Below are 91205 nucleotides of genomic sequence, written 5' to 3' on the forward strand. Positions count from 1 at the left end.
TACCTCGCCCCCAACCACTTCGAATCCCAACTCAAAACCACGTACCAGTTCTGTCCGGCTTAGCTAGACCACCTCACCTCGCCCCCAACCACTTCGAATCCCAACTCAAAACCACGTACCAGTTCTGTCCGGCTTAGCTAGACCACCTCAAATGTCCATCCGATTCGCGGGTGTAAAACGGGTGTTCGTCCGCAAATCGCCGAATAATGTGGGTTTTGCCATTGCCCGTATCTCCCGCCAACAATAGGTTAGGCATCCGGTAACAAGGGGGGTGGTCCAGCAAGTCATGCATTATCTGCATGACGTGACGGGCCCTGGTATACGGAATCCATTTCATCGCGCCAACGGCCTTTTGCCGTTCGGCTTTGGGCAGTTCCAACTGCTTGGCTACATCTGGGTGGAGGTGTGATGCGTTCATTGTTCGTACAGCGAAGAGTCATCGAAAGCTTGAAGGCCCTCTATTGAAAGGGGCATGATGGCCGCCGGGAGTTGTTGGGGTTCGACCGGCATCACCTTCGGCGCTGGTTCCGTTTGCAACCGCAACACTACTTCCTCCGGCGTCAGGCTGCGCAACACCCGATGGATACCCTTCTTCATGCTCTTCGTTCGCGCCACTGCGCTTAACTCGATGTCGCGCATTCGGTCGCACGCGTCGAAAATGGCATCCTCGTCCAATTTTTTCATGCCCTGCCGCCGCAGTTCCCGAATAGCGGCCCGGTGCTCCCAAACCGAAATACTCGGCCGGGAGGTCGTGCGATAGGGCACGCGGTGATAATAATTAGTGCCAGGCTCCAAAAGGTGGAGGACGCTGATGTCGCGTGGGTCGTATTTAAATGTTAACAGTTGTTTGCTGCCATTTTCGCCGCTGCCCGGCTCTACTCGATTGATGTAGCCGCTCAGTACGTCAGCGTAATAGTAGATGTAGCCTATTTGCACGCCCTTCTGCTGCACCGTGCGCCGGGTAGATGGCAGAAAGTCGATGCGCACCTGCTCTTCATCGTAAAGGCGCTCGGGCTGGCCGGTGCCCGGTTGGTCGGGCGTTCCCATAATGCCTTCTTCAAAGCACTGGTAAGGAATCTGATGAGTTTTGCCGTGCACCCGCTTGTGGTAAACATCGACGATGTACGTCGTTAACCACTGCTCAAACTCGCGGATGGTGAGGGCGGCCATTTTTTCTGAGTCATATGCGCCACGCTGCTGCGGGTTCGAAAACGTTGTACCGGGCAGCGTATGCACTTTCTTCATGCAGATGCCCATCAGCCGTTCAATGTGCCCCCCGTAATCAGGCGTTTTGACGGGGCGGTATTCTAGACGAATGCCGTATTTTTCGCAAGCCCGCTGCATCATCTCGCCTCGAAACTCCCGGGCGTTGTCTAAATGCAGCGCCCCCGGCACCCCCCAGCAGGGCCACAGTCCCTCCACTTTCACCTTTTTTTTTAGCCATTGCTCTTTAGGCAGTAACATATGGGCCATGCACAAACCCGTTCCAATAGTGCCCGGCGGGTCGTACGACAAATACATTCCCACCACCATCCGCGAGTACACGTCGATGGCCATGGTCAGGTAAGGTCGCCCTAGTGGCTGGCGGAAGATTTCGTCAACCAGGATAATGTCCACCGGGGTGTGGTCCAGTTGCACTACCTGGAGCGGATAATCGGCATCGGGATACTCGCCTTGTTGGGGCCTGAAACGGTCGCGGGCGGCTTTACTGCCTAGGCGGCGGCGCATCGTTTCTTCCTGGTCTAACTGGTGAATGCGGCGCCGAACCGTGGAGTCGGCCGGTAGTTGCAGTTTTGCCCGTCGGCACAGCCGCCGAACTTCTAGCACAATTTCGCTCGCCGTTTTTTTCTGCCGAGTCAAGTAGTGGGTGGCTATTACCTCGTCGATGATGGCCGTCCGGGCATCGTCCAACCGATTTTTGCCTTTGCCTCCGGTGCGGGGCAACTCAACCAGCGCTTGTACGGAACCCGCTTCATCGTACGCTTTCAACCAGCGGTAGATGGTCGATTTTCCTAATTGATGGGCTTCACAAACCCCAATGAATACGGCCGAATCGCCCCGCGCCGCGAGAATGGGTTGAAGGATGGACAGTCGACGCTGGGCCTTGGCCCACGCTTGTGTCGGCACGCTCAACACGTCATCGAATGGCAGCACATTTTCCGACGGCTCTTCTATTGGCTGAAGGTCGGCAACAGGAATTTGCACCAAGGCACCGGTAGCCTCGTATTCACCCAGCGCCAACGTTAGGTCGAGTAATCGCTTGAAACGAACAGGATGCGTCCGATACAAGTACCTGTTGCCCGGTTCCAGTATTATCTTAACCATGACTAAATGAAATTGGGTTATGGAGACTCCAAATTGGACTGTGCGTTGTAAGCGCCACCGATAAGTCGCAGCCGAGTTGAGCCGTGCTGACCAGGTGCCAGAGTACCGGTAATAACACGGCTTGCTTCTCTGGTTTATCAGAAGCGACACGTAGCAGTTCTGCAGGAGTAGTGCGCTCCAACCGGGCCACCAACTCTAAAAGGAGAAAGCAGTGCTCTGGCTGTGCAAAGAGCACAGGAGCACGAAACCGCAGCAGAAACTTGGCATTTTTTAAGTAGGGCGTTTGAATTTCTACCTCCGTCCAGATGCGGAACTGCCATCCTGCTGCCTCGGCGTGCTGTTGAGCGGCCAAAAATCTTGACGCGAATAGGGCTTGAGAGGCTTGTAGGTCTTTCGCGTATTTTATTTCAATTAAACGCGCGGGCCTGCCTGCTGCGTAGCGAACAAAGAAGTCGGGCGTGTAGCGCCGGGAGCGCCCCTCTTCTGTGTACTGAATTGTAAGGGGCTGCTCAACATACTCTACCACGGCTGGGTCAAATTCAAGTAGGCAGCAGGCATCTCGTTCCAGAGCAGATTCCGCACGCACCAAAGTGCCGTTTTTTCCAGATGGCTGGATGGCACTTAGCGACCGATAGGTCATCCCTATTTTTCGCACTGGTTTCATCATTCCCTTACATTGATTATAGGCAATCCAGCGACATGGCGAGTCGCAGCTGCCAGAATTCTTGCCAATGTAGATTATACCTGTGCAGATGTCAATACTAAGAATCTATGATTCAAAGGCTTGTATCTATATAGGTACAAGCTAAAATATTAGTTAAAATCATGTATGCTCAACAGGAGTATTATCTAAAGCAAAGAGTGCTTTTCCGTAATTACTTTTGAATAAAATTTAATAATTGTAAATAATCGAGTAAAAGCCCAAAACAAAATCATTAAATATTTTTTCAAATTATTTTTTTTACAAAGCCATACCTTTCAAAATGATGGCCGCCTAGTTGTATGACTACTCCTGATTTTTCTAGTCTGTGCTTGTAGATATTCCCAGTCACTGGCTACAAAATCCAAGGCATTCCCACCAACTAGCGCTAGTATTCCCAACTACTCACGATAATCAGGAGCGCAAAAGGCTCATTTTTTCCCATTTACTTCGATAAATGACATACACGCCTGGAAGTAAGCTTCGACGACTGATTGAAGCCCAAGCCTCCGGCACACAAGACGCGCCGGGCGCCTGGGCGTTCATCAGTCGGCTTTCGTGATGGTATTGCCCTTGCCGATGTTGGTGATTTCCGGCTCGGTGCCGCGCCAGCGCACAGTGTTGTCGTCGCCGGTTACCTGAATGGTGGCCACGTTCTCCAGAGTCGTTTTGTTTCGATTGCCGATGATGTAGAGCCCTTTGCAGGTGCCGGTGAGGGTGGCCTGGTTGTCGTCGCCCTGCACCTGCACGTCCTGGCCGCTGCAGGCGCGGCTTTGCACCGACTTGTTGCCCGCGATGACGATTTCGTTCTCGTCGCTGGTCACCACCGTGGAGGCATCGCCCTTGGTTTCAATGCTCATGCCCGGCGCCTCCACGCGCTGCGAATCGGCCTCGCGGCGCTCCTCCTTTTCATCTTTTGCCTGCGAGCAGGCACTGAGAGAAGCGGCCAGGGCCACTCCCAGCAGCACATGTTGAATCGTATTCATCTATAAGCAAGGTTGGTATAGCCGAGCTTACGCAAAACAGGCAACGGCCGATGCCCCGCGCACGGCGGCCGACCGTGGGCGGGGCTTTGCTGACCCTACTTGGAGGCCTCAGAGACGCCGGCCGCTTTCCGAGCCTTGCGCTGCCGCTTTTCTTCCTTCATGCGCTTGCGCACGCCGTCGTCCACGCCCGGCCCCGACGCCTGCGGCGCATAGAGGCTGCCCGTGGTGGCGGGCGCGGGCGGGGCGGTTTTCAGTTGGTAATGGTGGTCGATGTTGGCCGACACGCGCTCGGTGAAGCGCGGCGCGATGCGGTGCGACACCACGGCGCCTTTGGCTTTCCAGCCCACCGGCACCTCCTGCCGGGGCCGCACCGAGGCGCGCACCAGGGCATTCACCACTTTGGCGGGCGGGTCCAGGGCGGCCATGCGGGGCGTGCCGCCGCTGTAGTTGGCCGCGTGGCCCCAGAAGGGCGTGTCGACAGCCCAGGGCTCGATGGTGAGTACTTCGATATTCGTGTAGCCTTGCAGGCGCAGCTCGTGGTGCAGGGCCTGGTCGAAGTTGCGGACGGCGCCTTTGGTGGCGGCATACACGGCGTGGTAGGCCAGCGGCACGTGGCTTTCCACCGAGCCCAGATTCATCAGCGTGCCGCGGCCCTGGCTCTGGAACACCCTGATGGCCACCTGACTGCCGTAAATGATACCTTTGAGGTTGACGTCAATCATGCGCGAGTAGTCGGCCAGCGGAATGTCCCAGAACTTGCCGATGCCGCCCACGCCCACGTCGTTCACCCACACATCCACGCGGCCGTACTGCTTCACGGCGGCTTCGGCCAGGTGCTGCACGTCCTCGGGCTTGCTGATGTCGGTGGGCACCACCAGCGCCGTGCCGCCCGCGGCCTGAATCTTGGTGGCTATTTCTTCCAACAGCTCGGTGCGACGGGCGGCCAGCACCACGTTGGCCTTGAATTCGCCCAGTTGCTCGGCCATGCCGCGCCCGAAGCCGCTGGAAGCCCCGATGACGACGTAGGTTTTGCCCTGCACTTTTTTCTGGCCCGCAGCGCCCAGCCTGGAAGTGGCGCAGCTGCTCAGCAGCAGCCCGAGAAACAGCACGGGCAGCCAGCCGAAATTGCTGAACGCACCCAACTGTTTTCGCGGGCGGTGGGCACAAGTGGTACCGGAAACGTGACGGGTTGCTGCCATTGGAAAGGAGAAAGAGTGAAGCGGCCAGCGCAACCGCGACTCTTTCTACGGCACCCAACGGCCCCTTTCGACTGGGTTAGTACTGATTTTGAGTTACGTACTAACACGGAATCAGCCGGGTACCTGATGTAGATACGCGACCCTTCGCGTCTCGGTGCCCGCGCCGCTTGCATCGTCCAACGACGCGACGCGAAGGGTCGCGTCTCTACGCCTCCACGCCCACTGTGCGGCGGATGCCCAGCTTCTTCATGCGCGCTTCCAGTGTTTTCGGGTTGATGTCCAGCAACAAAGCCGCGCCGTTGGCCCCGCTCACGCGCCCGCCGGTGCGTTGCAACGCCGCCAGAATGTGGTCGCGCTCCTGCTCCTTCAGTGTTTTGAGGGGTGCGAAGCTGGGCGCGGCGGCCGGTGCAGTGCCCGCAGCCAGCACCAGCGGCGCCGCCGCGAAGCCCGCAAACTCCAGAAACGGCCCCTGGCTCACGATGATGGCCTGCTCCAGCACGTGTTCCAACTCGCGGATGTTGCCGGGCCAGGAGTAGGCTTGCAGGGCGGCCAAATCGGTGGGCCGCACCTGGCGCACGGGCTTGCCCAGGCGCTTGCTCAGGCGCTGGATGAAGTGGCGCATCAGGGGCTCGATGTCTTCGCGGCGCTCGCGCAGGGGCGCCAGTTCAATGGGAAAAACATTGAGCCGGTAGTACAAATCGGCCCGGAAGCGGCCGGCGGCCACTTCATCGGCCAGCACGCGGTTGGTGGCGGCAATGACGCGGGCGTCGGAGTGTAGCACTTTGGTGCCGCCCAGGCGCTCGAACTCTTTTTCCTGCAACACGCGTAGCAGCTTGGCTTGCAAATCGAGCGGTAGCTCGCCGATTTCATCCAGGAAAATGCTGCCGCCGTTGGCCAGCTCAAACTTGCCGATGCGGCGCTCCACGGCCCCGGTGAAGGCGCCTTTTTCGTGACCAAACAATTCGCTCTCAATAAGCTGAGCCGGCAGGGCGGCGCAATTGAGCTTGATGAGGGCGCGGGCGTGGCGGGGCGACGCATTGTGCAGCTCGCGCGCCACCAGCTCTTTCCCGGTGCCGGTTTCACCTGAAATCAGCACCGTCGTATCCGTCGGGGCCACCAGGCCGATGCGGCGCTGCACCAGTTGCAGGGCCGGCCCACTGCCCACAAAAGCCCCCGAATCGGCCCCGAAGCGGGCGGAGGTGTTGATTTCATCGACCAGGTAGGTGCGCTCTTGCTCCACCTGCGCTTTCAGTTCTTCAATCTGCTCGAAGGCAAAGAGGTTTTCCAGGGCCAGCGCAATCTGCGGCACGAGGGCGAGCACCGTGGCCAGGTCTTCGGAGCGGAAGGCGTCGGGGTCGGCGGCGGAGAGGGTGAGCACGGCGGCGCCATCGGGCCGCTGCCAGATGGGCGCCACCAGCAGGGCGCGGGTGTGGTAGTGCTCGTACACGTAGCGCAGGCGCGGGTAGCGCACGGCCAGGGTTTTGAAATCAGGGCCGGAGTAAATAGCTGGCACTTGCAGCAAATCCGTGTTTTGCTGGTAGATACCGACTTTATTAGCGAGGCTTTCGTCGTTGTCGCGGTCGGCGGCCAGGGCCACGAGCGGGGCGCCCGGCTCGATGCGCGAGAACTCGGCGAAGGCCTGAAACTCCTGCCCTTGCCCCGCCCGTTGCACCCGAATGCCGAAGTACTCGAACCTGACCACGCGGCTCAACTCCTCGGCCACGGCCCGAAACAGCGGCTCGCGCTGCTTGATGCTAAGCAGGGCGTTGTTGATGTTGAGTTGCAGGGTGCGCTCCTGCTCGCGGCGCGCTACTTCCTCGAAGGCGAGGGTATTGGCCACGGCCACGGCAATGAGGGAGCCAATTTTGTCCAGCAGCTTTTCGTCGGCGGGCGTGAGGTGGGGCGTGCGGCGCGAAGCCAGCGTCAGGATGCCCGTGAGCCGGCCGCCGATGTGGAGCGGCACAGCCGTGAGGTGGGTCACGCCCAGCTTCTGAAATTTATTGAACGGCGCATAGGTCGGATAGTCAGCCAGATACTCTTCTGGGGTAAACTGCTGCACCCGCGGGTTATCTAACAGCTTTTCGAGCGGCGAGCCGGCGATGGGCGTGAACTGGTCCATGCCGGCGGGGGGCGGTGGCGCTTCGTCTACGCCGTAGTAGTCGCGCAGGAACAGCCGCTTCATTTTCAACTCAGCATCGAACACGTTGATGCCGATGAGGTCGAAGGGGAAAATCAGCCGCAGCTTGGTGGTCACCACTTTAAACAACGAATCCTTATCGCGAATGGTGGCGATGGCCTCGTTGAGGTGGAGCAGCAGGGTTTCGTCTTGGTCGGACATGCAATGGGTTCGTCTGGCACCGGAAAAGCCAACCGATTTCCAGCCGCTTTTCTCCAATCTACAGACGCTTTCATGTACAATATGTTTTGCGCTAGACTGCTTTTTTCCTCAAATAACAGGAGTAAAAAGGTAGAAATTCCTGCTATTTAAGGAATTAAAGCTATCTGGCACACGATTTTCAAATGCGTTCGATTGCGCAAAAACTAGCGTTAAAGGCTTGCAGAGGCGTTTTTAGGCACTAGTTAAAACTCGTCCGCAACCCTTGGCACAGCATTAGGTAAGCGAAGGCAGATTCAATCCGCATTCGCTTATGTCTTCTTGTTCTTTCACTCCGGCGGCTTTCTTACTTACGCTGGGTTTGCTGGGCGCGGCTGATTCGGCCCGGGCCCAAACGCAGCCCAGCGTGCCGGCTGCCGCGCAGCCCATTGGCCTGGCCAGCGACTCGCTGACGCTGGGCGCCACCGTGCAGGCGGTGCTCGACGCCAACCCCGGCATCGCCAACCTCACCGAGCTGTCGAACGCCGCCAGCAGCCGCCTCGCGCAGACGCAGTCCGGTTTCCTGCCGCAGGTGACGGGCACGGCCACCTACACCCGCATCGACCCGGTGGTGAAGCTGCCTTTCAACGGCGAAGTGCTGCAGTTTGCCCCCAACAACAACTACGATTTTCACCTCACGGCGCAATATCTGCTGCTCGATTTTGGCAAGAACGCGGCCACGGTGCGCGTGGCCGAATCGCAGGTGCAAACGGCGCAGGATAACATTACGGTGGCGCGGCGTGACCTAGCCTTCAACGCGGCGCAGGTGTATTACAACATCCTGTTTATGCGCGAGAGCATTCGGGTGCAAAACCAGCAGATTGCCTCGCTGCAAGCCCACCGCAACGAGATGGAAAAGCGCGTGCAAGGCGGCGTGAGCACCCGTTTTGACGTGACGACCACCGACGTGCGCATCACGCAGGCCCAGAACACCAAGCTCGACCTTGAAAACCAGCTCCGCAACCAGCAGGTGCAGTTGGCGCGCCTGCTGCACAAGCCCGCGCAGGCCGATATTCCGGTAAAAGGCAACCTCACCTACGCCCCACAAACCGTGGACTTGGCCGCCGAAATTGCCAAAGCCACCGAAAACCGCCCGGAAGTGAAGCTGGCCCGCGACGCCGAAAAAACGGCTGAGCTGCAGGCCCGTCTCATTGAGAAAAGCGACCTGCCCACCCTGGGCGTGGGCGCGCAGGTGGGCGGCAAGAACGGCTACATTCTGCCCGACATCGACCGGATTCGGTTCAACACGGTGGGCGTGGTGCAGCTGTCGGTACCCATCTACGACGGGGGCCGCAACAAGAAGCAGCGCGTGGAAGCCGCGGCCACCAGCCGCGCCGCCCTGGCCCGCACCCAGGACACGCAGGAGCAAATCCGGGCCGATGTGCGCCAGGCCGTGAACAACATGGAGTTCAGCCAGGCCCGCCTTGCCAACGCCGAGCAGCAGGTGGCACAGGCCTCCGACGCCCTCACCCGCGCCCAGGGCCGCTACCGGTACGGCGTGGGCCAGAACCTCGACGTGCTCGACGCCGAAACCCAGCTCGCCCAGGCCCGCCTGGCCCGCGCCCAGGCCATGTACAACTACACCCTCGGCCAGTACCAGCTGCGCCGCGCCACCGGCGAGCAGATTTGGCAATAGGCTTTCTGAATGAAGAAAGAACGTCATGCAGAGCGCAGCGAAGCATCTTGCGTGTTGCAGTAAACAAAAGGATTACAACGAAGCGAGCGAGATGCTTCGACAAGCTCAGCATGACGTTCTAAACCTTTCCATTACCCTAACAATGAACCTCTCCACCATCCTTTGTCCGCTCGATTTCTCGGCCGCGTCGGCTGGGCTGGTGGCGTACGCGGCGGCCCTGGCCGCGGCCACGGGGGCTGAGCTACGGCTGCTGCACGTGTGCGAGCCGCAGGAAGACCCCACCGGCCAGCGGCCCGACGCCACGGTGTTTGCGCCCTGCAAGGCCCGGATGCAGGCCCTGCGCACCGCCGCCGAAGAAGCCGGCGTGGCCCACGTGCACACCGGCATGGTGCGCGGCGAGGCGGCTTCGGAAATAGTGGCCGAAGCCAGCCGCCAGCAGGCCGACCTAATTGTTATTGGGGCGCACGGCCAAACCGGTCTCACCCGCTTTTTGATGGGCACCACCGCCGAGATTGTGCTGCGCACCGCCCGGTGCGCCACGCTGCTGGTGCGCGGCCCCCTTCAGGCAGAAACCGCTGAGCCGGTGAACTGACCCTCACTACCAGCCGTTTCCGACTTCCCTTCTCTTTAAAAACCGACACCCGAACACCTACTAAGATGGCCCAGACCGAAACCTCTCCCGCCGTACAAAACGCCCCCGCGCCCTACCCCCACGCGGCCTCGGCCGAAGCCGAGCCCATGGAAACGCCCAAGAAGCGCAACCCCCTTGTCTTCCTCATTCTGGCGCTCATTCTGCTGGGCGGCGGCTTCTATGGCTTCACGCGCTACCAGTACGCCAAGGCCCACGAAGACACCGACGACGCCCAGGTAGAGGGCGACGTGTACCCGGTGCTGCCCCGCGTGGGCGGCCCCGTGCTGGAAGTGAAAGTGGACGACAACATGCCCGTGAAAAAGGGCGACGTCCTCGTCACCATTGACCCCGCCGACTACCAGCAGCGCGTGAACGCCGCCGAAGCCGCCCTGCTCGCGGCCCAGGCCCAGGTAACGGCCGCCCGCGCCGCCGTGGGCACCGCCCAGGCCAACGTGCGCAGCGCCCAAACCGGCATCGGCGTGAGCCAGGCCAACCAGGAGCGCCTGCAGAAAGACCTCAAGCGCAGCACCTTCCTGCGTCAGCAGGACATCATTCCGCAGAGTGAGTACGACGCCGTGCAAGCCAACCTGAAAGCCACCGCCGCCCAGCGCGCCACCGCCACCGACCAGGTGAGCGTGGCCCGCCAGCAAGTGGCCGCCGCCGAGCAGCAGGTGGCCGTGGCCCAGGCCGTGGTGAAACAGCGCCAGACCGACCTCGACAACGCCAAGCTGCAGCTCAGCTACACCACCATCACGGCGCCGCAGGACGGTATCATCAGCAAGAAAAACGTGCAGCCCGGCCAGGTGGTGGGGCCCGGCCAGCAGCTGTTTGGCATCGTGGGCAGCGCCCGCACCTGGGTGGTGGCCAACTTCAAGGAAACTCAGCTGGAAGACATGAAAGTGGGCCAGCCGGTGAAGATTGAGGTAGATGCCTACCCCAACGAGGAGTTTCAGGGCCACGTGGAGTCGCTGTCGGCCGCTACCGGCGCCCGCTTTGCCCTGCTGCCCCCCGACAACGCCAGCGGCAACTTCGTGAAAGTGACCCAGCGCATCCCCGTCCGCATCGCTCTGGATAAAGTGGACGCTAACCACCCCCTGCGCGCCGGCATGAGCGTGACGGCCGAGGTGAAGGTGAAGTAGAGGCTTGAATTTTCGCTTGTCATCCTGAGCGCAGCGAAGGACCTTCTCACGCCTGAATAGCTTGCTGTATACCAGACAGCATGGACGTGAGAAGGTCCTTCGCTGCGCTTAGGATGACAAGCCCGACCATAAACAGAGTAAAACATGGAAACCGGATTTACTAAGTGGATTATCGTTGTCACGGTGGTCCTCTGCTGCCTGCTGGAGCTCATTGACACCAGCATCGTGAACGTGGCCCTGACCCAGATGATGGGCAACCTCTCGGCCACGCAGCAGGAAGTGAGCTGGGTGGTGGCCTCCTACGCCATCGCCAACGTGATTGTGATTCCGATGACCGGCTTCCTGGCCGAGCAGTTCGGGCGCCGCAACTACTATTTTGCCTCGGTCGTCATCTTCACGCTCGCCTCCATGGCCTGCGGCCAGAGCACCAACATCTGGGAGCTGGTGGCGTTTCGCTTCATCCAGGGCATTGGCGGCGGCGCGCTCATGGCTACGTCGCAGTCCATTCTGATTGATACCTTCCCGCCCAAGCAGCTGCCGCTGGGCCAGGCCCTGTTTGGCATGGGCGTGATTATCGGGCCCACCATCGGCCCCACGCTGGGCGGCTACATCGTGGACAACTACGACTGGCCCTGGATTTTCTACGTGAACGTGCCGGTGGGCATTCTGGCCAGCATCTTCACCCTCACCTTCATCCGCGACCCCGAGCGCATCAAAAACGCCATTCCGCGGCCGCTGCGCGAGATTGACTGGGCTGGCATTTTCCTGCTCATTCTCGGCGTGGGTTCGCTGCAGTACGTGCTGGAGCAGGGCGAAACCAAGGACTGGTTCGAAGACCCGCTCATCAACTTCTTCACGGCTTGCTCGGCGGTGGGCATCATCGGCTTCATCTGGCGCGAGCTCACGGCCGAAAAGCCCATCGTGGATTTGCGGGTGCTGGGCAAGAGCCGCAACCTGGCGGTGGGCGCATTTTTGTCGTTCGTGCTGGGCTTCGGGTTGTTTGCTTCCATCTTCATCTTCCCCATTTTCACGCAGCGCATTCTGGGCTTCACGGCGGCCCAAACCGGCTTTTTGCTGCTGCCGGGGGCGTTGGCTTCGGGCTTCATGATGCCGCTCATCGGGCGGGCATTGCAGGCCGGCATACCCCAGAAGTACATGATTCCGGTGGGCTTTATCATCTTCTTCTTTTTCACCTTCTGGATGAGCGGCAAGATTTCGCCCACTGCCGGCGAAAGCGACTTCTTCTGGCCCCTGATGGTGCGTGGCGTGGGCCTGGGCCTCATTTTCCTGCCCATCACCACCATGAGCCTGGCCGGCTTGCAGGGCAAAGACGCCGGGCAGGCCGCCGGCATCACGGGCATGATTCGCCAGCTCGGCGGCTCGTTTGGCGTGGCCATCGTGGGCACCTACCTGGAGCGCAGCCTGGCCCAGAACCGCAACAGCCTCTCGGCCAACATCTCGCTCTACAACGGCGAAACCGTGCAGCGCATCCAAGCCTTCACCCAGAACTTTATGTCGAAAGGCTTCCCGCTGGAGCAGGCCCGGCAGCAGGCCTACGCCGCCCTGCAAGGCATCCTGATGAAGCAGACTTCGCTCATCACTTACTCGCAGATATTCACGGCGCTGGGCATTTTCTTCCTGGCTTGCCTGCCGCTCATTCTGCTGGTGAAGCGTGTGAAAGTGGTGGGCAAAATCAGCATGGACGCCCACTGAGTTCGCCCGTCGTGGCGCGGCCGCCGGCCTGGCCAATTCCTCTTCAAAAAGCCCCGGTTCATGGCGAGCCGGGGCTTTTTGCTTGGCAAGCCGTTGCCAGCGGTACCGGAGCAAGCGAAGCCGTTTACCGGAACGCGCCCGGGCGTGGTTAACTCAAACACTTTAGCTTTGAGCTTCGCCAATTCCGGCCCCTCAAATTTCCTTCTTTCCCTCCCCAATTCCCACTTTATGGCCGCCCTGCCTCCTGTCTCCGCCCAAGCCACCCTCGCGGATGATTCCGCTTCTGCCACCACCCCGCGCTACGCCTCGGCGCTGAGTGCCGTCACGACGCTGTTTTTCCTGTGGGGCTTCATCACCTGCCTCAACGACATCCTGATTCCGTATTTAAAGGCCATTTTCCAGCTCAACTACGCGCAGGCCAACCTGATTAACCTCTGTTTTTTCGGGGCCTATTTCCTGATGAGCATTCCGGCGGGCAAGCTGGTGGCGCGCCTCGGCTACAAGCGCGGCATGCTGCTGGGCTTCGGGGTGGCGGCGGTGGGCGCGTTCCTGTTTTACCCGGCCGCAGCGCAGCGGGTGTACGGGCTGTTTCTGGGGGCGCTGTTTGTGCTGGCCTCGGGCATCACGCTGCTGCAAGTGGCCGCCAACCCCTACGTGGCCATCCTGGGGCCGGCGCGGTCGGCTTCGGCCCGCCTCACCCTCACGCAGGCGTTCAACTCACTGGGCACCACGCTGGCCCCGCTGCTGGGCAGCGCGCTAATTCTGAGCCGCTTGCCAAAGCTGGCCACCGTCACTTCGGCGGCGGCCATTGATGTGCGGGCGGTGCAGGTGCCTTACCTGGTTATCGGCGGGGCACTGCTGCTCATCAGCCTGATGCTGAGCCAGGTCAACCTGCCGCAAATCGAGCTGGCCACCGAACAGGTGGCCAACGTGGAAGCCGGTTCGGTGCGGGCCTGGCACTACCGGCACCTAGTGCTGGGCGTGGTGGCCATTTTCACTTACGTGGGCGCGGAAGTGGCCATTGGCTCTCACCTCGTCAACTATTTCGCTTTGCCCGATGTGATGCGGCTCGACCCGGAAACGGCGGGCCGGCAAGTTTCCTACTACTGGGGCGGGGCCATGGTGGGCCGGTTTCTGGGCGCCTACCTGCTCAACAAATTCCCGCCGGCCAAGCTGCTCGCCTTCAACGCGGTGATGGCGGCGGCGCTGGTGCTCATCTCCATCAACACCACCGGCGAACTCGCCATGTGGAGCCTGCTGGCCGTGGGGTTGATGAATTCCATCATGTGGCCGGTCATTTTCCCGCTGGCGCTGGCCGGGCTGGGGCGGCACACCGAGGAAGGCTCGGGCCTGCTGTGCACCGCCGTGGTAGGCGGGGCGCTGGTGCCGCTGCTGTTCGGCACCATCGCCGACCACAGCGGCCTGCGACTGGCCCTGCTGCTGCCCGTGGTGTGCTACGGGTACATCCTGTGGTACGGGCTGCGCGGCAGCCGGCGGGCGGCGGTGGCTTAGGAAAAACACCAGCACGTCATGCTGAGCTTGTCGAAGCATCTCGCGTGCAGTGGTATTATTTACTCTTGCACGCGAGATGCTTCGACAAGCTCAGCATGACGGTCTATTTTCTTTTCAAATGCTAAAAGCCTTTATCGCCCTGGCGGCGCTCTGGCTGGCTACCAGCCCCGCCTTTGCCCAGACGCCCGCCGCCACTGCCGACCCCGCGCAGTGGGTGAACCCGCTCATCGGCACCGACTCCAAGCCGGACCTCTCGAACGGCAACACCTACCCGGCCATTGCCCTGCCCTGGGGCATGAATTTCTGGATGCCGCAAACCGGCAAGATGGGCAACGGCTGGGCCTACCAGTACTCGGCCGACAAGCTGCGCGGCTTCAAGCAGACGCACCAGCCTTCGCCGTGGATGAACGACTACGGGCAATTTGCCCTCATGCCCATCACCGGCCGGCGGGTATTTGATGAGGACGCCCGCGCCAGCTGGTTTTCGCACAAGGCCGAGGTGGCCGAGCCCAACTACTACCGCGTGTACCTGGCCGACCACGACGTAACCACCGAAATAGCGCCCACCGAGCGCGCCGCCCGCTTCCGCTTCACCTTCCCCAAAACCGACAGCGCCTACGTGGTGATTGATGCGCTGGACCGCGGCTCCTACGTGAAGGTGCTGCCCGGGCAGCGGCGCGTCATCGGCTACACCACGCGCAACAGCGGCGGCGTGCCCAAGAACTTCAAGAACTACTTCGTTCTGGAATTTGACCATGATTTCACCAGCACGGCGCTGTATCAGGACAAAGCGCTGGCCGCCGACGTGCTGGAAGTGACGGCTAAGCACGCCGGAGCCGTGGTGGGCTTCAAAACCCGAAAAGGGGAAAAGGTGAACGCCCGGGTGGCCTCGTCCTTCATCAGCCCCGAGCAGGCCGAGTTGAACCTGCGCGAGATTGGCGAGCAGGACTTTGACGCCGTGCGCCAGCAGGGCCGCGCCGCCTGGAACAAGGCGCTGGGCCGCATCGAGATTGAGGGTGGCACGGAGGCCCAACGACGCACGTTTTACTCGTGCCTGTACCGCTCGCTGCTGTTTCCGCGCAAGCTGTATGAACGCGACGCCGCTGGCCATATCATACACTACAGCCCGTTCAACGGGCAGGTGCTGCCGGGCTACCTGTACACCGATACCGGTTTCTGGGACACGTTTCGGGCGCTGTTTCCCTTCCTGAACCTGCTGTATCCGGACGTGAACGCCGAAATTCAGCAGGGCCTGGCCAACGACTGCCGGGAAAGCGGCTGGCTGCCGGAGTGGGGCAGCCCCGGCCTGCGCAACGTGATGGTGGGCAACAACTCGGCCTCGGTGGTGGCCGACGCCTACCTCAAAGGCATTCGGGGGCAGGACATGAACGTGCTCTACGAAGCCCTGACGCACGGCGCCAACAACGCCGGGCCGCTCGACGCCGTGGGCCGCAAGGGTGTGGAGTACTATAACAAGCTCGGCTATGTGCCCTACGATGTCAAAATCGACGAAAATGCGGCCCGCACGCTGGAATACGCCTACGACGACTTCACCATCTACCAGCTGGCCAAGGCGCTGAACAAGCCCAAGAAGGAAATTAACCTCTACGCCCGGCGCAGCCAGAACTACCGCAAGCTGTTCGATAAGGAAACCGGCCTGATGCGCGGCCGCAACCAGGACGGCTCGTTCCAAAAACCTTTCAACCCCTTCAAGTGGGGCGACGCCTTCACCGAAGGCAACAGTTGGCATTACACGTGGTCGGTGTTTCACGACGTGCAGGGGCTCATTGATTTGATGGGCGGGCGGCAGAAGTTCGTGGCCACGCTGGATACCGTTTTCACGCTGCCGCCCGTGTTTGACGCGTCGTACTACGGCGAGGTCATCCACGAAATCCGGGAGATGCAGATTGCCAACATGGGCAACTATGCGCACGGCAACCAGCCCATTCAGCACATGGTGTACCTCTACAACTACGCCGGCCAGCCCTGGAAAACCCAATACTGGGTGCGCGAAACCCTCAACCGCCTCTACCTGCCCACGCCTGACGGCTACTGCGGCGACGAGGACAACGGCCAGACCTCGGCCTGGTACGTGTTTTCGGCCCTGGGCTTCTACCCCGTGTGCCCCGGCACCGACCAGTACGTGCTGGGCGCCCCGCTCTTTCCCAAAGCCACCCTGCACCTGCCCTCCGGCAAAGACGTCGTGCTGAACGCGCCCAACAACTCCGCCGCCAACCGCTATGTCAATGGGCTTACTTTCAACGGCCAGCCTTACGACAAAAACTGGCTTAGCCACACGGAGCTGATGCAAGGTGCCACGCTCAACTTTGACATGAGCGCCACACCCAACAAGAGCCGGGGCACGCAGCCGGCCGCGGCGCCGTATTCGTTCTCGAAGGCGAAGTGAGGCGGGGTGCCGGCCCGGCGGCGCGCCGGGGTCGAACCCCGGCATTCCGGGGTCGGACCCCGGCGCGCCGCCCGAAAAACCCGACGCGCCGACTTTTTTGGGCGGCGTTCCGGGCTTTTTGGGCGGCGCGCCGCCTCAAAAGCCCGACGTCCCGCCCTTTTTGAGCGGCGCGCCGACCTTTTGAGGCGGCATCCCAGCCAAAAAGCCCGGCGCGCCACCTGAAAAGGTCGGCGTGCCGGGCTTTTTGGGCGGAAGGTGGAAGTTTTGAGGTGGCGCCCCGGGGTGGGCCCCCGGGGCGCCACCGTCCGCCCCTACTGGTACTGAATGTACAGCGGCTTGGGGGTGAGCTGGGTCAGCACTTCCACCGGGGTCATCATGTGGTGGGGCTTGGGCTTGGGGTCGTACTCGTAGAACAGCTTGAAGCCGGTGTACTGCACGGGCTCGGTCTGGATGTAGTCGTGGTACGAATCCTTTTTCAGGGTGGGCTCGCCGTGGCCGTCCATGTGCATCACCACCTGCACGCGCGGGTCGAGCTTGATGTTTTTGTAGTTGGTAATCATCTTCCGGGTGAAGCGGTGCACCGTCAGCACCTTGGGCGGCAAGTGGTTTTCGCTCACAATGCGGGCCAGGAAGTTGATGGTGAAGTTCACATCCTTGGCATCCAGCGTGCCGATGCGCTGGTTGGGGCGCACGCCGGGCATGGTGGCCAGCGAAAACTCCGGGTCGATGCCGAGGTGGATGTCGGGCTGCTTGAGGTAGGGCTCCAGCTTGGGCAGCTCCACGGGCAGGGTGCTGTGGCCGGGCTGCACGTCCAGAAACAGGATGCACTTGTGCTCGCGGGCCCAGGCAATGACTTCCTCGATGGTGGCTTTGGAGTTCATCAGGCGCCACTTGCCGTCCTTGCCGGCGGTGCCCTGGGCCGTGATGGTCACGTTGTGCAGGGCGGGCTGCACCGGAATGCTGGGGTCGGCGGCCTGCCACTCCTTCAGCACGCCCTCAAACTTGCGGAACATCTGCTCCTTGGGCTCGCGGCCTAGAATGCCCATGCCCTTCGAGCGAATGTTGCCATAAAACGCCACGATGCGGTGGCCCGGCAAAATGGCGCCCGGCAGCTGCCCGTTTTTGCGCGCAATGCTGTCGGCCTTCAGCGAGTCGCGCCGCGCGGCCAGCATCTTGATTTTGATGGTGTCAACAGGGGCCGGCTTGTTGGCCACGCTGTCGTTGGCGGCGGTGCCGCCTTTTTCGCCCTCGTTGGGGGTGGTTTTACAAGCGGGCAGGCTGGCGGCGGCCAGCAAGCCAAATGTGGCGGCCACGAGCGCAGCGCGCGGCGTTAGGGAAAACAACACTGAATAAAAACGGGTTAGGGGGCCAATACAGGGTGCAAGTTAGCCCACTTTGCCCGGTTGCGGCCGGGCTTAACGCAGAAAAGCTCCGGCGCGGGGCGGAGCTTTTCAATTGATTTCACCAAAATGGGGCCGCTGCCGGGCGCTTTCTTCGGTGGAAAAAAGCGCGGCTAGCAGCCGACGAGGCCCGGCGACTCCAGGGCCCAGCCCCGCCAGTTGAGCGGCAAGGCACCGGAAACCCGCACCGTGGACCGCCACACAAACTGAATGGGCACGGTGAAGCTCACGGCCACCGCTTTGCCCTCTTTGCGGCCCGGCACGAAGACGGGCAGCCGCTGGATGGCCGCGATGACGGCCGCGTCGTAGGCCGGGCCCAGGCTCTTGAGCACTTTCACGGCCTGCACTTCGCCCTGGTCGCTCACCACGAAGGTGACGAACGAAGTGCCGCTCTTCCGGTCGCGGGGCGCCACCGCGGGGTAGTCGAGGTGCTGCTGAATGGCCCCCACAATGGCTTCGGAACCGCCCCCGCCCGGCAGCGCGGGCATCTGGTCCACGGTTTCGTACACCATCTGCGGGGGCGGCGGGGCCACCGCCGGTTGGGCAGCCGCTGCAGCCGCCGGCTCGGCCTTGGGAGTTGCCTTCTCGCAGGCCACGGCCAGCACGAGGACGCCCGCCAGGGGCAGGGCCAGCCACTGCTTCCAGCGGCGAACGGGAGAGGTTTTCTGAATCATGGCAATGCGACTTAGGGTTTGAGAATGAGAAAAAGAATGTGCGAGCGGAGTAGCAAAACCGAGGCGGATGGCCACCTGCCGGGCCAGGAGGTGGGTATAAGTCTGGGCCGGCGCACCGGCCGCGTCGGCGGCGGGGCGCAGGGCCGCCTCATCGGCCAGAAACTCGTGGGTGAGGGCCAGCGCCCGCCCGCAGAGGTGCACGAAGGGGTTGAACCACAGCACGGCCTGTAGCAGCTCCAGCAGCAGGCGGTCGTAGGTGTGGCCCTGGCGCACGTGGGCCAGCTCGTGGCGCAGCACCTGCGCGGCTTCGGCGGGGCTCAGGGCCAGGGTTTCGTCCCAAAACACGGTGCGGCCGAACGAGCTGGTGGGCAGCCGGCCCTGGGTGCGGGCCAGCGTGTGGCCGGGGCCGGCTTCGCGGGGCAGGCGGCGCGTGCGCCACCACAAGCGGCCCAGCCCAAAAATCAGCCGGCCCAGCATGAAAACGGCACCGGCAACGTACACCGCCACCAAGCCCACGGCCCAGCTCAGGGCCGGCGCCCCGGCACCTTCGGCGCTCACCGCCGCCGGGGGCAGCAGCACCGAAACCGCGCCCGCCAGCGGCACCGGCCCGGCGCCCCAGCCGCTTAGCCACGCGGCGGGCAGCAGCGGCAGGCCCGCCGCCAGCAGCGGCCCCAGCCCCAGAAACACCCGGTTGTAGGCAAAGCTGTGCTCCTGGCGCAGGGCCAAACGGTAGCAAAGCCACCACGCCCCCAGCAGCACCGTGCTGAGCAGCATCCAATTAAGCAGGCTGGTTGGGTTCATCGTCGGTGGGGTTTTGGGGTTCGTAAGCGTGGCGGAGCAGCTCGTCGAGCTGGGCAGCGTCGAGGTTTTCCTCCTTGGCGAAGAAGGACACCAGCCGGCTGAAGGAATTGCCGAAATGCCCGCCCAGCAGCTTGCGCAGCGAGAAGCGGCGGTAGTCGTCCTGGGCCACCCGCACGAAGTAGCGGTGCGTGCGCCCAAAGGCTTCGTGGTCGACAAAGCCCTTGGTTTCGAGGATGCGGATGATGGTTGAGACCGTGTTGTAGGCCGGCGGCGGGGCCGGCAGCTCGGCCAGCACGTCCTTCACGAAGGAGGGGCCGCGGCGCCAGAGCACCTGCATCACCTGTTCTTCGGCGCGGGTGAGTTCGGGGAAAGAGGAGGGGTCCATAGGCAGCAGTGTGGCAGGCAGTTCCGGTACAAGCAAACGTACAACTAATTTTTTAGTTTAAAAACTATTTCATTAGTTAAAATAATTATCAGATGGCCTGCGCACCTAGGAAAAGGCGACCAGTAAGGCCGTCGAAGCGAAAAATGGCTGAGGCACGTAAGCAACAGAAAATGCCTCGTGCGCAGCGGGCGGCCCATTCCAGTCCCTTTTCTTATGCGAAGACTCCTCCTCTGTTGCTTGCTGGGGCTGCTGCACTGCTGGCCGGCCCAGGCTCAAACCGAAAACGCGGCGCCCAAATCAACCGTCAAAGCAGCGGAAGCTCCCACTGGGTCCGCCTCCGTGGGCAAGCTGCTTTCGCCCCGGCAGCTGTTTCCGGGCTTGTTTGAGGCGGTGCAGCTGGGCCACGTTTTCGCCGATGGCAAGACCTTCGTGGACGCCGCGCCCCGGCAGCGGCCGGCCACCATTCTGGCGGCGTGGCGGCGCGAGAAAAACCAACCGGGCTTCGACCTGAAGGCTTTTGTGACGGCGCATTTTGACCTGCCGGCGGAGGGCGGCGTGCCATTTCAGAGCAATATCGCGGCCGGCCTGCGCCACCACCTCGACACGCTCTGGACGGTGCTGGCCCGGCCCGCCGCACCGGCCCCCGACCCGGCCGACTCGCTGGCGCCGTACCGCTCCCTGCTGCCGCTGCCCAAGCCCTACCTGGTGCCGGGCGGGCGGTTTCGGGAAGTGTACTACTGGGATTCGTACTTCACCATGCTGGGGCTGGCGGAGGCCGGCAAAGGCCAGCTATTGAAAGACATCACCGACAACTTCGCCTTCCTCGTCGCGCGCTACGGCTTCATCCCCAACGGCAACCGCAGCTACTACCTCACCCGCTCGCAGCCGCCGTTTTTTGCCCGCATGGTGCAGCTGCTGGCCCAGGAGCGCGGCAACGGCGAGCTGCTGCGCTACCGCCCCGCCCTCGAAGCCGAGTACCGCTACTGGATGCAGGGCGCCGACGCCCTGAAGCCCGGCGCCGCGGCCCGCCGCGTGGTGCGCCTGCCCACCGGCGCCCTGCTCAACCGCTACTGGGACGACAGCGACCAGCCCCGCGAAGAATCTTACGCCGAAGACGTGGCCGCCGCCAGGCGAAGCCAGCAGCCGGCCGCGCAGTTCTACCGCCACGTGCGGGCCGCGGCCGCGTCGGGCTGGGACTTCAGCAGCCGCTGGTTTGGGTCGGCGGGCGGGCTGGGCAGCATCCAAACCACGGACCTGGTGCCCGTTGACCTCAACTGCCTGCTGTATAATTTGGAAATGACCCTGGCCGAAGCAGCCCGCGTGGCGGGCCAGCCCGCCCAGGCCCGGGCCTACACGGCGAAGGCCACCGCCCGCAAAACCGCCCTGCTGGCCCTGAGTTGGGACGCCAAGGCCGGCTGGTTTCAGGACTACAACTGGCGGCAGCGCCAGCGCTCCGCGGTGCGCACGCTGGCGGGCGTGTTTCCGCTGGCGTTTGGGCTGGCCACGCCGGAGCAGGCCGCGCGGGTGGGCGCGGGGCTCAAAGCAAATTTTCTGAAAACGGGCGGGCTGCTGACCTCGCTCAGCGAAACCAAGCAGCAGTGGGACGCCCCCAACGGCTGGGCCCCGCTGCAGTACCTGGCCATCGAAGGCCTCGGGCGCTACCAGCAGCGCCCGCTGGCCGACACCGTGGCCCACCGCTGGGTGCGGCTGAACGCCCGCGTGTTTGCCCAAACCGGGCAGCTGCTAGAGAAGTACGACGTGCTGCACCCCCACCGCCCGGCCGGTGGGGGCGAGTACCCGCTGCAGGACGGCTTTGGGTGGACAAACGGGGTGCTGCTGCGGCTGCTGAACCGCTCGGAGCCAGCGCCGCAAAAATAATTTTCGCCTTCCCGGCAGCCTTTCCGGGCCGGGGCCTGTCTGGCCTGTGCCTGCGCGCGGCGCGCGGGCTTACCTTGCCTGCATGCCAGCTCCGCCCGCTGACTTACCCGACCTGCTGGCTCGCTGTGGCCGCCACGAACCGGCGGCGCAGCGCCAGCTCTACACCCGCTACGCCGGCCGCATGCTGGGCGTGGCGCGCCGCTACGTGCACTCGGTGGCCGAGGCCGAGGACATTCTCCAGGATGCGTTCGTGAAGGTGTTTACGCGCCTGCACGACTTCCGGGCCGACGGCTCTTTTGAGGGCTGGGTGCGGCGCATTGTCGTCACCACGGCCATCAACCACTGGCAGAGCGGGCAGCACCGCCGCCAGCAGATGCTGCTCGACGACGTGCCCGAGCCTTTCGCGGCCGACGCCGACGCCTTCGACCGCCTGGGCGTGGCCGAGGTGCTGGCCCTGATGGAGCGCCTGCCCGACGGCTGCCGCCTTGTGCTCAACCTCTACGCCGTGGACGGCTACAGCCACGGCGAAATCGCCGAGCTGCTGGGCATTCAGGAGAGCACCTCCAAAGCCCAGCTCAGCAAAGCCCGCAAACAACTCACCCGCCTGCACCAGCAGCAGGCCAGCTACTTGAACTTATGATGGAAGAACCGGAAGAAAACCGCCTCGACCACTCCCTGCGCAGCAAATTTGAGGATTACAGCCTGGAACCCTCGGCCCCGGTGTGGGCCGGCATTGAGCCGCGCATCGGCGCCCCGGTGCCCGCCAAGCCCCGGCTGCCGCTGCTGTTTGGGCTGGTGGCCCTGCTGAGTGGGCTGGCCGGCTGGCTGCTGCCGCATGCCGACTGCTCCGACGCGGCGGCGCAACACCGTAGTGCAAACGTGGCCCAGGTCTGGACCTATGCAGCGGCTTCCGGGTCGTCTCAAGTGCCCTCCGACGCGTCCGAAGCTCACTCGCATGCGTCCGAAACCAACTCGCACCCGTCCCAAGCTCACTCGCACACGTCCGAAGCCCAGTCGCAACCGTCCGAAGCCAACTCGCATACGTCCCAAGCTCACTCGTACACGTCCCAAGTTCACTCGCAACCGTCCCAAACGCCCTCGCACACGTCTGAAATCAACTCGCACACGTCTCTGACGACCTCTGCAGCGGTGGGCGTGGGCGCACCGGGGGAGCCGGGGGCCGAAATTGTGCCCCCGGCCATTCTGGCACGGGCCGATTCCACGCCCGCCACCCTGCGCCCGCTGGCGGCCCTGGAGCGGCAGGTGCTGGTGCAGCTGCCCAGCGTGGAAACCCTGCAACCGGGCACCCCGCCCGCCGAAAGCCGCGCCGCGCTCCTGCTAAGCCTGCGCGCCGAGCGCGCCGAGCTGCTGCGCCTGCAGCGCCGCACCGACAGCACCCTGCTGGCCCTGGGCGACCTACCCGGCGCCCCCCAAGCCGCCCTGGCCGCCACCAGCCCGGCCCCGGCCGACACGGCCCGTCCCCGCCCGCTGGCCCACCGCTGGAGCCTGCTGCTCACGGCTGCGCCCGAGCAAAACACCCTCGGCCTGCAAGGGCCCGAAGGCGACAGCCTCACCGCGCTGCGCCGCAACCACGAAACCGGCCGCAGCGGCCTCAACGCCGCTCTCATGGCCGAATATCGCCTCACGCCGCGCCTGAGCGTGGGCGGCGGCATGGGTTTCAGCACCTACGGCGCCGACGTGCGCATCACCAACCAAAAAACCGACGTGCTGGTGAAATACGACACCGCCACCACGCGCACCACCACCTTCTTCACGTCCACCAACCAGACGTATTCGGTGCGCATCATCCAGGTTCCGCAGCTCAACCCGATTTTCAACAGCAACAGCCAGGTCATTGGCTACGACACGGTGTACGTGCCCCGGCAGGACACCGTGTACACCACCACCGTGCAGCACGACAGCATCCACTCCGTGCGCCGAACCATCACCCCGCTCATCAGCAAGAAAGAAACCACCACCACCAAGCTGCTGCAGCCTACCTACCGGTTTTTCACGGTGCCGGTGCTGCTGCGCTACCGCCTCACGCCGGGCACGGGCCGCTGGTGGGCCGACGTCTCGGCCGGGGCGCAGCTGCAGTTTTTCCTGGGCGGCACGCAAGTGGTGACGCAGGACGGCAGGAACTTCCGCTCCGAAACCATCGGGGCAGGCGAAGGGCCATTTAGGCGGCTAAATGTGGCCCTGACCGGCTCCCTGGCCCTGAACTACGCCCTCACCAACCGCATCAGCCTAAGCGTGGCACCCAGCCTGCGCTGGCAGGCGCTGTCGCTGTACCGCCCCGAAACCGGCCTGCGGCAGCAGCCCACGGCCACGGGGCTGATGTTCGGGCTGCGGTTTGGGCTGTAGCGCGGTGCTATGGGCACGCTCGCGGGCAGTGGTTCCGGGTATTTTTCTGATGCGCAGAGCCGAAAATCAACTGAAAGGCCTGCTCTTTTAGGATGTATTCGGGAATTTATGTGCCTCGATAAACAACTTTTGAAATACGTAGCTCAACCGGCAGCCTTTTCATAACCGGGCTGGTCTGGCTATTTGAAAACGGTATTCTCGTTGCGTCCCGGCCGGAGCGATGGGAGCCGTCCACTCCTTCTGATTTACCTTCTTTTTTCGTGAGAATGAACCTACTTAAACGCGTATTGCTGCTGCTGGCCCTGGTGCTGAGCGCACAAGCTGGGGCCTCGGCCCAGGTATTTGAATGGGCCACCCTGGCCCACAACAAAGGCACCAACGGTTCCATTGGGGTGAGCGGCACCACCGACCCGGCCGGCAACACCTACTTCGGTTTCGGCTTCGTGGACAGCGCCCGGGTGGGCGGCCGGCTGGTGCGCCACCCCAACAATGCTCGCAACGGCTACCAGATTGCCAAGCTCGACTCGACCGGCCGCGTGGTGTGGGTGAAGCCCATTCGCGGCATCAACCTGCCCGTGAGCAACCTCAACGGCCTGAAAGCCGACCCGGTGAACGGCGGCTTTTTCGTGTCGGGCGACATGTACGCCAATGCCTTATGGGACGGTGTGCCGGTGCCCGGCGCGGCGCTAGCCGGTACCGGCCAGGTAGGCTTCTACGGCAAGTGCGACGCCAACGGCACGCTGCTGTGGGCCCGCCCCTTGCCCACCAACTACAACTGGGCGCGCAGCCTGGCCGTGGACGGCCTCGGCAACTGCTACATCGCCGCCGGCACTTCCTCTTACTACGCGGGCAGCGGCACCAGCACGCTCGGGGGCCAGCCCATCGACTCGACCGAGACCTTCCTGGTGGGCAACAACGCTGCCGGCACCGGCGAGTGGACTCGGCGCATGCACGCCACGCCCCTGCCCACCCCCGCGCAACGCTACGACCCGCGCTGCCCCTCGGGCGTGAACGGCCTGCAAGTGGGCCCGAAAGCCGACGGCGGCTGCCTGTTATTTGGTGCCTTCAACGAGGCCCTGTATTTCGGCGCCCCCGGCAACCCGCCCGTGCTGCCGAGCCGCCTAGCCCGTAACACGTTCGACGACTTCATTGCCAGCGTGAGCCCCACCGGCGCCCTCACCTGGATTCGGCCCGGCCGGCTGGGGGGCACCGCCACCACCCCCGTGCCCGGTGCCAACGCCGCCGCGGGCGACGCCGCCGGCAACTACTACGTGACCGGCTCCAGCAGCGCAGGCTTCAGCCTGGCCAAATACAACGCGGCCGGTACGCTGGTGTGGGCCACCAACCAAGTGCCAAAACCCGGCACCGCCCCCAACTACAACGTCGGCATGCTGCTGGCGGTGGATGCCAACGGGGAAGCCACCGTACAGGTCGACACCGACCGGGAGCCCGTCATCGGCGATTTTATTTTGACTGAATACCACAGCCTGGTTCACTTCGATGCGGCCGGGGTGCCGCGCTGGGTGGCCGCCAGCCGCAGCGCCGGCGACCCCTTCCCGCAAACCACCACGTCGGACCAGGATGCGGTTTCGGTGCAGCTGGATGCCAAAGGCAACGTGTACTACGTGACCGCGCCGGGCTCGTATTCGCCCAACGCCATCAGCCCCAGCGGCAGCGGCCTCACGCCGCCCACCTTCCTGTATGGGCAGCTCACGCGCGTGGGCAGCGGCATCAACGTGGCCCGCATCGGCACCCGGCACAACACCATTCGCGGCCGGCTCTACCTCGATGCCAATGGCAACGGCGTGCGCGACGCCGGCGAAGGCGCCTTCCCCCAGAACATGGTGCTGCAAGCCATTCAGCCCACCACCGCCCGTCTCGGCACGTTCGATACTTCGGGTGAGTTCAATATCTACGTGGGGCCCGGCGCCTACACCCTGCCCGCGCCCGTGCCGCCGTTGCACTACGCCCTCACGGAGCCCACCAGTGGGCCCTACACCGGCAATTTCGTGGGCTACGGCCGCGTAGACACGGCCCGGCACTTTGGCTACCGGCCCATTCCGAACCAGCTCGATTTGCGCGCCACGCTCACCTTTTATGGGGCGGCCCGACCCGGCTTCCAGGCCCGGCAGCTGCTCACGCTGGAAAACGTGGGCACGGCCACCATCCCGGCGGGCACGGCCACCGTCACGCTCGACGCGAATACCACTTACGTGGGCAGCTACCCCAACACCACCATCAGCGGGCGCGTGGTGCGCTGGAACTACCCGGCCATTCCGCCCTTCGGCCGCCGCACCCTGGAAGTGACTGTCACCATTGCCTCCAGCACGCCGCTAAGCACGACCCTGACCGTGGCCGCAGCCGCGCCCGTCACCGGCGACCTCGTGCCGGCCGACAACAACAGCTCCACCACGCAGGGTGTGACGGGCTCGTTTGACCCGAACGACCTCTCGGTGAGCTACGAACAGCTCACGCCCACGCAGGTAGCCGACCGCCAGCCGCTGGACTACACCGTGCGCTTTCAGAACATGGGCACCGACACGGCTTTCACCGTGGTGGTGGCCGACACGCTGGACTTCCGCAAGCTGGATTTGACCACGCTGCAGCTCGTGGCTGAGTCGCATCCCTGCACCTGGAGCGTGAGCGGCGAGGGCAACTTGGTGCTGCGCTTCCTCAACATCCACCTGCCTTACAAAGCGCAGAACGAACTGGGTTCGCAAGGCTTCGCGCGCTTCCGCGTGGTGCCCAAAACCACCCTGGCCCTGGGCGAGGTGGTGCACAACAAGGCCGATATCTTCTTCGACTACAACGCGCCCGTGCGCACCAACACCGCCACCACGGCCGTGCTCATGCCCACGGCCCTGCGGGCCGATGCCCGCGCCACGGCCTTCACGGCCTTCCCCAACCCGGCCCGCGAAACCGTGACCCTGGCCGCCGACCTGCCCACGGCCGGCAAAGTGCGCCTGAGCGTGCTCGACGCCCTGGGCCGCTCCGTGAGCGAGCTGAGCCTGGTGGCCCCGGCCGGGGCCTTGCGCCACACGCTGGCGGTGGGCACGCTCAAGCCCGGCCTGTACGTGCTGCGCCTGCAGCTGCCCGACGGCAGCACCACCAGCCAGCGCCTGGCCGTGGAATAACGAGCCGGGCGGCTGGCCAAGCCACCTTTTGGCCGCTGGCCGCCCGGTTTTTCTCATTTTGCTTTCCGCTAAATTCGAATGAAACATTTACAAAAATTCCTGCTGCTGGCCGGCCTGTTGCTGGGCTGGGGAGGCTCCGCTTCGGCCCAATTAATAGAGTGGGCCAAGCTGGCGCGCAACGAGGGCAACAACGCCGGCTTTGAGGCCGGCGGTGCCGTCGACGCGGCCGGCAACAGCTACGTGGGCTTCGTTTTCAAAGACAGCGCCCGCATCGGCAACCAACGGCTGCGGGCCGTGAATGGCACCCAGGCCATCATCAAATACGATTCGACCGGGCAGGTGCGCTGGGTGAAGCAGCTGGCCAATACTTTCCTCGACCGGCACGCCCTGGCCCTGGACCCCACCACCGGGGGCGTGTTCGTGACGGGCCGCTTCAGCAACGCGCCCCGCTGGGGCACCACAGCGGTCGCGGGCGGCGGCAACCGCAATTTCTACGGCAAAATCGCCCCCCTCACCGGCGACCTGCAATGGGTGAACTCCCTCCCGCTGCAACTGAACGTCGAAACGTCCATGGCCGCCGATGGGCTGGGCAACTTTTACTTCCTGAGCGCGATTGACAGCGTGGTGACCATCGGGGGCACCCGCCTCGACACGGCGAACATGTTTATGGTGGGGGCCCGCAGCGACGGCACCGGCCAATGGGTGCGCCCCGTGCGTGGCGTGCCCGCCGGGGGCTCCCTCGGCAGCAATGGCCGGCCCTACAGCGGCATTTATTCCAATAGCCGACTGGTGGGGCGGCCGCGCGGGGGCTGCATGTGGTTTGGCACCTCCATTATTTCGGTGTACTACGGCCCGGGCAGCACGCCCGCCCTCAGCACAACTAACCCCGGCAACGTGCTCAGCTTTCTGCTCTGGGTGGGCCCGACGGGCACTTTGGTTTCGGCCCGCACCAGCCTCACCGCTGCGGTGCCGGTGCCCAACTCCTACAACGCCATGGCCGTGGACACCGCCGGCAACTACTACGTGACCGGCAACGTGGGCGGCAACATCGGCATTGGGGTGGCCAAGTACGACCCGGCCGGCAACTTGGTGTGGGCCACCAATCAGGAACCCAGCGTGGGCGGCTTTCCGGGTTCCACCGGCGAGGAAATCCTCGTGCACCCCAACGGCGAAGTCACCATTCAAGCCTACACGGCCCTGATTGCCGGGCGCTCGCCCACCACCATCGGCACACTGGTGCTGCGCTCCGAAAACAACCTGGTGCACTACGCCGCCAACGGCGCCCCCATGTGGGCGGTGGGCGACGGCACCGGCCAGCTGCCCTACAACCCGCGCGACGGGGCCTTTAGCGATGGCGTGGCCTTCGGCGCCGACGGCAAGGGCAACCTGTACTGGCTTCTGTATGCCTCCACGAGCTCCATCACCGGGCCGGGGGGCTTCAGCCTGACGCCGCCCGCCTCGCGCCTCGGGGCGTTCACGCTGGTGGGCGCGGGGGCTCTGGTAACCCGCGTGGGCACGCACCACAACACCATTCGCGGGGCGCTTTACCTCGACAACAACGGCAACGGCGTGCGCGATTCCGGCGACGTGGCCTTCCCCCAAACCCAAGTGCTGGAAGCCACCCAGGGCACCCTGAGCTACTTTAGCTCCATCGAGAGCACCGGCGACTACAGCGTGTTTGCCGGCACCGGCGCCTATACGCTGGCCCCACCCGTGCCGCCGCTGCACTACACCATCTCGCAGCCCACCGCCAGCGGCTACAGCGGCAGCTTCTCGGGCTACGGCCGCGCCGACACGGCCCGCCACTTCGGCTTCAGCCCCGTGGCCAACCAGGGCGACCTGCGCGTAACCTTCACGCCCTACGCCGCCGCCCGGCCCGGTTTCGTGACGCGCTACCGCGTGACGCTGGCCAACGTGGGCACCACCACCGTGGCCAGCGGCAGCCTCAACGTCGCCCTCGACAGCCGCATGAGCTACATCAGCAGCACGCCGGGGGGCAGCCGCACGGGCCAAACCGTGACGTGGGCCTACACCAACCTGGCGCCCTTCTCCCGGCGCGAGTTCGACGTGTTATTCAGCTTGCCCACGAATACACCGCTCGGCACGGCCCTTTCCACCACGGCCACGGCCCCGCTGACCGGCGACGTGGTGCCGGCCGACAACACGGCCACCACCCAGCAAACCGTGACCGGCTCCTTCGACCCCAACGACATCACGGTGAACTACGACCGCCTCACCCCGGCCCAGGTGGCCGCCCGCCAGCCGCTGGACTACACCGTGCGCTTTCAGAACATGGGCACCGACACGGCTTTTACGGTGGTTATCAACGACACGCTGGATTTTCATAAGCTGAACTTATCCAGCCTGATGCTGGTGGCGCAGTCGCACAACTGCATCTGGAGCCTGAGCAACGCGGGCCTGCTCACGGTGCGTTTTGTCAACATCAAGCTGCCCCACCGCAACCAGGACGTCATTCGCTCGCAGGGCTTCGTGCGCTTCCGGGTGCAACCCAAACCGAGCCTGGCCGTGGGCGAAGTCATTCCGAACCACGCCAGCATTGTGTTCGACTACAACGCGCCGGTCATCACCAACACGGCCACTACGGCCGTGATGCTGGCTTCGGCCACCCTGGCCCGGCACGACGCCGCGGCCTGGAACGCCTACCCCAACCCCGCCACCGACGCCGTGACCATCGGCGCCGACCTGGCCACCGGCGGCCAGGTGCAGCTCGACCTGCTGGATGCCCTGGGCCGCACCGTGCGCCACCAGGCCTTCACGGCCCCGGCCGGGGCCCTGCGTCAGGCCCTCGACCTGAGCGGGCTGGCCCCCGGCCTGTACGTGCTGCGCCTCACGCCGCCCACCGGCCCGGCCAGCACTCAGCAGCTGGTGCGCGAGTAGCGTTTCCGCCTTTTTTCTGGCCTTGAAGCCGGGCTGCCTGTTGGGCGGCCCGGCTTTTTTGCTTTTCGCGGCGGGCGGCTTGGTCGACTTTGGCGGGCGGCTGGTCCGGCAAAGCCGCCTGCTCGTCGGGGCCAGCGGCGGCCGGGCGCGACGGAGCCAAAAGGCGGGCGCGGGTTTGGCACGGTTTTGTAATACCCCTTGTCATCGGCCACCTCGCCGGAACAGTGCCTGAGCACGCAGCGAGGCCGGTTTCTTTCACCCACTCAACCTTTTTGGTCATGAAATTTTCACGCCTTTCGGGCGGCCTGGCCGCGGCTTGCCTATTGATTTCCAGCTTTGCGGCTTCGGCCCAGCAAGTGTACCGCGACGCCTACGGCAACCCCAAAGCCGCGCCCTCCACCCGGCCCATGGGCAGCAGCTCGCGCAAAGCCCCCAGCTACTCCAAGCCCTCGTACTCGGCCCCGGCCAGCAGCGGTAGCAACTCCAGCGTGCGCTTCGGTTTCCGGGGCGGCCTGAACGTGGCCGACATCCAGGGCGACGCCGTGAAAACCTTCACCGACCTGGCCGGCTACGCCCCGGACGGCGCCATCACCAAGCAGATGCGACCCGGCTTCTACGCCGGCGTGTACGCCACGCTGCCCCTGGGCTCAAGCTTTGCCATCGAGCCGGGCATCAACTACTCCGAAAAAGGCACCGTGCTGAAGGGCACCCTGCCCTTCCCAGCCCTCGATTTCCTGAACGCCAACGTGACGGGCACGGCCCGCCTGGCCTACATCGACGTGCCCGTGCTGGCCAAGGTATTTGTGACGCCGGGCCTGTACTTCTACGCCGGCCCGCAGGCCTCCTTCCTGGTGAACGGCCAGGCCCGCGTGGAAGCCGGCGCCCTCGGTTTCTCGGCCTACAAACAGGATTTCGACATCTCGAACCAGCTGCGCAAGGTGGACTTCTCGGCCGTGGGCGGCCTGGGCTACCAGTTCGAAAACGGCCTGGGCCTGAGCGCCGGCTACGACTACAGCCTGACCTCTCTCGACGCCAACAACCGCTTTGACGCCCAGAACCGCGTCATCAAAGTGGGCCTGAACTACTCCTTCTAATTCTCGCGGACTAACCGCCATCATCGTTCACGCATCTATTTCCGATTATTCTCGGGTAAGTATCTGAAATATGTTATAAAAAGGCCCCGCCGGCGCACCGGCGGGGCCTTTCTGATTGGCAGCTTGGACGGCAGAGAGTTTGCCCAAATACAGACTCGCAGGGTCCGCGCTACCTTTTCCCCACGGCGCCGCTGCCGCTCAGGCCCTCGGCCAGGCGCACGAGGCGCACCAGCTCGGCGCGGTAGCCGTCGGCATCGGTGCCACGGGCGTTGTTGGCCAGCTGTTCGGTGGCGGCCCAGGTGGCGGTGCCGCGCTGCTCGCTCTGGCGCAGCAGCATGCCAAACTGGGCCACGGCGGCAGCAAAGCGGAAATCGGCCGAGGCCTTTTCGATGGCCACGGGCGCCCCCACCAGCGGCTGGGCCAGCAGCTTGCTGGTGCTGCCCTGCGGCTCTTTGTAGCGCAGCTTCACCGTTAGCACGTCGTTGGTGAGGAACTGCTGCATGGTGGCGGGGGTGGCTTTGGTGGGCTGGTATTTCAGGTCGTCAATCAGCGGCTGCGAAGCGCCCACGGGCACTAGTTCGTAGAGCGCGGTCACGGTGTGGCCCGCGCCCAGCTCGCCGGCGTCCTTGCGGTCGTTGTTGAAGTCTTCGGCGGCCAGCAGGCGGTTTTCGTAGCCCACGAGGCGGTAATTGGCCACGCGGGCGGGGTTGAATTCGATTTGCAGTTTCACGTCTTTGGCCACGGTGAAGAGCGTGCCGCCGAACTGGGCCACCAGCACGCGGCCGGCCTCGTCCAGGTTGTCGAGGTAGGCGTAGTTGCCGTTGCCTTTGTCGGCCAGGGTTTCCATGCGGGCGTCGCGCAGGTTGCCGCGCCCGCAACCCAGCACCGTGAGGAATACGCCGCTTTCGCGCTGCTCCACAATGAGCTGCTCCATGGCCGCGTCGGAGCTTTCGCCCACGTTGAAATCGCCGTCCGTGGCCAGAATCACGCGGTTGTTGCCTTCCTTGTTGAAGCTTTGCCGGGCCGTGGAATAGGCCAGGCGCAGGCCCGCGCCGCCGGCCGTGGAGCCGCCGGCCTGCAGGCGGTCGATGGCATCAAGAATAACCTGGGGCTGCGAGCCGGGCGTGGGCGGCAGCACCAGGCCGGCGGCCCCGGCGTACACCACCAGGGCCACGTGGTCCTGGGGGCGCAATTGTTTCACCAACAGCTTCAGGCCGGCCTGCACCAGGGGCAGGCGGTCGGGGCCGTACATCGAGCCCGACACGTCGACCAGAAACACGAGGTTGGCGGGCGGCAGCTTGGCCGTTTCCACTTTCCGGGCCTGAATGCCGATGCGGGCCAGTTGGTGAGCGGGGTTCCAGGGGCACACGGCCAGCTCGGTGCTCAGGCGCACGGGGTCGGGCGAGGCGGCGGGCGGCGCAGGATACTCGTAGCGGAAGTAATTCAGCATTTCTTCCACCCGCACGGCGTCGCGCGGGGGCAGCTGGCCTTCATTCAGAAAGCGGCGCACGTTGCTGTAGCTGGCGTTGTCCACATCCAGCGAGAAGGTGCTGAGCGGGTCTTTCTTGGCCGAGAAAAACGCGTTTTCCTGCACGTATGCGTAGGTATCGCCGGCACCGGCTTCGTCGCGGGCGGGGTAGGGGGTGTTCAAAAGCGGCCGCGCCGTGCTTTGGTTGGCCGAATAATCAGCCAGCTGCACGCCGGCCACCCGGCCGCGAAGGCCGTCTTTGCTCTTGACTTTTTTATCAGCCTGGGCGGGCGCAGCGGTCACCGTGGCCACCGAATAGCTCACTGCCGCCCTTTTCGGCTCAATCCCCTTGGCCGTCACCGTCACTTCTTCCAGCTGCCGGGTGTCGGCGGCCAGGGCCACGTCGAGGGTGTGGTGCGTGCCCACGGGTTTCTCAATGGGCAGGTAGCCGATGACGTTGAACAGCAGCACGGCCCGGGCGGCGTTGGGCACCAGGAGCGAGTAGCGGCCCTGGGCGTCGGTGGCGGCGCCTAGGTTGGTGCCCTTCACCAGCACCGTGACGCCGGGCAGGGGCTGGTGACTGGCCTGGTCGCGCACCAGGCCCGAAACGACCCAGCTCTTGGTGGTGTTCTGTGCCGGGGCTTGGGCCGCGGCGGGTTTCGTGGGTTGGGCCACCACGGGCGGGGCGCCCAGCAGGGTGGCAAGCAGCGGCAGCAACAACAGGTTTCTCATGGCAGCAAGGGGGTTGGTGAAACTTGCTGGACTGATGCGGCCGCGGAACGGATTGCACACCGGGAAGCAGAAAAAGCAAAGGCACGGCCGGAAATCAGTCAGTTGGTCATGAAGCAGTGCTCTTACCTGTCCTTTTCCCAAAATGCGCTTACCTTGCCAGCGCCATGTTTTTCCGCCGCTCCTCGCCCGCCGCCGCTGCCCCGCTCTCCGACCAGGAGCTGCTGGCCCGCTACCGCCTGCGCGGCGACGTGACCGACCTCGGCGTGCTCTACGACCGGTACCTGCCCGAAGCTTTTGCCGTGTGCCGCCGCTATCTGGCCCCGCCCGACGAAGACGCCCAAGACGCCGTGATGCAGCTGTTTGAGCACCTGGTGAAGGTACTGCGCACCCACGCACCCGACAACTTTCCGGCTTGGCTGCACACCACCGCCCGCAACCACTGCCTGATGCAGCTGCGCGCCCGCAAACGGGGCGGCCCCAGCGCCGGCCCGCTCCTGGTGAGCTTTCCCGACGCCACGGATGTGGAAACCGCCGGCGGCCGGCATCTGCTGGACGAGGAAGCTGCCGCCGAGGAAGCTGCCGACACCGAAACCCGCCTGCAAAGCATGGAGGCGGCGCTGGCCCAGCTCCCACCGGCCCAGCGCCGTTGCCTTGAATTATTTTACCTGGAAAAGAAGTGCTACCGCGACATCGCCACCGAAACCGGCCTCGAACTGAACCTGGTGCGCAGCCACCTACAAAACGGCAAGCGCATGCTGCGCCGCCAGCTCGACCCGCCCGCGCCGCCTAAGCCGGCATCCGCCGCCCCCGCGCCCCCGCTTTCCAACCCCAACAACCCCCTGCATGTCGCCCGCTGATTCGCCTTTTGCCCAGCTGCCCGCTCCCGGCCCGCACCCGGCCACGGCGGAGCTGCGCGCCTACGCGGCCGGCACCCTTCCGCCCGCAGAGGAGCACCGCCTCGAAGCCCACCTGCTTGATTGCGAGCGCTGCGCCGACCTCGTGGAAGGTTTTTCGATGAGCGACGCGCCCACCACCGACCGCGCCGTGGCCCAGCTGCACACCCGCCTGCAGGCCCGCATCGGTGCGGCTGAACCCGGGCCAGTGGTCATGCGCTGGGCCTGGCCGCGCATTGCGGCCGCGGCCGCGCTGCTGGCGGTAGTAGGAGGCGGCATCTGGGGCTTGCAGCAGGCCGAAACTCCGCCCGCCACCGCCCGCCACGACGCTGCCCCCGCCACCCGGCAAACCGCCCCAGTAGCCGCAGTACCCCAGAAACTCGCGGCCCCGCCCGCTTCGACCAAGCCCGCCCCCGCGGATTACGCCGCCGTGGCGCCGCCCGCCGCGCCGCGCCCAGCCCGGCCGCGCGCGCCCAAGCCACCCGCCGCCCAACTGCCCGGCAACGGCGGGCTGGCAAATTCAACTCCCCGTCCGCCCGCAACTTCGCCCGCTGGCCGGCCGGTGGCCAGCGCGCCCGCGCCCGCCGCCTCGGCCACTGCAGATATGGCCGCGACGGCCCCGGTCTTGGCCAGTGCCAGCACGCCGCCAGCAGAAATGGAAGAAAAAGCGGCCGCTGCTGACACCACGGCCACCAATCGGGAGGCTAAACGGGAACTGGTGGTCGCCGCTGACAAAAAAGCCAAAATTGCCGTGGCCGACCAAGCCGTGGCGCGGGTGCGCAATACGCCCATGGCCGCGGTGGTCATCAATCCAGCGCCGGTGGGCGGCACGGCTGCTTTCCGCGACCACCTGCGCCGCGAAGCTGCCGAGTTTGAGCCCGAAAAAGGGCCCAGCATGAACGGCAACGTGCGCATCAAATTCACGGTAGGTGCCGATGGCAAAGTGAGCGACCTCAAAGTCACCCGCGGCCTGCGCGAGGACTACGACGCCGAGGCCCTGCGCATCGTGTGCGACGGGCCGGCTTGGCAGCCCGGCATAGCGGGCGGCCGCCGTGCCCCGCTGCCCATGGAAGTAAGCGTGCCGTTTTAAATGTAGCGCGGACTCTGCGAGTCCGCGACTTTGGCGAGCCACTGGGGGGCGTAGAAACGCGGACTACAAAGTCCGCGCTACAGCGTGGCGCCGGCTTTGAAGGAGCCGTCGTTCACCGATTTCAGGAATTTGACGAGGCCGGTGAAATAGGTTTGCTGGTCGTCATACATGCTCATGTGGCTGCCCTGGGGGCAGATGAGGGCGTTGCCGTTCTTCACTTTTTGGGCCACCATGCGCATGTGCTCGGGGTCCATGGTGTCATGCTGGCCGCCGATGGCCAGGACCGGCACGGCGAGCCGGGGCAGGTCGGCCACCCGGTCCCAGTGGGCCAGCTTGCCCGAAATGCCGAACTCGCTGGGGCCCTGCATCGTCACGTAGAGCGACTGGTTCATCTTACCCATGGCGCGGGTCACGGGCTCGGGATTGGGCACGATGCGGCACAAGTGCGCGGCGTAAAAATTGGGTTCGAGCAGGGCCATGTAGCGCGGGTTGCTGAAATCCTTTTTGGCTTCAATCTGCCGGATTTCGGCCAGCACTGCGGGCTTCATCTGCTTGGCCAGTACATCGGCGGCGTATTTGCCGTAGGCCGGGCAGCTCATCATCATGTTGGAAATGATGAGGCCTTTGAGGTTTTGCTGGTACTTGAAGGCGTACTCGGCGGCCAGGATGCCGCCCCAGCTGTGGCCCAGCAGGTAGAAGTTGTCCTTGGTCAGGTGCAGGGCCTGGCGCACTTGCTCCACTTCCTCCACGTAGCGCGGCAGGCTCCATATGGCCGTGTCGCGCGGGTTGTCGGAGTTGCCGCAGCCCAACTGGTCGTAGTAGATGAACTCGATGCCTTCCTGGGGCAGAAAGTTCTCGAAACACTCAAAATACTCGTGCGTGGCGCCAGGGCCGCCGTTGAGCAGCAGCACTTTCATCTTCGGGTTGTTGCCGAAGCGCTTGGTCCAGACGTTGAATTTGCCCCTGGGCGTGCTGATGGGGATGACCCGCACGCCGCCGTCCTGCACGCCGGTTTCGGAGGGCGCGAAGTAGCGGGCCACGGGGTTGCCGGCCGCCGCGGCCGGGTCGATTTCGCCCGGGCTTTGGGGCTGGCTGCAGCCAAGCAGGAGCGTGGCGCTGAGCAGCAGCCCAGCACCAGCGCGCAGGAAAAGGAATGGGGTCATTGGCAAAAAAGGCGAAGCTTGGGCAACCGCAGTGCCAGCCATTAGCCGCTGGCTGCTGCGCGAAAGGTAGCGCTGCTCAGGCACTTCCGTGGCTTCATCGGCCTTTTTGCGCCATTCATAACCAAAGAGGCCGCGCTGCTTCCCGGCGAAGCAACGCGGCCTGGGGGCAGTCCGCTTAGGCAGCCAAGGGCCGCTAGCCGCTGTAGCCGCCGCCGCTGGCGGGCTCGGTGGCGCTGCCGCCAGGCTCTACTTCGCGGGGCAGCTCGGGCTCGGTTTTGATTTGGACGTGGCTGTAGTCGGGGGCGCCGTTGCCGGCGGGCTCGGGCATCTCGTCGTAGGTGCGCTCGATTTCGCTCAGGTCAAACGGCTCAACCGGCGTGCCGAAGCTCACCTTGGCCGTGATGCGGTACTCCACGATGCGGTTGTCGCGCACCTTGCAGCTCTGGTCTTTGACGTAGATGGACGAGATGTTGGGCACCGAGGAGCTCAGGCTTTGCACGGCGCGCTGCAGGGCGTCTTCGAAGCTTTTGTCGGACGAGGCCAGAATTTCAATGACTTGTTTGATGGAAGACATGCGGTAAATGGATAAAATGGGGAGGTGAGGCAGTAAAAGCTGCGGCAACGGCTCTGGCGCCGATGCTTCAGCGATGCAGCCGTCACGGCTTTTTCTGTGTACGCGGGAAGTCATTTAGCAGCTATTTCGGTTAGCATAAAAGTGGCCGTGGGCGGGCGACGTACTTTTGCGCCAGATTCTAGCCCTACACCTCGACCTTACTCTTCTTCATTTCTCTATTTCCCAACGCATGGATTTCCGCACCGAAAAGGACACCATGGGCACCGTGCAAGTGCCTGCCACCGCGTATTGGGGCGCCCAAACCCAGCGCTCCATCGAGAATTTCCCCATCGCCCAGGACATCAACAAGATGCCCAAGGAAATCATCTGCGCGTTTGCCTACCTCAAGAAAGCCGCCGCCTTCACCAACCGCGACGCCGGCGTGCTGCCCGCCGACAAGGCCGAGCTGATTGGCCGGGTGTGCGATGAAATTCTGAGCGGGCAACTGGCCGATGCGTTCCCCTTGGTGGTGTGGCAAACCGGCTCGGGCACGCAATCCAACATGAACATGAACGAGGTGATTGCCTACCGCGGCCACGTGCTGCAGGGCGGCCAGCTCACCGACGAGAAAAAGGCCCTGGCCCCCAACGACGACGTGAACAAGAGCCAAAGCTCGAACGACACGTTCCCGACAGCCATGCACATCGCGGCCTACAAAATCCTGGTCGAAACCACCATTCCCGGCATCGAGAAGCTGCGCGACGCGCTGAAAGCCAAGTCGCAGGACTTCATGCACATCGTCAAAATCGGCCGCACGCACTTCATGGACGCCACGCCGCTCACGCTGGGCCAGGAGTTTTCGGGCTACGTGAGCCAGCTCGACCACGGCCTGCGCGCCATCAAGAACACGCTGGCTCACCTGAGCGAGCTGGCGCTGGGCGGCACCGCCGTGGGCACGGGCATCAACACGCCCAAAGGCTACGCCGAGAACGTGGCCCGGCACATTGCCGACCTCACCAAGCTGCCCTTCGTGACGGCCGAAAACAAGTTTGAGGCCCTGGCCGCCCACGACGCCATCGTGGAAGCCCACGGCGCCCTCAAAACCGTGGCCGCCAGCCTGATGAAAATTGCCAACGACATCCGCATGCTCAGCTCGGGCCCGCGCGCCGGCATCGGCGAAATCGACATTCCCGACAATGAGCCCGGCTCCAGCATCATGCCCGGCAAGGTGAACCCCACCCAGTGCGAGGCCATGACGATGGTGGCGGCCCAGGTGATGGGCAACGACGTGGCCATCAACATCGGCGGCATGAGCGGCCACTTCGAACTGAACGTGTTCAAGCCGATGATGATTTACAACTTCCTGCACTCGGCCCGCCTCATTGGCGACGTGTGCGTGAGCTTTACCGACAAGTGCGCCGTGGGCATCGAGCCCATCAAGGCCAACATCAAGAAGCACGTCGACAGCAGCCTGATGCTCGTGACGGCCCTCAACCCCCACATCGGCTACTACAAAGCCGCCGAAATTGCCCAGACGGCCCACAAAAACGGCTCAACGCTGAAGGAAACCGCCCTCAAGCTCGGCTACGTCACCGAAGCGCAGTTTGACGAGTGGCTGAAGCCGGAGGAAATGGTGGGAAAAATCAAGTAACTCCCGCTATTGCTCTCAAAAAAAGAAGTCCCGGCCGTTAAGCCGGGACTTCTTTTTTTGCCCTTTCCGGGCGGCCAGACCAGGCCTTATTCTGCCCGAGCGCCGCGCAGCAGCGGGGCCACCCGCGTGCCCAGCAGCTCGATGGAGCGCATGGTTTCGGCGTGCGGCAGCGCGGCCACGTCCTGCTGAAAAGTGACGCGCGACACCCCGCCCAGGGCCGCGCTGTGACGCAGGATTTTAGCGGCCACCTCCTCGGGACTGCCCACCAGCAGCGCCCCCTGCGGCCCGGCCTGCGCGTCGAACATGCCCCGCGTAACGGCAGAGCCGCCCCGTTCGCGGGCCCGCTCGGTGAAGGTGCGGGCATAGCCGGGAAAGAATTCTTCCACGGCCTGCCCGGTAGTTTCGGCCACGTAGCCCAGCGAGTGCAGGCCCACTTTCAGCTGCTCGGGCGCGTGGCCGGCGCGGCGGCCAGCTTCGCGGTACAGGTCCACCAAGGGCCGGAAACGGTGCGTGTCGCCGCCGATGATGGCCACCATCAGCGGCAGGCCCAGCGCACCGGCCCGCACAAACGAAGCGGGCGTGCCGCCCACGCCCAGCCAGATGGGCAACTGCGCCTGCACGGGCCGCGGGTAGATGCCCTGCCCCGTGAGGGCGGGCCGGAACTTACCGGACCAGTGCAGGTTTTCCTCGTCCCGAATGCGGAGCAGCAAGTCCAGCTTTTCGGCAAACAGCTCGTCGTAGTCGTCTAGTTCGAAGCCGAACAGCGGGAAGGCTTCGATAGAAGAGCCGCGGCCCACCACCATTTCGGCCCGGCCCTGCGAAATCAGGTCCAGGGTGGCGTATTCCTGAAAGGCCCGCACCGGGTCGACGGCGCTGAGCACGGTGACGGCGCTGGTGAGGCGGATGCGCCGGGTGCGGGCCGCCGCGGCCGCCAGAATCACGGCGGGCGCCGAGTCCAGGAACTGCGCGCGGTGGTGCTCGCCGATGCCGAACACGTCGAGGCCGACCTGGTCGGCCCGCTCGATGCGGTCGAGCAGTTGGCTCATGGCTTCGGCGCCACTCGGTTTCTGGTCGGTGCCATTGTCAAATAAGGCGGCGAAACTATCAATTCCAATTTCCATAATTATTGAGAGTGATGTAATTGAGTTCTGATTAGCGAACATCTGGCGTGTGATTCACCAAAAGGCTTGATTTATCAAATGTACGTACATTATATGTATGTACATTATTATGCCGAAAATATTTTTGCGCTATTGATTGGTGCGCCAAACGGAAAACATCGGAATAGGAAGCCCAACTGCTTTAATTCAGCCCAGGAATTCCAATATTGATGCTCACTCTGCTGTCTAACCCTCTTCTCTAATGGCTTCTGTGCCTGCTTTTGCTGCCGCGGCCCGCGCCCTGCTGGCCGACACGCTACGCGCCGTGCCGTTTTTGACAGCGGCCGAAATTGCGGACTTCGTGGCCGGCTGGACCAAAGAGCTGCGGGTGCCGCGCAACGCGTTTCTGGTGGCGCCCGGCCAGACGGAGCAGTACCTCTACTTCGCGCACCACGGCCTGCTGCGCATCTTTTACCCCACGGCCAGCGAGGAAATCTGCGTGGGCTTTGTGCACACGGGCAACATGGTGTGCTCGTTTCCGTCGTTTGCCATGGGCAAGCCGTCGGAATACGCCATTCAGGCCCTGCGGGCCAGCGGGCTCATTGCCATTAGCCGCGCCGAATTTCAGGCCTGCGTAGACCGCAGCCCCGGCCTGGCCAAGCTGTGGCGGCACGAGCTGGAAAAAACGCTGGTGGGCCGCATGGAGCATGAAATCGACCTGCTGCTGCCCGAGCCCGCCCAGCGCCTGGAGCGGCTGCGGCAGCGCAGCCCGCACATCTTTCAGTCGGTGCCCAAGAAATACCTGGCCTCTTACCTGCGCATGACGCCCGAAACCCTGAGCCGGCTGCGGTAAATCTTGATTTCAATCAAGGCGCCGGAAAACCGCGGCCCGGACCTTTGATAAAAAAATCAACGCCATGAACACCACCGCTTTCCTTGCCGGGCTGGACTGCGCCGTCCGCCAGCTGCTGGCCACCGTGCAAACCGAACTAGAGCCCCTGGGACTGGCCCAGCTCAACCAGCAGCCCGCCCCCAATGCCTGGAGCGTGTTGGAGTGCCTGGAGCACCTGAACCGCTACAGCCGCTACTACAACCCCCAAATGGCCCGGGCGGTGGCCACACCCGCCGGGCGCCCCACCGCGGAAGTGAGGCACAGCTGGCTGGGCCGCAAGTTCATCGCGATGATGGCGCCCGGCAATACCCAAAAGGCCAAAACCCTGCAGCGAATGAACCCCGGCGGCATACGCTTGGACGGCGGCGCGGTGCTCAGCGAGTTCTACACCCACCAACACCGGTTACTGGAGCTGCTGGCCCAGGCCGGCGCTGCCGACCTTAACCGCAAAGCCGTGCCCGTGGAATTCCTCAAGCTGCTGAAAATGCGCGTGGGCGAGGCTTTTGAGTTTGTGATTGTGCACCAGCAGCGCCATGTGCAGCAGGCCCTCCGGGCCAAAGAGGCCGCGCAGGCCCCGGCGGCCACGGGTCCGCTGCTGGTGGCGGCGTAGCGGCTGGGGCCGCGGCGGCACGGCTCAGCGGCGGCAAAAGCACGGCCCCCCCCAGGCCGGTGGGGCGGCTTTTCTTTTTTCCCAGCATCTTTGCCGGCCAATGGATTTCTCTGCTCACGTCGTTCTTGAAAACAGCCGCGCCCGCCTGCGCCCGCTGGAAACCGGTGATTTCGAAGCCCTCAAAGCCGTGGCCTTCGACGCCGACCTGTGGAAGTACACCCTCACGCGCGCCGACGACGCCGTGAGCCTGGCCGCCTACGTGCGCCAAGCCTTGGAGGCCCGCGCGCAGGGCCTGCGCTACCCCTTCGCCATCATCGACCGCGAAACCGGCGAGCTGGCCGGCAGCACCAGCTACTACAACGACTCGGCCGCCGACCAGCGCGTGAGCATTGGCTACACTTGGGTGGGCACCCGGTTCCAGCGCTCGGGCCTGAACCGGGCCTGCAAGCACCTGCTGCTGTGCCACGCCTTCGGCCAGCTGGGCTACGAGCGGGTGGAGCTGGAAACCGACTCGCGCAATTACAAGTCGCGCACGGCCATGGCCCGCATGGGCGCCACCGAGGAAGGCACCCTGCGCAGCCACCGCCCCACGCAGGGCGGCATCCGGCGCGACACGGTCATTTTCAGCGTCATCAAGCCCGACTGGTCGGAGCTGCGCCAAACCACGTTCCAAGAGTTCGAAACCCGTGGCTGAGCCCGCCCAATCCGGCCCGGGCCCAAACCGGCTGCGGCCGCCGGAGGGCTTGTGGCGCCGGCGCGTCGCCAGCTTCGGCCACGCCTTTCGGGGGGTATGGGCGGCGTTGGGCTCGGAGGTGCATTTGCGCTTCCACGCCGTGGCCACGGCGGTGGTCGTCGGGCTGGGATTTTACTACGGCATTTCGCGCCTGGAATGGGCGCTGGTGGCCATTTCGGTGGCCTGCGTGTGGTCGGCCGAACTCATGAACACGGCCATTGAGGCGCTGACGGATTTGGCTTCGCCGGAGTACCATCCGCTGGCTGGCAAGGCCAAGGACGTGGCGGCCGGCGCCGTGCTGCTGGCCGCGCTGGGCGCCGCGGTGGTAGGCGCATTGGTGTTCGGGCCGAAGGTTTTCGGCCACTAGGCCACTGCCGGAACTGAACCATTGCGGGCAGCGGGCGTACCCATAGCAGGTTTGCTGATTTATTGGCCCAACTTTTCCATTCTGACCCCATGCGCCTGCTTTTCTTTGCCGCTTCCCTGTTGCTGACCACGGCCTGCGCCCCGCAGCAGGTGAGCGTGACCACGCCCACCACGCCGCCCGAAAACGGCCAGGTGGTGACCGGTGGCAGCGTGACCACGGCCCCTGCCAGCACCAACACCGTGGACCCCGTGCCCGCCCGCGTGGCCGAATCGGACACCACGGCCCGCCCGCCGTGGCTGAAGGCCCGCATTGCCGCCGTGCTGGCCGAGCGCAAGCGCAACCCCATCACCCGCATTCTGCGTTACCAATACGGCGGCCAGACGGTGTATTACGTCTCGGCGCCGTGCTGCGACCAGTATTCCAACGTTTTCGACACCAAAGGCAAGCTGGTGTGCCAGCCCGACGGCGGCATCACCGGCAAGGGCGACGGCAAATGCCCCGACTTTGACAAAAACAAAACCAACGAACAGCTGGTCTGGCAAGACCCCCGGTAAAGGGAATTATGAATTATGAATGCTGAATTATGAACTGTCTTTCTACCAATTCATCCATCTTCAACTCATAATTCATAATTTCTAATTCATAATTCATTCCCATGGATACCTTAAAAAAACTCGGCGCCTTCAACGTGTGGGCCAATGCCACGGTGCTGAATCGCCTCGATGAAATAGCGGCCAGCGGCCAGGAAATTCCGGCCGTGGTGCTGCGCTTGTTCAGCCACGTGCTCAATGCCCAGGCCATCTGGATTTCGCGCATTGGCGGCCAGCCCCAACCCGTGAAGGTGTGGCAGGAGCACGACCTCGCCGCCATCCACCGCCTGCACGAGCAAACCTCGGAGCCCCTGCACCAGCTGATGGTGCACGCCGACGAAACCGAGCTGCAGCGCCTGATTTCCTACACCAACTCGCTGGGCAACAGCTACGACAGCATGGTGCACGACATCCTCACCCACTCCGTGGTGCACGCCAGCTACCACCGCGCCCAGGTGGCCACCCGCCTGCGCGACCACGGCTTCGAGCCCGTCAACTCCGACTTCATCACCTACTGCCGCGAGCTGAGCGCGGCGGCCCAGCACGCCGTGCCCAGCCTGTAAGCCAACGGCATTAATTGACTGCTTTTAAACCCTTCCGGGCCCGGAGGGGTTTTTTAGTGCCATCCATCCGCTAAGTATATCCCCTTATGTCTGAGTTGATTTCCCCGGCCCCGGTCCTTACCGCCGAATGCCTCAACCGTGCCTACTCCTACGCGGCCTACCGCCAGCTGCTTGACGAGCTGATGGCCGACAACCGCACCACCGGCACCACCCAAACCGACCAGATTATCCAATACGCTCGCCTGAACCTGCAGCGGATGCAGCGCCTGGACAAAACCATTCAGCTGCTGCCGGAAATGCAAAAAGCCCTCAACAACCTTTCCGAAGGCTACGAGTGGCTGGTGATAACGGAAGGATGGTGCGGCGACGCGGCCCAGATTGTGCCCGTGCTCGAAGCCGTGGCCAAAGCCAGCCAGGGCAAGATTGCCACGCGCTACGTGCTGCGTGACGAAAACCTGGACCTCATGGACCACTACCTCACCAACGGCGGCCGCTCTATCCCCAAGCTCATCGTGCTGCACACCGACACCCTGGCCGAAGCCGCCACCTGGGGCCCGCGCCCCGCGCCGGCGCAGGAGCTGTTCGTGCGCCTCAAGCAGGAGGGCGTGTCCTACGAAGACTTTGCCACGCAGCTGCACGGCTGGTACGCGCAGGACAAAACCCGCACCACCCAGCGCGAATTGCTGGCGCTGTTACAGCAACTGGCGTAGCGGCTCTGCTATTTTTTGCTTGCCAGCAAAAAAGGCCCGCTCTCTTGCGAAAGCAGGCCTTTTTTGCTGACTTTCCAGCCAATGAGCTACTGCAAATTCACCGTGGGAATGGTGGTCACGTTGTCGTTGGTCACCACTACGCCAGCACGGGTTTCGGAGTGGTAGGCCGTCTGGCCCGTGGGCGCCGGGGCGCTGGGGAAAAACTCCACCCGGTAGGTGCCGGCCGCCAGCCCGTTGAGCTGGTACGCACCCGAGGCATCGGCCGAGGTGCTCACCGTATCGGGGCCCAGGATGGTGGCCCGGATGGCCAGCACCTGGGGCAGGGCCGCCGCCGGCGCCACGGTGCCGCGAATGCCGGCCGCCAAATCCTGCGCCACCACCCGAATGATGGGTTTGAGCAGGTACCGCTCCTTTTTGTCGTTGCCGGGGCGCCAGTTGCCGCGCTCCACAATGGATTTAGCCACGTCGAAATCGAGCAGGAGCTGGAAGGTGCTGCGCTGGCGCAGGGTGGCCTTGTCGAGCTTTAGCTTCACGCCTGATGTCTGGCCGCTGGGCGTTTTCAGGTCGTAGCGCTGGCCGTCGGTGCCCACGACGTAGCTGTCGGGCCCCAGAATCAGGCGGATTTCCTTGAGGTCGCCGGGGGCAAAATCTTCGCTTACCAGCAGCGCCGAGCGGCCGTTCACATACTCTAGCACGTTGATGGTCTGGGGTTTGAAGCCGAGGGTTTTCCAGCCGTCCGGGTCGTTTTCATCTTTCAGGTGCACCTCAATCTGGCGCACGTCCAGCACCACGCTGCGGAAGTCGCCAGGGGCGTCCATCAGCCGCACTTCCAGCTTGGAGGTTTCGCTGCTATCAGTGTCTTTAGAACAGCCGGCCAGGCCCAAAACGGCGGCGCCGATGAAAGGCAACAGACGAGTAATTTTCATAAAAAAACAAGATTGGTGGAAGCGAATGGGGCATAAAACGGCCCGGCCAACCGGGAGGTTGCCGGGCCATTTTCTCAACAAGCCTGCCAGAACCGGGCCGGCGCGGCACGGTCCTAATTCTTCGTCGAATCAGCCGGTTCCACGGGCTTAGCCTTGGGCTTGGGTTTGCCGAAGAGGCTGTTCAGGCCCTGGCCAATCTGGTTTTTGAGGCGGGCCTGGGCTTCCAGCTTGGCTTTCTCCTGGGCAAGCCGGGTTTTCTCCTCGGCGGTTTGGTTGGCAGCGTCGGTGCTGGTTTTGGTGCTGTCCTGGACGGCTTTCTTTTTGTTGGCCAAGCCCAGCAGCGCATCGGTAAGCTTGGTTTTCACCACGTTGGTCACAATGGCTTTGCCCTGGTCTTTCACGCTGCCGCTCGTCAGCTTCACGCTGGGCGCCTTCACCGTGCCGCCGATGTTCAGGCCCAGGGTCACCCGGTCGGTGCCCGAAATGTCCTTCACGCCGGTCAGTTGCGTCAGCTTGCTGTTCAACGCCGAGCCCAGCTTGCCGGTGGGCACGTTGAGGGCCGTCACGTAAGCCAGCGCGCCGGTGAGGCTGTTGGAGCCGCCGAGGGTCATCTTCACGTCGCCCACGGTCAGGTCGAAGGGCTGCACCACGAGGTTGCCGTTCACGATGTTGGCCTGGATTTTCTTGTCGACCACCAGAATGGTTTTTAGCTCGGGCAAGGTGGTCAGGCTGGCAATCTTCGTCATCACCTCCGACTGATTCACCGCCGCCCGCACGATGTCGAACAGGCCTTTGCCGCTCAGTGTGGCCAGGTTGGGCATCATGTCGGGGCCCATTTCGCCGCTCACGCTGAAATTGGTGCCAAACACGCCCTCCACCTGGCTGGCCAGCGGCACCAGCGTCTTGATAGTATTGAAGGCCGAAAACGCTTTCTGAAAATTCAGGTCCTTGATGTTCAACCCAAAATCAAATTTGGGGTGCGCCAGGTTCTTGCTGCTGTAGCTGCCCGTGGTACCAAAGCTGGCCCCCAGCGTGTTGAAGGTCATGTTCTTGAGCACGGCCGTCTGGTCGCGCACCGTCACGGCGCCCTGGGCGTTGGTCAGTTTCAGGTTGTCGTAAGTCACGTTGTCGACGTGGCTGTTCAGCACCAGGTCGAAGTACTTCGGGATTTGCAGCACGCCGTCGGCCTTGGCCGGGGCAGCCGCGCCTTTCGCCGTGGGCTTGGCCGATACCTCGTCCACCATCCACTCGTTCACGTTGAAATTGCGCGAGTTCACCGTCAGGTTGCCTTTTAAGGACTGCCCCGGCGTGAACAAATAGCCCAGGTAGTTGCTCACCGTGCCCGAGGCCGCGAAGTCGGAGCTGCCGGCCGTGCCGTTCAGGCTTTGCAGCGTAATCTGATTGTTGTTGAAGGTGGCCGTGCCCGAGCTGATTTTTACGCCCTGCGGCAGGTCTTTGCTCTTGTAGGTCACGTTGTTGGCCTTCACCGTGCCGCTGGCCACCACGTTTTGGTAGCGGCCGGCTTCCACGTCGGCCATGTTGCCTTTGGCGGCAATGTCGCCGGCCACGCGGCCCGTCACGGTCATGCCTTCGAGCGGAAAAATCCTGGTGATTTTGGTCAAGTCCACCGTGCCGCGCACGTTGGCGTCGAACACCGGCTTGTCGATGTTGTGCGCGCTCAGGCGGCCTTCCAGCGGCTCACCTTCCAGCACCATCCTGAACTGCGGCAGGTTTATCTGCGTGTCGTTCACCTGGCCCGTCGTGTTTACCACCGTACCGTTCAGGTTAATGTTTTCAATCGGGGCCGGAAATTTGGCCGATTTCACGTAGCCGTTTGTCAGCTTGATGGCGGCGTTCACCACCGGCATCTGGGTTTTGGAATACACGCCCTTGGCCGTGCCGTCCACGAAGAATTGCCCGCGCATGGCCAGGTCCTTCACCGGGTACACCTTCAGGGCTTCGGCTAGGTTCACGTTGGCTTTCACGCGGCCGTTCACGTTCATCGGTTCCAGCCCGTCGATGGCGATGTTGCCGTCCACCGGGTTCGGGCCCAGGTCGAGGTGAAACTGCGGGATGTTGACCTTCACGTTGTTGGTGTAGCCGGAAGGGTTATCGACCTGCATTTTCAGGTTGATGTTTTTGGCCGCCTGCGGCAAATCCGGATACTTAAACTGGCCGTTGGTCACCACCAGGTTCACGCCGTAGCCGGGCATGTGCAGGGCGTTCTGCGTGCCCTTGTAGTAGCCGTCGAAGGCCACCTTGCCGCTGGTTTCGATGTTCTTGAACTTCTCCGTAAACACGCCCGGCACGAGGCTGAGCAGGGTTTTAAAGTCCGTTTCCAGCGCCTTAAAGGTGATGTCGAACGTGATGTCCGAAGCATTCGGCAAACCAATGGCGCCCGCGAAGCTGAACGGGAATTCGTTGAGCTTGATGCGGTTGTCCTTGAACGTGTAGAGGTTTTTGTTCAGGTCCATGTTCAGCGTCACGTCGGCGTCGAGCTGCTTGTCGGTCACGTAGGCCACGCCACCATAGGTCATGTCCAGGTCGGCGGCCGTGGTTTGCGATTTCATGTCGAACACGTTACTGGCAAAGTCGCCGCTGCCCGAGTGGTTCACGCCGCGCGCCTCCATGCGGAAGGGCAGCGTCAGGTCCTCATAGCGCAGGTGGGCGTCGGTCAGCTTCCAGCCCTTGATGGCCAGGTTCATCTGGCTGGTGTCCTGGCCCTTGGCCGCGGCGGCCGAGTCCGAAATCACCACGTCCCAGTTGGCCAGGCCGCTTTTGAGGCGGCGCAAACTCAGGTCAGGCCGCTCCAGCTCCACGCTGTTAATCTTGATTTCCTGACCCTTGATAACGGTCATAATGTCCAGCCCCACGCGCATATTCGGCAGAAAGGCCAGCGTGTCGCGGCTGAACGAGTCGAGTCCAATCACGCGCAGGTTCTTGATGTCGAGCGTCAGGTCCGGAAAGGAGTGGAGCACGCTCACGTCGATGTTGGCGGGGTCGTACTGCACCTGAGCGCGTACGCGCTGGGCAATCTGCTTGTCGGCCAAGGCCCGCAGCTTGTCCTTGAACAGGAACGGGGCCGCCACGGCCACAGCCACCAGCACCACCAGAAACACGACGAAACCCAACAGAATTTTCCGCATAGCAAGAGTAAATAAGTTATTGCGAGCAAAGGTAAAACGGGTAGGCTAGTGCGTTTTTTTACAATACCCGCACCGTTCAGCACCCCGGCATCAGCCAAGCCGAAACGCGGGGCCAACCCCAACTATAAAATACTCCAAATGCTTAAAACAGTTCACCCACGGCTGTAGAAGCCTCTCCCAAAGCGCAGCAGTGCCTACCCAACGCTTCTTTTTCGCGCTGCAATGCCAGCACTAGAAACATGAATCAACGGCAGAGTTCTTAGTAAAAATCAATTTGCCAGATTAGATAAATTACAAATTTTTACCTAATTTTCATAAAGGTATTTCATCGGTATATTTGCTGCTGCTAATTCGCGTTCTATATATGAAGCTCTCCATTTTCTCGCTGTTGCTCCTCCAGGTGGCTTTCGTCTCGGCCGCTCAGGCGCAGGTGACCACCCTAAGCCTGATGGGCAACGTGCAATCCGACGACCGGCGGGCCCTGCCCGGGGCCGCTGTCACGGTCATTCATATGCCGTCGGGGGTGCGCCACGCGGCCGCTTCCGACGGGTCCGGCCGGTTCATGGTGCCCAATCTGATGGTAGGCGGGCCGTACGTGATACGCGTGGGCGAGGGCGGCTACCGCCCCCAAACCGTGGAAAACATCTTCCTGGAAGCCGGCAAAACCGCGAATTTCACGGTGGTACTCAGCAAGCTGGACGGCGACAACGGCAAGGGCCGCAACAACCGCACCCCCGGCGGCACCAACAATGCCCTGGATAATGACGCCAACGGCACTTCCATCACGCTGGCCAAAGAAGCCGTGGTGGGCGGCCCGGTGCTGATTACGGTATCGCCCAACCAGCCGCAATACACAGGCAGCGCACCCCAGTCGGCTTCCGCCCCGGTGGCTTCGGCAGCGCCTTCCGGGCCCGGGGCAGCCGCCCCGGTCTCCGGCAATGGAATGAAGGCCATGCCTTCTGCTGTCCCAGCCCGAATGCCAGTCCCAATGCCTGCGCCCGCACCCATGCCCGCCGCAGCTTCAACAACCGTAGCAGCCTCAGGCACAGCGCCCGCTCCGGTTCCAGCTTCGGCCCCGGCTTACCGCCGCAACAGCCGCTACCCGGCCCGCGGCACGTACCGCCCCACGTCCAGAACCGTCAAGGACCCCATCGTACCGGGGCACTTCGATGCCAAAAGCGGCAATTACATCTACGAAACCGGCCTGCCCACCACGCTGAAGCTGCCCGGAGGTGGTACTATCGCCGGCGTCGGCGTCAATTCGACCGAAAGCAACCTCTACCGCTTCCTGACCAACCCGCAAATGCAGGTCGACACCCTGGACCTCACCAACGGCTGGTACAACTTCGACCGCGTGTTTTTCACGCCGGGCAAAGCCACGCTGGCCGGCGAGTCGCTGAGCCAGTTGCGCAATGTTGCCGCCATTCTGAAGGCTTTTCCCAATGCCCGCGTCAAGCTGGGGGGCTACACCGACAGCACCGGCACCTATAAGGTCAACAAGCAGCTGAGCGAGGCCCGCGCCCGCACCGCCTGGGCCAGCCTCGTAGAAATGGGCATCAGCCCTTCCCGCATCGATGCCCGGGGCTACGGCCCCCGCTACGGCATTGCGGAAAACACCACCGAAGAAGGGCGGGCCAAAAACCGCCGCCTCAGCGTGAAAGTGCTGCAAAAGTGAAGCCGGCCGTAGGGTAGGCAAGGTGTCCGGGGCTGTACCTTCGCTTCGGGGGCTACACTAAACGGCCGCTCCCGGCGTTACCCGGTTTCTCATGCCCAGGCGTTTTCCCTCGTTCTTTCCGCGTCTCCGGTCCGTGCTGGCGGCCGGCCTGCTGGGCCTGGCCCTGCGTGCGCATGGGCAGGACGTGTATTTTTCGCAGCCCTTCGCCACGCGCCTGCACACCAACCCCGCGTTCACGGGGCTGGTCGACGATTACAGCGCCACGTTTAGCTTCCGCAACCAGCTGCCCACCCTGGCCGGCTCGTTCGTGAGCCTGCAGGCCGCCGGCGACGTGCGCCTCAACCAGAAGGGCCAGCACCACGCCCTGGGCCTGCTCATCAACCAGGACCGGGCCGGGGTGGTGGGCTACACGCGCTTCGAAATCGGGGGTTTGTACGCCTACCACACCCGCCTCACCGAGAAGCTGGCCCTGAGCGGCGGACTGCGCGCCAGCTACGGCCGCCAGCGCGTGGGATATGACAATTTCGTGTTCGGCGACCAGATTCGGGAAGACGGCAGCCTGGCCGGCCCGTCGGCCGAGTCCCTGGATTTTCCGCCCGTCAACTACCTCAGCCTGGGCACCGGCGCCGTGCTCTACACCGACCAGTTCTGGCTGAGCCTCGCCGGCCAGCACCTCAACCAGCCCGGCCTGGGCTTCCGGCAGCAGAGCACGCTGCCGCTGCTGCTCAGCGTGTCGGGCGGCTACAAGTTCTTCGCCGTCAAGCCCGGCCCGGGCATCGCCACCCGCGAAGTCAGCTACACGCCCGTGGCCGCCTACACCCGCCAGGGCGGCTCTCAGCGCACAGAAGCAGGCCTTTACGTCACGATGTCGCCCGTGACGCTGGGGGCGGTGTACCGCAATATTGCGCCGCTCGGCGGCGTTGAGATGCAGCACGTGCTGGCCGTGGTGGCCGGGGTGCAGGCCGGCGGCCTGCGCCTGGGCTACAGCTACGACGTGGGCCTCAGCCGCCTAAGCGCCGATTTGGGCGGTGCCCACGAACTAACCCTGGCCCTCCGCGCATTTGACCGATTAGAAAACGCCCATCGTCGCCTAAAAAGAAGAGTTTACCCAGCGGCCCCTTGTCCGGCATTTTAATTTTTTGTATTATTGCGTCCTAATTGCCTTAGATAACTCCTCAGCCCCATACTCATTTTAACTTTGTTATGAAATTAACCAATTATCTACGCCTATCCGTGCTTGGCCTAGTGGTCTTGGCGAGCTGCGGCAAGAAAGGCCCGCCCACGGCCCAGAAGCCCGGCAAATATTCTTCTACGACGGGTATTGAGTATAACACGGAGAAGGGCATGGCCGTGGCCAACTTCAAAAAAATCCCCGAAGGCCCGGGTCTGGTGTTCATCGAAGGCGGCCGCACGGTGCTGGGCTCGCAGGAAGAGGACGTAACCCAGACGCACGACAACATCGAGCGCACGGTGACCATCGCCTCGTTCTACATGGACGAAGCCGAAGTGGCCAACATTCACTGGCTGGAATACCTGCACTTCATCCGCGCCGACTCGGCTGAGGAATTTTACCGCTCGGCCCTGCCCGACACCACGGTGTGGGCCCGCGACCTGTCGTTCAACGACCCCTACGTGACGTACTACCTGCGTTACCCCGGCTTCCGCTACTTCCCCGTAGTGGGCGTGAGCTGGCTGCAGGCCGATGACTACTGCACCTGGCGTACCGCCAAGGTGAACGAGCGCCTCGCGGCCGGCGGCGAAAGCAAGCCCGGCGGTGGCAAAGGCCTCTTCGGCAAGAAAAAAGACAAGCCGGCTGGCGAAGGCGCCGCGGCTGGTGCTGAAGGCACTGCTGGCGCCGCTGGGGCCCTGGCCACCGGCAAAAACTCGACTTCTATCGAAAACGGCAATACGCTGCCCAACTACCGCCTTCCCACGGAGGCCGAGTGGGAGTACGCCGCGCAAGCCCTCGTGGGCACCCAGGAAGTGGGCAACGAGAACCAGGAGGAAAAGCGCATTTACCCCTGGGATGGCAAGTCGACCCGCAACGCCTACGGCAAGAAGCAGGGCCAGTTCCTGGCTAACTTCAAGCGCGGCCGTGGCGACTACGCCGGCATCGCCGGCAGCCTGAACGACGGCGCCATGATTACGGAGTACATCTACTCCTACCCGCCGAACGACTACGGCCTGTACAACATGGCCGGCAACGTGAACGAGTGGGTGCAGGACGTGTACCGCCCCCTGTCGTTCCAGGACGTGGAAGACTTGAACCCCTTCCGCCGCAACGGCGTGGGTGACCCCGAATCGAAATACGACAAGAAAGGCTACCAGTCGCTGATTGACGACCACGTGCGCGTGTACAAAGGCGGTTCGTGGCGCGACGTGGCCTACTGGCTGTCGCCCGGCACGCGCCGCTTCATGGCCGAGGATTCGGCCACGGCAACCATCGGTTTCCGTTGCGCGATGATTAACGCTGGCTCGAACAAGTAAGCTTCGACCTTAAGCAACAAAAAGGCCGTTCCTGCATCAGGAGCGGCCTTTTTGTTTTCCAGCATCGTGCTTTCAGGAAGCAGGGCCGCCGGGTTGGCGGTCAGGTTGCTTCGGGATGGACACTGGTCGGCCGCGATGCCCGGGTGCCTGTCGCGGCCGGCCGGCGCTTATTCCACCAGCAGGCGCTGGCTGCGGTAGGGCTCGGCGGTGTGGGTGACTTGCAGCAGGTAGAGGCCCGCCGGCAGGCGCTCCAGGGTGCGGGGCGCCGCAGCCGTGGCCACGGCCGGCAGTTCGCGCACCAGCCGGCCCAGCGCGTCGTACACCCGCACGCGGGCCTCGGCGGGCAGGCCGGCCAGCTGCGCGGTGCCGGGGCTGGGGTTGGGGAACACGCTCCAGGCCCGGCCGGCCGCGGCGGGCCGGGCGGCGGTGAGCACCGATTGGTCGAGCTTGGCCAGGAAGATTTCCGGCTGGTAGGGAGAAGCAGTGACCGCCGTGATGGCGCCGAACTGGGCCACACCCGTGAAAGTGCCGGTCACGTACACATTTCCGCTGGCGTCGACAACCGAAGCCACTGCGGTGCTGCCCAGCGAAGTGCCGGGAAAACTACCCACAATTCCTCCGGTTCGAATCCAATCAAACTGGTTGGTGGCATAAGTGTAGCGGACCACACAGGGCAGGCCGTTTTTACTGAAGTCAAAGGTGTTGTTGGGTGGGAAAACGGTTTGCGCGGCATACGCCGTGCTGGTCAGCGCCGTGTAACCGGTGGCATCCGGGAAAAAATTAATAGGCCCGACTGCGGCCCAACCGGCGCCGTTGGGCACAGTGGAGGCGAAGGCGAAGGGCCGCAGCCATTGCACGGCGCCACTGGTATCGCAGCGAGCGATGCATGTCCCATAGCTGCCGGTTGGCACCGCCAGTGATACGGAAGCCTCCGGATTGGTGACAGTGCCGCCGTAGCTGCCACCGCCTAAATATAGGGTGTTGTCGGTTTGGTCAATGAACAACACCTCTCCCTGGGCGTTAGCAGTTCCCCGCTTTAACAAGCTGTTTTTTGTCCAACGCACCACGTTATTTGCGTCCACCTTAACCAAGGTATTGCTGCCTTGCGCCACGGGGACGGCAGAGGTTACAACTGGGATTACGCGTCCGTCCAGCAGCAGGTTTTGGCTATGGCTGATAGTCCAGTACACGGCGCCGGCGGCGTCGGTTTTAACTCCCCCGCTAGACGTAAAGCCGCCGCTGGCACCTAACCGGCGAGCCCAAGCGGGCTGGCCGGCGGGGGTGTATTTAACGAGCACTGCGTCGGAGATGCCGATGGGCGGGTAGGCTTGGCCGTTGACGAGGAGTTGGCTTTGCGAGCGCATGTTGACCGACAGGTAGCAGTTGCCAGCCCCGTCGCGGTGCAGGGCCGTGATGCCAACCCCGTACGTGGGCGAAGGCACGTCGGCCCACAGCAACGCCCCGGCCGCGTCGACGGCGGCCAGGAACGGCACCGACCCGTAGCCCAGCGGGGTGGTGGGCAGGCCCCACACGGCGGGCCCGGCCAGGGAGAAGCCCGCGCTGAACCCGAAGAAGCCTAGGTTGGCCCCGGCGGGGCCCCCGCCGAAGCTGCCGGCCAATGTGCAGCGCCCGCTGGGCTCGACCACCAGCGCCGAGGCGGCCTCGAAGCCCGGGCTTTGCAGGGTGCGCAGCCAGAGCAGCGCGCCGGTCGGGGAGTACTTGGCCAGGAACACGTCTGTTTCGCCCGCGTTGGTGGTGGGCTGGCCGCCGATGGCGGGCGTGCCCTCGTAGGTGCCGAGCTGGTAGAGGTTGCCGGCCGCGTCGCGCCCCAGCCCAACCACCTTGTTTTCGCCCACGGAGTTAGGCACGTACGTGCCGATTTGGGTGACCCAGCCCCAGCCCGGCGGACTCTGCGCCATGGTAACAACAGGGACCAGCAGCACAACCAAAAGGATGGCAAATAACTGTTTCATGTTTTCTAGCGGTTAGACACGGTGGTAGTGGGAGCAATTGGGGCAGTGAGACTTGTGCATGCCCCGGTATCAAACGTGCGCACCCGCACCGAGGCAGACCCACAGTTGGTGAACGAGGTCAGTTTAACCTGGTAGCGGCTGTTGGCGGCGAAGGCGTAGAGGACATCGAGCTGCTCCAGGCCCGGTTCGCGGGTCTGGGTAATGTCGTAGTGGGTGCCGCTTATCGGCTGCCCGCTGGAATTGATTTTGTCAATATCCAGCCTGAACCAGTGGCTGGCCCAGGTAGCGCGGCCGTCGAGCCAGATGTTGGTGAGGCGCCCGCAGGTGCCGGGCGGCAGCTCGAAGTTGGCCATGGTGGGCCGGCAGTCGCTGCACTTGTACACGAAGCGGCTTTTCAGGCAGGTATTAAGATTGTTCTGGATAATGCCTATCTGGCACGGTGCCAGCGACGATTGCGAAGCGTTGGTGTCCATTACGTTGTTCGACACCTTGTCCCAGGCATCACAATTTGGGCCGGCTGGCTCGTTGAGGTTCCAGCAATTAGCGTTCATGGGCGCTTCTGCACACTCACCCCAAGTGTATATATTGGATTGAAACGGATGATTGAGCCCCATTAAGTGACACAGCTCATAATTGAGTGCACTTGCCATTTGCCAACCCGCTACGTTGCTTAAAACATATTTTGTCCACGGGCTCGACACCACGGCCCAAAGCTTACCCGGCGCCGGGCTCACGTCGCATTGGGCCTGATTCATCACATAGCCACGAATTGCAGGCTCGGACACGGGACTATTGGTGTTGGTATTTCCACGAATACCAACGTAAGGCCAGTCGGCTTCTTCCACCAGAAAAATATTAATAACGGAATCACCTCGTACGCAGAGAGGAGCATAGTCACGCGCCGGTGAGCCGTTGGCATTAGCACCGTCACGGTAAGCGCTGCTACGGTCGAAGTACACGCCGTCGAGCACCCAGCGCACCCGCTTGGGGATGGGCGTGAGCGCGCTGCCGGGCGGCATGTTCAGCACGGGGTTTTGCTCCATCTGCCCGTTGCACGACCATATTAAGGCTTGGGCGTAGCCATAGCCCGTGACGGCGGTGTTCGGGTTGATGGGGTGGCCGTCGTCGGTGGCCGTAAAGTTGCCCGTGCCGTTATCGTGCTGCATAAAATGCGCGTTGACCCTGATGTTCTGCACCTCGGCACAAGACGTGCTCGGCCCAGGAATGGTAGGCGGCGGCAGCAAGGAGGACGACCCGCTGCCGGCACTGGCGATGGTGCCGCAGTGCATGGGCGCCTGCGCCTTAGCCCAGAAGCTGACAACGAGCAATGCCAGCAGCAACCGGCCGCGCCAGGCCGGGCTGCTGGCTACAGGTCGCGGGGGGGGGGGGGTAGTTTTTGCTTCATACAGTAGAAGAGTGTTAATGGATGAATACTTAAATGTAACGCATTCTCATTCAAAAGCAAACTACCGGCAGCAAGCTTCTCGGCTACCTATCGGCGCAGGCAATGGCAGCAATGCTGACCTCGGCCGCGCCGGCTGCCAGCAGCGCCGCGCCGCAGGCTTCGAGGGTGGCGCCGGTGGTGAGCACGTCATCTACCACGAGGATGCGGCGGCCGATGACTTGCCCCGGATTTTCCACTTCAAACACCGTCGCCACGTTTTCCCAGCGCTGGGCGCGGTTCTTTTTGGTTTGCGTTTTAGTGTTGGTATTGCGGCGCAGGATGTTGAGGCCGGCGGGCACCTTCAGGCCATCGGACAAGCCGGTGGCGAAGGCGGCGGCCTGGTTGTAGCCGCGCTTGGCCAGCTTCTTGGGGTGCAGCGGCACGGGCACGATGAGGTCGAAGTCGGCGGCAAGGCCGGTGGCGTGGAGCTCGGCGCCATACAACTGGCCGAGGGCGGTGCCCACGTCGCGCTGGCCCTGGTATTTGAGCTCGTGGAGCAGGTGCTGCACCCGGCCGTGGCGCACGAAACGCAGGTAGCTCAGGGCGTGGCGGATGGGCAGCTTGCCCCAGAAGCGCCGGCCGATGGGGTTTTGCTCGGGCGGCAGGAGGTGGAAATCGGTGTAGGGCAATTCGGCCCGGCAACCGGTGCAGAGGTGGTTTTCGCCGCTCACCAGCGGTTCCTGGCAGGCCAGGCACAGGCGCGGGTAGATAAGGCCGACGAAATCATTCCAGACGGAGCGGAGCATGGCAGAGGGGGAGGGCGAGGTTTTGGGAAGTAATTTTGAAAGAGCAATGTAGCCGGTTGTTTGCTAATAGGCTCACCCAGAAGGGTCATGCTGAGCGTCCGCTCAGCATGACGTTCTTTTTTACTCGATTTTCCCATTCCATGTCCCAAGTCACCGAATTCAACGAGTACCGCCAGCGGATGAATGAAACCATTCTGGCGGCCGACAACAAGGTCATCAAGCGGTTTTTCAACCTCGACACCAACACCTACGCGCCCGGCGCCCTCGACGTCAAAACCAAGGAAATGCTGGGCCTGGCCTGCTCCATGGTGCTGCGCTGCGACGACTGCATCAAATACCACCTCGGCAAGTGCTTCGAGGAAAAAATCAACGACGAGGAGATTTACGAGGTGTTTGCCATCGCCAACATCATCGGCGGCAGCATCGTGATTCCGCACTTCCGCCGCGCCGTGGAGTACTGGGAAATTCTGAAAACGGAGGCCGTGGCGCCCGCCCCGCCGCACGCCGAGCACGCTGCATGAGCGAGGACCTGAACCACACCCACGAGGCCGAAGAAGACTTCGAAGCCCGCTGGGAAACCCTGATGCTGGAGATGCAGGAGCGTTTCGGCAAGCGGCCGGATTTGAACGCGCTGCTGCTGCTCATCGGCATTCAGGAGCTGAACCAGGGCATCACCACCTTCACCAAGGAGCAGAAGCAGGACCTGATGCACATCGCCACCTGCCGCCTCTTCAGCCTCAGCGGGCACTACGAGTTGGAGCGCGTGGACGAGGACGGCTGGCCGCACTACAAGCTGCTGCGCCCCGTGCCGTTTGCTAATTTGAAGGAGCAAGAACGCATGCTGAAATGGCATGTGCTGGAATATTTCGCACTGGACCCGGGCGACGACTTGTAATCCAACAGCCCGTCATGCAGAGCGTAGCGAAACATCTTCACCGCAGTAAGTAATTCATTTACTCTCGGGGTAAAGATGCTTCGCTACGCTCTGCATGACGTTCTTATTTCTTGAAGTAAAACTAATGAGAATCATCTCCTACAACGTCAACGGCCTGCGCTCTGCCGTAAGCAAGGGCTTGCTGGACTGGGTGGCCGACGCCGCGCCCGATGTGCTCTGCCTGCAGGAAATCAAAGCCAGCCGCGAGCCCATGGACGTTTCCGGCTTCGAAGCGCTGGGTTACAAAGCCTACCTGCACCCGGCCCAAAAGCCGGGCTATAGCGGGGTGGGCACCTTTACCAAAGTGGAGCCAAAAGCCGTCGTCCACGGCTGCGGCCGGAGCTGCTACGACGACGAAGGCCGCGTGCTGCGGCTGGATTTTGAGGACGTGTCGGTGCTGAACACCTACATGCCCTCGGGCACGAGTGGGCCGGAGCGGCAGGCCTTCAAAGTGGAATGGCTGCACTTTTTTCGCGATTACGTGGCCCAGCTGCGGGCCGCTGGCAACACCCCGCCGCTGCTCATTGGCGGAGACTTCAACTGCTGCCAGACGGCCATCGACCTGCACAACCCTAAGGCCAACCAGAACAGCCCCGGCTACACGCCCGAAGAGCGGCAGTGGTTCAAGGATTTCCTGAACGACGGGCTGGTGGACACCTTCCGCCACCACCACGGCGAGGCCGTGGGGCACTATTCGTGGTGGAGCTACCGGGCCGGCTCGCGCCAGCGCAACGTGGGCTGGCGCCTCGACCACTGGCTGGCCGATGCCGCCCTGCAACCGCGGCTGGCCGGCGCGGGTCTGTTGCCCGATGTGGTGCACTCGGACCATTGCCCCGCCTGGGTGGAGGTGATGTAGCGCGGACTTTGTAGTCCGCGTCCCCGCGCCGTTTGAAATTCTGCCGAAGACGCGGACCACAAAGTCCACGCTACAATGCCGAACCAAGCGCCGCGTCCTGATGTATCTTTCCTGACTTAGACCTGATTTATGGCGGTGATGATAGAGCAAGGAGCGGAGGCGGCCGAGTACCCCGCGTTGGCGCGGGTGCGGACGGAGCTGGAAGCCTTCAAGCGTAAGTTTTACCTGAACCTGCTGGTGCGCGGGCTGCTGGTGGCCGGCGGGCTGCTGCTCACGTTTTTCGTGGCGTTCAACGGGCTCGAATACTTCCTCTACCTGCCCACCGTGGTGCGGGCCGGGCTGCTGTTCGGGTTCATTGGCCTCACGATTTACAGCTTTGCGCGCTGGATTTGGACGCCGCTGGCGGCCCTCACCAACCTGCGCCGGCTGCTGAGCGACGAGCAAGCGGCGAGAAGGGTAGGGGAGCTGTTCCCCGACGTGCAGGACCGGCTGCTGAACGCCCTGCAGCTGCAGGGTCAGGCCCGCGACAACGCCCTCATCGCCGCCAGCCTGGAGCAGCGCGCCGCCCAGATGGGCAACATCTCCTTCGCCGAGGGCATCGACATCAAGCAACAGAGCCGGCCGCTGTGGAAATACGCCGCTGTGCCCGTGGCGGTGTTGCTGCTGCTGCTGGCGTTTTACCCCAGTTTTCTGGTGCAGGGCACGGAGCGGATTTGGCACTACAAGCGGGCGTATTCGCCGCCGGCGCCGTTTCAGTTTTTGATTAAAAACCCCAAGCTGACGGCGTTTCGGGGCGAGGATTTTACGCTGGACGTGGCGGTGGCCGGTTCGGCCTTGCCGGCCGATGTAAGCATTGCCTACAACGACGGCGAGCGGCGCTTGAGCAAGGTGGCCGGGCACGGCGACCAGTTTCGCTACACGTTTGAGCAGCCGCAGGGCGACGTGACCTTTCAACTCAAGGGCGCGGGGTTTGCCTCGCAGGAATATGAGCTGACGGTATTGGAGCGGCCCAACCTGCGTGATTTTAAAGTCAACATTACCTACCCGGCTTACACGGGCAAGGCGGCCGAAACCATTGAAAACGGCGGCAACCTGACGGTGCCGGAAGGCAGCACGGTGCGCTGGGAGTTTGCCACGGCGGCTACCGATGAACTGGCCCTGGTGTTCCAGAACCCAGATGAAACGCTGGCCGCCACCGGTGACGACGGCACCTTCGTGGCCGAGCGGCGGGTGCTGCGCTCGCAGCCCTACCTGCTGCGCCTGAAAAACCCGGCCAGCCTCAACCGCGACCCGATTTCCTACCAGCTCACCGCGGTGCCGGATTTGGCGCCCACGCTCACGCTGGAAGCCTTTGCCGATACGGTGACGCGCCGCTACCTGGCGCTGGGTGGCACCGTGCGCGACGATTATGGCCTGACGCGGCTGGAGCTGCATTATGCGTTGCGGCGCGCCGGGCAGGGGCCGAACGCGGCGCCCAGCTTGCAGCGCGTCACGGCGCTGGCGCTGCCCCGCGAAAGCTCGGGTACCTACGCCTATACCTGGAATCTGAACCCGCTGAACCTGCGGCCCGGCGACCGGCTGGAATACTACGTGGAGGCCTGGGACAACGACGGCGTGCACGGCCCCAAGGCCACCCGCACCCGACCGGCCGAATTCCGCCTGCCCAGCAGCCGCGAGATGCGCCAGGAGCTGAATGCCCAGGCGGAGTCGGTGGCCAGCCAGATGAGCCAGGCCGCCAAGCAGAGCGAGAAGCTGGAGCGCGAGCTGGCCAAGGCGCAGGACAAGCTCAAGACCAAGCGCGACCTGAGCTTCCAGGACCGGAAGCAGCTGGAAAACATGCTGGACCAGAAGAACCAGATGAACCAGCAGATGGAGCAGATGCAGAAGATGTTCGAGCAGCTGCAGCAGAAACAAGACCAGGCCAACCCCAAAAGCGAGGAGCTGGCCAAGAAGGCCGAAGAGCTGAAAAAGCTGATGGCCGACTTGCTCGACCCCGAAACCAAGAAGCTGTACGACAAGCTGAAAAAGCTGCTGGAAGAGCAGAAGCAGCCCGACGCCGAGATGCAAAAGATGCTGCAGCAACTCGAAAACAAGGAAGACACCCTGCAGAAGGAGCTCGACCGCGCGCTCGAAATGTTCAAGCAGATGCAGTTGGAGCAGAAGGTGGAAGAAACCGCCAACAAGCTTGACGAGCTGGCCAAGGCCGAGGAAAAGCTGGCTGAAAAAACCGCCCAGAACGACAAAGAAAACCCCGACAATAAGCTCTCGAACCAAGAGCAGAAAGCCCTGCAGGAACAGCTGAAGCAGGAGCAGGCCGAAAACCAGAAGGAGTTCGAGGACCTGAAAAAGGACCTGCAGGACCTCAAGCAGATGGACAAAGAGCTCGGCGACCAGAACGGCATGGACGAGCAGAAGCCCGAGCAGGAGCAGACCGACCAGGACATGCAGGAAAGTCAGCAGCAGCTCGGCAAAAACCAAAACTCCAAGGCCTCGGCTAAGCAAAAAAGCGCCGCCCAGCGCATGAAAAAGATGGCGCAGAAAATGCGCGACCAGATGAGCGAGGAAGAGAGCGACCAGGCCCAACAGAACATCGACGACCTGCGCGACATCCTCGAAAACCTGCTCACGCTGAGCTTCGACCAGGAAAACCTGATGAAGGACTTCCGCAAGGTGGACCAGTCCGACCCGCGCTTTGTGCAGCTCGGCCAGACCCAGCGCAAGCTGCGCGACGACGCCAAAATCATTCAGGATTCGCTGTACGCGCTGGCCAAAAAGGAGCCCAAAATCCAGAGCTTCGTGACTCGTGAGGTGGGCGAGATGAACGGCCGCATGGATGAGTCGCTCACCCACATCCAGCAGCGCGACCCCGGCCGCGCCACCGCCACCCAGCAGCAGGCCATGACCAGCATGAACAACCTGGCCCTGATGCTGCAAGGCTCCCTCCAGCAGATGCAGCAGGAGCAGCAGGCCGGCAAAGGCCAGCCCCAGGACGGCCAAGGCAAGCCCGGCAAAAAGAAGGGCAAGGGCAAAGGGCCGGGCCAGGGCGGCAAGCCCGGCCCGGGCAACATGGGCAAGATGCAGCAGCAGCTCAACGAGCAGATTCAGAAGCTCTCGCAGAGTGGCAAGCAAGGCCGGCAGATGTCGGAAGAGCTGGCCAAACTAGCCGGTCAGCAGCAGATGCTGCGCCAAGCCATGCAGCAGCTCGACAAGCTTCAGCAAGGTCAGGGCAAGCCCGGCGGCAAAGCCGGCCAGGGTCAGGCCGGCGAAGGCAAGGACGGGAAAGAAGGCGGTAAGGAAGGAAAAGACGGGAAAGAAGGCGGCCAGAATGGCAAAGATGGCAAGGGCGACCAAGGCATGGGCGGCACCGGCGACATCAAGAAAATGATGGAGCAAACCGAGACTGACCTCGTGAACAAGCGCCTCACCGAAGAAACCATCATGCGCCAGCAGCAAATCCTCACGCGCCTGCTGGAAGTGGAAAAATCGGCCCGCGAGCGCGACCAGGACACCAAGCGTGAAGCCCAGGCGGCTCAGTATAAACCCCCGGTTTTTCCGCCGGCTTTTGATAAATACAAGGTTAGCAAGGAACGCCAGACCGAACTTCTACGTAGTACTCCCCCGAACCTCACCCCGTACTACCAGCGCGAAGTGGGGGAGTATTTCCAGAAAATCAAGTAGGCGGCCGGCGGCTCCCATCCAAACCGGCCGCCGTTTCGTTAAGTGTTTAGTGTTCTGCCGAAACCGGGCTGCCGGGGGCTGGCAGAAATTGTTGTGGCGCTTTGCCATTTAAAAGACTATTTTTGCCGCCCCGAACCCGCCGCCGCCCTTCCTATCAAACCGCCTTATGAAGCAGGTAAAAATTCAGATTCCGTCGCTCGTAGAAAATATCCGTGTGGTCGAGAGCTTCATCGATAATTCCAAGGATACCTTTCAGATTGAGGACGATATCTACGGCAACATCATGGTGGCCGTGACCGAAGCGGTGAACAACGCCATTCGCCACGGCAACAAGTTCGACAAAGACAAAAACGTCTATTTGTCGCTCTACGTGGAGCCTCAGCAGCTCAAATTCGAAATCGAAGACGAGGGCGCGGGCTTCAACTACGACAACCTCGACGACCCCACGGCGCCCGAAAACCTGGAAAACCCCGGGGGCCGCGGCATCTTCCTCATCCGCCACCTGGCTGATGAGGTGGAGTTCAGCAAGGAGGGCCGCCGCGTGCAGCTCACCTTCCAGCTCACCGCCGCGCCCGCCGACGAGACGTCCAACGCCGACCACATCGCCGCCTAAAGCTGCCGTTGCCGCATGATGAGCCACCCGCCGGTGGGGCCGCCCCACCACGACAATTTCCCCCCCGGCGCGCTGCACCACGAAGCCCCCGGCATCGAGTTCATGGTGGAAGACGTGCCCGAGTTCGAGCTTTCCGACGCCGAGGAGCTCATTGGGTGGATTGAGCGCGTGGCCTCCGTACACGAGCACCGCATTGTGCAGCTGACGTACATCTTCTGCTCCGACGACTACCTGCACCAACTCAACGTCGAGTACCTCGACCACGACACGCTCACGGACGTCATCACCTTCGATAACTCGGATGACGCCGACATCTTGGAAGGCGACATCTTCATCAGCGTGGAACGCGTGCGCGACAACGCCCAGGACCTCGGCGTGAGCTTCCGCGATGAGCTGCACCGCGTCATGATTCATGGCGTGCTGCACCTGCTCGGCTACCACGACAAAGACCTGCTGAGCCAAACGGCCATGCGCAAAAAGGAAGACGACTGTCTGTCGCTGCGTACTTTTTAGCCCTTCGGCTGTTTGTTGATTAAAACCACCCGACGCCCGCCTTTAGCGGGCGTTTGGCATGTATGGGCTGTAGAGACGCGACCACTTCGCGTCTCGTCGTTGTTTAGCCTGTACCTGCTTATTTCATTTGTTCACGCGCCGAGACGCGAAGGGTCGCGTCTCTACAGTCGTTCTATTGTTTAGCAACGCCTTTTCATGTCCGCCTCTTCTTCCGCCGAGCAACCCATTATCCGCGGCGACGCCCTGGATTTCTACCTCGCCCAGGGCTATTACCGGATGCAGCAGGAGCTGTTCACCTGCCACTTCGTGCCTTTTGGCGGCCGACTCTACACCGCGCACTGGCTCCGGCTGGCGCTCAGGCGCATCAGCTGGGGCCCGGAGCAGCGGGCGCTGCTGCGCCGCAACTCACGCTTCTCGGCCACCGTCCGCGCCTTCCGCATCACGGAAGAATACGAGGAGTTGTACGCCCGCTACCGCGCCTCCATCACCTTCGATGCCGCCCCCACCATCGAAGCTGTGCTGCTCGGCGGCGAGACGCACAACGTGTTCAACACCCAGGTCACCGAGTTGCGCGACGGCGACCGCCTCATCGCCGCCGGCATCTTCGACCGCGGCGAGCGCTCCCTGGCCGGCATTCTCAATTTCTACGACCCGAACTACCGGAAGCACAGCCTCGGCAAGTATCTGCTATTGCTAAAAACCGACCACGCCCGCCACCTGGGGCTCGATTATTATTACCCCGGCTACCTCGTCTACGGCTACCCGAAATTCGATTACAAGCTGTTTGCCTGCCCCGCCGCCACTGAGGTTTTCGACAATGTCCGAGGCCTGTGGCAGCCCTTTTCCTGGGAAATGGTGGCAGCGCATTCGGCTGAATTATTTGCGGACTGGCTACCAGAGGGCTTGGAGGGAATGATGGAGAGCAGCTGAACGGTTCTGCTTACATCTGAATTATTGAACCCGCAAGTCGTTTCACGTGAAACTGCCGGCGGGTTTTTGATTTCGTATTTTTGCCCCCGATACGACTGGAACGCTCTGCGGCGCCTTCAGCGTTGAACTGTTTCTATTTCCGCATTTTACTGCGGTTCCCTATACTGAATGCGCCCCAGCGCGTGCCCCGAATATGTTTCAGCAAGAAGAATACGACGTCATTGTAGTGGGCGCGGGCCATGCCGGCTGCGAAGCCGCCGCCGCCGCCGCCAACCTCGGCTCGAAAGTGCTGCTGGTGACGATGAACATGAACACCATCGCGCAGATGTCGTGCAACCCCGCCATGGGGGGCGTGGCCAAGGGCCAGATTGTGCGCGAAATCGACGCGCTGGGCGGCCAGTCGGGCATCATCACCGACCAGACCATGATTCAGTTTCGGATGCTGAACCGCTCCAAGGGCCCCGCCATGTGGAGCCCGCGCGCGCAAAGCGACCGCATGCGCTTCGCCGAAGCCTGGCGCCTGACGCTGGAAGGCATCGCCAACGTGGACTTCTGGCAGGAAGCCGTAACCGGCATTGTGGTAGAAAACGACACGGTGGTAGGTGTGAAAACCCAGCTCGGCATCGAGTTCCGAGGCAAGTCGGTGGTGCTCACGAATGGCACCTTTCTAAACGGCCTCATCCACATCGGCGAGAAGAATTTCGGCGGTGGCCGGGCCGCTGAGAAAGGCAGCCGCGGTATCACGGAGCAGCTGCTGGAGCTGGGCTTTGAGGCCGGGCGCATGAAAACCGGCACCCCGCCCCGCGTGGACGGCCGCAGCCTCGACTATTCCAAAATGGAGGCGCAGGGCGGCGACGAAGTGCCCAGCAAATTCTCCTACCTCGACACGCCGCGGCTCACGCAGCAGCGTCCCTGCTACATCACCTACACCAACGAGCGAGTGCACGACATCCTGCGCGAGGGCTTCGAGAAGTCGCCCATGTTCCAGGGCCGCATCAAGGGCCTGGGGCCGCGCTATTGCCCCAGTGTGGAAGACAAAATCAACCGCTTCGCCGACAAGGACCGTCACCAGATTTTTGTGGAGCCGGAAGGTTGGAGCACGGTGGAATGCTACATCAACGGCTTCAGCAGCTCGCTGCCCGAGGACGTGCAGTACCGCGCCCTGCGCGAAATCGCGGGCTTTGAGAACGCCAAGATGTTCCGGCCGGGCTATGCCATCGAATACGACTTTTTTCCGCCCACGCAGCTCTCGCTTACGCTCGAAACCAAGCGCGTGCAGAACCTGTATTTCGCGGGCCAAATCAACGGTACCACGGGCTACGAAGAAGCGGCTTGCCAGGGCCTGATGGCCGGCATCAATGCGCACAACAAGGTGCACGGTAAGGGGCCCTTCGTCCTGAAAAGGAGCGAGGCTTACATCGGCGTGCTCATTGATGACCTGGTGAACAAAGGCACCGACGAGCCCTACCGCATGTTCACGAGCCGCGCCGAGCACCGCATTCTGCTGCGCCAGGACAACGCCGACCTGCGCCTCACCCCGCTGGGCCACGAGTTGGGTTTGGCCTCCGATGAGCGTCTGGAACGGGTGCGGCTGAAGGAAGCACAAGCCGCAGAGTTGGCTGAGTTGCTGCAGAAGTTCGCCATTGAAACGGCTGAAATCAACCCGCTGCTGGTAGAGTTGGGTTCAGCCGAAATCCACGAAAAAACCCGCGCCATGAACCTGCTGCGCCGGCCCAACGTGGAGCTGGCCGACCTGCGCCGCGCCCTGCCGGCTTTGAATGCCGCGCTGGCGGCTTTCGATGCGGAGGCCCTGGAGCAGGCCATCATCAACATCAAGTACGAAACCTATTTGGTGAAGGAGCAGCAGCAGGCCGAGCGCATGCAGGAGCTGGAAAACTTCGTGATTCAGGGCCGGCTCGACTACCGCGCCATGCCCGCGCTCTCGCACGAGGCCCGCGAAAAGCTGCTCAAGGTTCAGCCCGAAACCATCGGGCAGGCTTCGCGCATCAGCGGCATCTCGCCGGCCGATGTATCGGTTCTGATGGTATACTTGGGGCGGTAGTTACGTAGCGCGGACTTTGTAGTCCGCGTCCCCGAACGACTGCCAAGCTGCGCGAGGACGCGGACTACAAAGTCCGCGCTACGTAAAATCTTGCGAACTTTGCCGGGCTATGAAAGTTGCCGTGCCGCACTACCCGCGGCCGGCTTTGCCATTTAGAAGTATCCGTGTCCTACGAACGATTAGAAAGCTGCCCGGTGTGCGGCAAAAGCGAGTTTCGCAACAAGCTGGTGGTGGAAGACCGCACGGTGAGCCACGAAAGCTTCGCCATTGTGCAGTGCGCGGGCTGTGGTTTTCAATTCACCAACCCCCGCCCCGCCGAAGCCGACATTGGCCGCTACTACGAGTCCGACGACTACGTGTCGCACAACAGCGCCGCCGTGGGTTTGGTGAACCAGGCCTACAAAGTGGCCCGCTTCTTCACCATGCGCCGCAAGGTGGGCTTACTGAACAAGTTTGCGCCGCGCCGCGGCAAGCTGCTCGACTACGGCTGCGGCACCGGCCATTTCCTGGCCGCGGCCAAGTCGGGCAACTGGCAGGTGGCGGGCCTGGAGCCCAACGCCCGCGCCCGCGACGAAGCCAGCCAGCGCCTGGGCCAGCCCATCGGGCAAGAAAGCCTGGTCCAGTTTCAGCCCGGCACGTTCGATGCGATTACGCTCTGGCATGTGCTGGAGCACATTCACACCCTCAACGAAACCCTGGCCCAGCTGGTCGCCCTGCTCAAGCCCGACGGGGTGCTGCTCATTGCCGTTCCCAACGTGGAAAGCCTCGACGCCCAGCACTACCGCGAGCTGTGGGCCGCCTACGACGTACCGCGCCACCTTTACCATTTCGCGCCCAAAACCATGGCCCAGCTGCTCAAAAAGCACAAGCTGGCCATCCGCCAAACGCTGCCCATGCCGCTGGATGCCTACTACGTGAGCATGCTCAGCGAGAAGCACAAAGCCGAGCGCGCCGGCGGCCTGCTCACGGTGCTGAAGGCGGGCTACAAATCCAACCAATACGCCGAGCAGCACGAGGGGCAATATTCGAGCTTGCTGTACGTGGCCGGGCGGCGCACCCCGGCGGCCTGATGCGGCGCGCGGCCGGCCGGTGGGGGAGGGGGCTGGCGCTGGCCGCTTGGTTGCTGCCGGCGGCCCGCGCCCAAACGGTGCCCGCCGCGCCGCCGACGCCCGTGGCCGCGCCGCGGGCCGACTCGCTCCAACCGCCGGCCCCGACCTTTGTGGCCGATACTGCCCGCCGCGTCGCCGTCGTTACCCCCGAGCCGACCGATGCCGTGACGCGCCCGTTGGCCTGGCGCATCGGGGCGGCCATTGTTGTTCTCACGCTCACCACGCTGCTTCTCTATAATGTCCGTTCGCGCTGAACTGCTGGCTTTGCTGGCGCTGGTTGCCCTGCTTGAAAGCTGCGCCGCCGTGGCCCCGCCCCTGGGCGGCCCGCGCGACCGCACGCCCCCGCGCCGCATCGCCAGCTCGCCCGATAGCGCGGCCCGCAACGTGAGCCAGCAGTTCATCCGGCTCACGTTTTCGGAGCCCGTCGTCACCAAAGACCTGAGCAAGAACCTGTTCATCACGCCGCAGCTGCCCGAAGACAATTTCTATAAGCTGCGCGAAGACCGCAACTCCGTCACGCTGCTCTTCGAGAAGCCACTGGACCCGAACACCACCTACAGCTTTAATTTCCGGGAAGGCGTGGTGGACATCACCGAGGCCCTGCCGGCCAAAAACGCGGTGCTAAACTTCAGCACCGGCGCCGTGCTCGACTCGGGCAAAGTGGCCGGCACTCTCACCGACGTGCTTACCCTCAAGCCCGTGGGCGAAGCCAGCATCGGCCTCTACCGCGAAGCCGACACGGCCGGCGTGCGCCGCGGCCGCCCCTACTACACCACGCTCACCGACAAGGACGGCAAGTTCAGCCTCGGCTTTTTGAAGGCCGGGACCTACAAAATCTACGCCGTGGGCGACAAGAACAACAACGGCCGCTACGACGACGGCGAGAAAATTGCCTACCTGCCCGCGCCCATCACCGTGGCCGGCAGCACCGCCCAGCCCGTTGCCCTCGCCTTCACCCGCCCCGACCGGCGCCCGCCGCTGCTCACCACCCGCACGCCCAGCCCCACGCAGCTGCGCCTGGCTTTCAACGAAGCCCTGCGCACGGCCGCCCTGGCCCCGCTCGATGCCGGCGTTTCGGCCACCGCGGTGGCCGAGGCCTTGCAGCTCACCGACCGCGGCCGCGCCCTTATTCTTTTCAAAACGCCCCAGGTGGGCGACGGCCGCTACCTGCTCAGCATGACGGACAGCACCGGCAACGTGGGCCACGACACCCTGCTGGTAAAGTTTCCGGTGCCGCCGGCCACGGCCAAAAAGGTGGCCAACCCGCCCCTCTACACCGTGGAGGGCAACCCGCGCAGCGTGTACCCCGAAGGCCAGGTGCGCTTCCTGTTCACGGTGCCGGTGCGCGTGGCCGCCGGCCAGCCCCTCGGCACGCTGGTGGAAGACTCCGTGAAACGCCGCCCCCTGCGCCTGCCCGCCGACGGCGCCCTCAGCGACGACCGCACCCGCCTCACCGTCCGCTTCAACAGCAAGGCCACCACCCGCCTGGAATTTCAGCTGGATAGCACGGCCATCACCGCCGTCACGGGCCAGAGCCTGCGCCTGCGGCCCCTGCGCCTCGGCGTTAGCTCCCAGGATGTGTCCACGAGCCTGTCGGGCACCATCGCCACCAAAGAAAAGAACTTCGAGCTCCAGCTGCTCGACGACAAATTTCAGGTGGTGAGCAGCCTGGCTTCGCCCAAAGGCAAGTACTTGTTCGCCGACATGCCGCCCGGCACCTACCGCCTGCGCGTGCTGATAGACGCCGACGGCGACGGCCACTGGCGCGGCGGCGACCCCAACCTGCTGCTTCCGGCCGAGCCCGTGTACCTCGACCCGCGCCTCCACCAAGTGCGCGCCGGCTTCGACGTGGTGGAGCCACTGAGTTTCTAGACGAGCCTTTTACGCAAAATCTTCCCTTTTCAACGCCCCGCTGGGGCAATGCCGGCTACCGGAAGCCGCGCATTGCCCCGGCGGGGCGCTTTGCTGGCGGGCGGTGGCCGTTGCGGCCACAGAGTCACTTGGCGGGGCCGGCGGCCGCCATGCGGCCGGTTTCGTGGAAAACTTATGGCCGATTCCAGTTACTGAAGCGGATTTTGGGCGGTAATCCACCTCTTTTCCACGGGCTTTTCCACACGGTTTTGGCGGTGTGGGAAATTTCGGGGATAACCTGGTGGAAACATTGGGCTGGCCGGGGGATAAAGCGGGCACAAGTTTTTTTGGCCGTTTGGCACCCCGCACAGGAGGTTTTCCACGGGGATAACCGGGGATAACTTCCCCGTACCAGCGGCCCTTCCCACAGGCCCATTTAGGCGGGGATAATAAAAATGTGGAAACCCGGAGGAGATGTTGAAAAATACTACAACCACTTATTAATCAGTGAAATATTATCCACAATGCCGGTGGATAGCACGTGGAAAAGGCCTGCATTACCCCCACGTTTTCCCCGCTGGGGATAACCTCTTGCGCTTATCCACTTATCAACGTCCCTAATGAGTGGAAACAAAAAGAGTTTTTTAGAAAAAAATTTAATCAAAAATTAAAAGTGGGGAAAACCCGGAAAAGGGTCCAGGCCCGATTCAAGGGTTTGCCCGGGCCCGGACCCTTCCGAGCCTCGGGCATTTTTCAGGTTGAAGCGGCAAGCTTTCCCCAAGCCAACTGCCGGTTTTCCACAAATTGCGTAAAGCGTGGATAAAATCGTCCCCGACTATGCCCTTCGATTACACCCTCGATTTCCACACCGTCGACTTCCGCCAGCACCCCGAGCTGTACCGCGTGGGCCGGGGCGAGCAGGGTGTGTTGCTGGTGCAGCCCTACAAGGGCGAAATTCTGCCGCACTGGCGCTTCAAAGACGCGGCGGTGGCCCAGGAGTCGTCGGAGGCTATTTACGCGCTGTTTGAGGCGTATTTGAAGGCCCACGACTTTGTGGGGGCCGACATGGCCCGGAAGTTCATCCAGATGGGCTTCACGCGGGCCCGGCGCTACGCCAACCACAAGGGCGGCAAGAAGTACGCCGGCCCCGTGCCCGACGACAAAAAAGGCCAGAGCGGCGCCCACGGCCGCGCCGAGCTGCCCCGCACCACTCATCCCGATGCGGACAAAGTGGAGGCCGCCGCCATTTTCAAGCGCAAATGGGACGAGGCGAAGGCCAACCCGGAATACCTGCGCCAGAAGGAGGCCTTCATCGAGAAATACGGGAAGTGAGGGAATAAGTGTGTGGATAAAGTGGCCCGCCTGTCATCCTTCGCTACGCTCAGGATGACAGTTCCTAACCAAGCCCAAGGCACCAACAACCCGGCCCCAACCCTACCTTTGCTTACTACCCTTCACCCCAATCCCATGAGCACCCCCCAACCCTCCAGCATCGAGGAAAACGAAATCATACTGGGCACCGGCATGGGCCCGCTGCGCTTCGGCGCCACCATGGACGAAGTGCGGACCCTGGTGGGCGAGCCCGAAGAAATTGACGAGTCCGACGACGACGACGACTTCGAACACCAGGCCTGGAACTACCACGAGGAAGACTACCTCCTCTCCCTCTACTTCGACCGCGAAGACGACTTCCGCCTCAGCTGCATCGAAACCGACAACCCCAACATGCGCCTCTTCGGCGAAGCCATTGCCGGCCTGAGCATCGACCAAGTGAAGGCGCTCATGCAGCGCCACAACCAGCCCACGCCCGAGCTCGAAACCATGGAAGAAGGGGCCGTGCGCCTTTCCTACGAGAAGTCGATGATAGACCTGTACTTCGAAGAGGGCGAGTTGCAATTCGTCAATTTCGGCGTCTTCATCAACGACGACATGGAAGTGCAGTGGCCCAAGTAAAGCCTTTGTTATCCACATTTACCCCGGTTTTTGCTGTGGATAAGTGGATAAGTAACTAAAAACAGTAAGGTTATCCCCCGAATTCCACGTTTTGCTAGCAACTACCTCTTTGCTAACAAACCGCGCAAACAAAAAGGCTGCCCCATTGAGGAGCAGCCTTTTTCGTTGTTGGAGGACTGAACCGGCTACCCGAGCACCGCCCGAAACAGCAGGAACAGCAGGCCCGACAGCACCATGGTGACCGGCAGCGTGAGCACCCAGGCCAACGCAATGCTGCGCACCATGCCGGGGTTGACGTTCTTCACGCCGCGGCTGGCCACCATGCTGCCCGCGATGGACGAAGTGAGTACGTGCGTGGTGGAGGACGGCAGGTGCAGCAGGGTGCTGGCGCCAATCATGGCGGCCGCCACCAGTTCCGATGAGGCCCCCTGCGCGTAGCTCAGGTGCTCCTTGCCGATGCGCTCGCCGATGGTTTTTACGATGCGCTGCCAGCCTATCATCGTGCCCACGGCCAGCGAAAGGCTCACCATCAGCAGCACCCACCAGGGGGCGTAGTCGGTGAACGTTTTCATTTCCGTGGTCGCGTCGTCGTAGGTTTTACGGTCGGCGGTGCTCAGGCTCACTTTTTCGGAGCCGAGGAGCTTTTTGGCCTTGCTGGTGAGCAGCAGCACGTCGCGGCGAATTTCGAAGCGCGTTTGCAGGGGCAGCTGCTTGATATCGGTTTTGCCCTCGAAAATGCGGTCGAGGTCGGCGGTTTCGGCTTGGATATCGGCCAGGTTCTTTTGGTCGTTGGGGCTGAGGTCGGCGCGGTTCACGCGGCTCATCACGTACTCCACTTTGGTCAGCGAGGCGCGCAGGTCGAGCGGGTTCTTGGTTTCGTCGAGGGCGAAGCGGAAGGGCACGATGCCAATCAGAATCAGCATCACGAGGCCCACGCCCTTCTGGCCGTCGTTGGAGCCGTGGAAAAAGCTCACCAGCGTACAGGTCGTAATCAGGGTGAGGCGAATCCAGAGGGGCGGGGGCTTGCGCTTGTGCGGCTCCTTGAAAATGGCCTTGCTCGGCACGAAGCGCTTAAACAGAAACATCATGCCGATGGTGAGCGCAAAGCCCAGCAGCGGCCCCACCAGCAGGGCAATGCCGGTTTCGCTGGCCTTGCTCCAGTTCACGGCCGCACCCTTCGATTCGGGCAGCAGCGAAAAGGCGATGCCCACGCCCAGAATCGACCCGATGAGGGCGTGCGAGCTCGACGCCGGAATGCCGTAGTACCAGGTGCCCACGTTCCAGATGATGGCGGCCAGAATGAGCGCGCCCACCATGGCGATGCCGTGGTACACGTTTTGGTCGACCAGCGTTTCGACGGGCAGCAGGTAAATGATGCCCATGGCCACGCCGATGCCGCCGGCGAACACGCCGATGAAGTTCCAGAAAGCCGACCAGACCACGGCCACCCACGGCCGCAGCGCGTTGGTGTAAATGACGGTGGCCACGGCGTTGGCCGTGTCGTGAAAGCCATTCACGAACTCGAACGCACAGGCGGCCAGCAGGCACACGATGAGAAGCAGGAGTACGTGAGGTTCTAAACCAAACATAAAAGGCGGGTTTGTGGGAAATTGAGTGTAATCATGGGTCAAAGGTAGGGGGATGCCTCACTGGCGGCATGTTACCGAATTGTGAACAGGGAGCGTGCTGTGGGCCTCCTGTCATCTTCATCTGTCCTTCGCTGCGCGTACGACAGATGAGGATGACAAACGGGCGCGCCTTCTACGCACAAGTTTCAGCTTGCGCCGCATCGGCCTACTTTTGCAGGCATGAACCCAGCATCTGACCCCGCGCAACTAAAAGATATCGTGGCCCACGCCAAGGAATACGGCTTCGTGTTCCAGTCATCGGAAATTTACGACGGCCTGGCCGCCGTGTACGACTACGGCCCCAACGGCGTGGAACTCAAAAACAACCTCAAGCGCCTGTGGTGGGACGCCATGACCCAGCTGCACGGCAACGTGGTGGGCATCGACGCCGCCATTTTCATGGACCCGCGCACCTGGGAAGCCAGTGGCCACATCGCCGGCTTCAACGACCCGCTGATTGACAACCTCGATAGCAAGAAGCGCTACCGCGCCGACGTGCTGCTCGAAGAAAAAGCCGCCGAGTACGAAAACGCCGGCGACCCGGAACGTGGCGCCGCCCTCACCGCCGAGATGGGCCGCCTGCTCACGGCCAACGACCTGGCCGGCGTGCGCCAGCTCATCATCGACGAGAAAATCAAATGCCCCGTTTCCGGCACTGGCAACTGGACCGAGGTGCGCCAGTTCAACCTGATGTTCTCCACCCAGGGTTCGGCCGTGGACTCGGACGCGCCGCCCGTGTACCTGCGCCCCGAAACGGCCCAGGGCATTTTCGTGAACTTCCTGAACGTGCAGAAGTCGGCCCGCATGAAGATTCCGTTTGGCATTGCGCAAATCGGCAAGGCTTTTCGGAACGAGATTGTGGCCCGGCAGTTCATCTTCCGCATGCGGGAGTTTGAGCAGATGGAGATGCAGTTCTTCGTGCGTCCCGGCACCGAAGGCGAGTGGTACGACACCTGGAAGGCCGCCCGCCGCAAGTTCCACGAGGCCATTGGCCTGCCGGCCGAGAAGTTGCGTTTCCACGACCACGACAAGCTAGCCCATTACGCAAAGGCGGCCGTGGACATTGAGTTTGAATTCCCCTTCGGCTTCAAGGAAATCGAAGGCATTCACTCCCGTTCCGACTTCGACCTGACCCAGCACCAGAACCTGAGCCGCAAAAAGCAGCAGTATTTCGACGCCGACATCGACCCCGCCACCGGCAAGGCCTACGGCAACTACGTGCCCTTCGTGGTGGAAACCTCCGTCGGCGCCGACCGCCTGTTCCTGGCCACGCTCTGCAACGCCTACCAGGAAGAAACCATCACCGAAGGCGAGGGCGAGGCCCAGCAAACCAAAACCCGCACGTTCCTGAAGCTGCACCCGGCCCTGGCCCCGGTGAAGGCCGCCATCTTCCCGCTGGTGCGCAAAGACGGCATGCCCGAGAAAGCCCAGGAAATCTTCGACTCACTGAAGTACGACTTCCGCCTCGTGCTGGAGGAGCGCGACGCCATCGGCAAGCGCTACACCCGGCAGGACCTCATCGGCACGCCCTTCTGCATCGTAGTCGATGGCCAGACCCTCGAGGACAACACCGTGACCGTGCGCCACCGCGACTCGCGCGAGCAAACCCGCATGGCCATCTCGGAGCTGCGCGCCTACATCGGCGAGGCGGTGAGCCCCCGCCGCATTTTCGAGCAACTGTAGGAAACTGTGGCGTGGACTCTGCGAGTCCGCGCAGGTAGAAACGTTCTCATCCGCGCGGACTCGCAGAGTCCACGCTACCTGTTTACAAGCCCCGACTCCATGATGAGTCGGGGCTTTTTTATTGATTTCATCACATCTTAACGCTTTGCGCAGCGAGAGGACGGATTGCCACGCTCCACTTCGTTCCGCTCGCAATGACAGACGAGGCGCCCGGCCTTGGCGTAACTTTGCGTTTTTGCAGGGTTTTATGTGGGAGCAGCTCGCCGTCTTCATCATCCGGTTTCGCCTGTCGCTGATTGCGGTGCTGGCAGCCATCACCGTGTTCATGGCCTGGAAGGCCAAGGACGTGGAAATGACCTACGACTTTGCCCAAGTGGTGAGCGAGCAGGACCCGGACATGATTTACTTCAAGCAGTTCAAGCGGACGTTTGGGGAAGACGGCAACGTGCTGGTTATCGGGATGCAGGACAGCTCGGTATACAAGCTGGGCAACTTCAACGAGTTCCGCATCCTGACCGATACGCTGGCCAAAGTGCAGGGCGTGAACGGCGTGCTGAGCGTAAGCAAGTTGCTCAACATCAGCAAAGACACGGCTACGAATAGCTTCAAAGCCGCGCCCATCTTCAAAGCTCCGCCGCGCAGCCAGAAGGAACTCGACAGCCTGATGCGCGTCGTGAACAGCGTGGAGTTCTACAAGGGCCAGCTCATCAGCCCGAACACCGGGGCCACGCTGCTGGCTCTGACGATGGACCCGAAATACCTGAACTCCTCGAAGCGGCAGGCGGTGATGAACAACATTCTGGGCTTTGCGGCGCAGTTTGAGAAGAAAACGGGTATCAAGCTGCACTACGCCGGCCTGCCCTACGTGCGCTCCACGATGACGAGCAAAGTGGCCGGCGAGATGAAATTCTTCACCATTCTGGCCATGATTGTGACCGGGATTACGCTGCTGGTGTTTTTCCGGACGTGGTCGGCGGTGCTGTTTCCGCTCATTGTGGTGGGCGTCACCGTCGTTTGGTGCATTGGCTCCATTGTGCTGCTGGGCTTCAAAATCAACCTGCTCACCGGCCTGATTCCCAGCATTATCATTGTTATCGGCATCCCGAACTGCACCTACCTGCTCTCGCGCTACCACTACGACTACCGAAAATCGGGCAATCAGATGCTGGCCATGACGCGGGTAATCCGCAAAATCGGCCTCGTCACGCTGATGAACAACACGACCACCGCCGTGGGCTTCATCGTGTTTGCCTTCACCGACATTGCCATTCTCTACCAGTTCGGCCTGGTGGCCACCATCAACATCTTCGCGGCCTTCATTATCAGCTTCATTCTGATTCCGGCCGTGTTTACCTTCCTGCCGCCGCCCACGCCCAAGCAGTTGGAACATCTTGACGCTACGCCGCTCACCAAGCTGCTGGAGTTTTTCGACTACCTCGTGCTCGACCGCCGGCCTACCGTGTACATCGCGGCCCTAGTGCTGGTAGCCGGCGCCGCCATCGGCATTTCGCGCATCGAAGCCGTGTCGTACATGGTGGACGACTTGCCCAAGAAAAGCTCGGTGAACTCTGATTTGGCCTTTTTCGAAAACCACTTCAACGGCGTAATGCCGCTGGAATTCGAGGTGGATACCCATAAGAAAAAGGGCCTGCTGAAGCTCAAGAACCTGGAGAAAATCGACCAGTTCGAGAAGTACCTGCGGACGCAGCCGGAGCTGTCGCCGCCCGTGAGCCTGGTTACTTTTCTGAAAGCCAGCACGCAGGCTTTTTATACCGGCAACCCGTCGTTCTATCGCCTGCCCGATAATTCGGAGAAGAACTTCATCCTCAGCGCCCTGGCCAACTCCGGCAACTCCGCCGGCGGCGCGGGCATGAACAGCAAGCTGCTGCGCTCCTTCATGGACAGCACCGGCCAGAAGGCCCGTATTAGCCTGAAAATCGCCGATATCGGCTCCCAGAACCTGGACACGCTGATGAACACGAAAATCATCCCGGAGATGAATCGCATCTTCAAAGGGACGGGCATGGACATTCGCCCCACGGGCACGACCATCATCTTCACCAAGGGCAACGAGTACGTCATTCACACCCTGCGCGACAGCCTGTTCATGGCCTTCGGGCTGGTGGGCCTGGTGGTGCTTTTCCTGTTCCGCTCCTTCAAAACGGTGCTTTTCGCCCTTATCCCCAATGCCGTCACGCTTATCCTCACGGCCGGCATCATGGGCTATTTCAACATCGCGCTCAAGCCCAGCACAGCCTTGATTTTCGTGATTGCGCTGGGGATTGATGGAGATAACTCCATCCACTTGCTGGCCAAATTCCGACAGGAAATGGCCCTGAACGGCGGTCGGGTGCGCGAAGCCGTATCCGTGACGCTGAGCGAGGCGGGCACCAGCATGATATACACGAGCATTGTGTTGTTCGTGGGTTTCAGCATCTTCGCCTTCAGCGAATTTGGCGGTACCAAGGCGCTGGGAATGCTAATGTCGGCGTCGCTGTTGATAACCAACTTCTCCAACCTGATACTGCTGCCCTCGCTGCTCGTGACGTTTGAGCACGGCAAGGGCGACACGGACACCAATGCCCTCATTCGCCACTACGATGAGTCGTACCACGAGGAGGACGATGATGCCGACCTGAACCTGAAAGAAATGCACAAAGCCTCCGATTACGAAGGCGATTACTCGATTTGATAGAACGATGTAGAGACGCAATATTTTGCGTCTCGTCGTTGAACGACTCGCGTTGAACAACTCCATCAGAACAACCCAACAGAACGACCAAACCCGCGCAGACCAAACAACATCAGCAACGACGAGACGCAAAATGTTGCGTCTCTACATCGTGCAAACTGCTCTACATAAATGAAATACCCCGAATACAAGCAGCCGCTCAACTACGGCCAGCTCGGCGAGGACATCCTCGCCTGGTGGAAGGAGCACGGCATCTTTGAAAAGAGCGTGAGCAGCCGCGAAGGCCAACCCACGTTCGTGTTTTACGAAGGCCCCCCGTCGGCCAACGGCGCGCCCGGCATCCACCACGTGATGGCGCGCACGGTGAAGGATATTTTCGGCCGCTACCAGACGCTGTTGGGCAAGCAAGTGCCCCGCAAAGGCGGCTGGGACACCCACGGCCTGCCCATCGAGCTTCAGGTGGAGAAGGAACTGGGCATCACGAAGGAGGACATCGGCAAGAAAATCAGCGTGGAGGACTACAACCAGCGCTGCAAGGAAACCGTCATGCGCTTCAAGGCGCAGTGGGACGACCTGACCGAGAAAATGGGCTACTGGGTCGACCTCAACGACCCCTATGTGACCTTCGAGCCGGAATACATCGAAAGCTGCTGGGCGCTGCTCAAGAAGCTCTACGACAAAGGCTTGCTCTACAAGGGCTACACCATCCAGCCGTATTCGCCGGCCGCCGGCACCGGCCTTTCGTCGCACGAGCTGAACCAGCCCGGCACCTACAAGGACGTGAAGGACACGACCGTGGTGGCGCAGTTCAAGGTGAAGCGGGAGAAGAAATCAAGTTTCTTGTACGAACATGCCGCTAATTCTTCGCAAGCTCCTGATGCATTCATTCTTGCTTGGACTACAACGCCATGGACATTGCCTGCTAATACAGGATTAGCTGTCAATAGCAGCTTTGTCTATGAAGTTATCAGGACACTTAATCCCTACACTTTTGAGCCAATAACTGTAGTTGTTGCACAGGAATTAATGCGTCAAGTATTTGGCTGCGATGAATTCTATAATGAAAGAGAAAAGTACTCACCAGAGCTCTATTCTCTCCTAACACCTTGGCTTCTTAATGGCAATTCTGACGGGTTTGATATCCAAGGAAATGAGGCCCTGAAAAAGGAACTCGAAAGCAATTGGTTAAGAAAAGGCCGCATTCCACATGAGAGTGCTGGAACAGCAGATGGTAAGGATTTAGTAGGTATCAACTACGAGCGACTATTTGGCGTCAAAGAAAACTTTCCTCACTTCAAAGGTGAAGAACGAGCTTTCCGCGTTATACACGGTGATTTTGTGACGACTGCCGACGGCACAGGCATCGTGCACATCTCGCCCACGTTTGGCGCCGATGACTTCCGGGCCGCGCAGCTGGCCGACATCCCGGCGCTGATGGTGCCGGATGCCGAAGGTACGCTCGGCCCCATCGTGGACCGGACGGGCCGCTACGTGCCCCAAATGGGCGAGTTTGCGGGCCGCTGGGTGAAGAACTACGACGGCCACGACGAAACCGGCGCCGACTATAAAACGCTGGACGAGAGCATTGTTATCAAGATGAAGGGCGACGGCACGGCCTTCAAAGTGGAGAAGTACGAGCACACCTACCCGCACTGCTGGCGCACCGACAAGCCCGTGCTCTACTACCCGCTCGATTCCTGGTTCATTAAGACCACGGCGGTGAAAGACCGGCTCATCGAGCTCAACAAAACCATCAACTGGAAGCCCGAAAGCACCGGCACCGGCCGCTTCGGCAACTGGCTGGAGAACCTGGTAGACTGGAACTTAAGTCGCTCGCGTTACTGGGGCACGCCGCTGCCCATCTGGCGCAGCCAGGACCGGACGGAGGAAATCTGCATCGGCAGCATCGCCGAGCTGAAGGCGGAGATTGACAAGGCCGTGGCGGCTGAAATCATGACCCACAACCCCTACGCCAACGGCGAAAAAGTGGACCTGCACCGGCCGTATGTGGACGATATTTTCCTCGTCAGCCCCTCCGGCCAGCCCATGTACCGCGAGCCCGACCTCATCGACGTGTGGTTCGACAGCGGCGCCATGCCCTACGCGCAGTGGCATTATCCGATTGAAAACGAGAGCCAATTCCAGAAGAATTTCCCCGCCGATTTCATCGCCGAAGGCGTGGACCAAACGCGCGGCTGGTTCTTCACGCTGCACGCCCTGGCCGTGATGCTGGAAGACTCCGTGGCCTTCAAAAACGTGATTGCCAATGGCTTGGTGCTGGCCAAGGACGGCCAAAAGATGAGCAAGCGCCTCGGCAACGCCGTCGACCCGTTTGCCACCATCAAGCAGTTCGGCCCCGATGCCACCCGCTGGTACCTCATCGCCAACGCGCCACCGTGGGACAACCTCAAGTTCGACCCCGCCGGCGTGACCGAAGTGCAGCGCCGTTTCTTCGGCACGCTCTTCAATACGTATTCGTTCTATGCGCTTTACGCGAATTTGGACGAGTTTCAGACCAGCGAATTCGACCGCGTGCCGCACGCCGAATTGAGCGAGCTGGACCGCTGGGTGCTGAGCAAGCTGCAGTCGCTGATTGTGGAAGCGCGCGGGCACCTCGACAACTACGACCCCACGAAGGCCGCCCGCGCCATTCAGGATTTCGTGACCGACCAGCTCTCGAACTGGTACGTGCGCCTCTCGCGCCGCCGTTTCTGGAAAGGCGAACTTACTCAGGATAAGCGCGCTGCCTTCGAAACCTTGCAGGAATGCCTGGTGGTGGTGGCGCAGCTGATGTCGCCCATCGCGCCCTTCTTCGGCGAGTGGCTGTACCGAAACATGGTTTTCGGAGAGTTAGGAGTTAAGAGTGAAGAGTTAAGAGTTGAAGCAGGAGCATCAACCGAATCAACCCTTAACTCTCAACTCTTAACTCTTAACTCGCCCGAATCGGTGCACCTGACGCTGCTGGTGGAGGCCGACACGGCCCGCATCGACCCGAAGCTGGAGGAGCGCATGGAGCTGGCTCAGCGCATCAGCTCGCTGGCCCACTCGCTGCGCAAAAAGTCGGTGCTGAAGGTGCGTCAGCCCCTGCAGCGCATCCTGGTGCCGGTGCTGAACGAGACGACCAAGGAGCAAGTCGGCCTCGTGGAGGACTTGATTTGCGCCGAAATCAACGTGAAGCACATCGAATTCCTCGACGACGAGAGCGAAAGCGGCGTGCTGGTGAAGTCGGTGAAGCCCAATTTCAAGCGCCTCGGCCAGCAATACGGCCCGCGCCTGAAGGCCGTGGGCGCCCGCATTCAGGCCATGACAGCGGCCGAAATCTCGAAGCTGGAGAAGGAGGGAAGCCTCGCCGTGGAGGTCGATGGCCAGCCCATCACCCTGGCCCCCGACGATGTGGAAATCCGCACCGACGACCTGCCCGGCTGGCTTGTGGCCACCGACGGCCCCCTCACCGTGGCCCTCGACGTGACCCTAACTGATGAGTTGCGCCAGGAAGGCCTCGCCCGCGAGCTGGTGAACCGCCTCCAGAACCTGCGCAAAGACTCGGGCCTGGAAGTGCAGGACAAAATCCGCGTCACTTTGGCCGACCAGCAGCCCGAGCTCACGGCCGCCGTGGCCGCGTTCGGCGACTACATCCGCACCGAAACGCAGGCCCTCGCCCTCACCTTCGCGGCCGATGTGAACGGCGGCTCGGTGCTCGAATTTGATGACTACTCCGTGCCGGTTCGGTTGGAGGTCGCAACTGCCTGATGCTGAACGACTCGCCGGGAGGTGAAATCCCCGGCGAGTCCTCGGCCGCACAAACAGTCAATAAGCTCGTCTTTGGCCGCACAAAACCTCAGACAATCAGTTGAAAAAGGTACAAAAGGACGGTAATAAAACAGGCCGTCGCTCCCGCCACTTTTGGCCCCGTCTGAATGCATCCAACGCTCACCACTCGCCAGCAAAACGCGGCTAAATTTTTCCTGCTGGCGCTGTTCGTCATTGCCCTCGACCAGCTCTCGAAGTGGGCCGTGCACACCTACATGCAGCCCGGCATGGCGGGCGAAATCCCCCTAATCGGCCACTGGGCCAAGCTACACTACACGCTGAACCCAGGCATGGCCTTCGGCGCCGAGCTGCCCGCGCCGTATGGCAAGCTGGTGCTCAGTGGGTTCCGCCTGCTGGCCGTGTTTGGCCTGAGCTACTACATTATCCGCCTTTGCAAGCAGCGCGCCGCCGCCGGCTACATCGCCTGCATGGCTCTCATCCTCGGCGGGGCCGTGGGCAACCTGATTGACTCGGTTTTCTACGGCATAATCTACGACAACGCGCCGTTTGGCTCGCCCACGCGCTGGTTCTACGGCCAGGTCATCGACATGCTCTACGTCGACATTTACGAGGGCTTCCTGCCCCAAAACTGGCCGCTGATAGGAGGGAAGTACGTCTCGCTCTGGCCCATCTTCAATATCGCCGATTCCTCCATTTTCATCGGTGTAGCGTTGATTCTGCTCAATCAGAGCCGTTTTTTCAAGCAGGAAGAGTCGGTGGCTGTAACTGAGAAACACAGCGAGCCGCTGGTAGCTCCTGACTCGGAGAACCTGGGGTAGCGAACTGTAGCGTGGACTCTGCGAGTCCGCGCCCGCACGAACGACATATCGCCCAACGATGCGCGGACTCGCAGAGTCCACGCTACAACTTCCGGCATACCGTTCTTTGTCCTTTCGTTCTGCTCAAGGACAACCTCCCTACAATGCACCCAACGCTCACCACCCGCCAGCATTCCGCGGCTAAATTCTTCCTGCTGGCGCTGTTCGTCATCGCCATCGACCAGCTCTCGAAGTATTTGGTGCACAACTACATGCAGCTTGGTTCGGCCGGCGAAATCCCGATTTTCGGCCAGTGGGCCAAGCTCACCTACACGCTGAATCCCGGCATGGCCTTCGGGGCTGAGCTGCCCGCGCCCTACGGCAAGCTGGTGCTCACCGGTTTCCGCATGCTGGCCGTGGGTGGGCTGATTTACTATATTATTCGCCTCTGCCGTCAGCGCGTGGCGGCCGGCTATATCGCCTGCATGGCACTCATCCTCGGCGGCGCGGTCGGCAACCTGATTGACTCGATTTTCTACGGAATACTCTACAATAACGCCCCGGTAGGCTCACCCACGCGCTGGTTCTACGGCCAAGTCATCGACATGATTTTCGTGCCGCTGTACGTGGGTTATTTCCCCAAATCCTGGCCCCTCATCGGCGGCTCGTACAGCAACGGCTTTCCCATCTTCAACATCGCCGATTCGTCCATCTTCATCGGCGTCGCCCTAATTCTGCTCAACCAGAGCCGCTTTTTCAACGAATCGCAGCCTGTTCCGGCTGAAACCAGCGAAGCTGCGCCCCTAGCGTCGCATCAGTAGCTTAAGTTTCGAAGTCTTTTTTCACGCCATTTTCTCTTTCGATTCTCATGGTAATCAAGCAAAAAATGATTTTCCGGGCCGATTTGCAGGCTAATCCGGACAAGCTGTACCTGTTTGGCGACAATGAAGAACGACGTGGCAAAGGTGGGCAGGCCATCCAAATGCGCGATGAACCGAATGCAGTAGGAGTGAGGACTAAGCGCCGGCCGCGCTTGAACGAGGGCGACTTTTGGACCGATGAAACATACGCTGCCAACTGCCGCATGATTGAAGAAGACCTTGCTCCCGTTAAGCAGCATTTGGCCAAGGGCGGCACGGTCGTAATTCCAGAAGACGGCCTTGGTACTGGTTTAGCGCAACTGGCTGAACGTGCCCCGCAAACCTTAGCTTTCCTGCAAGCAGTGCTTGATAGCTTGAAATAAGCGCGTCCTTAGTCGCCCCAGACGCGGAGAAGCTGGCGTAGTAGGGGAGGGGCCGCGCCGTTGAACGGTAATCGTAGAACGTCAATCGAGGAAACGTTTAATTTAATCGGTTTCTTGACAACACTCTACGAGCAACGGCAATGTTTTCGGGCTCAAACGAATTATTGACTACAAGCTTTAATGCTTCGCTGAAACTGCCTAAAAACTGTGGATTGGCATTGGAGGTGCGCAATCGGTATAGAAAGCTAAATGGAAATTCACCAAGCTCCAGCATCCGGTATTCTGTATTGGGTATCAAGATGGGCTGACCATAATTTCTGACTTGGATAAATGAGTCGTTGTAAGCGACATGTCTGATACGAATAGAAACAGTGACAGTAAAAAGCAATAGTATCGTGAAAAGGCTCAACGCCAATACGCCATGTAGTTCCAGCAACCAGTGTTGAGATAATATTACCCAGACATAGCATGTTAAGCCAGCAACACCTACGAGTGGGATGATGAGCTTATAGAGCAAGGTCAAGCGGCTTGAAAGTCTAGTAAATGGCATGATGAACTACTGAAAAGCCCCGTTTTCGAATGCTGTAGGAGCAGAACGTAAACATACTGCTTTTCTAAAATGGGTCTGAGAAGTGCCTTCTGTAGAGATGCTTCTATTGCGCTCAGCATGACGTTCCTGCGTACTTGACGTTCTTGCGTACCGAAACCACCCCAAAACTGCCACCCACAATTCCCTCCGTGCCCAACCCGCTGCTCACCGTTTCCAACCTCACCATTGACTTCTCCAGCCACCGCGGCGACGTGCGGGCCGTGGACAACGTGTCGTTTGAGCTGCACCGGGGCGAAACGCTGGCCATTGTGGGCGAATCTGGCTCGGGCAAATCCGTGACGTCGCTGGCGCTGCTGGGGCTGATTCCGATGCCGCCCGGCCGCATTGCCAGCGGCCAGGCCATTTTTCAGTCCGAAAAACTTGGCCAGACCGACCTGCTGAAACTCTCCGAAACTGACCTGCGCCAAGTGCGCGGCAACGACATCGGCATGATTTTCCAGGAGCCGATGACCTCGCTGAACCCCGTGTACACCTGCGGCAGCCAGGTGGTGGAAGCCCTGCGCCTCCACACCGACCTCACCGAAGCCGCCGCCAAGGCCCGCACCATCGAGCTATTCACCGAGGCGCAGTTGCCGCGCCCCGAAGCCATTTTCGGTAGCTACCCGCACGAAATCTCGGGCGGCCAGAAGCAGCGCGTTATGATTGCCATGGCCATGGCCTGCCGCCCGGTCCTGCTCATCGCCGACGAGCCCACCACGGCCCTCGACGTGACGGTGCAGGCCCGCATGCTGCGCCTCATCGACGACCTGCGCCGCCAGCACAACACGGCCGTCCTCTTCATCACCCACGACCTCGGCGTGGTGGCCGAAATCGCCGACCGCATTCTGGTGATGTACCGGGGCAAGGTCGTGGAACAGGGGAGGGTGCTGGATATTTTTTCAAATCCGCAACATCCGTACACAAAAGGGCTGTTGGCGTGCCGTCCGCGCCTCTCGGTGGGCAAAAAACGCCTCCCCGTGGTGGCCGATTTCATGCGGGAAGACGCCAGCGGGCAGCTTTTGGCCCAGCCCGCGCCCATGTTTCCGCTGCCAGATGAGGCACTTGCGGAATCTTCGCCCGAAGTAGAGGCCCAGCAGTTACACGATAAAATCGAAACCGCCAAAACGTTCCCCGTGGAACATGGTATTTTGGGGGATGTTCCACGGGTGGAGTCCGGTTCCGCGCAGGCGTCAACCTCACCCCCTGACCCCCTCTCCAAAAAAGAGGGGGCACCGGTTATGCGCGATGAAGCAGCCGTTTCAGAAGAAGCTTCGGCCGCTGCTGATTCTTCAGTTTCTTCCTCTGCCCCGTCTTCGCCCCAAAATTCGGATTCGTCTGTCTCCCCCCTCTTTTTTGGAGAGGGGGGCCGGGGGGGTGAGGTTGACGCCGCGCCGCTTCTCCAGGTTCAAAACCTCCAGGTCTACTTCCCGCTCCGCAAGGGCTTCTTCCGCCGCGCCACCGATTACGTGCGGGCCGTGGACGATGTCAGCTTCACGCTCTACCCCGGCGAAACCATCGGCCTCGTGGGCGAGTCGGGCTGCGGCAAGACCACGCTGGGCCGGGCCCTGCTCCGCCTCACGGAACCAACGGCGGGCAGCATCCTGTTTGAAGGAACCGATTTGGCAAAGCTGTCGAGCGGGGACTTGCGCCGCCGTCGGCGCGATTTGCAGCTGGTGTTTCAGGACCCCTACGCTGCCCTCAACCCGATGCTGACCGTGGGCGAGGCCATCTGGGAACCGATGCGCGTGCACAACGTGGGCGGCACCCGCCAGCAGCAAAAGGCGAAAGTGCTGGAGCTGCTGCGCACCGTGGGGCTGCGCGACGAGCATTTCCAGCGCTACCCGCACGAGTTCAGCGGCGGACAGCGGCAGCGCATCTGCATTGCCCGGGCGCTGGCCTTGCAGCCCAAATTGATTGTCTGCGACGAGTCGGTTTCGGCCCTCGACGTCTCGGTGCAGGCGCAGGTCCTCAACCTGCTCAACGACCTCAAACGCGAGTTCGGTATCACCTATCTGTTCATCACGCACGACCTGTCCGTGGCCCGGTTTATGAGCGACCGGCTGCTGGTCATGCACCAGGGCCGCATCGTGGAAAGCGGCCCGGCGGCGGCCATCTACGCCGCTCCCCAACACGAATACACCCAAGGCCTGCTGGCTGCCATCCCGAAGGACAGCCTGGCCGACATCGAAGCCGCCGTAGCAAGTAGGACGTAATTCCGCGCCGTACCTCCTGTAGCGCGGACTTTGTAGTCCGCGTCCCCAGCGGATACCCGAACGACTGCCAAGCTGCGCGGGGACGCGGACTACAAAGTCCGCGCTACATCCCGGCCAGCCCTCCTACCTTGCGCTACCAGACGCTACTCAAACAGCGCTGACGAAGCTCCAGATTCTGGCGGCTACTGCGTCAATCCCAACCCCGCGCGGACTCGCAGAGCCCGCACTATAACCTCCCGGCCCGGCCCGCGTTTCATAAAGCGGCGCGGCCCAGCCAGCCAATCCATTTCCGCTCTCGCCGCCTGCGACCAATCAACTTTTCGGCGGCCACTTTTACCCCAAATGAATACCCCCGAAAACTCCCGGGCTCCCCGCGCCAAGCGCGAAAAGCCCGAACCCGCGGCCATCACCCAGGACCAAGTCCTGCGCGTCTTCGCCGACAACCCCACAAAGGTGATGGCCTACCGCCAGCTCTCGCGCCGCCTCGGCGTCACCACCAAGGGCCAGCGCGAAGAGATATTTGCCCACATCAAGGTGCTGCGCAAAAACGGCCTCATTACGCTGCTCCAAAACGACGAATACCGCCTCGCCGATACCGACGCCGTGGCGGCGGCTTTGATGCCGTCCAGCGCCAAAAAAGGCGGTAAGAAAGGCGAGTCGGCCGTGGCCCCGCCGCGCAACTTGTCGGTGCAGGCCCAGTTCGGCCAGGACCCCATTGTGCACCGCCGCCGCTCGGCCGGCTTCGACTACGTGGACGGCGACGACCGCCCCGACCGGGCCCCCTCGAACACCATCATCGGCACTGTCGATTTGGCCACGCCCAGCTTCGCCTTCGTGGTGCCGGAGGGTACCGACAACGGCGACGACATCCGGGTCTTCACCGACCAACTCAAGTTTGCGCTGCAGGGCGACGTGGTGCGGGTGCGCTTGCGTAACGGCTCGCGCGACGGCCGGCCGATGGGCGACGTGGTAGAAGTCCTCAAGCGGGTGCGTCCCGAAATCGTGGGGCAGCTCCAGGTGCAGGGCACGCTCGGCTTCGTGAAGGCCGACAACCGCAAGGTGTATTTCGACGTGTTCGTGCCGCCGCATTTGCTGCACGATGCCCGCACCGGCGACAAGGTGCTGGTCCGCATCAACGAGTTCCCGACCGACAACCACCGGCAGCCGGTGGGCGAGGTGGTGCGCAACTTCGGGCAGGCCGGCGGCAACGAAGCCGAAATAAACGCCATCATGGCCGAGTTCGGTTTGCCCTTCGAATTCCCCTCCGAAGTGGAGGAAGAATCGGAAGGCATCAGCGAGGTGATTGAGCAGGACGAAATAGCCCGCCGCCGCGACTTCCGCAACATCGCCACCTTCACCATCGACCCCGCCGACGCCAAGGATTTTGACGATGCCCTCAGCATCCGGCAGCTCGAAAACGGGCACTGGGAAGTAGGCGTCCACATCGCCGATGTGACCCACTACGTTCGCCCCGGCACCGAGCTGGAGCGCGAGGGCAAGCACCGCGCCACCTCGGTTTACCTCGTCGACCGCGTGATTCCGATGCTGCCCGAGCGCCTCTCCAACGGCCTCTGCTCCCTGCGGCCCAACGAGGACAAGCTGACTTTCTCGGCCGTGTTCGAGCTCGATGAAAACGGCAAGCTCTACGAGTCGTGGTTTGGCAAAACCATCATTCACTCCGACCGCCGCTTCAGCTACGAGGAGGCGCAGGAGCGCATCGAAAGCAAGGAGGGCGACTACGCCGTGGAGATAAATGTGCTCAACGACATGGCGCATAAAATCTGCGCCCAGCGTTTCAAGCAGGGTGCCATCACCTTCGAAACCCAGGAGGTGAAGTTCCGCTTGGACGAAAATGGCAAGCCGCTCGGCGTGTATGTGAAGGAGCGCAAGGACGCGCACAAGATGATTGAGGAGTTCATGCTGCTGGCCAACCGCAAGGTGGCCGAGTTCGTGTTCAACCTTAAAAAGACCAAGCCGCGCTTCACCATGGTGTACCGCGTGCACGAAGCCCCCGAGCCCGAGCGCCTGCAAACCTTCGCCCTCTTCGCCCAGAAATTCGGCTACAAGCTGAAGCTCGACAACCCGAAAAAAATCAGCACCGAGCTCAACAACCTCAGTTCCGAGGTGGTGGGCAAGCCCGAGCAAAACGTGCTGCAAGGGCTGGCCATCCGGACCATGGCCAAGGCCATCTACACCACCGAGCCGCTCGGCCACTTCGGCCTGGCCTTCGACCACTACTCACACTTCACCTCGCCCATCCGCCGCTACCCCGACATGATGGCCCACCGCCTGCTCGAGCACTACCTCGAAGGCGGCAAGAACGTGCCGGCCGAGCCCGTGGAAGAAGAGTGCAAGCACTCCTCGGCCCGCGAAAAACTCGCCGCCAACGCCGAGCGCGCCAGCATCAAATTCAAGCAGGTCGAGTTCATGGTCGATGAAATCGGCAACACGTTCAAAGGCGTGGTGTCGGGTCTCACGGAGCGCGGCATGTACATCGAAATCGAGGAGAACAAGTGCGAAGGCATGGTGCGCCTCTCCGATATTCCCGGCGATGAATTCGAACTCGACAAGGACAACTACCGCATCGTAGGCCGCCGCACAAAGCGCATCATCCAGTTCGGCGACGTGATGGAAGTAGTGGTAAAATCCGCCAACCTGCTCGACCGCACCATCGACTTCGAGCTGGTCGATGACCGTCCCGACTACGTGAAAAAGCGCGAAGCCGAGGAGCGCCGCACCCGTGGCGGCGGAGCCCCCCGCGGCTACCGCGACTACGACAAGGGCGGCAAAGGTGGCGGCATGGCGAAGGGTGCCCACAAGGGCAACAAGCGCCGGTAGCCATCGCCTGTCATTGCGAGTGGAGCGCAGCGCAACGCGGCAATCCGTCCTCCCAATGCGACCAACCTTGAAAAGTGACAAAGCCCCGGCTCTACCCAGAGTTGGGGCTTTTTAGTCATACGTTTGCTGGCACCTTATTCCTCTTTCAGTTATGCCGTCCCGAGAAGAAAAACAACGCCGCAAGGCTATCCAAAGTGAGCTGCGACAGAAAGCCGACGCTGAGAAACTCGCGGCGCTACCAATGCCAAAAGAGAAGCTTCAGGCCTTTTTCGATTACCTCGACCAGCAACTAGAGGAGCACGGCTGCGACGATACATTGCGCTTCACCCAAGAATTCGCCGCCAGCCACAACCTCCCGTTTGAACCCATAAAGCAATGGCTTGGCGACTTTGGCGGCTACTGTGACTGCGAAGCTTTGGCGAACGTGGAGGAGAAGTACGAGGGCTTGTTGCGATAACCTAGGCTCGTCTGGTTGGGTTGTCGCAGTTCAAGGCTGCTCGCTTTGAGAGGAAGGATTGCCGCGTTCCGCTACGCTTCACTCGCAATGACAGATGCCCCCGTTCTTTGCACCACCTATGACCCCAGCCGACTTCCCCGCTAACATCACCGCCGCCCTGGCGCAGCTCAGCTACGGCGAGCAGCCCGACACACTCTACGCCCCCATTCGCTACATCATGGGGCTTGGCGGCAAGCGCATCCGGCCGCTGCTCACGCTGCTCGGCGCCCACCTCTTCACCGACGACCTCAGCGGCATCCTCAAGCCCGCCCTGGCCACCGAAGTATTCCACAACTTCACCCTCCTCCACGACGACCTGATGGACCAGGCGCCCCTGCGCCGCGGCCAGGCCACTGTGCACGAAAAGTGGAACCCCAACGTCGCCATCCTCTCCGGCGACGTGATGCTGGTGCGGGCCTACGAGCTGTTCCTGGACGTGCCCCCCGCGCTGCTCCCGCGCATCCTCGCCCGCTTCAGCCAGACGGCTGCCGAGGTCTGCGAGGGCCAGCAGTGGGACATGAATTTCGAAACCGAATCCCAGGTCAGCATTGCCCAATACCTGGACATGATTCGCCTGAAAACGGCCGTCCTCCTCGGCTTCTGCCTGGAGTTGGGCGCCCGCCTAGCTGGCGCTTCGGAAGACGATGCCGAGCACCTGCGCCAGTTTGGCACCGACATTGGCCTAGCCTTCCAGCTGCGCGACGACCTGCTTGACGTATATGGCGACGCCGCTACCTTCGGCAAGCGCGTGGGTGGCGACATCATCTCCGACAAGAAGACTTTCCTGCTGCTCTCCGCCCAGACCCAGGCCAGCCCCGCCCAGCAAGCCATCCTAGCCCTGCACATTGGCCAGCCCGTGGTCGATGCCGAGGCCAAAGTGGCCGCCGTGCGCGCCATCTACGACGAGCTCGAAATTCGCTCCCAGACGGAAGCTCTCATCAACTCCTACTTCCAGGATGCGCTGCAGCACTTGGAGCGCGTAGCGGCGCTAAATGAGCGCAAGCAGCCCCTGCATCAGCTTGCGCTCCAACTCATGGACCGCGAAAACTAATTGCCCGTGTTCAATCCCATCCTTATACTCGTCGGCCTCACGGTCCTCGTTTCCGCCTACGCTTGGTCCAATCACGAGCTCATGGAGTCGTGGATACTGCGGCCCTACCGCATAGCCCGCGACCACAGCCAGTGGTACCGCTTCCTCACCTCCGGCTTCCTGCACGCCGATTGGGGCCACCTCTTCTTCAACATGATTGCCTTTTATTCCTTCGGAGGCCTCGTGCTGTCGGTGCTGGCCAATGGCACCGGCGCGCCCGGCCTCGACGGTTTCGGCGGCATTGGTGGCATCTGGCGCTTTCTGCTGCTATACCTGGGCGGCATCATTGTCTCGGACATTCCCACCTATTTCCGCCACCGCGACGACCGCAGCTATGGCAGCCTGGGTGCTTCGGGCGGCGTGGCCTCCGTGCTCTTTGCCGGAGTAGTCTTCGCGCCGCTCAACAAAATCTACCTGATGTTTTTGCCTCCCCAGCTGGGCATTCCTGGGTTCATCTTTGGTTTCCTGTATCTGGCTTATTCCTACTACCAAGGCCGCCGGCAAGGCGACAACATCAACCACGACGCTCATTTCTACGGCGCGCTCTACGGCGTAGTCCTCACGCTCATATTCATGCCCCAGGCAGGTATCGAATTTGCACGGCAAATAAGCACATTCTTGAAGACAATTATTTGACAATCAACAATATATAATCGTTATAAGTACTTCTTTTAATCTATTTGGGAAGCCTTGCGTAAGCGGAAGCAAATCCATCTTTCACTTTCCTTCCTTTCTCATGAATACCCTTCGTCACTTCGTTTCTCGTTTGCCCATTACAGCTCTACTGCTTCCTCTGATGATGCTGGCCTCGTCGTGCCGCCGCTTCAACGCGGACGGTAGTCTTGCTCCTTGGGGCGTTTTGTTGGCCATTCTTGACATTTGGGCCTTGGTCAATATTTTCGGC

Annotated in this window: 69 protein-coding genes; 49 read left to right on the forward strand and 20 right to left on the reverse strand. The window is 62.2% G+C overall.

What is annotated here, in order from left to right; translation table 11 throughout:
• Positions 1–133 precede the first annotated feature (133 nt).
• The 6 genes from I2H31_RS25870 to I2H31_RS22455 form a co-directional block, all read right to left on the reverse strand.
• Positions 134–418: a TniB family NTP-binding protein gene (locus I2H31_RS25870; protein WP_196295298.1), complete on the reverse strand. Its 285-nt coding sequence runs from the start codon at positions 416–418 to the stop codon at positions 134–136.
• The gene (locus tag I2H31_RS22435; protein ID WP_196295299.1) at positions 415–2325 is read right to left on the reverse strand and encodes a helix-turn-helix domain-containing protein; all 1911 of its coding nucleotides are present in this window, start codon (positions 2323–2325) and stop codon (positions 415–417) included. The genes I2H31_RS25870 and I2H31_RS22435 overlap by 4 nt, the downstream gene beginning before the upstream one ends.
• Complete coding sequence (locus tag I2H31_RS22440; protein ID WP_196295300.1) at positions 2318–2992, reverse strand: TnsA endonuclease N-terminal domain-containing protein; 675 nt, start codon at positions 2990–2992, stop codon at positions 2318–2320. Before I2H31_RS22440 ends, I2H31_RS22435 begins: the two co-directional genes overlap by 8 nt.
• Positions 2993–3570: 578 nt before the next feature.
• Entirely contained in the window at positions 3571–4011 is a 441-nt protein-coding gene (locus I2H31_RS22445; RefSeq protein WP_196295301.1) for a DUF3060 domain-containing protein, read from the reverse strand.
• A gap of 95 nt (positions 4012–4106) precedes the next feature.
• Entirely contained in the window at positions 4107–5210 is a 1104-nt protein-coding gene (locus I2H31_RS22450; protein WP_196295302.1) for an SDR family NAD(P)-dependent oxidoreductase, read from the reverse strand.
• A 205-nt stretch (positions 5211–5415) separates the two neighbouring features.
• Positions 5416–7548, reverse strand: coding sequence for a sigma-54-dependent Fis family transcriptional regulator (locus I2H31_RS22455; RefSeq protein WP_196295303.1), 2133 nt, complete (start codon positions 7546–7548; stop codon positions 5416–5418).
• 310 nt (positions 7549–7858) lie between these two features.
• Between I2H31_RS22455 and I2H31_RS22460 the strand changes: the two genes are divergently transcribed.
• From I2H31_RS22460 to I2H31_RS22485, 6 genes are all read left to right on the forward strand, one after another.
• Positions 7859–9220 carry a TolC family protein gene (locus I2H31_RS22460; RefSeq protein WP_196295304.1) on the forward strand — a complete coding sequence of 454 codons (1362 nt, stop codon included), beginning with the start codon at positions 7859–7861 and terminating at the stop codon, positions 9218–9220.
• Between the two features lie 142 nt (positions 9221–9362).
• Positions 9363–9812 (forward strand): universal stress protein, encoded by a 450-nt coding sequence (locus I2H31_RS22465; protein ID WP_196295305.1) that lies wholly within the window; start codon positions 9363–9365, stop codon positions 9810–9812.
• Positions 9813–9877: 65 nt separating this feature from the next.
• Positions 9878–10990, forward strand: a complete 1113-nt coding sequence (locus tag I2H31_RS22470; RefSeq protein WP_317192259.1) for an HlyD family secretion protein — start codon at positions 9878–9880, stop codon at positions 10988–10990.
• Between the two features lie 144 nt (positions 10991–11134).
• On the forward strand, positions 11135–12703 hold the full coding sequence (locus I2H31_RS22475) for a DHA2 family efflux MFS transporter permease subunit (protein ID WP_196295306.1): 1569 nt from the start codon (positions 11135–11137) through the stop codon (positions 12701–12703).
• A 228-nt stretch (positions 12704–12931) separates the two neighbouring features.
• Positions 12932–14215: a sugar MFS transporter gene (locus tag I2H31_RS22480; RefSeq protein WP_196295307.1), complete on the forward strand. Its 1284-nt coding sequence runs from the start codon at positions 12932–12934 to the stop codon at positions 14213–14215.
• 118 nt (positions 14216–14333) lie between these two features.
• On the forward strand, positions 14334–16622 hold the full coding sequence (locus I2H31_RS22485) for a GH92 family glycosyl hydrolase (protein WP_196295308.1): 2289 nt from the start codon (positions 14334–14336) through the stop codon (positions 16620–16622).
• A gap of 311 nt (positions 16623–16933) precedes the next feature.
• On the opposite strand, the gene I2H31_RS22490 is transcribed toward I2H31_RS22485, so the two are convergent.
• The 3 genes from I2H31_RS22490 to I2H31_RS22500 form a co-directional block, all read right to left on the reverse strand.
• On the reverse strand, positions 16934–17968 hold the full coding sequence (locus I2H31_RS22490; protein WP_317192260.1) for a hypothetical protein: 1035 nt from the start codon (positions 17966–17968) through the stop codon (positions 16934–16936).
• Between the two features lie 167 nt (positions 17969–18135).
• Entirely contained in the window at positions 18136–19497 is a 1362-nt protein-coding gene (locus I2H31_RS22495) for a TonB family protein (protein ID WP_196295309.1), read from the reverse strand.
• On the reverse strand, positions 19475–19882 hold the full coding sequence (locus tag I2H31_RS22500; RefSeq protein WP_196295310.1) for a BlaI/MecI/CopY family transcriptional regulator: 408 nt from the start codon (positions 19880–19882) through the stop codon (positions 19475–19477). The genes I2H31_RS22495 and I2H31_RS22500 overlap by 23 nt, the downstream gene beginning before the upstream one ends.
• 213 nt (positions 19883–20095) lie before the next feature.
• Between I2H31_RS22500 and treF the strand changes: the two genes are divergently transcribed.
• The 6 genes from treF to I2H31_RS22530 all read left to right on the forward strand — a co-directional run bounded on the left by treF (position 20096) and on the right by I2H31_RS22530 (position 31250).
• Positions 20096–21760 carry an alpha,alpha-trehalase TreF gene (gene treF / locus I2H31_RS22505; protein ID WP_196295311.1) on the forward strand — a complete coding sequence of 555 codons (1665 nt, stop codon included), beginning with the start codon at positions 20096–20098 and terminating at the stop codon, positions 21758–21760.
• Positions 21761–21842: 82 nt separating this feature from the next.
• The gene (locus I2H31_RS22510) at positions 21843–22400 is read left to right on the forward strand and encodes an RNA polymerase sigma factor (protein WP_196295312.1); all 558 of its coding nucleotides are present in this window, start codon (positions 21843–21845) and stop codon (positions 22398–22400) included.
• Positions 22397–24124 (forward strand): hypothetical protein, encoded by a 1728-nt coding sequence (locus I2H31_RS22515; protein WP_196295313.1) that lies wholly within the window; start codon positions 22397–22399, stop codon positions 24122–24124. The genes I2H31_RS22510 and I2H31_RS22515 overlap by 4 nt, the downstream gene beginning before the upstream one ends.
• A 266-nt stretch (positions 24125–24390) precedes the next feature.
• Positions 24391–27258 carry a DUF7619 domain-containing protein gene (locus I2H31_RS22520; RefSeq protein WP_196295314.1) on the forward strand — a complete coding sequence of 956 codons (2868 nt, stop codon included), beginning with the start codon at positions 24391–24393 and terminating at the stop codon, positions 27256–27258.
• Between the two features lie 78 nt (positions 27259–27336).
• A complete protein-coding gene (locus I2H31_RS22525; RefSeq protein WP_196295315.1) occupies positions 27337–30156 on the forward strand; it encodes a T9SS type A sorting domain-containing protein in 2820 nt (939 codons plus the stop codon).
• 278 nt (positions 30157–30434) lie between these two features.
• Positions 30435–31250, forward strand: a complete 816-nt coding sequence (locus I2H31_RS22530) for a porin family protein (protein ID WP_196295316.1) — start codon at positions 30435–30437, stop codon at positions 31248–31250.
• 169 nt (positions 31251–31419) lie between these two features.
• Here the strand turns inward: I2H31_RS22530 and I2H31_RS22535 are convergent, their stop codons facing one another.
• Positions 31420–33450, reverse strand: coding sequence for a YfbK domain-containing protein (locus I2H31_RS22535; RefSeq protein ID WP_196295317.1), 2031 nt, complete (start codon positions 33448–33450; stop codon positions 31420–31422).
• A gap of 164 nt (positions 33451–33614) precedes the next feature.
• Between I2H31_RS22535 and I2H31_RS22540 the strand changes: the two genes are divergently transcribed.
• A complete protein-coding gene (locus tag I2H31_RS22540; protein WP_196295318.1) occupies positions 33615–34307 on the forward strand; it encodes an RNA polymerase sigma factor in 693 nt (230 codons plus the stop codon).
• Positions 34294–35433 (forward strand): energy transducer TonB, encoded by a 1140-nt coding sequence (locus I2H31_RS22545; protein WP_196295319.1) that lies wholly within the window; start codon positions 34294–34296, stop codon positions 35431–35433. Before I2H31_RS22540 ends, I2H31_RS22545 begins: the two co-directional genes overlap by 14 nt.
• Before the next feature lie 77 nt (positions 35434–35510).
• Here I2H31_RS22545 and I2H31_RS22550 read toward each other — a convergent pair whose 3' ends face one another.
• Both I2H31_RS22550 and I2H31_RS22555 read right to left on the reverse strand, forming a co-directional pair.
• On the reverse strand, positions 35511–36596 hold the full coding sequence (locus I2H31_RS22550) for a proline iminopeptidase-family hydrolase (RefSeq protein ID WP_196295320.1): 1086 nt from the start codon (positions 36594–36596) through the stop codon (positions 35511–35513).
• A gap of 193 nt (positions 36597–36789) precedes the next feature.
• Entirely contained in the window at positions 36790–37170 is a 381-nt protein-coding gene (locus tag I2H31_RS22555; protein ID WP_196295321.1) for a dodecin family protein, read from the reverse strand.
• A gap of 229 nt (positions 37171–37399) precedes the next feature.
• Here I2H31_RS22555 and fumC point away from each other — a divergent pair, with 229 nt between their 5' ends.
• Positions 37400–38800, forward strand: coding sequence for a class II fumarate hydratase (fumC, locus tag I2H31_RS22560; protein ID WP_196295322.1), 1401 nt, complete (start codon positions 37400–37402; stop codon positions 38798–38800).
• Positions 38801–38886: 86 nt separating this feature from the next.
• Here fumC and I2H31_RS22565 read toward each other — a convergent pair whose 3' ends face one another.
• Positions 38887–39921, reverse strand: coding sequence for an Atu2307/SP_0267 family LLM class monooxygenase (locus I2H31_RS22565; protein WP_196295323.1), 1035 nt, complete (start codon positions 39919–39921; stop codon positions 38887–38889).
• Positions 39922–40162: 241 nt separating this feature from the next.
• On the opposite strand from I2H31_RS22565, the gene I2H31_RS22570 reads away from it, so the two are divergent.
• The 7 genes from I2H31_RS22570 to I2H31_RS22600 all read left to right on the forward strand — a co-directional run bounded on the left by I2H31_RS22570 (position 40163) and on the right by I2H31_RS22600 (position 44365).
• Entirely contained in the window at positions 40163–40753 is a 591-nt protein-coding gene (locus I2H31_RS22570) for a Crp/Fnr family transcriptional regulator (protein ID WP_196295324.1), read from the forward strand.
• Positions 40754–40817: 64 nt separating this feature from the next.
• Complete coding sequence (locus I2H31_RS22575) at positions 40818–41402, forward strand: DinB family protein (RefSeq protein WP_196295325.1); 585 nt, start codon at positions 40818–40820, stop codon at positions 41400–41402.
• Between the two features lie 100 nt (positions 41403–41502).
• Complete coding sequence (locus I2H31_RS22580) at positions 41503–42096, forward strand: GNAT family N-acetyltransferase (protein WP_196295326.1); 594 nt, start codon at positions 41503–41505, stop codon at positions 42094–42096.
• Entirely contained in the window at positions 42089–42502 is a 414-nt protein-coding gene (locus I2H31_RS22585; RefSeq protein ID WP_317192261.1) for a diacylglycerol kinase family protein, read from the forward strand. The genes I2H31_RS22580 and I2H31_RS22585 overlap by 8 nt, the downstream gene beginning before the upstream one ends.
• Before the next feature lie 89 nt (positions 42503–42591).
• Positions 42592–43056 (forward strand): DUF6970 domain-containing protein, encoded by a 465-nt coding sequence (locus tag I2H31_RS22590; RefSeq protein ID WP_196295327.1) that lies wholly within the window; start codon positions 42592–42594, stop codon positions 43054–43056.
• A gap of 101 nt (positions 43057–43157) precedes the next feature.
• Positions 43158–43655 carry a DinB family protein gene (locus I2H31_RS22595; protein WP_196295328.1) on the forward strand — a complete coding sequence of 166 codons (498 nt, stop codon included), beginning with the start codon at positions 43158–43160 and terminating at the stop codon, positions 43653–43655.
• Positions 43656–43741: 86 nt separating this feature from the next.
• The gene (locus I2H31_RS22600; protein WP_196295329.1) at positions 43742–44365 is read left to right on the forward strand and encodes a thioredoxin family protein; all 624 of its coding nucleotides are present in this window, start codon (positions 43742–43744) and stop codon (positions 44363–44365) included.
• A gap of 86 nt (positions 44366–44451) precedes the next feature.
• On the opposite strand, the gene I2H31_RS22605 is transcribed toward I2H31_RS22600, so the two are convergent.
• Together I2H31_RS22605 and I2H31_RS22610 are read right to left on the reverse strand one after the other, a co-directional pair.
• Complete coding sequence (locus tag I2H31_RS22605) at positions 44452–45291, reverse strand: DUF4382 domain-containing protein (RefSeq protein WP_196295330.1); 840 nt, start codon at positions 45289–45291, stop codon at positions 44452–44454.
• A 113-nt stretch (positions 45292–45404) separates the two neighbouring features.
• Positions 45405–48437: an AsmA family protein gene (locus I2H31_RS22610; RefSeq protein WP_196295331.1), complete on the reverse strand. Its 3033-nt coding sequence runs from the start codon at positions 48435–48437 to the stop codon at positions 45405–45407.
• A gap of 364 nt (positions 48438–48801) precedes the next feature.
• Between I2H31_RS22610 and I2H31_RS22615 the strand changes: the two genes are divergently transcribed.
• The 3 genes from I2H31_RS22615 (at position 48802) to I2H31_RS22625 (ending at position 52599) form a co-directional block, all read left to right on the forward strand.
• Positions 48802–50112, forward strand: coding sequence for an OmpA family protein (locus tag I2H31_RS22615; protein ID WP_196295332.1), 1311 nt, complete (start codon positions 48802–48804; stop codon positions 50110–50112).
• A gap of 91 nt (positions 50113–50203) precedes the next feature.
• Entirely contained in the window at positions 50204–51247 is a 1044-nt protein-coding gene (locus I2H31_RS22620; RefSeq protein WP_196295333.1) for a PorP/SprF family type IX secretion system membrane protein, read from the forward strand.
• 68 nt (positions 51248–51315) lie between these two features.
• Complete coding sequence (locus I2H31_RS22625; RefSeq protein ID WP_196295334.1) at positions 51316–52599, forward strand: SUMF1/EgtB/PvdO family nonheme iron enzyme; 1284 nt, start codon at positions 51316–51318, stop codon at positions 52597–52599.
• Between the two features lie 167 nt (positions 52600–52766).
• Here I2H31_RS22625 and I2H31_RS22630 read toward each other — a convergent pair whose 3' ends face one another.
• From I2H31_RS22630 to I2H31_RS22640, 3 genes are all read right to left on the reverse strand, one after another.
• Complete coding sequence (locus I2H31_RS22630; protein ID WP_196295335.1) at positions 52767–54572, reverse strand: T9SS type A sorting domain-containing protein; 1806 nt, start codon at positions 54570–54572, stop codon at positions 52767–52769.
• A 5-nt stretch (positions 54573–54577) separates the two neighbouring features.
• A complete protein-coding gene (locus tag I2H31_RS22635; RefSeq protein ID WP_196295336.1) occupies positions 54578–55900 on the reverse strand; it encodes a hypothetical protein in 1323 nt (440 codons plus the stop codon).
• Positions 55901–56060: 160 nt separating this feature from the next.
• The gene (locus I2H31_RS22640; RefSeq protein WP_196295337.1) at positions 56061–56762 is read right to left on the reverse strand and encodes a ComF family protein; all 702 of its coding nucleotides are present in this window, start codon (positions 56760–56762) and stop codon (positions 56061–56063) included.
• 140 nt (positions 56763–56902) lie between these two features.
• Between I2H31_RS22640 and I2H31_RS22645 the strand changes: the two genes are divergently transcribed.
• The 13 genes from I2H31_RS22645 to I2H31_RS22705 all read left to right on the forward strand — a co-directional run bounded on the left by I2H31_RS22645 (position 56903) and on the right by I2H31_RS22705 (position 71261).
• Entirely contained in the window at positions 56903–57283 is a 381-nt protein-coding gene (locus tag I2H31_RS22645; protein ID WP_196295338.1) for a carboxymuconolactone decarboxylase family protein, read from the forward strand.
• Positions 57280–57657, forward strand: coding sequence for a hypothetical protein (locus I2H31_RS22650; RefSeq protein ID WP_196295339.1), 378 nt, complete (start codon positions 57280–57282; stop codon positions 57655–57657). Before I2H31_RS22645 ends, I2H31_RS22650 begins: the two co-directional genes overlap by 4 nt.
• A gap of 124 nt (positions 57658–57781) precedes the next feature.
• Positions 57782–58552 (forward strand): exodeoxyribonuclease III, encoded by a 771-nt coding sequence (locus I2H31_RS22655; protein ID WP_196295340.1) that lies wholly within the window; start codon positions 57782–57784, stop codon positions 58550–58552.
• Positions 58553–58690: 138 nt separating this feature from the next.
• On the forward strand, positions 58691–62230 hold the full coding sequence (locus tag I2H31_RS22660; RefSeq protein ID WP_196295341.1) for a DUF4175 family protein: 3540 nt from the start codon (positions 58691–58693) through the stop codon (positions 62228–62230).
• 166 nt (positions 62231–62396) lie between these two features.
• Positions 62397–62843, forward strand: coding sequence for an ATP-binding protein (locus I2H31_RS22665; RefSeq protein WP_196295342.1), 447 nt, complete (start codon positions 62397–62399; stop codon positions 62841–62843).
• A gap of 15 nt (positions 62844–62858) precedes the next feature.
• Entirely contained in the window at positions 62859–63356 is a 498-nt protein-coding gene (gene ybeY, locus I2H31_RS22670) for an rRNA maturation RNase YbeY (RefSeq protein WP_317192262.1), read from the forward strand.
• 195 nt (positions 63357–63551) lie between these two features.
• Positions 63552–64286, forward strand: coding sequence for a GNAT family N-acetyltransferase (locus I2H31_RS22675; protein WP_230687998.1), 735 nt, complete (start codon positions 63552–63554; stop codon positions 64284–64286).
• A gap of 193 nt (positions 64287–64479) precedes the next feature.
• On the forward strand, positions 64480–66348 hold the full coding sequence (gene mnmG / locus I2H31_RS22680) for a tRNA uridine-5-carboxymethylaminomethyl(34) synthesis enzyme MnmG (RefSeq protein ID WP_196295343.1): 1869 nt from the start codon (positions 64480–64482) through the stop codon (positions 66346–66348).
• A 164-nt stretch (positions 66349–66512) separates the two neighbouring features.
• Positions 66513–67418, forward strand: coding sequence for a class I SAM-dependent methyltransferase (locus tag I2H31_RS22685; protein ID WP_196295344.1), 906 nt, complete (start codon positions 66513–66515; stop codon positions 67416–67418).
• Positions 67418–67711, forward strand: a complete 294-nt coding sequence (locus I2H31_RS22690) for a hypothetical protein (RefSeq protein ID WP_196295345.1) — start codon at positions 67418–67420, stop codon at positions 67709–67711. Before I2H31_RS22685 ends, I2H31_RS22690 begins: the two co-directional genes overlap by 1 nt.
• Entirely contained in the window at positions 67695–69329 is a 1635-nt protein-coding gene (locus I2H31_RS22695; RefSeq protein WP_196295346.1) for an Ig-like domain-containing domain, read from the forward strand. The genes I2H31_RS22690 and I2H31_RS22695 overlap by 17 nt, the downstream gene beginning before the upstream one ends.
• An 816-nt stretch (positions 69330–70145) precedes the next feature.
• On the forward strand, positions 70146–70640 hold the full coding sequence (locus I2H31_RS22700; RefSeq protein WP_196295347.1) for a DUF4385 domain-containing protein: 495 nt from the start codon (positions 70146–70148) through the stop codon (positions 70638–70640).
• Positions 70641–70775: 135 nt separating this feature from the next.
• Positions 70776–71261 (forward strand): hypothetical protein, encoded by a 486-nt coding sequence (locus I2H31_RS22705; protein ID WP_230687999.1) that lies wholly within the window; start codon positions 70776–70778, stop codon positions 71259–71261.
• Between the two features lie 185 nt (positions 71262–71446).
• Here I2H31_RS22705 and I2H31_RS22710 read toward each other — a convergent pair whose 3' ends face one another.
• Positions 71447–72850 carry an inorganic phosphate transporter gene (locus tag I2H31_RS22710; protein ID WP_196295348.1) on the reverse strand — a complete coding sequence of 468 codons (1404 nt, stop codon included), beginning with the start codon at positions 72848–72850 and terminating at the stop codon, positions 71447–71449.
• A 219-nt stretch (positions 72851–73069) separates the two neighbouring features.
• On the opposite strand from I2H31_RS22710, the gene I2H31_RS22715 reads away from it, so the two are divergent.
• The 6 genes from I2H31_RS22715 to I2H31_RS22740 all read left to right on the forward strand — a co-directional run bounded on the left by I2H31_RS22715 (position 73070) and on the right by I2H31_RS22740 (position 83075).
• Entirely contained in the window at positions 73070–74572 is a 1503-nt protein-coding gene (locus I2H31_RS22715; protein WP_196295349.1) for a glycine--tRNA ligase, read from the forward strand.
• 247 nt (positions 74573–74819) lie between these two features.
• Positions 74820–77264 carry an efflux RND transporter permease subunit gene (locus I2H31_RS22720; RefSeq protein WP_196295350.1) on the forward strand — a complete coding sequence of 815 codons (2445 nt, stop codon included), beginning with the start codon at positions 74820–74822 and terminating at the stop codon, positions 77262–77264.
• A 171-nt stretch (positions 77265–77435) separates the two neighbouring features.
• Entirely contained in the window at positions 77436–81014 is a 3579-nt protein-coding gene (locus I2H31_RS22725) for an isoleucine--tRNA ligase (protein ID WP_196295351.1), read from the forward strand.
• Between the two features lie 167 nt (positions 81015–81181).
• On the forward strand, positions 81182–81853 hold the full coding sequence (locus tag I2H31_RS22730) for a lipoprotein signal peptidase (protein ID WP_196295352.1): 672 nt from the start codon (positions 81182–81184) through the stop codon (positions 81851–81853).
• 143 nt (positions 81854–81996) lie between these two features.
• Positions 81997–82653, forward strand: coding sequence for a lipoprotein signal peptidase (locus tag I2H31_RS22735; protein ID WP_196295353.1), 657 nt, complete (start codon positions 81997–81999; stop codon positions 82651–82653).
• A 47-nt stretch (positions 82654–82700) separates the two neighbouring features.
• Positions 82701–83075: a DUF7831 domain-containing protein gene (locus I2H31_RS22740; RefSeq protein ID WP_196295354.1), complete on the forward strand. Its 375-nt coding sequence runs from the start codon at positions 82701–82703 to the stop codon at positions 83073–83075.
• A gap of 97 nt (positions 83076–83172) precedes the next feature.
• Here I2H31_RS22740 and I2H31_RS22745 read toward each other — a convergent pair whose 3' ends face one another.
• Positions 83173–83625 (reverse strand): hypothetical protein, encoded by a 453-nt coding sequence (locus I2H31_RS22745; RefSeq protein WP_196295355.1) that lies wholly within the window; start codon positions 83623–83625, stop codon positions 83173–83175.
• 188 nt (positions 83626–83813) lie between these two features.
• On the opposite strand from I2H31_RS22745, the gene I2H31_RS22750 reads away from it, so the two are divergent.
• From I2H31_RS22750 to I2H31_RS22770, 5 genes are all read left to right on the forward strand, one after another.
• The gene (locus I2H31_RS22750; RefSeq protein WP_196295356.1) at positions 83814–85877 is read left to right on the forward strand and encodes an ABC transporter ATP-binding protein; all 2064 of its coding nucleotides are present in this window, start codon (positions 83814–83816) and stop codon (positions 85875–85877) included.
• A gap of 342 nt (positions 85878–86219) precedes the next feature.
• Positions 86220–88715, forward strand: coding sequence for a ribonuclease R (gene rnr / locus I2H31_RS22755; protein ID WP_230688000.1), 2496 nt, complete (start codon positions 86220–86222; stop codon positions 88713–88715).
• Positions 88716–88866: 151 nt separating this feature from the next.
• The gene (locus tag I2H31_RS22760) at positions 88867–89172 is read left to right on the forward strand and encodes a DUF2695 domain-containing protein (protein ID WP_230688001.1); all 306 of its coding nucleotides are present in this window, start codon (positions 88867–88869) and stop codon (positions 89170–89172) included.
• A gap of 118 nt (positions 89173–89290) precedes the next feature.
• Positions 89291–90262: a polyprenyl synthetase family protein gene (locus I2H31_RS22765; RefSeq protein WP_196295357.1), complete on the forward strand. Its 972-nt coding sequence runs from the start codon at positions 89291–89293 to the stop codon at positions 90260–90262.
• 6 nt (positions 90263–90268) lie between these two features.
• On the forward strand, positions 90269–90937 hold the full coding sequence (locus I2H31_RS22770; RefSeq protein WP_317192263.1) for a rhomboid family intramembrane serine protease: 669 nt from the start codon (positions 90269–90271) through the stop codon (positions 90935–90937).
• Positions 90938–91205 lie beyond the last annotated feature (268 nt).

Origin of the sequence: Hymenobacter ruricola, from assembly GCF_015694525.1 — a bacterium.
GTDB classification, from domain to species: Bacteria; Bacteroidota; Bacteroidia; order Cytophagales; family Hymenobacteraceae; genus Hymenobacter; species Hymenobacter ruricola.

Excerpts from the sequence above, each read along its gene's own strand:
- I2H31_RS22725 (WP_196295351.1), top strand. The coding sequence starts at position 77,436 with ATGAAATACCCCGAATACAAGCAGCCGCTCAACTACGGCCAGCTCGGC.
- ybeY (WP_317192262.1), top strand. The coding sequence starts at position 62,859 with ATGATGAGCCACCCGCCGGTGGGGCCGCCCCACCACGACAATTTCCCC.
- I2H31_RS22580 (WP_196295326.1), top strand. The coding sequence starts at position 41,503 with ATGGATTTCTCTGCTCACGTCGTTCTTGAAAACAGCCGCGCCCGCCTG.
- I2H31_RS22765 (WP_196295357.1), top strand. The coding sequence starts at position 89,291 with ATGACCCCAGCCGACTTCCCCGCTAACATCACCGCCGCCCTGGCGCAG.
- I2H31_RS22440 (WP_196295300.1), bottom strand. The coding sequence starts at position 2,992 with ATGATGAAACCAGTGCGAAAAATAGGGATGACCTATCGGTCGCTAAGT.
- I2H31_RS22445 (WP_196295301.1), bottom strand. The coding sequence starts at position 4,011 with ATGAATACGATTCAACATGTGCTGCTGGGAGTGGCCCTGGCCGCTTCT.
- I2H31_RS22700 (WP_196295347.1), top strand. The coding sequence starts at position 70,146 with ATGCCCTTCGATTACACCCTCGATTTCCACACCGTCGACTTCCGCCAG.
- I2H31_RS22450 (WP_196295302.1), bottom strand. The coding sequence starts at position 5,210 with ATGGCAGCAACCCGTCACGTTTCCGGTACCACTTGTGCCCACCGCCCG.
- I2H31_RS22500 (WP_196295310.1), bottom strand. The coding sequence starts at position 19,882 with ATGGACCCCTCCTCTTTCCCCGAACTCACCCGCGCCGAAGAACAGGTG.
- I2H31_RS22565 (WP_196295323.1), bottom strand. The coding sequence starts at position 39,921 with ATGGAAATTGGAATTGATAGTTTCGCCGCCTTATTTGACAATGGCACC.
- I2H31_RS22760 (WP_230688001.1), top strand. The coding sequence starts at position 88,867 with ATGCCGTCCCGAGAAGAAAAACAACGCCGCAAGGCTATCCAAAGTGAG.
- I2H31_RS22595 (WP_196295328.1), top strand. The coding sequence starts at position 43,158 with ATGGATACCTTAAAAAAACTCGGCGCCTTCAACGTGTGGGCCAATGCC.
- I2H31_RS22745 (WP_196295355.1), bottom strand. The coding sequence starts at position 83,625 with ATGCCATTTACTAGACTTTCAAGCCGCTTGACCTTGCTCTATAAGCTC.
- I2H31_RS22495 (WP_196295309.1), bottom strand. The coding sequence starts at position 19,497 with ATGAACCCAACCAGCCTGCTTAATTGGATGCTGCTCAGCACGGTGCTG.
- I2H31_RS22695 (WP_196295346.1), top strand. The coding sequence starts at position 67,695 with ATGTCCGTTCGCGCTGAACTGCTGGCTTTGCTGGCGCTGGTTGCCCTG.
- I2H31_RS22485 (WP_196295308.1), top strand. The coding sequence starts at position 14,334 with ATGCTAAAAGCCTTTATCGCCCTGGCGGCGCTCTGGCTGGCTACCAGC.
- I2H31_RS22690 (WP_196295345.1), top strand. The coding sequence starts at position 67,418 with ATGCGGCGCGCGGCCGGCCGGTGGGGGAGGGGGCTGGCGCTGGCCGCT.
- I2H31_RS22460 (WP_196295304.1), top strand. The coding sequence starts at position 7,859 with ATGTCTTCTTGTTCTTTCACTCCGGCGGCTTTCTTACTTACGCTGGGT.
- I2H31_RS22675 (WP_230687998.1), top strand. The coding sequence starts at position 63,552 with ATGTCCGCCTCTTCTTCCGCCGAGCAACCCATTATCCGCGGCGACGCC.
- I2H31_RS22645 (WP_196295338.1), top strand. The coding sequence starts at position 56,903 with ATGTCCCAAGTCACCGAATTCAACGAGTACCGCCAGCGGATGAATGAA.
- I2H31_RS22555 (WP_196295321.1), bottom strand. The coding sequence starts at position 37,170 with ATGTCTTCCATCAAACAAGTCATTGAAATTCTGGCCTCGTCCGACAAA.
- I2H31_RS22705 (WP_230687999.1), top strand. The coding sequence starts at position 70,776 with ATGAGCACCCCCCAACCCTCCAGCATCGAGGAAAACGAAATCATACTG.
- I2H31_RS22650 (WP_196295339.1), top strand. The coding sequence starts at position 57,280 with ATGAGCGAGGACCTGAACCACACCCACGAGGCCGAAGAAGACTTCGAA.
- I2H31_RS22600 (WP_196295329.1), top strand. The coding sequence starts at position 43,742 with ATGTCTGAGTTGATTTCCCCGGCCCCGGTCCTTACCGCCGAATGCCTC.
- I2H31_RS22535 (WP_196295317.1), bottom strand. The coding sequence starts at position 33,450 with ATGAGAAACCTGTTGTTGCTGCCGCTGCTTGCCACCCTGCTGGGCGCC.
- I2H31_RS22475 (WP_196295306.1), top strand. The coding sequence starts at position 11,135 with ATGGAAACCGGATTTACTAAGTGGATTATCGTTGTCACGGTGGTCCTC.
- I2H31_RS22520 (WP_196295314.1), top strand. The coding sequence starts at position 24,391 with ATGAACCTACTTAAACGCGTATTGCTGCTGCTGGCCCTGGTGCTGAGC.
- I2H31_RS22720 (WP_196295350.1), top strand. The coding sequence starts at position 74,820 with ATGTGGGAGCAGCTCGCCGTCTTCATCATCCGGTTTCGCCTGTCGCTG.
- I2H31_RS22510 (WP_196295312.1), top strand. The coding sequence starts at position 21,843 with ATGCCAGCTCCGCCCGCTGACTTACCCGACCTGCTGGCTCGCTGTGGC.
- I2H31_RS22655 (WP_196295340.1), top strand. The coding sequence starts at position 57,782 with ATGAGAATCATCTCCTACAACGTCAACGGCCTGCGCTCTGCCGTAAGC.
- I2H31_RS22590 (WP_196295327.1), top strand. The coding sequence starts at position 42,592 with ATGCGCCTGCTTTTCTTTGCCGCTTCCCTGTTGCTGACCACGGCCTGC.
- I2H31_RS22715 (WP_196295349.1), top strand. The coding sequence starts at position 73,070 with ATGAACCCAGCATCTGACCCCGCGCAACTAAAAGATATCGTGGCCCAC.
- mnmG (WP_196295343.1), top strand. The coding sequence starts at position 64,480 with ATGTTTCAGCAAGAAGAATACGACGTCATTGTAGTGGGCGCGGGCCAT.
- I2H31_RS22630 (WP_196295335.1), bottom strand. The coding sequence starts at position 54,572 with ATGAAACAGTTATTTGCCATCCTTTTGGTTGTGCTGCTGGTCCCTGTT.
- I2H31_RS22570 (WP_196295324.1), top strand. The coding sequence starts at position 40,163 with ATGGCTTCTGTGCCTGCTTTTGCTGCCGCGGCCCGCGCCCTGCTGGCC.
- I2H31_RS22525 (WP_196295315.1), top strand. The coding sequence starts at position 27,337 with ATGAAACATTTACAAAAATTCCTGCTGCTGGCCGGCCTGTTGCTGGGC.
- I2H31_RS22730 (WP_196295352.1), top strand. The coding sequence starts at position 81,182 with ATGCATCCAACGCTCACCACTCGCCAGCAAAACGCGGCTAAATTTTTC.
- rnr (WP_230688000.1), top strand. The coding sequence starts at position 86,220 with ATGAATACCCCCGAAAACTCCCGGGCTCCCCGCGCCAAGCGCGAAAAG.
- I2H31_RS22470 (WP_317192259.1), top strand. The coding sequence starts at position 9,878 with ATGGCCCAGACCGAAACCTCTCCCGCCGTACAAAACGCCCCCGCGCCC.
- I2H31_RS22640 (WP_196295337.1), bottom strand. The coding sequence starts at position 56,762 with ATGCTCCGCTCCGTCTGGAATGATTTCGTCGGCCTTATCTACCCGCGC.
- I2H31_RS22660 (WP_196295341.1), top strand. The coding sequence starts at position 58,691 with ATGATAGAGCAAGGAGCGGAGGCGGCCGAGTACCCCGCGTTGGCGCGG.
- I2H31_RS22515 (WP_196295313.1), top strand. The coding sequence starts at position 22,397 with ATGATGGAAGAACCGGAAGAAAACCGCCTCGACCACTCCCTGCGCAGC.
- I2H31_RS22435 (WP_196295299.1), bottom strand. The coding sequence starts at position 2,325 with ATGGTTAAGATAATACTGGAACCGGGCAACAGGTACTTGTATCGGACG.
- I2H31_RS22710 (WP_196295348.1), bottom strand. The coding sequence starts at position 72,850 with ATGTTTGGTTTAGAACCTCACGTACTCCTGCTTCTCATCGTGTGCCTG.
- I2H31_RS25870 (WP_196295298.1), bottom strand. The coding sequence starts at position 418 with ATGAACGCATCACACCTCCACCCAGATGTAGCCAAGCAGTTGGAACTG.
- I2H31_RS22545 (WP_196295319.1), top strand. The coding sequence starts at position 34,294 with ATGTCGCCCGCTGATTCGCCTTTTGCCCAGCTGCCCGCTCCCGGCCCG.
- I2H31_RS22575 (WP_196295325.1), top strand. The coding sequence starts at position 40,818 with ATGAACACCACCGCTTTCCTTGCCGGGCTGGACTGCGCCGTCCGCCAG.
- fumC (WP_196295322.1), top strand. The coding sequence starts at position 37,400 with ATGGATTTCCGCACCGAAAAGGACACCATGGGCACCGTGCAAGTGCCT.
- I2H31_RS22740 (WP_196295354.1), top strand. The coding sequence starts at position 82,701 with ATGGTAATCAAGCAAAAAATGATTTTCCGGGCCGATTTGCAGGCTAAT.
- I2H31_RS22605 (WP_196295330.1), bottom strand. The coding sequence starts at position 45,291 with ATGAAAATTACTCGTCTGTTGCCTTTCATCGGCGCCGCCGTTTTGGGC.
- I2H31_RS22455 (WP_196295303.1), bottom strand. The coding sequence starts at position 7,548 with ATGTCCGACCAAGACGAAACCCTGCTGCTCCACCTCAACGAGGCCATC.
- I2H31_RS22530 (WP_196295316.1), top strand. The coding sequence starts at position 30,435 with ATGAAATTTTCACGCCTTTCGGGCGGCCTGGCCGCGGCTTGCCTATTG.
- I2H31_RS22610 (WP_196295331.1), bottom strand. The coding sequence starts at position 48,437 with ATGCGGAAAATTCTGTTGGGTTTCGTCGTGTTTCTGGTGGTGCTGGTG.
- I2H31_RS22620 (WP_196295333.1), top strand. The coding sequence starts at position 50,204 with ATGCCCAGGCGTTTTCCCTCGTTCTTTCCGCGTCTCCGGTCCGTGCTG.
- I2H31_RS22540 (WP_196295318.1), top strand. The coding sequence starts at position 33,615 with ATGTTTTTCCGCCGCTCCTCGCCCGCCGCCGCTGCCCCGCTCTCCGAC.
- treF (WP_196295311.1), top strand. The coding sequence starts at position 20,096 with ATGCGAAGACTCCTCCTCTGTTGCTTGCTGGGGCTGCTGCACTGCTGG.
- I2H31_RS22550 (WP_196295320.1), bottom strand. The coding sequence starts at position 36,596 with ATGACCCCATTCCTTTTCCTGCGCGCTGGTGCTGGGCTGCTGCTCAGC.
- I2H31_RS22625 (WP_196295334.1), top strand. The coding sequence starts at position 51,316 with ATGAAATTAACCAATTATCTACGCCTATCCGTGCTTGGCCTAGTGGTC.
- I2H31_RS22735 (WP_196295353.1), top strand. The coding sequence starts at position 81,997 with ATGCACCCAACGCTCACCACCCGCCAGCATTCCGCGGCTAAATTCTTC.
- I2H31_RS22465 (WP_196295305.1), top strand. The coding sequence starts at position 9,363 with ATGAACCTCTCCACCATCCTTTGTCCGCTCGATTTCTCGGCCGCGTCG.
- I2H31_RS22615 (WP_196295332.1), top strand. The coding sequence starts at position 48,802 with ATGAAGCTCTCCATTTTCTCGCTGTTGCTCCTCCAGGTGGCTTTCGTC.
- I2H31_RS22480 (WP_196295307.1), top strand. The coding sequence starts at position 12,932 with ATGGCCGCCCTGCCTCCTGTCTCCGCCCAAGCCACCCTCGCGGATGAT.
- I2H31_RS22665 (WP_196295342.1), top strand. The coding sequence starts at position 62,397 with ATGAAGCAGGTAAAAATTCAGATTCCGTCGCTCGTAGAAAATATCCGT.